A 113,633-nucleotide genomic window follows, 5' to 3' on the forward strand; every position below is an offset into this window, starting at 1 on the left:
GCATTGGTGGACAGGAACTGCACCCGCACCTGGCGCGACGGATCGACGATCTGCTCGCCCTCATACTGCCCGGCCGTCTTGCCGTTGATACCGAACGCCTTGCACATCACGTCGTAGATCGGCACCAGGGCAAAACCAAAGGCGAACATCGCCAGCACCAGGATCAGCAGGCGGGTGACCAGACGCTTGAGCGGCACGGAGTCAGCCATGACACCCCCTCCCGCCGGAGATGCGTGCAAACCGGTTCATTTGACCTCCGGCGGCGTGGTGAAGGTGTGGTACGGCGCGGGCGAGGGGATGCTCCACTCCAGGCCTTCGGCGCCATCCCATGGCTTGGCCGGCGCCGGCGGGCCGCCGCGGATGCACTTGATGACGATGAACAGGAAGAAGATCTGCGTGGCACCAAACATAAACGCGCCGATGGACGAGACCATGTTGAAGTCGGCGAACTGCAGGTTGTAGTCCGGCACCCGGCGCGGCATGCCGGCCAGGCCGACGAAGTGCATCGGGAAGAACGCCAGGTTCATGCCCACGAAGGACAGCCAGAAATGCAGCTTGCCCAGGGTTTCGTCGTACATGTGGCCGGTCCATTTCGGCAGCCAGTAATAGGCCGAAGCGAAGATGCCGAAAATCGCGCCGGGTACCAGTACGTAATGGAAGTGCGCCACCACGAAATAGGTGTCGTGGTACTGGAAGTCCGCCGGGGCAATCGCCAGCATCAGCCCGGAAAAGCCGCCGATGGTGAACAGGATCACGAAGGCCACCGCAAACAACATCGGCGTCTCGAAGGTCAGCGAGCCCTGCCACATGGTGCTGACCCAGTTGAACACCTTGACCCCGGTGGGCACCGCGATCAGCAGCGTGGCGTACATGAAGAACAGCTCGCCCACCAGCGGAATGCCGACCACGAACATGTGGTGCGCCCACACGATGAACGACAGGAACGCAATGCTCGCAGTGGCATAGACCATCGAGGTGTAGCCGAACAATGGCTTGCGCGAGAAGGTCGGGATGATCGAGCTGACGGCACCGAACGCCGGCAGGATCATGATGTACACCTCGGGGTGGCCGAAGAACCAGAACACATGCTGGAACAACACCGGGTCACCACCGCCGGCCGCACTGAAGAAGCTGGTACCGAAGTGGATATCCATCAGCATCATGGTCACGCAACCGGCCAGCACCGGCATCACCGCGATCAGCAGGAACGCGGTGATCAGCCAGGTCCAGACGAACAGCGGCATTTTCATCAGGGTCATGCCAGGGGCACGCAGGTTGAGGATGGTGGCGACCACGTTGATCGCGCCCATGATCGAACTGATGCCCATCAGGTGGATGGCAAAGATGAAGAACGTCACGCTTTCCGGCGCGTAGGTGGTGGAGAGCGGGGCGTAGAAGGTCCAGCCGAAATTCGGCCCGCCGCCGGGGGTGAACAGGGTCGAAACCAGCAGCAGGAACGCCGCCGGCAACAGCCAGAAGCTGAAGTTGTTCATGCGCGGCAAGGCCATGTCCGGCGCGCCGATCATCAGCGGGATCATCCAGTTGGCCAGGCCGACGAACGCCGGCATGACCGCGCCGAACACCATGATCAGGCCGTGCATGGTGGTCATCTGATTGAAGAACGCCGGCTCCACGATCTGCAGGCCGGGCTGGAACAGTTCGGCACGGATCACCATGGCGAACGAGCCGCCGAGCAGGAACATGGTGAAGGCGAACCACAGGTACATCGTGCCGATGTCCTTGTGGTTGGTGGTCAGCACCCAGCGCATCAAACCCTTGGCGGGGCCGTGGGCATGGTCACCTGCGTGACCATGGTCATCGATCACAGCGCTCATGGCCGTTCTCCTGCAAGCGAGTGGGCGGGGCGGTTCGGGGCACAGCCAATGAAATACGTCATTTGCTTTCCGCCTGCTTGATGGCCAACACGTCTTTCGGCGTGACCATGTCGCCTTTGTTATTGCCCCAAGCGTTGCGCTCGTAGGTCACCACGGCGGCGATATCCACTTCCGAGAGCTGCTTGCCGAAGGCCGCCATGGCAGTGCCGGGCTTGCCGAAGTAAACGCGGTGCAGGTGGTCTTCCTTGGGCCCGGTGGCGATCGGCGAGCCCTTGAGCGCCGGGAACATCGGCGGCAGGCCCTGGCCTTCGGCCTGGTGACAGGCCACGCAGGTGGTGTGGTAGACCTTGTCGCCACGGGCCACCAGCTCATCCAGCGTCCATTCCTTCGAGGTCAGTTCCTTGAGCTTGGCGGCCTCTTGCTTACGCTCGCCGAGCCAGGTGTCGTAGTCCGCCTTGGACTTGACCTCGACCACGATGGGCATGAAGCCGTGGTCTTTGCCGCACAGTTCGGCGCACTGACCACGGTAGATCCCGGGCTTCTCGATCCGGGCCCAGGCCTCGTTGACGAAGCCGGGGATCGCGTCGCGCTTGACCGCAAAGGCCGGCACCCACCAGGAGTGGATCACGTCGGCGGCGGTCACCAGGAAACGCACCTTGGCCCCCACCGGCAGCACCAGCGGCTGGTCGACTTCCAGCAGGTAATGCTCGCCCTTGGCGGCCTGGTTGTGGATCTGCTCGGCGGGCGTGGCCAGGTTGCTGAAGAACTCCACGTCCTGGCCCAGGTATTTGTAATGCCACTTCCACTGGTAGCCAGTGATCTGGATATCGACATCCGACTCACTGCTGTCGTAGATGTTGATCAGCGTCCTGGTCGCCGGAATAGCCATCGCGATCAGGATCAGCAAGGGCACCACGGTCCAGAGGATTTCCACGGTGGTGCTTTCGTGGAATTTGGCCGCCACCTGGCCCGTGGAACGGCGGTGAACGATCATCGACCAGAACATCGCGCCAAACACGACGATGCCGATCACCACACAGATCCAGAAAATGGTCATGTGCAGGTCAAACACAGCGTGGCTGACTTCAGTCGCCCCCGGCGCCATATTCGTTGTCCAGGCGGCGTGCGCCTGGCCGAATACTGACCACAACAGGAGGCCCATCCAAACATGTGGATGTCGCGTCATTGCGGGTTCCCCTTATCGTTCTTGTTATCCCGCCGGTTTGCACCTGCGTCGAAGGGAGCGGCTTCCATACTGCTTACAACCGCTTAGCCTCACCTGCTTATGCAGTCTGGCGTCATCAGCGAATCGCGTACAAAACCGAGTATAGACAGCACCTGCCACCCCGCAATGTGCAGGGGCAAATGAGCTGAAACAGACGGACGGAGCCCATAAAACCGGGAGCGGAATCGTTTATCCGACGAACGATGGCATTTCGATATAACACCGGCGCATAACCATGAAATAATTATGACAAATGCGTCTTAGGCGCTTGTGTAAACGAACTACCTTGTCCTTTCCCTTTTCCTACGCCTGCTTCACTGGAGCTTTCATGAACACCGCCGCGTTGCGCGAGCAGATTTCCCGTGCCCATCAACACGAAACCAGTACCGGCCAGCTTACCCGCAAGCTGGAAGTCCAGTTACCGCACCTTCATCCGGCCATCTCCCTGCCCGATGTGGACGCCAAAGGCGTGATGACACGTTTCGTCAGCGCGTACATTGCCCAGGTTCCGGACTTGCTGGACGCTGCGAACGATGTGGCCCGGGAAGCCGGTATCGAAAGCCAGATCAAGCCCGTGCTGAAGATCGCCGAGCATTTCTTCCTGCAACCGCCCGCGATTCTCGCTGGCCATGAAGGGCTCGACAGCCTGCTGGACGAGGCCTACCTGGCCCATCGTCTGGTGGAGGAAGTGAACGATTTGTATATCAAACACTTTGGCCAGCCGTTGATTCCGGCGGATACCACGGTAGCCAACCTGATTGCCCATCAACTGATCGGCGAAGCATTCGCCAACCAGCTGGATGAAGCGGTGCATCACGCAGTGGATGAAATGCTCAACGAAGACAGCTTTGCGCTGGAGTCGGTCGAAGCCTACCGCGAACAGCTGAAAAGCCCGGACACCGAAGCGGCGTGGAAACGCTGGCCCTGCCTGTCGCGACAGTTGGGCGTTGAATTGGCGCTGGATCAGCCGGCTTAACCCTCCCTTGCAGGAGCGAACTCGCTCTCGAAAAACCTCAACGATGACGCGGGGATTCTGAATCTGCGCGCCATCCTTGGATTCTTCGCGAGCAAGCTCGCGCCTACAACGGGTCAGCGGTGGTCAGACGGCCGCTGAGCCAAGCCCCGTCGTCGTGCGCACCCGGCCTTCCAACCGGCGCTTCAACCCACGCGCCTCGATCATCAGCTTCGAGCCCTTGGCCGCATTGGCCCGCCCCCATTCCTCCAGTAACTCCAGGCACGAATGGTCGATATAGCTCAGGTTACTCAACGGCACATGCACCGTGGTTCCCGCAGGCACCGTCGACAGTACCTGGGTCAGCGCCGGCACTTTCAAAAAGGTCGCCGCACCGGTCAGGCGCAACTCCATTTCACCGTCTTGAGGCAGATCGATCAGGCTGACTTTCAGCCGTGAAGCCTTGAACGCCAGGTTCACCAGCGTCAGGCCAAACCCCACCAGCACGCCGGTCAGCAGGTCGGTCAAAATGATCGCCAGCGCCGTGGCCGCATAGGTAAACATCGGCATCCGACCGTAGCGTCCCAATGCTTTGAACGCCTTGATGTCGACCAACTTGATCCCGGTATACACCAGCACGCCCGCCAGGCTCGCCACCGGTATGCTTTGCAGCACGCTCGACAGCAACAGCACGAACCCCAACAGCCATAGGCCGTGGAACATCGCCGACAAGCGCGTGGTTGCGCCGGCCTGGACGTTGGCCGAACTGCGCACGATCACACCGGTCATCGGCAGTGCACCGATCAGACCGCAGAGCATGTTGCCTACACCCTGGGCGGACAACTCCTTGTCGAAGTCGGAGCGCTGACCGCTGTGCATGCGGTCGACTGCCGCCGCCGAGAGCAGGGTTTCGGCGCTGGCGATAAACGCCACGGCGAAGGCGGCGATCAACAGTTGCGGATCGGCCAGGTTCAGCAGGTCACCAGGACGCAGCCAATCAATGGCGTCGGCAAGGTTTTCCGGAACCTCCACGCGCTTGACCTGCAGCGCCAGCATCAGGCTGGCCACCGTTGCCAGCCCCACGCCCAACAAGGCGCCCGGCACGAACCGCAGCGGTTGTGGGCGGAATTTATCCCACAAGTACATCACCAGCATCGTCGACAAACCGAGCAACCCGGCCTGCCAACCCAGGCCACCGCCCAGGGTCGGAACCGCCTCGGCCAACGCGGCTGGGAAACCCGCGAGGTTATCCAACCCGGAGGGCTTGGGCGCGCCGTCGAGCATCACATGGATCTGCGACAACACAATCAATACGCCGATCCCCGCCAGCATGCCGTACACCACCGCAGGCGCCGTGACGCGGAACCAGCACCCCAGGCGCAGACGCCCGGCCATCAGTTGCAGGAAACCCGCCAGCAAGAGGATCGGCCCGAGCATCAGCATGCCGTGTTGGCGCACCAGCTCGAATACCAACACCGCCAAACCCGCCGCCGGGCCGCTGACCTGCAACGGCGACCCCGCCATCCAGCCCACCACCAGGCCACCGATAATGCCGGTGATCAGGCCTTTGGCCGGCGGCATGCCGGACGCGATCGCAATCCCCATGCACAAGGGCAGGGCGACCAGAAACACCACCACGGAGGCCAGCAGCTCCCGTGGCAGAACAGCTTTCAATTGAGCAGCACGCATGATGACTCTCCCAAGGCATTCGCCGGGCGCGGCAAAGCCTGGCTGCATCCATGGCAGCCACCGCTTTACCCGGCAGGGAAGTGTGTTAGAAGCGCGCTTTAGGCGTCGCGCAAGGGATCGGCTCGGTGCCGTTCAGCGGTCGGAACGCCGCCTTATCCGCATCGTAGGCGCGGATTTCACTGGTCTCGATGTCGTAGATCCAGCCATGGATATACAAATGACCATTGGCCATGCGCGAGGCCACGGAAGGGTGGGTGCGCAAATGCTGCAACTGGGCGATGACGTTTTCTTCGGTCAGCATCTTCATGCTCTCGCCTTCATTGGCGCAGTCGCAGTTGTCGTGAACCATGGTCTTGGCGACTTCGGCGTGACGCAGCCAGGCCTTGACCGTCGGCATTTTCTCCAGGCTCTCGGGGTTGAGCACCGCGCGCATCGCGCCGCAGTCGGAGTGCCCGCACACAATGATGTGCTGCACGCCCAGGGCCAGGACCGCGTATTCGATGGCCGTGGAAACGCCGCCGTTCATCTGACCGTAGGGCGGTACCACGTTGCCGACGTTACGGGTCACGAACAGGTCGCCAGGGGCGCTCTGGGTAATCAGCTCGGGCACGATGCGCGAGTCGGCGCAGGTAATGAACATCGCCCGTGGGTTCTGGGCCGTGGCGAGTTTCTTGAAGAGTTCTTCCTGCTGCGGGAAGACGTCGTGATGAAAATGCAAAAAGCCGTCAACGATATGCTTTAGCGCTGCATCGGCGGATTCCGCCACTTGAGCGGCAGAAGCCGACGCAGCCAACGGCTGTTTATCCTTGTCACTCATGATTCATCCTCTTGATTAATGCAGGGGAGTTTTCAGGTCAGTTCGACGTCAGGCCAATGGATTAGTTTTAAATGCCACCAACCAGGCTGCCGACTCATCAGTCACTCGCTGAACAAGGTAACCGTCGAAACTTAACTCAAACTGAACAAACCGCTCTAGATCGCGGGTTTCAGTGATATCAAAACGCGACCATTCCTACAGGAACGGTGCATTCTTGCCTGTCAGTCTACAACAATGCCATCTGCCTGCCCGGTGGGCAGAACGCCGTGCAATCCAGGTTGAACCCTTCCCGTCGATCGAGCCCCAGGCGTTTGAGCGCCTTGCTGAAACGCTGGGCCAACAAATCGGCGAACGGCCCCTCGCCCCGCATGCGCACGCCGAACCGGCTGTCGTACACCTCGCCACCGCGCACCTGGCGCACCAGACTCATCACATGGGCCGCGCGCTGCGGGTAATGCGCCGCCAGCCACTCCTCGAACAACGGCGCCACTTCCAGGGGCAGACGCAACATCATGTACGCCGCGCTCTGCGCACCGGCGGCGTGGGCTTCGGTGAGCAGGCTCTCCAGTTCGCTGTCGTTGATCATCGGAATCATCGGCGAACACAACACGCCCACCGGAATACCTGCCTCGCGCATCACCCGAATCGCCCGCAAGCGCGCCTTGGGCGCCGCCGTGCGCGGTTCCAGGATGCGCTTGAGCTCATCGTCCAGGCTGGTGAGGCTGATCATCACCGCCACCAGGCGTTGGCGCGCCAGTGCGGTCAGCAGGTCCAGATCACGCAGGATCAACGCCCCTTTGGTGATGATGGTCACCGGGTGCCGGTAGCGCAGCAGCACTTCCAGGGTTTGCCGGGTGATCCTGTACTCACGCTCGATGGGTTGATACGGGTCGGTATTGGAACCCAGGTTGATCGGCGCACACACATAGCCCGGCTTCGACAATTGCTGCTCCAGCACCGTGGCGGCGTTGGTCTTGGCGATCAACCTGGTTTCGAAATCCAGCCCCGGCGACAGGTCCCAATAGGCATGGCTGGGCCGCGCATAGCAGTAGATGCAGCCATGCTCGCAGCCACGATACGGATTGATCGAGCGATCGAACGGCAGATCCGGCGAGTTGTTGCGGGTGATGATGGTCTTGGCCGTCTCGATGCGCACTTCGGTGCCCTGGGTCGGCGGCACTTCCTGGTACCAGCCGTCGTCCTCGACCACGCTGACCGTGGGCGCAAAGCGGTTGTGCAGGTTGGTGGCCGTGCCCCGACCACGGGGCGGCAGCGGAGTAGACATGAAAACGCCTCGGTACTGTTTTTATATACAGTATCCGGGCGCACAGCTTCTGACCAGTGCCGTTTGGCGGTCAGGTACTCGGGATTATCCGCAGCCTGACAACTAAAGATTGAAGATTCACGACTCTTTGACGAACACCTCACACCTCATTGACCTCCCCTACGCGAATCTGGGTGCTATCAACCCCTCACCCTCGGTTATTCAGCCCATGCTCAAGCATCATTGGTTTACAGCCACCAGCCTGGCGCTCCTGGCCCTGTTCGCTTCGGCGCTCTCCCAGGCCGATGCCCCCACCTCGATCCGCTCACCGGAATGGGCACAACCCGTGGGCGACCAATACAACCTGTACCAGATGACCCCCACGCTCTATCGCAGCGCGCTGCCGGATAGCCGTGCAGTGCCGTTGCTGGAAAACCTCAAGATCGGCACGGTCATCAATTTTCTGCCGGAGTCCGATAACAACTGGCTCAAAGCTCCAAGCATCCGTCAGGTTCAGTTGGTTTATCGCACCAATCATGTGGACGATTCCGACGTACTGGCGGCATTGAGGGCGATCAAGGAAGCCGAGGCCAATGGCCCGGTGCTGATGCACTGCAAGCACGGCTCCGACCGCACAGGCTTGATGGCCGCGATGTACCGCGTGGTGGTTCAAGGATGGAGCAAAGAAGAGGCGCTGAACGAAATGACCTTGGGTGGCTTCGGCAGCAGCAACGGCTTCAAGGACGGCGTTCGCTACATGATGAAGGCCGATATCGACAAGTTGCGCACGGCTCTGGCGAATGGCGACTGCAGCACCAGCGCGTTCGCACTGTGCTCGATGAAAGATTGGATGAGTAACGCGGTCAAGGCAGAGGCAAAACCGTAGGAACAAGCTTGTTCGCGAAGAACCCAATGGCATTGCGGGCATTCAGGATGCCCGCGTTATCGTTGAGGTTTTTCGCGAACAAGCTCGCTCCTACCGGGGGTGTTCGTGTCAGGTTTTTTTCAGCTTGGGGTTAGGAAAGAACTGCACCGACTGCACCTTCGGGTCCGGCACTTTGAGCGCCGAGGTATTGACCCGCGTCCCCAACTCCTTGGGTACCGATAATCCCTGGTCATTGAGCGTGTCGGTATAACCGCAGGCCACGCATTCGCGATGGGGCACGTTGTCCTCGGTCCACATCTTCAGTTTGTCCGGCTCGCTGCACGCCGGGCACACGGCCCCGGCGATAAATTGCTTTTTGCTGATCACTGGTATGTCACTCATGCTGCTGCGTCCTCACTCAGGCCGCTGTGGCGCAAGAGTGCGTCAATCGACGGCGCACGCCCGCGGAAATCGACAAACAACACCATCGGCGCCTGGGAACCGCCGCGGGCCAGGATCGCCTCGCGGAACGCACGGCCGGTGTCGGCATTGAGCACGCCATCTTCTTCGAACTTGGAGAACGCATCGGCCGACAGCACTTCAGCCCACTTGTAGCTGTAGTAACCCGCGGCATAACCGCCGGCGAAGATGTGCGCGAAGCTGTTGGGGAAACGGTTGTAGGCCGGCGGACGCATCACCGACACTTCGTCGCGCACGCTTTCGAGCACCTGCGCCACACTGCGGCCATCGCCGTGGGTGGCATGCAGTTCAAAGTCGAACAGCGAGAATTCCAGCTGGCGCACCATCATCAGGCCGGACTGGAAGTTCTTCGCCGCGAGCATTTTTTCCAGCAGGTCCTGGGGCAGCGGTTCGCCGGTTTCATAGTGGCCGGAGATCAGCGCCAGGCCTTCCGGCTCCCAGCACCAGTTCTCCATGAACTGGCTCGGCAACTCCACCGCATCCCAGGCCACGCCGTTGATGCCGGACACGCCGGCATGCTCGACGCGGGTCAGCAGGTGATGCAGGCCGTGGCCGAATTCGTGGAACAGGGTGGTGACTTCGTCGTGGGTCAGCAGGGCAGGCTTGCCGCTGTCGGCCGGGGTGAAGTTGCACACCAGGTTGGCCACCGGGCTTTGCAGCACGCCATCGATAGTGCGGCGACGGTCGCGCGCGCCGTCCATCCAGGCACCGCCACGCTTGTTCGCGCGGGCGTACAGGTCGAAGAAGAAGCGCCCGACGTGCTGGCCGTTTTCCTTGATTTCAAACAGGCGCACGTCCGGGTGCCAGGTGTCGAAGCCTTTCTGCTCGGCGATCTCGATGCCGTACAAGCGCTGCACGATGGCGAACAGGCCGCCGAGCACCTTGTCGATCGGGAAGTAGGCGCGCAGGGCTTCCTGGGACACGCTGTAGCGCTGCTCACGCAGTTTTTCACCGTAGAAACCGCTGTCCCAGCTTTGCAGGTCGGCGCAGCCTTGTTCGGCGGCGTAGGCCTTGAGCTGTTGCAGGTCCTGGACGGCGAACGGCTTGCTGCGCTTGGCCAGGTCGCGCAGGAAACTCAGCACCTGGTCGCTGGAATCGGCCATTTTCGTGGCCAGGCTCAATTCCGAGAAGGACGCATAGCCCAGCAGTTGGGCGAGTTCCTGACGCAGATCGAGGATCTGTTCCATCACCGGGCCGTTATCGTTCTGACCGGCATTCGGGCCTTGGTCCGACGCACGGGTGCAGTAGGCGGCGTAGATTTCTTCGCGCAGGGCGCGGTCCTGGGCGTAGGTCATCACCGCGTAGTAGCTGGGGAATTCCAGGGTGATCAGCCAGCCATCGAGGCCTTTGGCCTGGGCCGCGGCGGCCATCTGCGCCTTGGCCGAGTCCGTCAGGCCGGCGAGGGTGGCTTCATCGGTGACGTGCTTGGTCCAGGCCTGGGTCGCGTCCAGCAACTGGTTGGAAAACTTGCTGCCCAGCTCGGAGAGTTTGCTTTGCACTTCGGCGTAGCGTTTTTGCTGCTCGGGCGGCAGGTCGATACCCGACAGACGGAAATCGCGCAGCGAGTGCTCCAGGATGGTTTTTTGCGCCACGTCGAAACCAGCGGCTTCCGGGCTGTTGGCCAGCGCTTCGAAGGCCTGGAACAGTTCGCGGTTCTGGCCCATCTCGGTGGAATAGGCGCTCAACGCTGGCAGGCAGGCCTCGTAGGCTCCGCGCAGTTCGGCGCTGTTGCACACGGCATTGAGGTGGCTGACCGGGCTCCAGGCGGCGCCGAGGCGATCATTCAGTTCATCCATGGCGAGAACCAGACCGGCCCACGTCGGATTTTTCCCCTGGCTTTGCAGGATGCCTTCGATGGCGACACGGTTATCGGCGAGGATCTGTTCGATGGCCGGCTGTACGTGCTCGGCACGGATCGCCGAGAACGGCGGCAGGTCGTAGGGCTGCAGAAGAGGGTTGTTCGCGCTCACGGTGGACACCTTGGCTGAAGAAACATGTAAGAACAAAGATGGGGCCATCTTAATTACAATCAACGCCCACCGCAGCTATCAGCAGAAGAGAGAGAGGCTATCGTGACCCTCCGCACCTACCAGAACCACACGCCGACCCTGGCCGCCGGGGCTTTTGTCGATATTTCGGCGGTGGTGATCGGCGATGTCGAAATCGGCGCCGACAGCTCGGTCTGGCCGCTGACCGTGATTCGCGGCGACATGCACCGCATCCGCATCGGTGCGCGCACCAGCGTGCAGGACGGTTGCGTGCTGCACATCACCCATGCAGGGCCCTTCAACCCGGACGGGTTCCCGCTGCTGATCGGCGATGACGTGACCATCGCCCACAAGGTCATGCTGCATGGCTGCACCGTGGGCAATCGCATCCTGATCGGCATGGGCAGCATCGTGATGGACGGCGCCGTGGTCGAAGATGACGTGATCATCGGCGCCGGCAGCCTGGTGCCGCCGGGCAAGAAACTCGAAAGCGGCTATCTGTATGTGGGCAGCCCGGTCAAACAGATCCGCGAATTGACTGACAAGGAACGCGCGTTTTTCACCTACAGCGCCGCGAACTACGTGAAGCTCAAAGACCTGCACCTGGCAGAAGGATTCGACCGATGACTCAGCAATACCAAACGATCCTGTTCGACCTGGATGGCACCCTCACCGACCCACGCGAAGGCATCACCCGTTCGATCCAGTACGCCCTGGGCAAACTCGGCATCGACGAACCGGACATTACCCGGCTCGAACACTTCATCGGTCCGCCGCTGCTGCAGGCGTTCATGCAGTTCTATGGGTTCGACGAGACCAAGGCCTGGGAGGCGGTGAATTTCTACCGCGAGCGCTTCAAGGTCACCGGCCTGTACGAAAACCGCGTGTTCGACGGCGTGATGCCGCTGCTGGAAGACTTGAGCGGGCAGGGTCGCCAGCTGTATGTCGCGACATCCAAGCCCTGGGTGTTTGCCCGCGAAATCGCCCGGCATTTCGATTTTGCCCGGCATTTCAAGGTGATCTACGGCAGCGAACTGGATGGCACGCGCACCAATAAGGTCGAGCTGATCGCCCATTTGATCAGCGAAGAAGGCCTGGACCCGGCCACCACCTTGATGATCGGCGACCGCAAGCATGACCTGATCGGCGCGCGCAGTAACGGCTTGGATTCGGCCGCCGTGGGCTATGGGTTTGGCAGTTTCGAGGAGTTGAATGCCGAGGCGCCGACCTGGCATTTCGAGACGCTGGAGGAGATGCATCAGGCGTTTTTGCGGCAGCCTTGAGGATGCTATCGGGAGCAAGCCCCCTTGTTGACCGGTATGCAGGCTAAATGTGGGGGGCTTGCTCCCGATAGGGCCTATGGAGCAACCGATTCCAGTTGCCTCAACGCTGTTTTGCGCGCCCCCACGGGCAACTGCCCCATGCGTTCCACCGCCGCATAGAACCTCACCCAATCCCCGCCTTCCTGCTTGAACAACGCCGCAAACGCCGGCACCCACTGGTCATACAGTCCGAAGGGCAACAACCGCGCGTTGTTCATCGGCTGGTTGATCCAGGCGTCATAACGTTTGTCGCCGGCCCATTGGCTGTCGCGCAACTGCCGGTAATCCTGGCGCAAACGCTCGAACTGCGCGGCTTTGGCCTGGCGCATCGCCTCGGCAGACAAGGGCTGAGCGTAGAGGGTTTCCAGCCGTTTGCGGGTATCGAGGATCAGGCGGGTAAATTGGTCGCGCTGGCGCAGCATCGAGTCGCCGAGCGGTGCCAAGCCCCGCGCCACACGCCATTGGCGGGTGCCTTCCTGCTCGACGAAGGTGGCAAACGACTCATTGAACTCGGTATCGTCCTTCACGTAGAAGCGCTGGTGTGCCAGTTCATGAAAGATCAACGTCGCCAGGCGCTCATCGCCCCAATGCATCATCGAGCTCATGATCGGATCGTTGAACCAGCCCAGGGTGGAATAGGCCTCGACGCCACCGATCGAGACGTCCATGCCCCGCTGCCGCAACAGTGCCGCCTCACCCCGCGCCGCACCTTGGCTGTAGTAGCCCCGGTAGGCCACGCAACCGGCGATGGGGAAGCAATGGTTTTCAGGCGACAGGGAAAATTCCTGCGTGGCGAAGACGTTCCAGACCACATAAGGCCGGCCAATATCAGCGTAAAGCCGGTAACTCTGGTTATCGGGCAGGTGCAGGTGCTCACTGGCGAACATCCGGGCTTTCTGCGCTTGCACCAGATGATCACGCAGCGGCTGCGGGCGCGTAGGGTCGGCGATAACCTCGGCCACCGGCTCCCGTGCCCGCAACAACTGCCACTGACCGTCGGCCAATTGGCTGTAATAGCTGATGCTGGAACAACCGCTGAGCAGCACAACCACCCACCCTGCAAGAAAACCCCTGATCATGCCGCGACTGCTCCTGAGTAATGGGCTCGCCAGACTATCCTGCCTGCCGGGCGTTTTTCCACGGCGTGACGTGTTTATACTCAAACCTCTTGTTGTGTTGAGTGCCCGCCATGCGTCAGCTCTTGCTTACCACCACCGTGCTGTTTCTGAGCGCCTGTGCTTCCACGCCCCTCCCGCCGGTCGATCCGCAGCAGGCCTGGATCGACTTCGCCACACCGACGCCGGGGGCCAAGCTGGTGATGGCCCAGCGCCTGGATGGCAAGAATCTACCGGACGGGCGCTTCTTCCAGGTACCACCGGGCAGTCATGAGTTGATGGTGCGCTTTGATTTCGAGGTGCCGACCGGTGGCAGCTTCAGCGGGTTTGCGCAAACGAGCGACCGTACCTGCTTCATCACGTTGCAGTACGACCATTTCCAGGCCGGCCAACGCTATCGCCTGGAAGGGCGCTCATTGGGCTATACGCCGAATATCCGCTTGTATGACGCCGCCCGCCAATTGCTGGCCGAAGAACGCAGCGTGAACTGCCTCTGATCAGTCGTTGTTTTTCTGGTAGATGACGGCCTTGGTGCCGTATTCACAGCTGCCGACGACCATGGCAGCGTCGTGTTTGTCAGCTTCTTCCTTGCTGACGATCTCCAACGTGTAGGACGGTACCGCGTTAGCCTGGATTTTGACCTCGATCTCTTTCCTGAGCTCTTCGCAGTCTTTGGGCTCGGCCACAGCCGATGTGGCCAACACAGCGCAGATGATCGCCAAGGCAAAACGTTTCATGTGTGAAGCTCCCTGAATGCATTGCGCACGGATGTGCGTCTAAGGATGCATCGGCTATTCGAGCATACCTGCCCTTGTAGGAGCGAGCTTGCTCGCGAAAAACGTCAACGATAACGCGTATTTCCTGATGTAACGCGGTGTCCTTGGGTTCTTCGCGAGCAAGCTCGCTCCTACCATAGAGGGGAAGGGCGGTTAGTTAACGAGCGTGGCATCCAACGTGATGGTGGCCTTCAGCACCTTGGACACCGGGCACCCTTCCTTGGCCTTCTTGCTCAGCTCCTCGAACTGCGCCTGGCTCGCGCCGGGGATCTTGGCCTTGAGCACCAAGTGCACGGCGGTGATCGCAAAGCCACCGTCGACCTGATCCAGAGTCACTTCGGCCTGGGTGTCGATGCTGTCAGCCTTGAGCCCGGCGTCACCGAGAATCATGGAAAACGCCATGGAGAAACAACCGGCGTGGGCTGCGCCGATCAGTTCTTCAGGATTGGTGCCCTTGCCGCCTTCAAAACGCGCCTTGAAGCCGTAGGGCGCTTCGCGCAGCACGCCGGTTTCGGTGGAAATGGAGCCCAGACCCGACTTCAGATCACCTTCCCAATGCGCGGATGCCTTTTTAACGATGCTCATAGCTTTCTCCTCGAACGGTGGTTTTGCGTCAGTAGAGGTTCTGAGGATAGAAGCTTTGGCAAAGTTCATTTGTGAGAAAAACCTAGCGAACCAGTAGGAAATTTCATGCCTGCTATTGAATCTCGGGTATATGCCCTCATTGCATAGACCATGCACATGAAGCGGCAGGTTTTGGTTCGTCTAAAAAAGCCTGCGCCCCCATTGGAGAAGCAGGCTTATGAAATCGCTGTCCGACGTAAAGTTCTCGACCCTCGACCTGGTGCCCGTGCGGGCCAACGGCAGCGTGGCGCAGTCGCTGCGCAATTCCCTGGACCTGGCCCGGCACGTGGAAAAGTTCGGCTATCACCGTTTCTGGGTGGCCGAGCACCACAATATGGACGGCATCGCCAGCTCGGCCACCTCGGTCTTGCTGGGCTACCTGGCCGGCGGCACCTCGACGATTCGCGTCGGCTCCGGCGGTGTGATGCTGCCCAACCACGCGCCGTTGGTGATTGCCGAGCAGTTCGGCACCCTGGAAAGCCTCTACCCCGGCCGGATCGACCTGGGCCTGGGCCGCGCCCCCGGTTCCGACCAGATGACCGCCCGCGCCCTGCGCCGTGAACGTTCCGGCAGCGCCGACGATTTCCCCGAAGACGTGGCCGAGCTGATGGCCTACCTGGGCCCACGCACACCGGACCAGCGCGTGATCGCCGTGCCGGGCAGCGGCACCAACGTCCCGGTGTGGTTGCTCGGTTCCAGCCTGTTCAGTGCGCAACTGGCCGGTGAACGCGGTTTGCCCTATGCCTTCGCCTCCCATTTCGCACCGCGCCTGATGCATGAAGCAATTCGCGTGTACCGCAACCACTTCAAGCCTTCGGCCGTACTCGACAAGCCCTACGTGATGCTCGGCATTCCCCTGGTGGCCGCCGATACCGACGAGCAGGCCGATTACCTGGCGACCTCGGTGTACCAACGCATTCTCGCGCTGATGCGTGGGCAAAGCCTGGTACAACGCCCACCGGTGAAAACCATGGATGGCCTGTGGCTGCCCCACGAAAAAGACGCGGTCGGCAGCTTCCTTGGCCTGGCCATGGTCGGCAGCCCGGCGAAGATCCGCGCCAAATTGGAGGTATTGATCGAACAGACCGGCGCCGATGAGCTGATCTTTACCTGTGACCTGTACGAACACGCTGACAGGATTCATTCCTACGAGTTATTGGCGCAGTTGATGAAAGGCTAAACGCCAGGCAAAAAAAACCGACGCAGCCGCGTCGGTTTTTTTTGCCTGAAACATGGGATCAACCGCGTTTGTAGACGATTTCCTTGGTGCCGCCTTCGCAGGTGCCGACCACTTTAGCGTCGGTCGAGGCGCCTTTATCCACCACTTCCAGCGAATAACCCGAAGCGCCTTTAGCGTCGATTTTCGCTGCGATTTCGCTTTTGAGCTCTTCACAAGGCTTGCCAGCCGCCAGGGCTGTACCCGCCATGCTCAACAAACCTACCGCCAACAGGAACTTCTTCATCCGTCACTTTCCTTGCGCTGATCGAAAAGAGCGCGCCGACGCGGCTCGCATCGGCACCCTTTGTTTGTAGCGCAGGTTATGGCAATCAGCCAGTCAGCAAGTTCAACCGGTGCAATCAACTACTGGCAATTCGGAACCCCACCTTGAGGGTGACCTGGAAGTGCGCGGCCTTGCCGTCCTTGATGTGACCACGGGTTTCGGTCACCTCGAACCACTCCAGATGCTTGATGCTCTTACTGGCTTCGGCCAGGGCGTTGTTGATCGCCTCTTCGATGCTGTGGGGGGACGAACCCACCAATTCGACTTTCTTGTAGGTGTGATGATCAGACATAGGGTTTCTCCTGAGGGTCGTCAATAAAGCCTAGCAGTCAAAGCTCATACTGCATCTGGCGACTATTCCTACTCAAAAGTTCAGAATTACTGCACTTTCTGAGAGGGCCGTAGTCGGTATCTACACACGCCACTCAATCACTTCAGGAGAGTCCACATGGCCAACACTTCTTTACGTAAAGCGTCGCTGGAAAGCATGGAAGCCGAGATCTCGAGCCTGCTCAAGTCCCTTGAGAGCCTCAAGGACGATGCATCCGATGAGTCGCTCAAAACGCTGAAGGCCCTGAAAAGCAATGCCGAGAATGCCCTCAAGCACTCCCGCCACCTGATCAGCGATGCCTACGAAGAAAGCAAAGTCAAAATCCGCGAAACCGGTGTTGCAACACGGGACTACGCGCAAGAGCACCCTTGGACTACAGCCGGCGTCGCCGTTGGCGCACTGGGTTTGCTCGCCGCTTACCTGCTGTGCAAACGCGGTAACTGATTTGCCGGCTATTCCGGCTGGCGCAATAGCTCAGCCTTGAGCCATTGCGCCAGTTGCCGGGCGCGCCCATCCGCGGCGCGCTTGGGCAGCCACAACGCCAGGTGCGCCGGGGTTTCACTGAACCCCCACGGCGCCACCAGGCGACCGGCGCGCAAATCTTCGGCCACCAGTGGTTGCGGCGCGATCGCCACGCCCAGGCCGGCCACCGCTGCCTCCAGCAAATAATACAAATGCTCGAACCCCTGCCCGTGTTTCAACGCACCTGGCTCGATCCCATGCTGCTGCGCCCAAATCGGCCACGCCTGCGGGCGCGAGGTGGTGTGCAGCAACGCTTCACCGCACAGGGCCGAGGCCGGCGCCTGGCGCAAACGCTCGTAACCGGCAAAACGCGGGCTCATCACCGGGCCGATACGCTCGCTGCACAGCTCGTAGACTTGCATATCCGCCGGCCAGGGCGGCTCGGCGAAGACCAGCAAGGCATCCAGCCCCGGACGCCGGGGGTCGAGGTCGCCGTCGCCCGCCGAGAGGTGCAGACGCAAGTCCGGCAGGTCCGCATTCAAGCGGCCCAGGCGCGGGATCAACCAGCGCGCCAGCAAACTGCCTGAGCACCCCAGGACGAACGGCGCATCGGCGCTGCTTTGGGTGAGTTCGGCGCACACATCCCTTAAACGCTCAAACGCCTCGGCACTGGCGTCCCGCAGCCGAATACCGGCATCTGTGAGTTTAAGGCCACGCCCATCCTTGACGAACAAACTGACGCCCAGGTGCTCTTCGAGCACTTTCAACTGCCGACTGACTGCGCCGTGGGTCACGTGCAACTGCTCAGCCGCCTGGCTGACGCTGTTGAGACGCGCCGTGGCTTCAAAGGCTCGCAGGGCGTTGAGGGGTGGGAGGTCTCGGCTCATCTGTGAGTTTTCCTGACAGGTTGCGGCGATCTTATCGGTTTTCAGCGTACAGCGTCAGGGGTAGAGTGGCCTTCATTGTTTCCTACACACCTTCTTTCCTGGAGCGTCCCATGACTCAGTCCCAGACCGATCTGCGCAACGGCCCTGATGCCAACGGCCTGTTTGGCGCGTTCGGCGGCCGCTACGTCGCCGAAACCCTGATGCCGTTGATCCTCGAGCTGGCCCGTGAATACGAAGCCGCCAAGATCGATCCGGCATTCAACGAAGAATTGGCCTACTTCCAGCGCGACTACGTCGGTCGCCCAAGCCCGCTGTACTTCGCCGAGCGCCTGACCGAGTTCTGCGGCGGCGCCAAGATCTACCTCAAGCGCGAAGAGCTGAACCACACCGGCGCGCACAAGATCAACAACTGCATCGGCCAGATCCTGCTGGCACGGCGCATGGGCAAAAAACGCATCATCGCCGAGACCGGCGCCGGCATGCACGGCGTGGCCACCGCCACCGTGGCCGCGCGCTTTGGCCTGCAATGCGTGATCTACATGGGCACCACCGACATCGAGCGCCAACAGGCCAACGTGTTCCGCATGAAGCTGCTGGGCGCTGAAGTCATCCCCGTGGTCGCCGGCACCGGCACCCTCAAGGACGCGATGAACGAAGCCCTGCGCGACTGGGTCACCAACGTCGACGACACCTTCTACCTGATCGGCACCGTGGCCGGCCCACACCCTTATCCTGCGATGGTGCGCGACTTCCAGTCCGTGATCGGCAAGGAAACCCGCACCCAACTGCAAGCCCAGGAAGGCCGCCTGCCGGACAGCCTGGTGGCGTGCATCGGCGGTGGCTCGAATGCCATGGGCCTGTTCCACCCATTCCTGGATGACACCAGCGTCGAGATCATCGGCGTCGAAGCGGCCGGCCACGGTATCGAAACCGGCAAGCATGCCGCCAGCCTCAACGGCGGCGTACCGGGCGTGCTGCACGGCAACCGTACCTTCCTGCTGCAAGACGACGATGGCCAGATCATCGACGCCCACTCGATTTCCGCCGGCCTCGACTACCCCGGCATCGGCCCTGAACACGCCTGGTTGCATGACATCGGCCGCGTCCAGTACACCTCGGTGACCGACCACGAAGCCTTGGACGCCTTCCACAAATGCTGCCGCCTGGAAGGGATTATTCCTGCACTGGAAAGCGCCCATGCCCTGGCCGAAGTATTCAAACGCGCACCGACACTGCCGAAAGATCACCTGATGGTGGTCAACCTGTCCGGCCGTGGCGACAAAGACATGCAGACCGTGATGCACCACATGGAACAGTCCCAGCAGGAGAAACACTGATGAGCCGCCTGCAAACCCGCTTTGCGCAACTCAAAGAACAGAACCGCGCCGCACTGGTGACCTTCGTCACCGCCGGCGACCCGGGCTATGACACCTCGCTGGCAATCCTCAAAGGCCTGCCTGCCGCTGGCGCCGATGTGATCGAACTCGGCATGCCGTTCACCGACCCGATGGCCGATGGCCCGGCCATCCAACTGGCCAACATCCGCGCGCTGGAGGCCAAGCAGAACCTGGCCAAAACCCTGCAGATGGTGCGCGAGTTCCGCAAGGACAACAGCGACACGCCGCTGGTGCTGATGGGTTACTTCAACCCGATCCACAAATACGGCGTGCCGGCGTTTATTGCCGACGCCAAGGAAGCCGGGGTCGACGGCCTGATCGTGGTCGACCTGCCGCCCGAGCACAACGGCGAACTGTGCGACCCGGCCCAGGCCGCAGGCCTCGACTTTATCCGCCTGACCACGCCGACCACCGATGATGTGCGTCTGCCGACTGTACTCAATGGCAGCTCCGGTTTTGTGTACTACGTGTCGGTGGCCGGTGTGACCGGCGCCGGTGCCGCGACCCTGGAACATGTCGAAGAAGCCGTGACCCGTCTGCGTCGGCATACCGACCTGCCGATCAGCATCGGTTTCGGTATCCGCACACCGGAGCAAGCCGCCGCCATCGCGCGCCTGGCCGACGGTGTGGTGGTGGGTTCGGCGCTGATCGATCACATCGCCAATGCCAGCAATGACCAGCAAGCCATCGACGGCGTGCTGAGCCTTTGCGCGGCGCTGTCGGAAGGTGTCCGCAACGCACGTAAGTAAGCGCCTCGTATGCGGTAGGTAAAGTTCCTGATACAGAGGAATCAACCGGCAACCCCGTGGCCTAAACAGCAAGACCAAGGGATTTCGAACCTCGTTCGAGATCCCTTTTTTATGTGCGTGCCCTGAGGAATACCCGATGAAAATGCCCAAATCCGTGATCGCAGGCCTTGGCGTGCTGGTGCTTGGCGCCAGCGCCCTGGTGCAAGCCGCGCCGCCTGACCAGCGCGGAGACGACCGTGACGACCGTGGCGGCCCGCAAGGCCAGCACGAGCAACGTGGCGACGACCATCGCGGCCCGCAGGACAACCGTCGCGGCGGCCCGCCCCAGGACTTCGGCCCGGTACGCCAGATCATCCACGACAACCACGGCCAGTTCTCCCGTGGCGCGCCGCCGCCGCCAAATGTGCGCCTGGTCCGTGGCCGGCCGCTGCCCCACGGCTACTATGGCGAACGCCTCGACAACCGCGCCCTGGCGCGCCTGCCGGTTTACCAGGGTTACGAATGGCGCCGTTCGGGCCCGGACGTGGTGTTGATCGCAGTGGGCACGGGCATCGTCTACGAGATTCTGGAAGGCGTGCTCAATTAAGCCGTTCCACAACCCACTGTAGGAGCGAGCGTGCTCGCGAAGGTCGTCAACGATAACGCGGGCATGCTGGATAAGCGCGTTGTCAGGACGTTTTTCGCGAGCAAGCTCGCTCCTACGTTAAAGCTCGATGCGCTCGACCTCCTACGTTAAAGCTCGATGCGCTCGACCTTGCCCACCAACAAGATGTAGGAAAGCGCCCCGAGCAACGCCAGCACTGCGATATAGGTGATCGCAGGCGCAAACGAATCACCGCTGGCCAGAAAGCCGATCACGATCGGCGTGGCAATCGCCGCCAGGTTGCCGATGAAGTTGAACACCCCACCGGTCAGCCCCAACAGGCGCGCTGGGGCCAGGGTCGACACCAGCGACCAGGTGATCGACGCCAAGCCATTGCCGAAGAACGCCAACGCCAGGAACGCGATGACCCACGCCGTCGAATCCACATAGTTGGCACCAATGATCGCAGTGGAAATCAGTAGTCCGCCAATGATTGGCAACTTGCGCGCAAAGCCCACCGTCGCGCCTCGACGAATCAGCCAGTCGGAAAAAATCCCCGAACACAGCACGCCGACAAACGCCGCCAGAAACGGCAGGGACGCCAGCAAGCCGGATTTGATGAAGTCCATCCCACGATATTTCACCAGGTAGGTCGGGAACCACGTCAGGAAAAACCACAGCGTGGAATTCAGGCAGAACTGCCCCAGGTAGATGCCCCACAGTTTGCGCTTGCTCAGCACGATCCCCAGGTCGACCCAACTGAAGGGTGCTTTGGTGACTTGCGCCTGCATGTCCACCAGGCCGCCGCCTTCGCGGATCAGCTCGATTTCCGCCAGGTTGGCGCCCTTGAAGTCCTTGGGTTCGCGGTACACCGCGTACCAGATCAGCGCCCACACAATGCCGACGCCACCGGTGACGACAAACACCATGTGCCAGCCAAAGGCGTGTTGCAGCCATGCCAATACCGGCGTGAGAAACGCCAATCCGACGAACTGCCCGGAGGTGTACACGCCAATGGCCGTGGCACGCTCGCGTTCGGGAAACCAGGTAGTGACCACGCGGCTGTTGATCGGGTAAGCCGGGGCTTCCAGGGCGCCAACGGCCATGCGCAACACAAACAGCGCGATAAAACTGGCGGCGAACCCCAACATCACCGTGGCAATCGACCACAACAGCAGGGCAGCGGTGTAGAGGATGCGCGGCGGCACCCGGTCGACCAACCAGCCACCGGGAATTTGCATGGCAGCGTAGGTCCAGCCGAACGCGGAAAAAATCAGCCCGACGTGTACCGGGTCGATACCCAGCTCGCTGGTCAGCGCCGGGGCGGCGATCGACAGGTTGCTGCGGTCGAGGTAGTTGATCACCACGGTGATGAACAGCAGCGCCATGATGAAAAAGCGCTTTCTGGAAGGCGTGACTAAAGAAGCCTGCCCGGTGAAGGATTCAGGGTGCATGGAGGTTGCCTCTTCTTATGTTTATTGAGGACGGACTTACTGAATAAACCAGATCAAATGTGGGAGGGGGCTTGCCCCCGATAGGTGAGTGTCAGTCAACATCTTCGGCGGCTTCATCGCCGCTATCGGGAGCAAGCCCCCTCCCACATTTTTTGCCACATTTTCTCAGGCGCACATCACCACTCGGCAAAACTGCCGTCGGCATGGCGCCAGATCGGGTTGCGCCAGCGGTGGCCGATGGCCGCGCGTTCGATCACGTATTCCTCGTTGATCTCGATGCCCAGGCCCGGCCCGTTGGGGATCTTTACGAAGCCCTGGTCATAGTCGAACACGCCCGGATCGCGCACGTAGTCGAGCAGGTCGTTGCTCTCGTTGTAGTGGATGCCCAGGCTTTGTTCCTGGATAAACGCGTTGTAGCAGACCGCGTCCAGCTGCAGGCAGGCGGCCAGGGCGATCGGGCCCAGCGGGCAGTGCAGTGCCAGGGCCACGTCATAGGCTTCGGCCATGTTGGCGATCTTGCGGGTTTCGGTGATGCCGCCGGCGTGGGAAGCGTCCGGCTGGATGATGTCGACATAGCCTTCGCTGAGCACGCGCTTGAAGTCCCAGCGCGAGAACAGGCGCTCGCCCAAGGCAATCGGGGTGCTGGTCAGCGGTGCGAGTTCCTTGAGGGCTTCGTAGTTTTCGCTGAGCACCGGTTCTTCGATGAACATCAGTTTGTACGGGTCCAGCTCTTTCATCAGCACCTTGGCCATGGGTTTGTGCACGCGGCCATGGAAGTCGACGCCGATGCCGACGTTGGGGCCGACCGCATCGCGCACGGCGGCGACGTTGGCCAGGGCCAGGTCGACTTTTTCGAAACTGTCGACGAACTGCAATTCTTCGGTGCCGTTCATTTTCACCGCAGTGAAGCCACGGGCCACGGCCTCCTTGGCGGCGCGGGCGGTGTCGGCGGGGCGGTCGCCGCCGATCCACGAGTACACGCGGATCTTGTCCCGCACCTGACCGCCCAGCAGGTCGCTGACCGACACCCCCAGAGCCTTGCCCTTGATGTCCCACAGCGCCTGATCGATGCCGGCCAGGGCACTCATGTGCACCGCACCGCCACGATAGAAGCCGCCGCGGTAGAGCACGGTCCAGATGTCTTCGATATTGCGTGGGTCTTTGCCGATCAGGTAGTCGGACAGTTCTTCGACGGCCGCCGCCACGGTGTGGGCGCGGCCTTCGACCACGGGCTCGCCCCAGCCGGTGACGCCCTGGTCGGTCTCGATCTTGAGAAAGCACCAGCGCGGCGGAACGATGAAGGTCGTGAGTTTGGTGATTTTCATCTGTTATCTCTCTTATAGATGCGGCGCCAGCGGCGCGAGACTTGAAATCAGCTCAGGGCTTTCCAGGCGGCGACATACGCCTGGGCGCGGCTCGCCACCTGATCCACGGTCATACCCGGTTTGAACAACCCGGAACCCAGCCCGAACCCTTTGGCGCCGGCGTCGATAAACACCTGCATGTTGTCCGGGGTAATGCCGCCCACCGGCAGCAACAACGTGCCCGCCGGCAATACCGCCAGCCACGCTTTGATCACCGCCGGGCCCATTTGCTCGGCCGGGAATAGTTTCAACACGTCAGCGCCTTCGGCCAATGCGGCGAAGGCTTCGGTCGGCGTGGCCACGCCCGGCGACAGGTATAGGCCGACAGCTTTCGCGGCGCGCAAGACCTTGGCATCGCTGTGGGGCATGACGACCACCTGGCCACCGGCGGCTTTGACCTGCTCGACCTGCTCAGGCGTCAGCACCGTGCCGGCACCGATCAGGCAATCGGCGGGCAGGCTGTCGCGCAGGGTGCGGATGCTGGTGTAGGGGTCCGGCGAATTGAGCGGAACTTCGATCACGCGAAAGCCGGCCTGGTACAGCACCTGGCCGATCGCCTGGGCTTCGTCCGGTCGTATGCCACGCAGGATCGCGATCAAACCGTTTTGTGCGAGTGCTTGCTTGAGCATGTCAGGCCTCCGTTGCAGATTGAGTGAGCCCGGCGGCCTGGGCCAACTGCCAGAGGCCGCGTTCGGTGGCCTCTTGCGCCAGGCTGACGTGGGCGAAGCCGCAAAGACCGAGGGCGCGTTGGTAACGGGCACAGAGCGGCGCGGCACCGACCAGGATGATCGGCTTGTGTTTGGCGGCGCCGGGCAAGCCGGCCAGTTCATGACCGATCAGCAGGCCAGAGAGGTAGTCGGGCTGCTGGTCGGGAGCGAGTTCGCCGGTGAGCCCCAGGGTGCGCGCGCTGAACAGCGTCGACAGCACGCCGCGCTGGCCATCCGCGGACAGCGCCACATGCACGCCCCGGTCGAAAGCATCGGCCTGGAACTGCCCGGCGCTGCGTTGGGTGCGCCCGAGGATGCTGTGCTGGCTCAGCACGGCAAACAGCTCGCCGGTCATGAAGGTGTCGAAATGGGTGATGCAGCCGTCGACCACTTCGACCCACTTGGAATGGCTGCCGGGCAGGCCGATCAAGAATTCGCCGCTGGCCGACAGGTTTTGCAGCACGCCCAGCACCTGGGTTTCCTCGCCACGCATCACATTGGGTAAGCCGACCTGCTCGATCACACCGGGCACGATATGCACATCGACACCACGCAGGCTGCGCACCGTGTGCAACGCCTGGCCCAGACTGGCGACGTCGGCCGGGGTATTGCGATAGGCCGCTTCGCTCCAGCCCTGGGCGCTGCCGACCATGCCACAGGCGATCACCGGCAGGCCCGGCTGGGCATCGAGCCAATCGCCACAGGCCGCGTCGAACGCCAACTCGAAGCCGTCGCTGCAACGAACGCCGGCGATATCCCGGGATTCGTCGGGCAAATGCATGATGCCCGTGGCCAGCGAGCGTTGTTCCAACACCCGGCCTGCGGGGCCGAGTTTGTAAGCACGAAGGGAACTGGTCCCCCAATCGAGCGCGATCAATTGCGCTTGCATCGCTTCACCTGAAGTGTTCTGAGCGGATGCGGCGAATATAAACCCAAGCTCGCGAAAGTCTCAATATATAAATATCAGTCCCATATATAGGGACAAAAAGCGCACTCCTGTAGGAGCGAGCTTGCTCGCGAAGATCCTCAACAAACACGCAGGCATTCTGAAGGAACGCGTCGTCAGGGCGTTTTTCGCGAGCAAGCTCGCTCTCACAGGGGAGGGGGATAACGGCGGGTTAAAAAACACACAAGCCAGCCACGGCAAATCCTAGACCGCGATGGAAGGCAGGGCCAACCCGGTCAAGGACTGCGCGCTGCTGGCCTGTTCCGCCACCAGCCAGTCGACGAACCGTTCGACCAACTGCCCACGGCGTTTGCGCTGGGGCTGCACCACGTAGTAGCCGAAGCGCGAGACCACCGTGTTGCTGATCGGCCGGCACAGCCAGTTCTGTTCCAGCAGGTTATCCACCAGATGTCGCCAGCCGATGGCCACGCCCTGGCCGGCAATCGCGGCCTGGATCAGCAAGGTGTAGTTATCGAAACGCAACTGGCCGGGGGTGGGCGCGGCGCTGATGCCCAGCTCGCGAAACACGCCACTCCAGTCGAACCAATGGTTGTTGTTTTCCTGGCGCAGATGCAGCAGGGGAACGTCGTGCAAATTGGCCAGGGTCAGGGGCGTTGCCCGGTCCTTGAGCCACTGCGGGCTGCACACCGGGAACACTTCCTCGTTGAACAGCCACAGGCTCTCGCCCTGCTTGAAACGGCCGTCGCCAAACAACACCGCGACGTCGATATCGCTGCGCAGGGTCGCGTGATTACGCTCGCTGGTCACCAGGCTCACGTCCACCTGGGGGTTGGCGGCGTGGAAGCGATGCAGGCGCGGCATCAGCCAATAGGCGGCGAAGGCGAAGTCGGTGGCCACTTGCAGCACTTCGTGCTGGTCCTGCTGGGTGATCGCGCTCAAGCCCCGGTTGATGGCCTGCAAACCGCTTTGCGCATGTTCGAACAGCACGGCGCCGGCGTCGGTCAGCTCGATACCACGGTAGATGCGGTCGAACAGACGGATCGCCAATTGCTCTTCGAGGCGCTTGATCTGTTGGCTGATGGCCGGCTGGGTGGTGCCCAGTTCCATCGCAGCCGCGGTAAAGCTGCGGTGGCGCGCCGCGGCTTCAAAGGCGCGGAGCAAATCGAGGGATACATCGCCAAGGGCTTCATACATAAGCTGTGCTTATCCTAGACATTGCCGCTTATGGGCTTTACCCCATTTTCCATGGGCCGCATGCTCATTCGCATAAACACTGCCTATGGAATGCCGAAGCCCCATGAAGCGCAAGAACATTCTTTTCATCATGGCCGATCAAATGGCCGCGCCGATGTTGCCGATCTATGGACCGTCCCCGATCAAGTTGCCGAATCTGAGCCGCCTGGCCGCACAGGGCGTGGTGTTCGACGCTGCCTACTGCAACAGCCCGCTGTGCGCGCCGTCGCGCTTCACCCTGGTCAGCGGCCAGTTGCCGAGCAAGATCGGGGCCTACGATAACGCAGCAGATTTCCCCGCCGATGTACCGACCTATGCCCACTACCTGCGGCGCCTCGGCTATCGCACCGCGCTGTCGGGCAAGATGCATTTCTGCGGGCCGGACCAACTGCACGGCTACGAAGAACGCCTGACCAGTGACATCTACCCCGCCGACTATGGCTGGGCAGTGAACTGGGACGAACCGGATGTGCGTCCCACCTGGTACCACAACATGTCCTCGGTGCTGCAAGCCGGGCCGTGCGTGCGCACCAACCAGTTGGATTTCGACGAAGAGGTGGTGTTCAAGGCCCAGCAGTACCTGTTCGACCACATTCGCCAAGACGGCGACCAACCGTTCTGCCTCACCGTGTCGATGACCCATCCCCACGACCCGTACACCATTCCCAAGCCATTCTGGGATCTGTACGACGACAGCGACATCCCCTTGCCTACGACGCCGAAGCAAGAGGATCTCGACCCGCATTCCCAGCGTCTGCTCAAGGTCTATGACCTGTGGGACAAGCCGCTGCCGGTGGACAAAATCCGCGACGCGCGCCGCGCCTACTTCGGCGCTTGCAGCTATATCGACAGCAACGTCGGCAAACTCCTGCAAACCCTGCAAGATACCGGCCTGGCCGACGACACCGTCATCATCTTCTCCGGCGACCACGGCGACATGCTCGGCGAGCGTGGCCTCTGGTACAAAATGCACTGGTTCGAAATGGCCGCCCGCGTGCCGCTGCTGGTCTGTGCGCCGGGGCAATTCGCGCCGGGCCGCGTGACCCAGGCTGTCTCCACCGCCGACCTGCTGCCGACCCTGGTGGAACTGGCCGGCGGCGAGCTCGACCCACGCCTGCCGCTGGACGGCCGCTCGCTGGTCCCGCACTTGCAAGGGCAGGGCGGCCACGACGAAGTGTTCGGCGAGTACATGGCCGAAGGCACCCTCAGCCCGCTGATGATGATTCGCCGAGGCGCCTACAAATTCATCTACAGCGAAGACGACCCCTGCCTGCTGTTCGATGTGCACAACGACCCACGGGAACAGGAAGAACTCAGCCAGTCGCCGCCGCATCGGGCACTGTTCGACGCCTTCCTGGCGCAAGCGCGGGCCAAATGGGACATCCCGGCGATCCACCAGCAGGTGCTCGCCAGCCAACGCCGTCGTCGCCTGGTGTTCGAGGCGCTGACCCAGGGCAAGCTGAAGAGCTGGGATCACCAGCCACTGGTGGACGCCAGTCAGCAATACATGCGCAACCATATCGACCTCGACGATCTGGAGCGCAAGGCACGTTATCCACAACCCTGCCAAGACCAATAAATCAGAGGGAAGGCCATGCAAAAATTGACTGTAGTGCTGGGGCTGCTGGCGTTGAGCAGCGCCCATGTGTACGCGGACGCCAGTTGCGGGACGGTGAAGATGGCCGATCCGGGCTGGAGCGACATTGCCGCCACCAATGCCATCACCGCTTTTCTGTTGAACGGCATGGGCTACAAGGTCAAGGTCGACACCCTGGCGGTGCCGATCACGTTTGGCGGGCTCAAGGACGGTCAGGTGGACGTGTTCCTGGGTAACTGGATGCCGGCGCAGCAGGGCTTCTACGACAAGTTCGTGGCCAATGGCGAGGTGGTGCAACTGGCGAAGAACCTCGACGGCACCGAATTCACCCTCGCCGTGCCGGATTACGTGTGGGACGCCGGCGTGCGTGACTTCAAGGACCTGAATACATTCGCCGACAAGTTCGACAAGAAAATCTACGGCATCGGCTCCGGCGCGCCGGCCAATCTCTCGTTGCAGGAGATCATCAAGAAGAACGACTTCGACCTCGGCCAATGGAAGCTGATCGAGTCCAGCGAACAGGCGATGCTCGCCGAAGTGTCGCGGGCGGTGAAGAGGCAACGTTTCGTCACCTTCCTCGGCTGGACCCCACACCCGATGAACGTGCAACTGAACATGCATTACCTCAAGGGCGGCGAAAAGTACTTCGGCGACACCGGCAGCGTGTACACCTTGACGCGCAAGGGGTATGCACAAGCCTGCCCCAACGTCGGAAAACTGCTGACCAACCTGAGTTTCACCCAGGCGATGGAGAACAGCATCATGGCCGAGGTGGTCAATAAAAAGGTCAGCAACGCGGCGGCGGCGAAGGCGTGGATCAAGGCGAACCCGGCGGTATTGGATAAATGGCTCGACGGCGTGAAAACCGTGGATGGCCAGGATGCACTGGCGGCCGTAAAAGCCCAGCTCTAACGCCGGGCACTGTACCAATGTGGGAGGGGGCTCACCGCGATCGGGAGCAAGCCCCCTCCCACAAAAGCCGGTGCGTACTGATACCCTTAGCCAAACCTTTCTACCCGAGTTTGCGATGCAAAGGCCCAATCGCCACACGCTCTTCCCCTTCCTTGCCTGGCTACCGCGCCAGACCCGCGCCAGCCTCGGTCGGGACGCGATGGTCGGTCTCAGTGGCGCGGTGCTGGCCTTGCCGCAGTCGATTGCCTACGCCCTCATCGCCGGTCTCCCACCGGAGTACGGCTTGTACGCTGCGATTATTCCGGTATTGATCGCCTGCCTCTGGGGTTCGTCCTGGCACCTGATCTGCGGGCCCACGGCGGCGATTTCCATCGTGCTCTACGCCAGCGTCAGTCCTCTGGCGGTGCCGGGCTCCCAGGACTACATCACCTTGATCCTGTTGCTCACCTTCCTCGCCGGAGTGTTCCAGTGGCTGCTGGGCTTGTTGCGCTTCGGCGCCCTGGTGAATTTTGTCTCCCACTCGGTGGTGCTGGGCTTCACCCTCGGCGCTGCCGTGGTGATTGCCCTGGGGCAGTTGCCCAACCTGCTGGGGCTGGATTTGCCAAGCCAGGCCACGGCGATCAATAGCCTGCTGGCGTTGATCGAGCATGGCGGTGAGTGGGACCACGCCTCCCTGGCCCTGGGCTTGGGCACCTTGCTGGTGGGCGTGTTGCTCAAATACCTGGCGCCCCGTTGGCCGGCGCTGCTGATCACCCTGGCCCTGGGCAGCCTGGTCGTCTGGCTGTGGCCGGCAATGTTCGGCCATGTGGCGCGGGTCAGTGCGTTTATCGGCAAACTGCCGCCGTTCAGCCCGTTGCCGATGGACCTGGACATGATCCTGCGCCTGCTGCCGAGCGCCGTGGCGGTGGGCATGCTCGGGCTGGTGACCAGCCTGTCGATCGCCCGCTCGCTGTCGATGCGCTCGCAGCAATTGCTCGACGCCAACCAGGAAGTTCGGGCCCAGGGTTTATCCAATATCGTCGGCGGATTTTTCTCCGGATACCTGTCGTCCGGTTCCTTTACCCGCTCCGGTCTCAGCTACGAAGCCGGGGCCTGTTCGCCATTGGCCGGGGTGTTTTCAGCGTTGTGGGTGGCGCTGTTCGCCCTGTTTGGCGCGGCATTGATCGCGCATATTCCGATCCCGAGCATGGCCGCGAGCATCCTCCTGATTTGCTGGGGTCTGGTGGATCATCGCGGCATTCGCGCCTTGTTCCGGGTCAGCCGCGCCGAGTTCGTGGTGATGGGCCTGACCTGCGTCGCCACTTTGCTGCTGGAATTGCAGACAGCAATTTATGCGGGCGTGCTGGTGTCGTTGTTTTTCTACCTCAAGCGCACGTCGCAACCACGGGTTCAGCAATGGCGGGAGGGGGAAGAGGACGTGTTGTGCGTCGGTGGCTCGATTTTTTTCGGCGCCAGCTATTACCTGCAAGTACGCCTGCACAGTCTGCAGGGCAAGCGGGTGGTGATCGAGGCCCAGCAGATCAACTTTATCGACTATTCCGGGGTGGAAATGCTGCACCAGGAAGCCCGTCGCTTGAAGGGCTTGGGACGTAGCCTGACCTTGCGCCGGGCCAGGCCCCAGGTGGTTGAGGAATTGAAGAAGCTGGAAGGGGCAGAACACTGCCCGATCCATTTCGAAGACTGACTATTGCGCCAGCTGTCGACGCAGTTCCGCCAACACCGGCGCCGAATCCGGGCGCACACCGCGCCACAGGAAGAACGCTTCGGCCGCCTGCTCCACCAACATGCCCAGACCATCCATCGCCACCGCAGCGCCGTGCTCGGTAGCCCAGCGGCAGAAGGCGGTCGGTTCCTTGGCGTACATCATGTCGTAGCAAAACGTCTTGCCCGGTTCGATCAGGCTGCCGGCAATCGGCGGTACATCGTCTGACAGGCTGGCGGAGGTGGCATTGATGATCACGTCCACCGGCTCACACAGCCAGTCGAAACCACTGGCGGACACCGGGCCCAGATCGTCGAACAACTCGGCGAGCATTTCGGCCTTTTCCACCGTGCGGTTGGCGATGATCAGCGACGCTGGCCGCTCGGCCAGCAGTGGCTCCAACGCCCCCCGCACCGCGCCACCGGCGCCGAGCAACAGGATGCGTTTACCTTTCAAGTCCAGCCCGGCGTTTACCGTGAGGTCACGCACCAGCCCGGCGCCGTCGGTGTTATCGCCCAACAGGCTGCCATCGGCCAGCTTGCTCAAGGTGTTCACCGCCCCGGCGCGCTCGGCGCGGGCGGTGAGGGTGTCGGCCAGGCGGTAGGCGTCTTCCTTGAACGGCACCGTGACATTGGCGCCACGGCCTTGCTGAAAGAACTCACGGGCAAACCCGATGAAATCCTCCAGTGGCGCGAGCTGAGCGCTGTAGTCCAGTTGCTCGCCGGTCTGCTCGGCGAACATCTGGTGAATCAGCGGCGACTTGCTGTGACCGACCGGGTTGCCGAATACGACATAGCGGTCCATCAGACAGCCGCCTTGGGCGTAGCCACGCCCAGCCAGTCGCGGTCTTGCAGGAAGTAATCGGTGAGGCGCGCTTCTTCGCTGCCGGCCTCGGCTTTCCAGTCGTAGCTCCAGCGTACCTGGGGTGGCAGCGACATCAGGATCGACTCGGTACGCCCGCCCGACTGCAGGCCAAACAGAGTGCCGCGGTCGTAGACCAGGTTGAATTCAACGTAGCGGCCCCGGCGGAATTCCTGGAATTCGCGCTGCTGCTCCGTGTAGGCAGTGGCCTTGCGGCGCTGCACGATCGGCAGGTAGGCGTCGATGTAGGCATCGCCGATGGCACGGATAAACGCGAAGCAGGTGTCGAAGTCCCACTCGTTCAAGTCATCGAAAAACAGGCCGCCGATGCCACGTGGTTCGTTGCGATGCTTGATGTGGAAATAGGTATCGCACCAGGCCTTGTAGCGCGCGTAAACGTCCGGGCCGAAGGGCGCACAGGCCTGCTCGGCGACGCGGTGCCAGTGAATGCAGTCTTCCTCGTTGCCGTAGTAGGGCGTGAGGTCGAAACCGCCACCGAACCACCACACCGGCTCTTCGCCTTCTTTTTCAGCGATGAAAAACCTTACGTTCGCGTGGGAAGTCGGTACATGGGGGTTGTGTGGGTGAATCACCAGCGACACGCCCAGGGCTTCGAAGCCGCGACCGGCCAGCTCGGGCCGATGCGCGCTGGCGGACGGTGGCAGGCCGCTGCCGAACACGTGGGAAAAGTTGACGCCGCCTTTTTCGATCACCGAACCGTTTTCGATCACACGGGTGCGACCGCCGCCGCCGGCTGGCCGGGTCCAGGCGTCTTCGATAAAGCGTGTGTCCGCCTCGAAGGTTTCCAGGGCGCTGCAAATGCGGTCTTGCAGGTCAAGCAGGTAGGCCTTTACAGCCTCGGTGCGGGTAGTCATGGCATCACCTTGAATCGGGCAAAGCTACGCGAGGCCATTGGGCGTCGGCGGCAAATGGGCGCACAGGATACCACCGCACTCAGGTGCGCCACAGTTGACGAAGATCAAGCTTAGGAGTCCGATAGGGCGCTACGCAAATTCGAACCCAGGAGAAGTGCAAATGGCCAAACGTATCCAGTTCAGTGCCCATGGTGGCCCCGAGGTGCTTGAGTATGTGGACTACACGCCGGCAGAACCTGGCCCACAGCAGGTTCGAGTGCGTAACCAAGCCATTGGCCTGAACTTCATCGAGACCTATTTCCGCAGTGGTTTATATGCGCCGCCAGCCCTGCCATCGAGCCTGGGCACCGAAGGTGCCGGCGTGGTCGACGCGGTGGGCAGCGAAGTCACTCAATTCAAGGTCGGCGATCGCGTGGCCTACGGCACTGGCCCGCTCGGCTCCTACAGCGAGCTGCATGTGCTGCCCGCCGCGAACCTGGTGCACCTGCCGGATGAAATCAGCTTCGAACAGGCCGCCGGCGCCATGCTCAAGGGCCTGACCGTGCAGTACCTGCTGCGCCAGACTTACGAGTTGAAGGGCGGCGAAACCATTCTGTTCCACGCCGCTGCCGGTGGCGTGGGCTCCCTGGCGTGCCAATGGGCCAAGGCATTGGGGGTTAAATTGATCGGTACCGTAAGCTCGCCGGAAAAAGCCGCCCAGGCCAAATCCCTCGGCGCCTGGGAAACCATCGATTACAGCAAGGAAAACGTCGCACAACGCGTGCTGGAATTGACCGACGGCAAGAAAGTCCCAGTGGTGTACGACGGTGTCGGCAAGGACACGTGGCTGACATCACTGGACAGCGCGGCGCCACGGGGGTTGGTGGTGAGTTTCGGTAACGCGTCGGGCGCAGTGGACGGCGTGAACCTGGGGATCCTGGCGGCCAAGGGCTCGCTGTACGTGACGCGCCCCACTCTGGCGACCTACACCAGCGACCCCAAGAATCTGCAGGCGATGGCCGATGATCTGTTCTCGATGATCAAGAGCGGCAAAGTGCACATTAATATCAACCAGCGCTACTCGCTGGCGGACGCGGCCAAGGCACAGACGGAGTTGTCGGCGCGGCGCACCACCGGGTCGACCATCCTCTTGCCTTAAGCCCTACGGCCTTCCATCAGGAAGGCCGCACCACCTTGCCCGTCGCCAGATCGCGAATCAGGCTGGGGTTCTTGCGCCCGCCCAGGGCGCCTCCCAAGACCAGGTCCACCTGGCCACGGAAATATTGCTCCACGCGAATCCGCGTACGCGCCGCCGGGCGGCCTTGCGGGTTGGCCGAGGTGGAGATCAGCGGCCCGACCAACGAGCATAAATCCCGCACCAGCGGATGATCGGTGACTCGCAACGCGACAGTGTCGTGCACGCCAGTCACCCATTCCGGCAGCAGATCCTGATGGGGCACCAGCCAGGTATTCGGCCCTGGCCAGGTGCTGGCCATGCGGTCGATCCAGTCTTGAGGGAAATCTTCGAAGAGAAAATCGAACTGGCGGATGTTGTCCGCCACCAGGATCAGGCCCTTGTCCACCGAACGGTTCTTGATGGCAAGCAAACGGTCCACCGCAGCTTCGTTCCACGGATCGCAGCCCAAACCCCACACCGCTTCGGTTGGATAGGCAATCACCGCACCAGCGCGAATTTCCCGTGCGGCTTCCAGCACACGCCACCTGTTGACCATTGCTCACTCTCCGGACTAAAGCTCTGCGCAGTTTACCGATGTTCGTTACAAAACCTAGCAGCGCGCAAGCCAGCGCCCGTTTTCGCAGATGACCTGGCCTTCAAGCTCCAGCTCCGTCAGGCTCGCCAACACTTGGGACAAGGGCCGCCCGCTGGCTATCGCCAAGGCTTCACTGCTGTGCGGCGCCGCATGCAGCAGCGCCACCAGCGGATGAATCACCGGCATCGGCGCCGGACGTGACAACGCCTGCCAGCCGCGCAACCCCTCGAGGATGTGCTCGATGGTCTCCACCAGCATCGCGCCGTCACGGATCAATTGGTGGCAGCCCTTGGCGCCGGGGTGGTGGATGGAGCCTGGAATCGCATAGACCTCGCGCCCTTGTTCGGCCGCCAGTTTCGCAGTGATCAACGACCCGCTGGCGATGCTGGCTTCCACCACCAACACGCCCAGGGACAGGCCGCTGATGATCCGATTGCGCCGAGGAAAATTGCCGGCCTGGGGCGCGGCATCCAGCGGGAACTCGGAAACGACCGCACTGCCCTGGGCAATCATCGCGGCGGCGAGCTTTTTATGGCGTTGTGGATAAAAATTCTGCAGGCCGGTGCCAAGCACGCCGATTGTCTGTCCGCCCACCTCCAATGCGGCTTGATGGGCCGCGCCGTCAATGCCCAATGCCAGGCCGCTGGTGATGACAAAACCGGCACTCGCCAGACTGCGGGAAAAGGCGGCGGCGGTGTCCATGCCCGGGCGTGACGCGCGGCGGCTGCCGACCATCGCCAGTTGCGGTTTTTCCAGCAGCGCGGGGTCACCGGCGACGAACAACAGCGGCGGTGCATCGTCGATCTGGGCGAGCAGTGCGGGGTAATCCGGCTCGTCCCACATCCGCAAATGCTGGGCCGGCTGCTCCAGCCATGCCAGTGCGACGCTGGCGCCATCACGGACTTCGGGGCTGCGCCGCGCCTCTGCGCTGATGGCCGGCAAACCCAGTGAACGCCACGCACTGGCAGGCGCGCTGAGGGATTTTGAGGCGGAGCCGAAGGCTTCAATCAGCAAGCGAAAACGCTTCGGCCCCACCTCCGGCAGCCGGTGCAAACGTAGTCTGGCCTCCAGTTCTGACGGAGAAATTTCGAAGTTTTTTGTCGGAGACATCTGATCATCCTTGACCTGAACAAGCTGTGGATAACTCTGTTGGTAACTTATTTAGCAGCCTATTTATTGCGCTTGATCGGCCGTCTCGAAACGGTCCATCACCGCCAGCGGCCGTGAGGCACTGAGGAGCAGGGCATAGCTGAGTTTTTCATAGGTGCGGAACACCAGCAGGGTGCCGGCGGGCTCATCGGGAAGTTTGACCAGGCCGCCAGCGAGCGTGTCCCGAACGCTGGCGCCGGCTTTGATCACGGTAAGCCGCTGGCCCTCGACCAGCCCATCGCGCCGACCTTTGTTCAGCGTCACCGCGTCCAGCACGCCGATCTGCGTAACGCCCTTGGGGATGTCGATGATGTGTCCCTGGATAAAGGGCGCGGAGTCAGGTGTTTGCAGGTTCATCGGTTCAACCGGCGCTGGGCTGCGCAGCAAGCGGTCGCCGGGGCGTACTTCCTGGGTCACCCGTTGCACGACCAGGGTCGTGAGGTCGCCGGCCATCACAAAGCGTGCGGTACCGATGTCGTCGGCATTGATGCCCAACACTTCCTGGGTATCGGGGTCGGTGTAGACCTTGCCACGGCGAAAGATCCCGTAGTCTGGCTGGCTCGCGTCCAGAACGCCTCGAGCGTGGACACGCTCGCCATGGGCGCCCAATACCCGGCCTGACTCTGCCGCAACGATGTAAGGCGCGCTGTCCAGGTCCAGCGCCGTATCCAGGATGCGGTTGTGTAACAAAAAGCGTTGGATGGCCTGTTGCGTCGATTGATCCAGGCGCTGGCCGGGCGCAGGGAGCAGGGCCATGGCAAAGGGGGCCCACAGCAGCAAGACGAGTAGCGATTTCCTCATGGGGTGAATCTCCTTTATTATGTGCGTTCGCGTGAAATGCATAGCCTTCGCGGCTTTTGAAGCTTTCACACCGGCCGTTTGGGTCCATCCCAACGCCGATTTGCCTTTACCTCACATGTGCAGCAATTACGCTTATGGCTATTTTGAACATCCTCGAATTCCCCGACTCGCGCCTGCGCACGATCGCCAAACCGGTGGCCGTAGTGGACGACAAGGTTCGTCAGTTGGTCGATGACATGTTTGAAACAATGTATGAAGCCCCGGGCATCGGCCTCGCCGCCACCCAGGTCAACGTGCATCAGCGCGTCGTGGTCATGGACCTGTCGGAAGATCGCAGCGAACCACGGGTGTTCATCAACCCCGAGTTTGAACCGCTGACCGAAGAGATGGGCGAATACCAGGAAGGTTGCCTGTCGGTGCCGGAGTTCTACGAGAACGTCGAGCGCCCGCTGCGCGTGAAGATCAACGCCCTGGACCGCGACGGCAAGCCCTACGAGCTGATCGCCGAAGGCCTGCTGGCGGTGTGTATCCAGCACGAATGCGATCACCTCAACGGCAAGCTGTTTGTCGATTACCTGTCCACGCTCAAACGCGATCGGATCAAGAAAAAGCTGGAAAAAAAGCACCGCCAGCAAGCTTGATGCCCCTCTTCCAAAGGCTTGCTGCGGCAAGCCTTTTTCTTTTGTGACTGCTTTTAACCGAGAACGCCCATGACCGAGCCATTGCGCATTGTTTTTGCCGGCACCCCCGAATTCGCCGCCGAACACCTCAAGGCGCTGCTCGCCAGCCCTTATGACATCGTCGCGGTGTATACCCAACCGGATCGCCCGGCCGGTCGCGGGCAAAAACTGATGCCGAGCCCGGTCAAGCAATTGGCACTGGAGCACAACATTCCCGTGCTGCAACCGCCGACCCTGCGCAACGCCGACGCCCAGGCCGAGTTGGCCGCGCTGAAACCGGACTTGCTGGTGGTGGTGGCCTACGGCTTGATCCTGCCCCAAACGGTACTGGACATTCCGCGCCTGGGTTGCATCAACAGCCATGCCTCACTGCTGCCACGCTGGCGTGGTGCGGCGCCGATCCAGCGCGCCGTGGAAGCCGGCGACAGCGAAAGCGGCGTGACCGTGATGCGCATGGAAGCCGGCCTGGATACCGGCCCGATGCTGCTCAAAGTCAGCACCCCGATCACTACCGAAGACACCGGCGGCAGCCTGCACGACCGCCTGGCCGAGATGGGCCCACCGGTCGTGATCCAGGCGATCGCCGGTCTCGCCGCCGGCACCCTGGAAGGCGAAACCCAGGACGACAGCCTGGCCACCTATGCCCACAAGCTGAACAAGGACGAGGCGCGCCTCGACTGGAGCCGCCCGGCCGTGGAGCTGGAACGCCTGGTACGTGCGTTCAACCCATGGCCGATCTGCCACAGCACCCTCAATGGCGAAGCCTTGAAAGTCTTGGCCGCGACCCTGGCCGAAGGCAAAGGCGCCCCCGGTGAAATCATCGGCGCCAGCAAGGACGGCCTGCTGGTGGCCTGCGGCGAACAGGCGCTGTGTCTGACGCGTCTGCAATTGCCCGGCGGCAAGGCGCTGAATTTCAGCGATTTGTTCAACAGCCGCCGTGAGAAATTTGCCCTGGGCACGATACTCGGGATGGCTGCCCAATGAACCCGCGTTTGGCCGCCGCCAAGGCCCTGGCCGCCGTGCTCAACGGCAAGGCTTCGCTGAACAGTTCACTGCCGACCCAGTTGGACAAGGTCGAAGACCGCGATCGCGGCTTCACCCAGGACCTCGCCTTTGGCACCGCGCGCTGGCAGCCACGTCTGTCGGCGCTGGCGGCCAAGCTGCTGCAAAAGCCGTTCAAGGCGGCCGACGCCGATGTGGAAGCGCTGCTGCTGGTGGGCCTTTATCAACTGCTCTACACCCGCGTACCGGCCCACGCCGCCATCGGTGAAACCGTGGGCTGTGCCGAGAAACTGAAAAAGCCCTGGGCCAAGGCCCTGCTCAACGCCGTCCTGCGCCGCGCCCAGCGCGAAAGCGAAGCGCTGCTGGCGGAGCTGGAACACGACCCGGTGGTACGCACCGCTCATCCGCGCTGGCTGCAAAAGTCCCTGAAGGCCTTCTGGCCGGAACAATGGGAAGGGATTTGCGCGGCCAACAACGCGCATCCGCCGATGATCCTGCGGGTCAACCGTCGCCATCACTGCCGTGATGCCTATCTGCAATTGCTGACCGATGCAGGCATCGCCGCCAAGCCGTGCGTGTACAGCACCGATGGCATCGTGCTCGAGGCCGCCGCCGACGTGCGCAGCCTGCCGGGCTTTGCCGAAGGTTGGATCAGCGTGCAGGACGAAGCCGCGCAACTGGCCGCGGACCTGCTCGACCTGGCACCGGGCCAACGGGTGCTGGATGCCTGCTGCGCCCCCGGCGGCAAGACTTGTCACATCCTCGAGGTGCAGAAAGACCTCGCCGGTGTGGTGGCCGTCGACCTGGAAGCCAAGCGCCTGGTGCGCGTGCGGGAAAACCTCGCGCGCCTGGGCCTCAGCGCCGAACTGATCGCCGCCGACGGCCGCGATACCGCGACCTGGTGGGACGGCAAACCCTTCCAGCGCATCCTGCTCGACGCCCCATGCTCGGCCACCGGCGTGATCCGCCGTCACCCGGACATCAAGCTGACCCGCCAACCCGACGACATCGCCGCCCTGGCTGTGCTGCAAGGCGAGTTGCTCGACGCGTTGTGGCCGACCCTGGAAGTCGGCGGCATCCTGCTCTACGCCACCTGCTCCACCTTGCCGACCGAAAATACCGAGGTTATCCAAGCCTTCCTCGCCCGCACCAGCGGCGCACGGGAGTTGGACCTCGCCACGACAGCCGGCATCAAGCAGCCCCACGGTCGCCAATTGCTGGCGCAAGAAGGCGGCCACGATGGCTTCTACTACGCCAAACTGATCAAGATCGCCGCCGCACGCGGCTGAACGGTTCAAAGGGAGTGACCGGATGAAAATCATCATCCTTGGGGCAGGGCAGGTCGGGGGCACGCTCGCCGAACACTTGGCCAGTGAAGCCAACGACATCACCGTGGTCGACACCGATGCCGAACGCCTGCGCAACCTGGGCGACCGCCTGGACATTCGTACCGTACAGGGCCGTGCGTCGTTTCCTACGGTGCTGCGTCAGGCGGGTGCCGACGATGCCGACATGCTGGTGGCCGTCACCAACAGCGACGAGACCAACATGGTCGCCTGCCAGGTCGCCCACACCCTGTTCCACACCCCGACCAAGATCGCCCGCGTGCGCGAAGCCGCGTACCTGACCCGTGCCGGGCTGTTCGACAACGACGCGATCCCGGTGGACGTGCTGATCAGCCCGGAACAGGTGGTAACCCACTACATCAAGCGCCTGATCGAAATTCCCGGCGCCTTGCAGGTGATCGACTTCGCTGGCGGCAAGGCGCAACTGGTCGCCGTGAAGGCCTATTACGGCGGGCCGCTGGTGGGCCAGCAATTGCGCCAGCTGCGCGAACACATGCCGAACGTGGAAACCCGCGTCGCGGCGATTTTCCGCCGTGACCGGCCGATCCTGCCCCAGGGCGACACGGTGATCGAAGCCGACGACGAAGTCTTCTTCATCGCCGCCAAGGCGAATATTCGTGCCGTAATGAGCGAAATGCGCCGTCTCGACGAGACCTACAAACGCATCGTCATCGCCGGTGGTGGGCAGATCGGCGAACGTTTGGCCGAGGCGATCGAAAGCCGCTACCAGGTGAAGATCATCGAGATGAGTCCGGCACGCTGCCGGCATTTGTCCGACACCCTCGACAGCACCGTAGTCCTGCAGGGCAGCGCCTCGGACCGCGACCTGCTGATGGAGGAAAACATCGCCGACGCCGATATCTTCCTGGCCCTGACTAACGATGACGAAGCCAACATCATGTCGTCGCTGCTGGCCAAGCGGCTGGGGGCGAAGAAGGTGATGACCATCATCAACAACCCGGCGTATGTCGACCTGATCCAGGGCGGCGATATCGACATCGCCATCAGCCCGCAACTGGCCACCATCGGCACCTTGCTGGCCCACGTGCGCCGTGGCGATATCGTCAGCGTGCACTCCCTGCGCCGTGGCGCGGCGGAAGCCATCGAGGCGATTGCCCATGGCGATTCAAAGTCGAGCAAGGTCATCGGCAAGGCCATCCGCGACATCGGTTTGCCGCCGGGCACCACCATTGGCGCGATCATTCGCGATGAAGAGGTGATCATTGCCCACGACGATACGGTGATCGCCACGGGTGACCATGTGATCCTGTTTCTGGTGGATAAAAAACATATCCGCGATGTGGAGAAACTGTTCCACGTGGGGCTGAGCTTTTTCTGATGGCGTCATCGCCGGCAAGCCGGCGCCTATAAGGATTTTTCGTATGCTTGAGTCACTTGAAAAGATGCTGGCCAAGGGTGTGGATAATTCGCTGCTGCGCTTTGGCTTGGGCAAGGGTTATCTGGATCTGAAGGACAACGCCAAGGCGGCCGAGCATCTGCGCAAGTGCGTCGAGTTTGATCCGAAGTATTCGGCGGCGTGGAAGCTGCTGGGCAAGGCGCACGCCGGATTGGGCGATCGCCTCGCTGCGCGGCAGGCTTGGGAGAAAGGCATCGAAGCGGCCCAGGCCCATGGCGACAAGCAGGCGGAGAAAGAAATGACTGTGTTCCTGAAAAAACTCGATCGCCAGGCTTGAGTAGAGCAAAAAATGTGGGAGGGGGCTTGCTCCCGATAGCAGAGTGTCAGTCGATGCATATATGACTGAGCCACCGCTATCGGGAGCAAGCCCCCTCCCACATTTGGTTTTGTATTGGCCTTGGGTCAGCGATGGGTCAGTACCAGCGCGCCTCACCCGGCGGGCGTTTCTTGAAGCGCTTCATGCTCCACATGTACTGGCTCGGGTAGGCACCGACATAACGCTCCACCACCTTGCTCATCGCCGCGCAGGACGTGGCGGTGTCGGTGCTGTACATGTCTTCCGGCGCCGCTTCCAGGATCACTTTGTAGCCTGAGCCGTCCGGCAGCCGCAGGGCATGCAGGAACACGCCCACCGCCTTGTGGCCTGCGAGCATGTTGGGCACGAACTTGCTGGTCAGCGCCTGGGTGGCGAAGAACGGTACGAAGATCCCCGCGGATTCCGCCGGCTCCGGGTCGGCCGGAATACCTACCTGGCCGCCCTTGCGCACTTCCTTGATCACACTGAGGATGCCTTCCTTGGTGGACGCCGCCACGCGGTTACCCAGTTGCACACGTTGCTTGCGTAGCAGGTCATCCACCGCCTTGAGCTTGGGCGGGCGATAGAAAATGATCGGTTTGCACTGGCTGCAATAGAAGTGGTTCAACACCTCCCAGTTGCCCAGGTGGCTGGTGATCCCCACCACGCCTTTGCCGGAGGCCAGGGCTTCATGGAGCACTTCCAGGCCTTCGACTTCGCGCACCAGGTCGATGGAGCGCTGGGCCGGCCAGATCCAGGCGCAGGCGCTTTCGGTCAGGGACTTGCCGATGTCCATCAGGCTGCGGCCCACCAGGCGCTCGCGCTCGACCGGGTCCATGTCCGGGAAGCATTTTGAGAGGTTGATCCGCACTGTATCGCGGGAGCGGTTGGGGGTTTTCCACATGATCCAGCCAATCGCCGAACCCACGGCTTGCACCGCGCGCCAGGGCAGCAGGGCAAACAACCGAAGAGCGCCTACCAGCAAGGCGCCTTTAAACTTTTCCACAGGTCACTCCTGATCGTGTGTGGTGCGCAAAGCGCGCATTCTAACCGGCGTTGGCCAACTGCGCGTAACGGTCGCAATCCTGGGTGTGGTCCATGACCATGCCCGAGGCCTGCATGAACGCGTAGCAAATGGTTGGGCCGACAAAGGTGAAGCCGGCTTTTTTCAGGGCGCGGCTCATGGCCTCGGCCTCCGGGGTAATCGCCGGTACTTCGCTGCGGTCCTTGAAATGATTGACCTTGGGCACGCCGCCGACAAACGACCAGAGCAACCCCACCGGGTCCTCCAGCGCCAGCCAGGCTGAGGCATTGCGGCGGGTGGCATTGAGCTTCAGGCGATTGCGCACGATGCCCGGGTCGAGCATCAACGCTTCGATCTCGGCATCGGTCAACCGCGCCAGGCGCTGCGCATCAAACCCGAACAAGACCTTCCGATAATGCTCACGTTTGCGTAAAACGGTGATCCAGGACAGGCCCGCCTGGAACCCTTCGAGCAAAAGCAACTCGAACAAACCCTGCGCATCGCGCAGCGGCGTTCCCCACTCCTGATCGTGATAAGCCATGTACAGCGGATCTTCAGAACACCAAAAGCAGCGTGGCATAAGGCTCCAGGGGATGGTGGCGCGGCCGAATCGGGTATACTCCCGCTCTTTAAATCGCAGCCCAAGTAACAGGTGAATTTCGTGAGCCAGCCTACGCCAGCCGTGCGTACCTTCCAAGACTTGATCCTCGCCCTCCAGCAATACTGGGCCGAGCAAGGTTGTGTGGTACTTCAGCCCTACGATATGGAAGTAGGCGCCGGCACTTTCCACACCGCAACATTCCTGCGGGCCATCGGCCCGGAAACCTGGAACGCCGCTTATGTGCAGCCCAGTCGTCGTCCGACTGACGGCCGCTACGGCGAAAACCCGAACCGTCTGCAGCACTACTATCAGTTCCAGGTGGTCCTGAAGCCGAACCCGGACAACTTCCAGGAGCTGTACCTCGGCTCGCTGAAACATGTCGGCCTCGACCCGCTGGTCCACGACATCCGTTTCGTCGAAGACAACTGGGAATCGCCGACCCTGGGCGCCTGGGGCCTGGGCTGGGAAGTCTGGCTCAACGGCATGGAAGTCACGCAGTTCACTTACTTCCAGCAGGCGGGCGGCATCGAGTGCTACCCGGTGACCGGCGAGATCACCTACGGTCTCGAGCGCCTGGCCATGTACCTGCAAGGCGTGGACTCGGTCTACGACCTGGTCTGGGCTGACGGTCCGTTCGGCAAAGTCACCTACGGCGACGTGTTCCACCAGAACGAAGTGGAGCAGTCGACCTACAACTTCGAACACGCCAACGTCGAGAAGCTGTTCGAACTGTTCGACTTCTATGAAAGCGAAGCCAAGCGCCTGATCGAACTCGACCAGCCGCTGCCGCTGCCAAGCTATGAAATGGTGTTGAAGGCATCCCACACCTTCAACCTGCTGGACGCTCGCCGGGCGATCTCGGTGACCGCACGCCAGCAATATATTCTGCGTGTTCGCACCCTGGCGCGTTCCGTCGCCCAAGCCTATCTGTTGGCGCGCGCCAAGCTGGGCTTCCCGATGGCAACCCCGGATTTGCGTGATGAAGTGTTGGCTAAGCTGGAGGCTGCGCAATGAGTGCTCAAGATTTCCTGGTTGAACTGGGCACCGAAGAGCTGCCACCCAAGGCACTGAATACCCTGGCCGATGCGTTCCTGGCCGGTATCGAAAAAGGCCTGCAAAGTGCCGGCCTGAAATTTGAAGCGAAAAAAGTCTACGCCGCACCGCGTCGCCTGGCGGTGTTGCTGACCGCGCTGGAAACCCAGCAACCGGACCGCAGCATCAACCTCGACGGCCCGCCACGTCAGGCGGCGTTCGACGCTGAAGGCAACCCGACTCAAGCGGCACTGGGCTTTGCCAAGAAGTGTGGCGTCGAGTTGAGCGAGATCGACCAGAGCGGCCCGAAACTGCGTTTCAGCCAAGTCATCAAGGGCAAGCCGACCGCCAGCCTGTTGCCGACCATCGTCGAAGATTCCCTGAACGACCTGCCGATCCCCAAGCGCATGCGCTGGGGTGCACGCAAGGAAGAGTTCGTGCGTCCGACCCAGTGGCTGGTGATGCTGCTCGGTGACCAGGTCATCGATTGCACCATCCTCGCCCAGAAGGCGGGGCGTGACTCCCGTGGTCACCGCTTCCATCATCCGCAAAGCGTGCGCATCACTTCGCCGGCCAACTACCTCAACGACCTGCGCGCGGCCTACGTATTGGCCGATGCCAACGAGCGTCGCGAACTGATCAGCAAGCGCACCGAAGAACTGGCGCGCCTGCAGGAAGGCACCGCCATCGTGCCGCCAAGCCTGCTCGACGAAGTAACCGCGCTGGTTGAATGGCCGGTGCCGCTGGTGTGTTCGTTCGAAGAACGCTTCCTCGATGTGCCGCAAGAAGCGCTGATCACTACCATGCAGGACAACCAGAAGTACTTCTGCCTGCTGGACGTGGACGGCAAGTTGCTGCCGCGCTTCATCACCGTGGCCAACATCGAAAGCAAGGACCCGCAGCAGATCATCGCCGGTAACGAGAAAGTCGTGCGCCCGCGCCTGACCGACGCCGAGTTCTTCTTCAAGCAAGACAAGAAGCAGAAGCTCGAAGACTTCAACCTGCGCCTGCAAAACGTGGTGTTCCAGGAAAAACTCGGCAGCGTCTACGACAAGGCCGTTCGCGTTTCCAAGCTGGCCGCCTACATTGCGCCACGCATTGGCGGTGACGCGGCCTGGGCTGCGCGCGCTGGCTTGCTGTCCAAGTGCGACCTGGCCACCGAGATGGTCGGCGAGTTCCCGGAAATGCAAGGCGTTGCCGGTTACTACTACGCCCTCAACGACGGCGAGCCGGACGATGTCGCCCTGGCGCTGAACGAGCAATACATGCCGCGCGGTGCGGGTGCCGAGCTGCCGACTACCCTGACCGGTGCGGCCGTGGCCATCGCCGACAAGCTGGACACCCTCGTCGGTATCTTCGGCATCGGCATGCTGCCCACCGGCAGCAAAGACCCGTATGCCCTGCGCCGTGCGGCCCTGGGCGTGCTGCGTATCCTGATCGACAAGAAGCTCGACCTCGACCTGACCCAGGCCGTGGTGTTCGCGGTCGGCCAGTTCGGCGGCAAGGTCAAGCAAACCGGCCTGGCCGAGCAAGTGCTGGAGTTCGTGTTCGACCGCCTGCGTGCGCGTTACGAAGACGAAGGCGTGGACGTTTCGGTGTACCTGTCGGTGCGTGCCCTGCAACCGGGCTCGGCGCTGGACTTCGACCAGCGCGTACAAGCCGTGCAGGCCTTCCGCAAACTGCCGGAAGCCGACGCCCTGGCTGCCGTGAACAAGCGTGTGTCGAACCTGCTGAGCAAGGCCGAAGGCCTGGGCAGCACCGATGTCGACCCAGGCCTGTTCGCCGATGCCAAGGAGTTCTCGCTGAACTCGGCCATCGCCAAGGCAGAACACGCGGTGAAGCCGCTGATCGCGGAACGCAACTACGCCGAAGCACTGGCGCGCCTGGCCACCTTGCGCGAGCCAGTGGATGCGTTCTTCGAAGCGGTGATGATCAATGCCGAAGACGCTGGCGTGCGGAAAAACCGCTACGCCATGCTGGCGCGTCTGCGCGGCCTGTTCATCAACATCGCTGACATCTCCGTGCTGGGCTGAACATGCTGAAACTGCTGATTCTCGATCGGGACGGGGTGATCAATTACGACTCCGACGCGTACATCAAGTCGGTGGAGGAATGGATTCCACTGCCCGGCGCGATCGAGGCCATCGCGCAGTTGAGCAAAGCCGGCTGGACAGTGGCCGTTGCCACCAACCAGTCCGGCATCGCCCGCGGCTACTACGACATCGCCACTCTGGACGCCATGCATGCGCGCTTGCGTACGCTGGTAGCGGAGCAGGGCGGTGAGGTAGGGCTGGTGGTGTATTGCCCCCACGGACCGGATGAGGGTTGCGATTGCCGCAAACCCAAGCCTGGCATGTTGAAAACTATTGCAGAACATTACAAGGTGCCCCTGGCTGGGATATGGTTTGTCGGGGACAGCCTCGGTGACCTGGAGGCGGCCAAAGCCGTCGACTCTCAGCCCGTTTTGGTAAAGACCGGAAAAGGCGACAAGACCCAGGCGAAAAACCTGCCGGTAGGCACCTTGATTTTTGACGATCTGGCGGCGGTTGCCGCAGAACTTATCCACCACTAGCCGCCCTCGACTTCCTGACCAAGGACTGTTCGGGAGAGCGCTTTTTAACAGGCGGGCATTGTCCCGCAACGGTAAATGCCGCCATGTCGATTTTGCAGGCCATCAGAACCTTCTTCTTTTACCTGCTGCTGGGCACCAGTTCCTTTCTCTGGTGCACCCTGAGCTTTTTTATCGCGCCTTTCCTGCCGTTCAAGGCGCGCTATCGTTTTATCAACGTCTATTGGTGCCGCTGCGCGTTGTGGCTGAGCAAGGTGTTCCTCAATATCCGTTTCGAGGTCAAGGGCGCCGAAAACGTGCCGGACCAGCCGTGCGTGATTCTGTCGAACCACCAGAGCACCTGGGAGACGTTCTTTCTTTCTGCGTACTTCTCGCCCCTGAGCCAGGTGCTCAAACGTGAGTTGTTGTACGTGCCGTTCTTCGGTTGGGCGATGGCGATGCTGCGCCCGATCGCCATCGACCGCGACAACCCAAAGGCAGCGCTCAAGCACGTGGCCAAGAAAGGCGACGAGCTGCTCAAGGATGGCGTATGGGTATTGATCTTCCCCGAGGGTACCCGCGTGCCCTACGGCACCATAGGCAAGTTCTCACGCGGCGGTACCGCATTGGCGGTCAACGCCCACCTGCCGGTGTTGCCGATCGCGCATAACGCCGGCAAGTTCTGGCCGAAGACCGGTTGGGCCAAACGCGAAGGCACGATCACAGTGATCATTGGCGAGCCGATGTATGCCGAAGGCGAGGGACCACGTGCCATTGCCGCACTGAATGACCGTGCGGCAGCCTGGAATGAAGCCCAGCAACGCGCCATGGGTTCGCTGCCGCCGGAGCCGGTAGCGGCGGATATACCGGTGGCCTGAGGATCTGTGGATAACCTGTGTACGGTTTGTTGGCAAATTGCCTTTTTTCACTCATAACAAACTGATTTATCTACATATTTCACAAAATCATAAATTCTCGGAAAAGGTGCATAAGTTTTTCCCGCATTAAAAAACCGGTCCCCTGGACCGGTTTTTATGCACAGCACAAAAGCACGACGTTCAGTCGTCCAGCAGCGGCAGTTGCAGGCTGAATGTCGTGCCTTTACCGACGATGCTTGCACAACTGATATGACCACCATGACGCCCCACAACAGCCTTGACCATGGTCAGCCCCAACCCCAAACCTTCGCTGCCCTGGGCGGAATCGAATCGCCGGTATTGGCTGAACAGCTGGGGTAAATCCTCAGCGGCAATCCCAGGGCCCTGATCGCTGATACAGCATTCCAACCAGCCTTGTGCGCTGCTGTGGCTCAGCCGTACCGTGGTGCCGGCCGGGGAGTATTTGATCGCGTTCTCCAACACGTTGAACAACGCACGCGTAAGCAATGATTGGTCAGCCAAAATCATGCCCTCGTCGGCTTCCTCCAGGTCATGGACCAGATGAATACCTTTGAGCTGGGCAATCACCGAGACCTGGTCAAAAGCATCCATCACTAACATGGCGAACAGGGTCGGCTGGAACTGGTAGCCATCTGCTTCGGCCTTTGCCAGTTGCACGAACGACTCGGTGAGACTCAAGGCGCGCCGAACCTGCTGCTCAATCAGCGTGAAGACCGGCGATTCACTGTGGTGTACATCCAGCAGCGCGAGGATGGCCGAGTGTGGCGCGCGCAGATCATGGGATAGAAAGCGCAGCATGGTCTCGCGGTGTTGCTGGGCGTCGCGCTCCTTACTCAGGTCGGTCAGGCTCAACAGCCAGCCGAGGGTGATATCGCCTTCAGCCGGCAGCAACGGCGCCAATTCCATGCGCAGACTGCGTTGATGGATGTCGCGAAACTCGACGAGTTCCAAGGCTGAAAGGGCAGGGCGCACACCGTTATGCAACGGTGGATAACCCAGGTCAGCCAATTGCTCCAGCAGGTTTTCGCCCACCAAGTCGTTGCCGAACACATCGCGGGCAATGCGGTTGGCCAGCAAGATATTGCCCCGAGGATCAGTGATCAACGTCGCCACCGGCAAGCACTCCAGGCCATCGGCCATAAAGCGGCGGGTATCGCGTGTACGACTGACAGCCTGCTCCAGGGCAAAAATACGCGCCTGTAATACATCGCCCTTGCTCGCAGGCGCGCGACGGCGCTCGGGCAGCACCTTGGGTTCGTTGTCCAGTCGCGCCAGTTCCCAGCCGAAATAGGAGAGGATCACGCTGAGGCGGCGCCAGTTCCAGATCAGGTAGCTCAGGAGTAAGCCAATCAGACACGCCGCCGGCGACCACCAGTGTCCCAGGCGCAACAGAGCCCATGACACAAACAAAGCGCCGGTCATGCAGCCCAGGGTCATCCACAGCGCATAACGTGGACGGTAGAGCAGCAAGCCCAGCAACAATGCGACCAGCAACGTCGCCATGGTCGCCGCCAGCCACCCGGGAAGGTCAACGACACTGCGTCCTTGCAACAATCCATTGAGTACATTGGCCTGGATCTCCACGCCTGCCGTGGTACCCACCGTCGAGGAAAGCGGTGTGACGAAGCGGTCGCCCATTCCGGAGGCTGTCGACCCGACCAGAATCAGGCGATCACGCAGCAACTCGGAGGGCACTTCACCGTGTAATACGCTGACGTAGGACACGCTGGAAAAATGGATATGAGGCGCGATAAAAGGAATGCGAATCCTATGTTCCCGATGCCAGTCCTGAGTAGCCGATACCAACGGTTCTCCCGGCATCGACGACGGCAGGCCGCTCAGCTCGTATGCCAGCCATGCCAGTTGTGGCGCTGTGGCATTGGGTGGGCCTTCACGCAGATACAAACTGCGGACGACACCGTCGCTGTCCGCTTCGACGTTGATATGCCCCACGCCCTTGGCACATTTGAGCAACGGCAGCATTTGCGTACCGGATTGGCTGTAGCTCGCGGCGCCTTCGTGCGCCAAGGGCAGCAATACATTCCCGGCATCGCATACGGCATCAGCCAGGCGTTTGTCATTGGCGGGGTCGCCGGGCTCGCTGAAGATCACATCGAATAAGATCGCCGCCGGTTGCGCGGCACTCAGACGGTCGATCAGGTCGGCATGCACGCTGCGGGGCCAAGGCCATTGGCCAAGTTTCTTGAGGCTTGGGTCATCGATGGTGACCAACAGGATTCTCGGATCTACCGGTAGCGGGGTGAGCCGGCGAAGGCTGTCATACAACGGATTGTTCAAAGCGAGACCGGGGCTCAGCGACAAGTACGCCGTGATCGGCAATAGCAGCAAACCAATCCACAACCATTCACGCACCAGACCGTGGAACAAGCGCTGGGCATGGGTGGGTTGGCGTTTCTCGGGCTTGCCCCAGAGCATCATAGGTCAAGGCACCTGGTTGGCCGGTGGCTAATAGAAAATGTCATAGACCTCGGTTTCTCCCTCCAGACCGTTCGCGTCGTAGGCCGACAAACGCCCGTGATAGAACGAAGCTTTGAGCCCAGTGAAGCTCATTTTCGACGCGCTGGAGAAGTTTTCCTGCTTGATGTTCATAAAGGCTTTATCGGTGGCGCCCTGCTGGGCATCAGACATCAACCGTCAGCTGATCCTTTTACTTAGCAACGGGAGCCGGTATCTTGCCCGATAGGTATCGAGATCTTTCAATGGGTTAACAGCCCTTGATATCAGCGTACCGAGAGATCCAAGGGGCCGTTGAATCTGACCACAATTCTTCAGATTCAACGGCCGGCAACTGCGCAGTAAGTGCCCGGTGTTCACAGGCCGTCGGCTGCCAAATCGTGAGTAGAAAGGAACCTCGACATGCGTGTCGCAATACTGGATGACGAACCTGCTGAGTTGCAGCGGGTGGAACAGACACTGCGACAGATCCCCAGTCCCGTAGAGCAGCCCTGGTCACTGCATTGCTTCGAGCGCGGTGAAGACCTGCTGCGTCAGCTGCGCCGGGAAACCTTTGATCTGCTGATACTCGACTGGCAAGTGCCGGATATCACCGGTCTTGCATTGCTGCGCTGGGCGCGCGAACACTTGGAATCCCCTCCTGCCGTGATCATGTTGACCAGCCGCGATGCTGAGTCCGACATCGTCACGGCCCTGAACTGCGGCGCCGACGACTACGTCAGTAAACCCTTTCGCCCAAACGAACTCAAAGCCCGAGTCACCGCAGTATTGCGCCGCCATGGCCTACAAAAGTCCACGACTCAGGAAGTACAAAGCTTTAACGACCTGATCTTCGATGACGCCGAATTGACTGTCACCCGCGCCGGCAAACCGATCAATCTGACCGAGCGCGAATATCGCCTGGCTAGTTGCCTGTTCGCCAACCTGGCGCGACCGCTTTCCCGTGAATACCTCTATGAGCGTTTTTGGACTCACGAAGAAATGGTCTCATCTCGACCGCTGGACACACACATCTATCGGCTGCGGAACAAACTCGGGCTGACGGCGGATCGGGGTTGGCAGCTGTTGACGATCTACGGCTACGGGTATCGTTTGGAGAGTGTGGCGTCTACAACGGACAGCTGACCCTTGATGTTCCACGTGGAGCATTTTTGAAATCCTTGATCATCGCTCAATAAAAAAGGCCAACGCTAAGCAAGCGTTGGCCTTTTTTTGACAGCGGTTTCACCTGATCAGAAGTCCAGGTTGGACACCGCCAAGGCATTGGTCTCGATGAAGTCACGGCGGGGTTCGACCGCATCACCCATGAGGGTGTTGAAGATCTGGTCCGCGCCAATGGCGTCTTCGATGGTTACGCGCAGCATGCGGCGCTGAGCCGGGTCCATGGTGGTTTCCCACAACTGATCCGGGTTCATTTCGCCCAGTCCTTTGTAGCGCTGGATGGTGTGGCGCTTGGTGCTTTCCGCCATCAGCCACTCGAGTGCTTCCTTGAACTCCCTGACCTGCTTCTTGCGTTCGCCACGTTGGATATAAGCACCATCGTCCAGCAGGGTGCTGAGTTGCGCGCCGAGGGTGACAACCGTTTTGTAGTCATTGCTACCGAAGAAATCACGGTTGAAGGTGACGTAGTTCGACAGACCATGGGAGATCAATTCGACCTCCGGCAGCCAGACATTACGTTCACGGTCTTCACGCAGGCTGGCTTTATAGACCAGGCCGGATTTCTCGACGGTGCGCAGGCGCACTTCGTACTGGGCCAGCCAATCCTGCATCGCTGCGTGATCGCCCAACTGTTCCAGGCTGACGGCTGGCAGGTAGATAAAGTGCTCGGTCAGTTCCTGAGGGTACAAGCGCGACAGACGCTTGAGGGTCTTCATGACCATGCGGAAGTCGTTGACCAGACGCTCCAACGCCTCACCGGAAATGCCTGGCGCTTCGTCGTTCAGGTGCAGGCTGGCGTCTTCCAGGGCCGACTGCGTCATGTACTCTTCCATGGCGTCGTCGTCTTTGATGTATTGCTCTTGCTTGCCCTTTTTGACTTTGTACAACGGCGGCTGGGCGATGTAGATGTAGCCGCGCTCGATCAGCTCAGGCAACTGACGGAAGAAGAAGGTCAGCAGCAGGGTACGGATGTGCGAACCGTCGACGTCAGCATCGGTCATGATGATGATGTTGTGATAGCGCAGTTTTTCGATGTTGTACTCGTCGCGGCCGATACCGCAGCCCAACGCCGTGATCAAGGTGCCGACTTCCTGAGAGGAAATCATCTTGTCGAAACGAGCCTTCTCGACGTTGAGGATCTTACCCTTCAGCGGCAGGATGGCCTGGGTGCGACGGTTACGACCCTGCTTGGCGGAACCGCCAGCAGAGTCACCTTCCACCAGGTACAGTTCGGAGAGGGCAGGGTCCTTCTCCTGGCAGTCAGCCAGCTTGCCCGGAAGACCGGCGATGTCCAGCGCGCCTTTACGGCGGGTCATCTCACGGGCTTTACGTGCTGCTTCACGGGCACGCGCGGCGTCGATCATCTTGCCGACCACCAGCTTGGCTTCGTTCGGGTTTTCCAGCAGAAAGTCAGAGAAGTACTTGCCCATCTCTTGTTCCACGGCGGTCTTCACTTCGGAAGACACCAGCTTGTCTTTGGTCTGGGAGCTGAACTTCGGATCCGGCACTTTCACCGAAATAATCGCCGTCAGCCCTTCACGGGCATCGTCACCGGTGGTGGCTACTTTGTGCTTCTTCGCCAAACCTTCAGCTTCGATGTAGGTGTTCAGGTTACGTGTCAGAGCCGAACGGAAACCCACCAGGTGAGTACCGCCGTCGCGCTGAGGAATGTTGTTGGTGAAGCACAACAGGTTCTCGTTGAAGCTGTCGTTCCACTGCAGGGCGATTTCCACGCCGATGCCGTCTTCACGTTGGACATTGAAGTGGAACACCTGGTTGACCGGGGTCTTGTTGGTGTTCAGGTATTCAACGAACGCACGTAGACCGCCTTCGTACTTGAACAGCTCTTCCTTACCGCTGCGCTCATCCTTGAGGACGATGCCGACACCGGAGTTGAGGAAGGACAGTTCACGAATTCGCTTGGCCAGGATGTCCCAGCTGAAGTGGATATTCTTGAAGGTCTCGGCCGATGGCTTGAAGTGAATCTGCGTACCGGTAGATCCACTGTCGCCAACAATTTTCATTGGTTCTTGTGGCACACCATGGACGTAGGTCTGTTCCCAGATCTTGCCGCTACGGCGAACGGTGAGGATCAGCTCTTCAGACAGAGCGTTAACCACCGACACACCGACACCGTGCAAACCGCCGGAGACTTTATAGGAGTTGTCGTCGAATTTACCGCCGGCGTGGAGCACGGTCATGATGACCTCTGCCGCCGAAACGCCTTCTTCTTTGTGTACGTCTACCGGAATACCGCGACCGTTGTCGCGAACGGTGATCGACTCATCCGGGTGGATGATAATACTGATGTCGTCGCAGTGACCGGCCAGAGCTTCGTCGATGGAGTTGTCGACCACCTCGAACACCATGTGGTGCAGACCGCTACCGTCATCAGTGTCGCCAATGTACATACCGGGACGTTTGCGTACGGCATCCAAACCTTTCAGCACTTTAATGCTGGTCGAGTCGTACGTGTTTTCTTCGCTCATGCCTTCACTCCCGATGGTCGTGGGTCTGGGTGATACGGCCTTGTTCCACGTGGAACAAAGCGACTGGCGTTTCCGTCTGCCAGCCTTCCCTCAATAATTCATGGTCTACACAGGTGATAAACACCTGGCAGCGTAAGTCTTCCAACAAGCGGCATAACGCGCGACGGTGCTGCTCGTCGAGTTCGGACGGCAAGTCATCCACTAGATAAATACACTGACCGCGCCGGGCTTGGCTGACCAAATGCCCTTGAGCGATACGCAATGCACACACCACCAACTTCTGCTGGCCACGAGACAAGATATCCGCGGCGTTATGGGCGCCTAATCTAAGGCGCAAATCAGCACGCTGGGGGCCGGCCTGGGTGTGGCCGATTTGCTGATCACGCTGTAGGGACGTGGCGAGCACTGCACTCAGCTCACGCTCTTTATCCCATCCACGGTAGTAACTCAGCGTCAGCCCCTCGAGGTCCAACAACTCACTCAAGGTCTGTTCAAAGACTGGTTTCAAGGCTTTGATATAGGCGCGGCGGTATTCATCTATTTCGTCGCTGGCCAGGCACAGTTCCCGGTCCCAGGCCGCTTGCGAAGCGGCGTCAAGTGTACCATGCCGCAGCCATGAGTTCCGCTGCCGCAGGGCCTTCTGCAGGCGCTGCCAAGTGGCCATGAAGCGCGGTTCCACGTGGAACACTCCCCAATCGAGGAACTGCCTGCGGATTTTCGGTGCGCCTTCCAGCAAACGGAAACTGTCCGGGTTGATCAATTGCAGTGGCAGGATTTCCGCCAATTGCGCGGCACTGCGAGCATTTTGCCCATCAATCCGAATCTGAAACTCTCCGCCACGATCACGGGATATTCCCAGGCTGCTGTGTCCACCTTCCGCCAGTTCGACTTGGCCGAAAACTGTGCACGCCAATTGCTCGTATTGGATGACCGGTAACAGGCGCGCGCTGCGAAAGGAACGGGCAAGTCCCAATAGGTGAATAGCTTCCAGCACGCTGGTTTTGCCACTGCCATTGGCGCCGTGGAGGATATTGATGCGGGGGGAGGGGGAGAAGGTCACCGGGTGCAGATTGCGCACCGCGGTGACCGAGACGCGACTGAGGGACATCTAGCTTCTGCTGAGCATGATTACAGACGCATCGGCATGACAACGTAAGCCGAGTCATCGTTGTCGGATTCTTGCACCAGCGCACTGCTGTTGGAGTCGGACAGAATCAGGCGAACCTGTTCGGTGGTCATCACCCCCAGCACGTCGAGCAGGTAGCTCACGTTGAAGCCGATTTCCAACGAGCCGCCGTTGTAGTCGACGCCCACTTCTTCTTCCGCTTCTTCCTGCTCCGGGTTGTTAGCCTGGATCTTCAGTTGACCGTTGGCCAATTGCAGGCGAATACCCCGGTACTTTTCGTTGGACAGAATCGCAGTACGGCTGAACGCTTCACGCAGGGCCTGGCGATCACCGACCACCAGCTTGTCACCGCCTTTAGGCAGCACACGCTCGTAATCCGGGAACTTGCCGTCAACCAGCTTGGAGGTGAAGGTGAACTCGCCGGTAGTGGCACGGATATGGTGCTGACCCAGGACGATGCTGACGTTACCTTCCGGCTCGGTGAGCAGACGCGCCAGTTCAAGGATACCTTTGCGTGGCACGATTACCTGGTGACGGTCGGGCTGACCGATATCGGCCTTCATCGAACACATGGCCAGGCGGTGACCGTCGGTGGCCACGGCGCGAATAATGCCTTCCGACACCTCCAGGAGCATACCGTTGAGGTAATAACGCACATCCTGCTGGGCCATGGCGAAGCTGGTGCGCTCGATCAAACGGCGCAGTTTGCTTTGCTCCAGGCTGCAGGTCAGCGAACCTGGACCTTCTTCGACCGTAGGGAAATCGTTGGCTGGCAGTGTGGACAGGGTGAAGCGGCTACGACCGGCCTTGACCACCAACTTCTGCTCGTCGACCTTGATGTCGATCAGCGCATCGTTCGGCAGGCTTTTGCAGATATCCATCAGCTTGCGCGCCGGCACAGTGATCTCACCCGGTTCAGCGGGCTCTTCCAACTGCACACGCCCCACCAGTTCGACTTCCAGGTCGGTACCGGTCAAGGACAATTGCTGGCCTTCGACAACCAGTAATACGTTGGAGAGCACCGGCAAGGTCTGTCGGCGCTCGACGACGCCTGCGACCAGTTGCAGGGGTTTCAACAGGGCTTCGCGTTGAATGGTGAAGTGCATGGTCTAGTCCCTTGCCTTAATAAGCTGCGCTGGTGTCATCAAGTAGTCAGTGTACGCAGCAGGTTCTTGTAGTCCTCGCGAATATCCGCGTCGGATTCCTTAAGTTCGTTGATCTTGCGGCATGCGTGCAAGACCGTGGTGTGGTCGCGCCCACCGAAGACATCGCCGATTTCCGGCAGGCTGTGGTTGGTCAACTCCTTGGAGAGTGCCATGGCCACCTGACGCGGACGTGCCACCGAGCGCGAACGGCGCTTGGACAGCAGGTCGGAAATCTTGATCTTGTAGTACTCGGCCACGGTGCGTTGGATGTTATCCACACTCACCAGTTTGTCCTGCAGCGCCAGCAGGTCTTTCAAGGATTCGCGAATCAGCTCGATGGTGATGTCGCGGCCCATGAAGTGCGAGTGGGCGATGACCCGCTTGAGCGCGCCTTCCAGCTCACGCACGTTGGAGCGAATGCGTTGGGCAATGAAAAACGCTGCGTCGTGAGGCAGGTCGACTTTTGCCTGGTCGGCCTTTTTCATCAGGATCGCCACACGGGTTTCCAGCTCGGGCGGTTCGACCGCGACGGTCAGGCCCCATCCAAAGCGCGACTTCAAGCGTTCTTCCAGGCCTTCGATTTCCTTCGGGTAGCGGTCGCTGGTCAAGATGACCTGCTGGCCGCCTTCAAGCAGGGCATTGAAGGTGTGGAAAAACTCTTCCTGGGAACGTTCCTTGCGGGCGAAAAACTGAATGTCATCGATCAGCAAGGCATCCACGGAGCGATAGAACCGCTTGAATTCGTTGATAGCGTTGAGCTGCAGGGCCTTGACCATGTCAGCCACGAAGCGCTCCGAATGCAGGTAGACAACCTTGGCATTCGGGTTCTTCTTTAATAGATGGTTACCCACAGCATGCATCAAGTGGGTCTTACCCAAGCCGACGCCACCATAAAGGAAGAGTGGGTTGTAACCGTGCTTGGGGTTATCGGCAACCTGCCAGGCGGCCGCGCGGGCCAGCTGGTTGGATTTACCTTCAACGAAGTTCTCAAAGGTAAAGGTGCGGTTCAGGTAGCTGGTGTGCTTGAGCGCGCCTTCGACCTGCACGGTGCGCTGTTCGGCACGCACAGGTGCCTGCTGGGAGCTGGCACCCGCCATGGGATCGAAGCTATCGCGAGACGGCTCTTCATTGGCCGGCGGGTTTTTCTGAGCCGGTGATTTCGAAGGCGTCGGCGCAGGAGCCGGCGTGTTGTTGACGGGCGCTGGCGCCGCCTGGGCTTGCGATGCGGAAGCCGCCAACGGCGCATTGGGCGCAGCGCGAGGCGCAGCGCGAGGCGCAGAGCTGCGTTTGCTGCCTATTAATAAGGAGAGCACGGGCGCGAGGCCGTTGCCATGTTCATCGAGCAATTCGAGAACGCGACCCAGGTACTTCTCGTTGACCCAATCGAGAACAAAACGGTTGGGCGCATAGACGCGCAACTCGTCGCCTTCGGCTTCGACCTGTAGCGGACGGATCCAGGTGTTGAATTGCTGGGCAGGCAGCTCATCGCGCAAAAGCTCCACGCACTGCTGCCAAAGTTCCACTGACACGGAGATCCCCTAAGTTGAAAGCCGGTGAGGCAAAAACAGCCGCCATTGTAGCGGTCAGCCGTCCACTTATCCACATGTAGGTTGCGCACAGGCCGGCCAAAATCAACGTGTTAACGCGAATAAAGCCGACCAATGGTCTGTGTATAAGCTCTGTGGATAAGCGCCCCTGAGCTCGTTGCACAAGTGGGGTCGAAAGTCTGTGGGTAACAGGCCTGTGGATAACAACCCATTCCACCCACAGCTTATCCGACAGCGCAGCACAGGCAGAGCACCGTTTCTCCCCCATGTTGTCATTCTCTGTACATCAGGTGGAATATGGGCTCAAGGTAGTTATCCACAGAGGAATTCCTGCCTAGCTTTTATAAGCTTTACAGAAAAGCTTTAAATAACTTCCTTCTTTATTTTTATATCTATGGCATTGCTCGTGAAAGCCCAGCGGACAGAAAAGGGCTGATTGCCTATCAAAGATCTAATTCAAGGAAAAGCTGGTTGGAAATTGACCTAGAGGCTTGCTTTCTCTAGAATCGCCGGTCTCTTAAAACGGGGGCCATTCCGGCCCGTTGTGGACGAACCAGGTAACAACGCCATGAAACGTACTTTCCAACCAAGCACCATCAAACGCGCCCGTACCCACGGCTTCCGTGCTCGCATGGCTACCAAGAACGGCCGTGCTGTCCTGTCGCGTCGCCGCGCCAAAGGTCGTGCGCGTCTGGCAGTTTGATAATCCGGTACTGGTGGTGAGTCAGGACTTCAGTCGGGAAAAGCGTTTGCTGACTCCCCGGCACTTCAAGGCAGTCTTTGACTCCCCCACCGGCAAGGTTCCGGGGAAAAATCTCCTGCTCCTTGCGCGTAACAACGATCTGGATCACCCCCGTCTCGGGTTGGTGATCGGCAAGAAGAGCGTAAAGCTCTCCGTTGAGCGCAATCGCCTCAAGCGTCTGATGCGCGAATCGTTTCGCCTCCACCAGGACACTCTGGTTGGCTGGGATATTGTTATCGTCGCGCGCAAAGGCTTGGGGGACGTAGAAAACCCCGAATTGATTCAGCATTTCGGCAAGCTCTGGAAACGTCTGGCGCGTACCAACAAACCAGCACCAGCAGTCAGCACCGAAACTGTAGGGGTAGACAGCCTTGATGCGTAAACTGGCGCTCGTTCCGATCCAGTTTTATCGCTATGCCATTAGTCCTCTGATGGCCGATCACTGTCGTTTCTACCCCAGTTGTTCCTGCTACGCGTTAGAGGCCATAGAAAATCATGGTCTTCTGCGCGGTGGCTGGCTGACCTTTCGTCGTTTAGGTCGCTGTCATCCGTGGAATCCCGGTGGTTATGACCCGGTTCCACCTATCCCTACCTCCCGTTCTTCTTCGATGGCCGAGTAATCATGGATATTAAACGCACGATCCTGATCGTCGCCCTGGCAATCGTGTCCTATGTCATGGTTCTTAAGTGGAACCAGGACTACGGCCAGGCTGCCCTGCCGACTCAGAATGTTGCTACCAATCAGGCTGCGCCGGCTATTCCGGACACTCCGTTGGGTAACAATGCGTCCGCGAGTGCCGATGTTCCCAGCGCGAATGGCGAGACAAGCGCCCCTTTAGAAACGCCAGTGGTCACCAATAAAGACCTCATCCATGTCAAAACGGATGTGCTCGACCTGGCTATCGACCCACAAGGTGGTGATATCGCGCAGTTGAAACTGCCGCTGTATCCACGTCGCCAAGACCATCCAGATGTTCCGTTCCAACTGTTCGATAACGGTGGTGAGCGTACTTATCTGGCGCAAAGCGGCCTGACCGGCACCAACGGTCCTGATGCTCGTGCTACCGGTCGTCCGGTTTATTCGACCGAACAGAAGACTTATCAACTGGCTGATGGCCAGAACCAGTTGAACGTCGACCTGAAATTCAGCCTCGACGGCGTCAATTACATCAAACGCTTCAGCTTCACCCGTGGTTTGTACGACTTGAAGGTCACTTACCTGATCGACAACGAAAGCAATAAACCATGGAGCGGCAACCTGTTTGCCCAGCTCAAGCGTGATGGCAGCTCCGATCCTTCTTCCAGCACCGCCACCGGCACTGCGACTTACCTGGGCGCTGCCCTGTGGACAAGTAACGAGCCGTACAAAAAAGTGTCGATGAAAGATATCGACAAGGGCGCACTGAAAGAAACCGTCCAGGGCGGTTGGGTTGCCTGGCTGCAACACTACTTCGTGACCGCATGGATCCCGAACAAAGCCGATGCCAACCTGGTGCAAACCCGCAAGGACAGCCAGGGCAACTACATCATCGGCTTTACTGGCCCGGCGTTGACCGTTGCGCCAGGTGCCAAGGCTGAAACCAGCGCCACTCTGTATGCCGGCCCGAAAAGCCAGGCCGTGCTGAAAGAGTTATCCCCAGGTCTGGAACTGACTGTGGATTACGGCATCCTCTGGTTCATTGCCCAGCCGATCTTCTGGCTGCTGCAACATATCCACAGCATCGTCGGCAACTGGGGCTTCTCGATTATCTTCCTGACGATGCTGATCAAGGGGATCTTCTTCCCGCTGTCGGCCGCCAGTTATAAGTCGATGGCGCGCATGCGTGCCGTGGCCCCTAAACTGGCCGCGCTGAAAGAACAACATGGTGATGACCGGCAGAAAATGTCGCAGGCCATGATGGAGCTGTACAAGAAAGAGAAGATCAACCCGTTGGGTGGATGCTTGCCGATTCTGGTACAGATGCCGGTGTTCCTGTCGCTGTACTGGGTACTCCTGGAAAGCGTGGAAATGCGCCAGGCACCGTTCATGTTGTGGATAACTGACCTGTCGATCAAAGACCCATTCTTTATCCTGCCGATCATCATGGGCGCGACCATGTTCATCCAGCAGCGTCTGAACCCGACGCCGCCGGACCCGATGCAGGCCAAGGTAATGAAAATGATGCCAATCATCTTCACCTTCTTCTTCCTGTGGTTCCCGGCTGGTCTGGTGCTGTACTGGGTGGTCAACAACGTATTGTCGATCTCTCAACAGTGGTACATCACACGTAAGATCGAAGCGGCTACCAAAAAAGCTGTGGCGTAACTTACTCTGTGGATAACCACTCAAGACGCCCCCTAGTGGGGCGTTTTGCTTTCCGTCACTTTTGTTCTGGAACCTGCTGATGAGCGCTCCTCGTGAAACCATCGCTGCTGTCGCTACCGCTCAAGGTCGCGGCGGTGTCGGTATCGTTCGTATCTCCGGACCGCTCGCCGGCAAGGTCGCTGAGGCTATCAGCGGTCGCGAGTTGAAGCCGCGTTATGCCCATTACGGGCCGTTTCTGGATGCTGACAAAAGCGTGTTGGATGAAGGCTTGGCGATTTATTTCCCTGGGCCTAACTCGTTCACGGGTGAAGACGTCTTGGAGCTGCAGGGCCACGGTGGCCCGGTTGTGCTGGATATGTTGCTGCAACGCTGCCTGCAACTGGGCTGCCGTCTGGCCCGACCGGGAGAATTCAGCGAGCGGGCCTTTTTGAACGATAAGCTCGATCTGGCCCAGGCTGAAGCTATTGCCGACTTGATCGAAGCCAGTTCTGCACAGGCTGCGCGAAATGCGCTGCGGTCCCTGCAGGGCGCCTTTTCCCTGCGTGTGCATAACCTGACCGAACAACTGATCAGCCTGCGTATCTATGTGGAGGCGGCGATTGATTTTCCCGAGGAGGAAATCGATTTTCTTGCCGATGGCCATGTGTTGGCGATGCTGGATAAAGTCCGCGACGAGTTATCCACAGTGCTGCGCGAAGCGGGGCAGGGCGCCTTATTGCGTGATGGCATGACCGTGGTGATTGCCGGACGCCCCAACGCCGGCAAATCCAGTCTGCTCAATGCCCTGGCGGGCCGGGAAGCAGCGATCGTCACCGAGATTGCCGGCACCACCCGGGATATCTTGCGCGAACATATCCACATCGACGGCATGCCCCTGCATGTGGTCGACACCGCCGGTTTGCGTGACACCGATGACCAGGTGGAAAAAATCGGCGTGGAACGCGCCCTCAAGGCGATCGGCGAGGCCGACCGCGTGCTGCTGGTGGTAGACGCCACTGCGCCCGAGGCGGTGGACCCGTTCGCCCTGTGGCCGGAATTCCTCGAACAACGGCCAGACCCGGCTAAAGTCACCTTGATTCGCAACAAGGCTGACCTCACCGGTGAAGCCATTGCGATGCAAACCAGTGAGGACGGCCATGTCACCATCAGCCTGAGCGCCAAGTCGGCGGGTGATGGTCTTGAATTGCTCCGCGAACACCTCAAGGCCTGCATGGGCTATGAGCAAACCTCTGAAAGCAGCTTCAGTGCCCGCCGCAGGCACCTGGAGGCGCTGCGTCATGCCAGCGCGGCGTTGGAGCATGGTCGGGCACAACTGACCTTGGCGGGAGCTGGAGAGCTGCTGGCTGAGGATTTACGTCAAGCACAGCAACTGTTGGGGGAAATCACTGGAGCATTCAGCTCGGATGACCTGCTCGGACGGATCTTCTCCAGTTTCTGCATTGGTAAATAGCCCTTCTTGATTCACGGACAGGCCATTCGCGCCTGTCCTTTTTTCTCGTTCCACCCTTCCCTTTCTCATCATCCAGTCATTGGCGGCTTTCTCGTGGCCGAGATTTGCCCTTATGTGCGAATTTCTGTGGATTAAGCCCTGTGAATAACCGCTCCTGTGCCCAGTTGATAACAGGGCTTGAAACCTGAGTAAAAACCCCTCTGTGGATAACCATCGATTTAATCCACAGGCTTAAAGCACTTATCCAAGGGCCTCCTTGGCACATGACCACAGACTTTTGAAGCGCTGTACACTACGTAAATAAAGGCTTATAGCAATCTATCCACAGAAATGTGCCTCAGTAGAAATAAACATAAAAACAAAGATTTAATAAACTTCTCTCTTTTAATTTCTATTGTCTGTGATTCATCCACAGCTGGTTAAATTTTGTGCAAAGGGTTCTTTAGGGAGGGCTAAGTCCCTATACTTGCCGGCATAGCGCTAAAACCAGCTCAACCAATCAATTCCTAATTACCTACTTAAGCAGGCACGAGGTGCGTGGTGGATTTCCCTTCCCGTTTTGAAGTGATCGTCATCGGCGGCGGTCATGCCGGTACCGAGGCAGCACTGGCGTCAGCACGCATGGGCGTAAAAACCCTGTTGCTGACGCACAACGTGGAAACCCTTGGTGCCATGAGTTGCAACCCCGCCATTGGTGGGATCGGCAAAAGCCATCTGGTCAAGGAAATCGACGCCCTCGGCGGCGCGATGGCGATGGCCACCGACAAGGGTGGTATTCAATTTCGCGTGCTCAACAGCCGCAAAGGCCCGGCCGTGCGTGCTACTCGGGCACAAGCCGACCGTATCCTGTACAAGGCGGCAGTACGTGAAACCCTGGAAAACCAGCCGAACCTGTGGATATTTCAACAGGCGGCGGATGACCTGATCGTCGAACAGGATCAAGTGCGCGGTGTAGTTACCCAGATGGGCCTGCGTTTCTTCGCAGAATCCGTGGTGTTGACCACCGGTACATTCCTCGGTGGACTTATCCACATCGGCATGCAGAACTATTCCGGTGGCCGAGCCGGTGATCCGCCATCGATTGCACTGGCGCAACGTCTGCGTGAACTGCCGCTGCGGGTCGGTCGCCTGAAAACCGGGACCCCACCGCGTATTGACGGGCGTTCCGTGGATTTCTCGGTGATGACCGAGCAAGCCGGTGATACGCCGATTCCCGTGATGTCGTTCATGGGGTCCAAGGAGCAGCACCCGAAACAGGTGAGCTGCTGGATTACCCATACCAACGCGCGTACCCACGAAATCATTGCCGCTAATCTCGACCGTTCGCCGATGTACTCCGGGGTGATCGAAGGTATCGGGCCGCGTTATTGCCCATCGATCGAAGACAAGATCCATCGCTTTGCCGACAAGGAAAGTCACCAGGTCTTCATCGAGCCCGAAGGCTTGACCACCCATGAGCTTTACCCGAACGGGATTTCCACTTCGTTGCCATTCGATGTGCAGATCCAGATCGTGCAATCGATTCGAGGCATGGAAAATGCGCACATCGTGCGTCCCGGCTACGCCATCGAGTACGACTACTTCGACCCCCGTGACCTGAAATACAGCCTGGAAACCAAAGTGATCGGCGGTCTTTTCTTCGCTGGGCAAATCAACGGCACCACCGGTTACGAAGAAGCCGGTGCCCAAGGTTTGCTGGCCGGGACCAACGCCGCGTTGCGCGCCCAGGGCAAAGACAGCTGGTGCCCGCGCCGTGATGAAGCGTATATCGGCGTGTTGGTCGACGACCTGATTACTCTAGGCACCCAGGAACCATACCGGATGTTCACTTCGCGGGCGGAATACCGTCTGATCCTGCGTGAAGACAACGCCGACCTGCGTCTGACCGAAAAAGGCCGCGAGTTGGGCTTGGTCGATGACGCGCGTTGGGCCGCTTTCTGCAAGAAACGCGAGAGCATTACGCTTGAAGAACAGCGCCTGAAAAGCACCTGGGTTCGTCCGGGTACCGAGCAAGGCGACGCAATTGCCGAAAAGTTCGGCACGCCGCTGACCCATGAGTACAACCTGCTGAACCTGCTGTCCCGTCCGGAAATCGACTACGCTGGCTTGGTCGAAGTGACGGGGCAGGGGGCAGAAGATCCACAGGTCGCCGAACAGGTCGAAATCAAAACCAAATACGCCGGTTACATTGATCGCCAGCAGGACGAGATTGCTCGTCTGCGCGCCAGTGAAGACACCAAGTTGCCTGTGGATATCGATTACACCGGGATTTCCGGGCTGTCGAAAGAAATCCAAAGCAAGCTGGGGATAACTCGCCCGGAAACCCTGGGCCAGGCCTCACGTATCCCCGGCGTCACCCCGGCAGCCATTTCGCTGTTGATGATTCATTTGAAAAAACGCGGCGCGGGCCGTCAGTTGGAGCAAAGCGCTTGAGTTCGTTGGTCACCTCGCAACACGCCGAAGAGTTATCCACAGGTGCACGCCAGTTGGGCGTGGACTTGACCGAAACCCAGCACGCATTGCTGCTGGGTTATCTGGCCCTGTTGATCAAATGGAACAAGGCTTACAACCTCACAGCGGTACGCAATCCCGACGAAATGGTCTCGCGTCACTTGCTCGACAGCTTGAGCGTAATGCCGTTTGTCACAAACGGCCGCTGGCTCGATGTGGGCAGTGGCGGCGGCATGCCTGGCATTCCCCTTGCGATCCTGTTTCCCGAGTCGCAAGTGACCTGCCTGGACAGCAACGGCAAGAAAACTCGCTTTCTGACCCAGGTCAAACTCGAACTGAAACTGGATAACCTGCAAGTTATCCACAGCCGGGTCGAAGACTTCGCTCCTGAACAGCCGTTCAACGGAATTGTTTCCCGGGCGTTCAGCAGCATGGAGAACTTCAGCAACTGGACCCGCCACCTGGGCGACCGTGACACCCGTTGGCTGGCAATGAAGGGCGTTCATCCAAGCGACGAGCTGCTAGCATTGCCGGCAGACTTCCACCTCGATAGCGAACACGCCTTGGCCGTACCCGGTTGCCAAGGCCAACGCCATCTGCTGATACTGCGCCGCACGGCATGATTGGGAACACAAGCAAGAATGGCTAAGGTATTCGCGATAGCGAACCAGAAAGGTGGCGTGGGTAAAACCACCACCTGCATCAACCTCGCAGCATCCCTAGTCGCCACCAAGCGCCGGGTGCTGTTGATCGATCTCGATCCACAGGGCAACGCCACCATGGGTAGCGGTGTGGATAAACATGGCTTGGAAAACTCGGTCTACGACTTGCTGATTGGCGAGTGCGACCTTGGCCAGGCCATGCACTATTCTGAGCACGGCGGTTATCAATTGCTGCCGGCCAACCGTGACTTGACCGCGGCGGAAGTGGTGTTGCTGGAAATGCAGATGAAAGAAAGCCGTCTGCGCAGCGCCTTGGCGCCGATCCGCGAGAATTACGATTACATCTTGATCGATTGCCCACCGTCGCTGTCGATGCTTACGCTCAACGCGTTGGTGGCCGCCGACGGGGTGATCATTCCCATGCAGTGCGAGTACTACGCACTGGAAGGGCTGAGCGACCTTGTGGATAACATCAAGCGCATTGCTGAACTGCTCAACCCGAACCTGCAGATCGAGGGTTTGCTGCGGACTATGTTCGATCCGCGGCTGAGCCTGATGAACGACGTATCGGCGCAGCTCAAGGAACACTTCGGCGATCAGCTGTATGACACCGTGATCCCACGCAACATCCGCCTGGCCGAAGCGCCAAGCTATGGCATGCCGGCGTTGGCGTACGACAAGACTTCGCGTGGCGCCATTGCCTACCTGGCGCTGGCCGGCGAGATGGTTCGTCGTCAGCGCCGCAATTCACGCACCGCTGCAGCCCAGCCAACTTAAGGAAACCCCATGGCCGTCAAGAAACGAGGTCTCGGACGTGGACTGGATGCACTGTTGAGTGGTCCGACCGTCACATCGCTTGAAGAACAAGCGGTGCAGGCCGACGAGCGCGAGCTGCAGCACTTGCCCCTGGACCTGATCCAGCGCGGCAAATACCAGCCACGCCGGGACATGGACCCACAAGCACTGGAAGAACTGGCCAATTCGATCAAGGCCCAGGGAGTGATGCAGCCGATCGTGGTCCGCCCGATTGGCGCCGGCCGCTTCGAAATCATCGCCGGCGAACGCCGCTGGCGCGCGAGCCAACAAGCCGGCAAGGAAACCATCCCGGCGATGGTGCGTGATGTGCCGGATGAAACCGCCATCGCCATGGCGTTGATCGAGAACATCCAGCGCGAAGACCTCAATCCGATCGAAGAAGCGATCGCCTTGCAGCGTTTGCAACAGGAATTCCAGCTGACCCAGCAACAAGTGGCCGATGCCGTGGGTAAATCCCGCGTGACTGTGTCCAATCTGCTGCGCCTGATCGCACTGCCGGAAGTCATCAAGACGATGCTTTCCCACGGTGACCTGGAAATGGGTCATGCGCGTGCTTTGCTCGGTTTACCGGAAAATCAACAGGTTGAAGGGGCGCGACACGTTGTCGCACGAGGGCTCACCGTTCGTCAGACCGAGGCCCTGGTTCGCCAGTGGCTGAGTGGCAAACCTGCACCGGTCGAAACGGCCAAACCTGATCCGGATATTGCACGTCTCGAGCAGCGCCTGGCCGAGCGCCTGGGCTCTGCGGTGCAAATTCGCCATGGTAAGAAGGGCAAGGGCCAATTGGTCATCGGATACAACTCCCTTGATGAGCTTCAGGGTGTCCTTGCCCACATTCGTTGAAACATTTGCTTATGTAGCGTGTGATCGGAAATCACTACCTGGCAGTTGAATAGGGGCAGAACCGCCCCTATACTCTGCGCGCATTTTGTCGGCACAAATTATGCCAAGTTATTGATTTCCGGCAGCCGACCATTGAGGAGCAAGAGTGATGGAAACACGCACGCCAAACACGTTGCCGTTCCATCGCTTGGCAGTTTTTCCGGTTTTATTGGCTCAATTTGTCATTTTACTGATTGCCGCATTGGCGCTCTGGTACTGGCATGGAGTCGTAGCCGGGTATTCAGGACTCTGCGGAGGCCTGATAGCCTTGCTGCCCAATATGTATTTTGCTCACAGGGCCTTTCGGTTTTCCGGCGCCCGAGCAGCCCAGGCTATCGTCCGGTCCTTTTATGCCGGCGAGGCAGGGAAACTGATTTTGACGGCAGTGCTGTTTGCACTGACCTTTGCAGGTGTGAAGCCATTGGCGCCGCTGGCTGTATTCGGCGTCTTCGTGTTGACCCAACTGGTCAGCTGGTTCGCTCCCCTGCTAATGAAAACAAGACTTTCGAAACCTTAGGGCGTTTGAGGCAACCATGGCAGAAACAACCGCTTCGGGCTATATCCAGCACCACTTGCAGAACCTGACCTTCGGTCAGCTTCCCAACGGCGGCTGGGGCTTCGCCCACTCCGCAGCAGAAGCCAAAGCAATGGGCTTCTGGGCTTTCCACCTGGATACTCTGGGTTGGTCGGTCGCATTGGGTCTGATCTTCGTTCTGATTTTCCGCATGGCGGCAAAGAAGGCGACGTCCGGTCAACCAGGCGCCCTGCAGAACTTCGTTGAAGTAATGGTCGAATTCGTCGACGGCAGTGTGAAGGACAGCTTCCATGGCCGTAGCCCGGTGATTGCACCGTTGGCGCTGACCATTTTCGTCTGGGTGTTCCTGATGAACGCCGTCGACCTGGTACCGGTCGACTGGATTCCTCAACTGGCCATCCTGATCTCCGGCGATCACCACATTCCATTCCGTGCGGTGTCCACCACCGATCCTAACGCCACCCTGGGCATGGCCCTGTCGGTGTTTGCGTTGATCATTTTCTACAGCATCAAGGTCAAGGGCATCGGCGGTTTCATCGGCGAACTGACCCTGCACCCGTTCGGCAGCAAGAACATCGTCGTTCAAGCCCTGCTGATCCCGGTGAACTTCCTGCTGGAATTCGTAACCCTGGTCGCCAAGCCGATTTCCCTGGCCCTGCGACTGTTCGGCAACATGTATGCCGGCGAATTGGTGTTCATTCTGATCGCTGTGATGTTCGGCAGCGGTTTGCTCTGGCTTAGCGGCCTGGGCGTTGTTCTGCAGTGGGCGTGGGCTGTGTTCCACATCCTGATCATCACCCTGCAGGCGTTTATCTTCATGATGCTGACCATCGTCTACCTGTCGATGGCGCACGAAGAGAACCATTAAGGCCAGTCTCGACTAGTCTGATGTCCTTCCCGGTGAAACGGGAAGGTGGCCTGAAAGGGCTATGAAACGATTTGTTTTACCGCTTTAAAATCTAAAAAACCTAAACCATACGACGTAAAAGTCGGGAGGAAAGATGGAAACTGTAGTTGGTCTAACCGCTATCGCTGTTGCACTGTTGATCGGCCTGGGCGCTCTGGGTACTGCCATTGGTTTCGGCCTGCTGGGCGGCAAATTCCTGGAAGGCGCTGCGCGTCAGCCAGAAATGGTCCCAATGCTGCAGGTTAAAATGTTCATCGTCGCCGGTCTGCTCGACGCCGTGACCATGATCGGCGTTGGTATCGCACTGTTCTTCACCTTCGCGAACCCCTTCGTTGGTCAACTCGCTGGCTAATCACTCGACTTTTCGAGTGATTGGGGTGATGGACAACGAATGAGCGAGGTGTTGGCGTGAACATTAATGCAACCCTGATTGGCCAATCCGTTGCGTTCTTCATTTTTGTAGTGTTTTGCATGAAGTTCGTGTGGCCTCCGGTCATCGCGGCTTTGCACGAACGTCAGAAGAAGATCGCGGACGGTTTGGACGCTGCCAGCCGTGCAGCTCGCGACCTGGAGTTGGCCCAAGAGAAAGTGGGTCTTCAACTGCGCGAAGCTAAAGCACAGGCAGCTGAAATCATTGAGCAAGCCAAGAAGCGCGGTAACCAGATCGTCGAAGAGGCTGTTGAAAAAGCCCGCGTCGAAGCTGATCGTGTGAAGGCTTCGGCTCATGCCGAGATCGAACAGGAACTGAACGGCGTCAAAGACGCGCTGCGTGCCCAACTGGGTGCTCTGGCGGTCGGCGGTGCTGAGAAGATCCTCGGTGCCACAATCGATCAAAACGCGCACGCGGAGCTGGTTAATAAACTGGCTGCTGAAATTTAAGCGAGGGCGATCATGGCAGAACTGACCACGTTGGCCCGACCTTACGCTAAGGCAGCCTTCGAGCACGCCCAGGCCCACCAGCAGCTGGCCTCTTGGTCAGCCATGCTCGGCCTGGCTGCAGCAGTGTCGCAAGACGACACCATGCAGCGCGTGCTCAAGGCCCCGCGCCTGACGAGCGCAGACAAGGCCGCCACTTTTATTGAAGTGTGCGGCGACAAGTTTGATGTGAAAGTGCAGAACTTCATTCACGTCATTGCCGAAAACGACCGTCTCCCGCTTCTGCCGGAGATTGCCGCTCTGTTCGACCTGTACAAGGCCGAGCAAGAGAAATCGGTAGACGTTGAAGTCACCAGTGCTTTTGCATTGAACCAAGAACAGCAAGACAAACTCGCCAAGGTTCTCAGTGCACGACTCGACCGGGAAGTGCGCCTGCAAGTTGCGGAAGACAAATCCCTCATCGGGGGCATTGTCATTCGCGCCGGCGACCTGGTTATCGATGGCTCGGTTCGCGGCAAACTCGCGAGCCTGGCCGAAGCATTGAAATCTTGAGTTTGAAGGGGCAGCAGAGCAATGCAGCAACTCAATCCTTCCGAAATAAGTGAAATTATCAAGGGCCGCATCGACAAGCTCGATGTGACCTCCCAAGCCCGTAACGAAGGCACTGTCGTCAGCGTATCTGACGGTATCGTGCGGATTCACGGTCTGGCCGACGTCATGTACGGCGAGATGATCGAGTTTCCGGGCGGCGTCTACGGTATGGCCCTCAACCTGGAGCAAGACTCCGTAGGTGCCGTTGTATTGGGCGCGTACACCAGTCTGGCTGAAGGCATGAGCGCCAAGTGCACAGGCCGCATCCTGGAAGTTCCAGTTGGTAAGGAACTGCTGGGTCGCGTAGTCGATGCACTGGGTAACCCAGTTGATGGCAAAGGTCCGCTGAACAACACCGAGACCGATGCGGTCGAGAAAGTTGCTCCAGGCGTGATCTGGCGTAAGTCGGTAGACCAGCCTGTACAGACTGGCTACAAGGCTGTCGATGCCATGATCCCTGTCGGCCGTGGCCAGCGTGAGCTGATCATCGGTGACCGTCAGATCGGTAAAACCGCTCTGGCGATCGACGCGATCATCAACCAGAAGAACAGCGGCATTTACTGCGTCTATGTAGCGATCGGTCAGAAACAATCGACCATCGCCAACGTGGTTCGCAAGCTGGAAGAAAACGGCGCCCTGGCCAACACGATCATCGTGGCTGCCAGTGCTTCGGAATCTCCTGCGCTGCAATTCCTGGCACCGTACTCCGGTTGCACCATGGGTGAATTCTTCCGCGACCGCGGTGAAGACGCGCTGATCGTTTATGACGATCTGTCCAAGCAAGCAGTTGCTTATCGCCAGATTTCCCTGCTGCTGCGCCGTCCACCAGGCCGTGAAGCTTACCCAGGCGACGTGTTCTATCTCCACTCCCGTCTGCTGGAGCGCGCATCCCGCGTTTCGGAAGAATACGTAGAGAAGTTCACCAACGGCGCAGTGACCGGCAAAACCGGTTCCCTGACCGCACTGCCGATCATCGAAACCCAGGCTGGCGACGTTTCCGCGTTCGTTCCGACCAACGTGATTTCCATCACCGACGGTCAGATCTTCCTGGAATCGGCCATGTTCAACTCGGGCATCCGCCCTGCAGTGAACGCCGGTGTTTCGGTATCCCGTGTGGGTGGTGCCGCTCAGACCAAGATCATCAAGAAGCTCTCCGGTGGTATCCGTACCGCTCTGGCTCAGTACCGTGAACTGGCGGCATTCGCCCAGTTCGCTTCTGACCTGGACGAAGCGACCCGTAAGCAACTTGAGCATGGTCAGCGCGTTACCGAGCTGATGAAGCAGAAGCAATACGCCCCAATGTCGATCGCTGACATGGCGTTGTCGCTGTATGCCGCTGAGCGTGGGTTCCTGACCGACGTTGAAATCGCCAAGGTCGGCAGCTTTGAACAAGCGCTGATTGCTTACTTCAACCGCGATCACGCCGAATTGATGGCGAAGATCAACGTGAAGGGTGACTTCAATGACGATATCGACGCTGGCATGAAAGCCGGTATCGAGAAGTTCAAGGCCACCCAAACCTGGTAAGCCGCAGCGGGAGCCGCAAGGCTCCCGCTTGCTAACCTGATAGGTGTTACATGGCAGGCGCAAAAGAGATTCGCAGTAAGATTGCGAGCATCAAAAGCACGCAAAAAATTACCAGCGCCATGGAAAAAGTGGCGGTCAGCAAAATGCGCAAGGCACAAATGCGCATGGCTGCTAGCCGTCCTTATGCGGAGCGTATCCGCCAGGTAATTGGGCATCTGGCCAACGCCAACCCGGAATACCGCCACCCGTTCATGATCGACCGCGAAGTTAAGCGTGTGGGTTATGTGGTTGTGAGCAGTGACCGTGGTTTGTGCGGTGGTTTGAATACCAACCTGTTCAAGGCCCTGGTCAAGGACATGGCGGTAAACCGCGAAAACGGCGTCGAGATCGATCTGTGTGTGGTAGGTAGCAAGGGTGCGGCCTTTTTCCGTAACTTCGGCGGTAACGTCGTCGCAGCTATCAGCCACCTGGGTGAAGAGCCGTCGATCAATGATTTGATCGGCAGTGTGAAGGTGATGCTGGATGCGTACCTGGAAGGCCGGATTGACCGCCTGTCCGTGGTATCCAACAAGTTCATCAACACCATGACCCAGCAGCCAACCGTGGAGCAATTGATTCCACTGGTGGCGACCCCGGATCAGGAACTCAAGCACCACTGGGACTACCTCTACGAACCAGACGCCAAAGAGCTGCTTGACGGCTTGATGGTGCGCTACGTGGAGTCGCAGGTGTACCAGGCGGTGGTCGAGAACAACGCAGCTGAACAAGCGGCGCGGATGATCGCGATGAAAAACGCTACCGATAACGCCGGTGATCTGATCAGCGATTTGCAGCTGATCTACAACAAGGCGCGTCAGGCTGCGATCACCCAAGAGATCTCGGAAATCGTCGGCGGCGCTGCCGCGGTTTAACGGTTCAAATATTCAGAGGATCCAGCTATGAGTAGCGGACGTATCGTTCAAATCATCGGCGCCGTTATCGACGTGGAATTTCCACGCGACAGCGTACCGAGCATCTACAACGCTTTGAAAGTACAAAGCGATGCAGGCACCACTCTGGAAGTTCAGCAGCAGCTGGGCGACGGCGTGGTTCGTACCATTGCAATGGGTTCCACCGAGGGCTTGAAGCGCGGTCTGGGTGTTCTGGACACTGGCGCTGCCATCTCCGTACCGGTCGGTAAAGCGACCCTGGGCCGGATCATGGACGTTCTGGGTAACCCGATTGACGAAGCTGGCCCGATCGACACCGAAGAGCGCTGGGGCATTCACCGTCCAGCACCTTCGTTCGCCGAACAAGCTGGCGGCAACGATCTGCTGGAAACCGGCATCAAGGTTATCGACCTGGTTTGCCCGTTCGCCAAGGGCGGTAAAGTCGGTCTGTTCGGTGGTGCCGGTGTCGGCAAGACCGTAAACATGATGGAACTGATCCGTAACATCGCCATCGAGCACAGCGGTTATTCCGTGTTCGCCGGTGTGGGTGAGCGTACTCGTGAGGGTAACGACTTCTACCACGAGATGAAGGACTCCAACGTTCTGGACAAAGTGGCACTGGTTTACGGTCAGATGAACGAGCCGCCGGGAAACCGTCTGCGCGTAGCACTGACCGGCCTGACCATGGCCGAGAAGTTCCGTGACGAAGGTAACGACGTTCTGCTGTTCGTCGACAACATCTATCGTTACACCCTGGCCGGTACTGAAGTATCCGCACTGCTGGGCCGTATGCCTTCCGCAGTAGGCTACCAACCGACCCTGGCTGAAGAGATGGGCGTTCTGCAAGAACGTATCACTTCGACCAAGGAAGGTTCGATCACCTCGATCCAAGCGGTATACGTACCTGCGGATGACTTGACCGACCCGTCGCCAGCGACCACCTTCGCCCACTTGGACGCCACCGTCGTACTGTCCCGTGACATCGCCTCCCTGGGTATCTACCCAGCGGTCGATCCACTCGACTCGACTTCGCGTCAGCTGGACCCGAACGTGATCGGCCAGGAGCACTACGACACCGCTCGCGGCGTTCAGTACGTGCTGCAGCGTTACAAAGAACTGAAGGACATCATTGCGATCCTGGGTATGGACGAGCTGTCGGAAACCGACAAGCAGTTGGTATCCCGCGCTCGTAAGATCCAGCGCTTCTTGTCGCAGCCGTTCTTCGTGGCTGAAGTCTTCACCGGTGCCTCGGGTAAATACGTTTCCCTGAAAGACACCATTGCTGGCTTCAAAGGCATCCTCAACGGTGACTACGACCACCTGCCAGAACAAGCGTTCTACATGGTCGGCGGCATCGAAGAAGCGATCGAGAAAGCCAAGAAACTGTAATCCCGACGCCCGGCAACGGGCGCTCATCAGGTTGAGGCAATCAGATGGCTATGACAGTCCATTGCGATATCGTCAGCGCGGAAGGGGAAATCTTCTCCGGTCTGGTAGAAATGGTGATTGCACACGGCGAACTCGGTGACTTGGGTATTGCCATGGGCCATGCTCCATTGATCACCAGCTTGAAGCCAGGTCCGATCACTCTGACCAAGCAAGGCGGGGAAAAGGAGGTGTTTTACATCTCCGGTGGTTTCCTCGAGGTTCAGCCGAACATGGTCAAGGTACTTGCCGACACCGTGCAACGTGCTGCTGACCTGGATGAAGCCTCCGCTCAGGCCGCCGTCAAGGCTGCTGAGAAGGCCCTGAACGAAAAAGGCGCAGATTTCGACTACGGTTCTGCTGCTGCTCGTCTGGCCGAGGCCGCAGCTCAGCTGCGTACCGTCCAGCAGATCCGCAAGAAGTTTGGCGGCTAAGCCGTCACGCCTCATGCGTGATTGATTAAAAAGGGTAGCTTCGGCTACCCTTTTTCTTTTTTTGCAAAACACTTCTCAGGTCTGAATCCGGACCGCCCAGGATTGGTAGCCATTCATGTCTCTTGAAATCGTTATTCTTGCCGCAGGCCAGGGCACCCGCATGCGTTCGGCCCTGCCCAAGGTGCTGCATCCGGTTGCGGGCAATTCCATGCTCGGCCATGTTATCCACAGCGCTCGGCAATTGGATCCGCAACGTATCCATGTGGTGATTGGTCACGGCGCCGATGTGGTGCGTGAACGCTTGGCAGCGGATGACTTGAATTTCGTTTTACAAGACAAGCAACTGGGCACCGGTCATGCCACTGCCCAAGCCGTGCCATTCATCACGGCCGACACCGTGCTGATCCTCTACGGCGACGTACCCCTGATTGAAGTGGAAACCCTGCAGCGCCTGCTCAAGCACGTTGTGCCTGGTCAGATGGGCCTGCTCACCGTGGAGCTGGACGACCCGACCGGTTACGGGCGCATCGTGCGCACCGCCGACGGCAAGGTCGCGGCCATCGTTGAGCATAAGGATGCCAGCGATGCCCAGCGCGCTATTACCGAGGGCAACACCGGTATTCTCGCCGGCCCGGCCAATAAGCTTGCGGATTGGATGAGCCGTCTTTCCAACAACAACGCACAAGGCGAGTACTACCTCACCGATGTGATCGAGATGGCGGTCAACGATGGCCTGCTGGTCGCCACCGAGCAGCCCCACGACCCTATGGAAGTGCAGGGCGCCAATGACCGTAAACAACTGGCCGAACTGGAGCGTCACTACCAATTGCGCGAAGGTCGTCGCCTGATGGCCCAGGGCGTGACGTTGCGTGACCCGGCGCGTTTCGATGTGCGCGGTGAGGTGACGGTCGGTCGCGATGTTCTGATCGACATCAACGTGATCCTCGAAGGCCGCGTGATCATTGAAGACGATGTGGTCATTGGCCCGAACTGCGTGATCAAGGACAGTACCCTGCGCAAAGGCGCAGTGGTCAAGGCCAACAGCCATCTGGAAGGCGCGGTCATGGGCGAGGGCAGCGACGCCGGCCCATTTGCGCGCTTGCGTCCTGGCAGCGTGCTGGAGGCCAAGGCCCATGTGGGTAACTTTGTCGAATTGAAAAATGCTCATCTGGGTGAAGGCGCGAAGGCTGGCCATCTGGCATACCTGGGGGATGCGGTGATCGGCGCGCGCACGAACATTGGCGCCGGTACCATCACTTGTAACTACGACGGCGCCAACAAGCACCAGACGGTATTGGGCGAGGACGTTTTCATCGGCTCCAACAACTCGTTGGTCGCGCCCGTGACGCTCGGTGACGGCGCTACCACGGCTGCCGGTTCTACCATCAACCAGGATGTGGATAACTTGCAGTTGGCCGTGGCCCGTGCCCGCCAGCGCAACATCGACGGTTGGAAACGCCCGGTCAAAATCAAGAAGAGCTGAGTTATCCACAGTCTCACTGACAGCAAACTCTAATGTCGGAGGGGGCTTGCTCCCGTTGGCGGAATTTCAGTCGATGCTTAATTTGACTGATCTCTCCCCATCGGGAGCAAGCCCCCTGCCACATTCGGTGTGTGTTGTTTGAAAAAAGCTGCTTGACGAACTTTCGTCTTTAGGTTTTTATTGCCTTCGTTATCTTTCGAAACGAAACTTTTAATCGCCATGTCGAAACGGAATACCCCCCAACGCCGCCACAACATCCTCGCCTTGCTCAATGAGCGGGGCGAAGTCAGCGTGGACGAATTGGCCAAGCGTTTCGAAACTTCGGAGGTCACGATCCGCAAGGACCTGGCCGCCCTCGAAAGCAATGGCCTGTTACTGCGCCGCTACGGTGGCGCTATCACCATGCCGCAGGAACTCGTCGGCGACGTCACCCAGCCTATTTCGGCCTACAAACGCGCTATTGCGTGTGCGGCCGTGAAGCGTCTGCGTGAGCACGCCCGCATCATCATCGACAGCGGCAGTACCACAGCCGCCATGATCCCCGAACTGGGCCATCAGCCAGGCCTGGTGGTGATGACCAATTCCCTGCACGTGGCCCGCGCCTTGAGCGAACTGGAGCACGAGCCGGTGCTGTTGATGACTGGCGGCACCTGGGACCCGCATTCGGACTCGTTCCAGGGCCAGGTCGCCGAGCAAGTGCTGCGTTCCTACGACTTTGATCAACTGTTCATCGGTGCCGACGGCATCGATCTGCAGCGCGGTACCACCACCTTCAACGAATTGCTGGGCCTGAGCCGCGTCATGGCCGAGGTCGCCCGTGAAGTAGTGGTGATGGTCGAATCTGACAAGATCGGCCGCAAGATTCCCAACCTGGAACTGCCCTGGAGCAGCGTCCATACCCTCATCACCGATGATCGCCTGCCGCTCGAGGCCCGCGACCAGATCCAAGCCCGCGGCATTACGCTGATATGCGCGGCAATCATCTAGGAGAAACACCATGTGTGGCATTGTTGGCGCAGTCGCTGAACGCAACGTAACCCCGATCCTGATCGAAGGTCTCAAACGCCTGGAATACCGCGGGTATGACAGCGCCGGTGTGGCGGTCTTCACCAACGCCGGCAAGCTCGAGCGCGTGCGTCGTCCGGGCAAGGTCAGCGAGTTGGACCAGGCATTGGCCGGCGAGCCGCTGGTTGGCCGCCTGGGCATTGCCCACACCCGTTGGGCCACCCACGGTGCGCCCTGCGAACGCAATGCCCACCCGCACTTCTCCGGCGACGTGGCCGTGGTGCACAACGGCATCATCGAAAACCACGAAGTGCTGCGCGAGCAACTCAAGAGCCTGGGTTACGTGTTCACCTCGGATACCGACACCGAAGTCATCGCCCACCTGCTCAACCACAAACTCAAGGATTACAGCGACCTGACCACTGCCCTCAAGGCCACGGTCAAGGAACTGCACGGCGCCTACGGCCTGGCTGTGATCTGCGCGAGCCAACCCGACCGTATAGTTGCCGCCCGCAGTGGCAGCCCGCTGGTCATCGGCCTGGGCCTGGGGGAAAACTTCCTCGCTTCCGACCAACTGGCGCTGCGTCAGGTCACTGACCGCTTCATGTACCTGGAAGAAGGCGATATTGCTGATATCCGCCGTGAAAGCGTGTCGATCTGGGACGTAAACGGCAATTCCGTCGAGCGCGAAGCCGTGCAATACCGCGATGGTGCCGAAGCGGCCGACAAGGGTGCGTTCCGCCACTTCATGCTCAAGGAAATCCACGAGCAACCGGCCGTGGTGCAGCGCACCCTGGAAGGTCGTCTGGGCGACAAGCAAGTACTGGTCAACGCTTTCGGTCCGCAAGCCGCCGAGCTGTTCGCCAAAGTGCGCAATGTGCAGATCGTGGCCTGCGGCACCAGTTACCACGCCGGGATGGTTGCCCGTTACTGGCTGGAAGAACTGGCCGGCATCCCTTGCCAGGTCGAAGTCGCCAGCGAATTCCGCTACCGCAAGGTGGTGGTGCAGCCCGATAGCCTGTTCGTGACCATCTCCCAGTCCGGCGAAACTGCCGACACCCTGGCCGCCCTGCGCAACGCCAAGGAGCTGGGCTTCCTCGCCAGCCTGGCGATCTGCAACGTCAGCATCAGCTCCCTGGTGCGTGAGTCCGACCTGACCCTGCTGACCCAGGCCGGTCGCGAAATCGGTGTGGCGTCCACTAAAGCCTTCACCACCCAACTGGTCGGCCTGCTGCTGCTGACCTTGGCCCTGGGCCAGGTTCGCGGCACCCTGGCGCCCGGCGTCGAAGCCACTCTGGTGGAAGAACTGCGCCGCCTGCCGACCCGCCTGGGTGAAGCCCTGGCCATGGACAGCACCGTGGAAAAAGTCGCCGAGCTGTTCGCCGACAAAAACCACACCCTGTTCCTCGGCCGTGGCGCGCAATACCCGGTAGCGATGGAAGGCTCCCTGAAACTCAAGGAAATTTCGTACATCCACGCCGAAGCCTACCCGGCCGGCGAACTGAAACACGGCCCATTGGCCCTGGTGGATGACGACATGCCGGTGGTCACCGTCGCGCCGAACAACGAACTGCTGGAGAAGCTCAAGTCCAACCTGCAGGAAGTGCGCGCCCGGGGCGGCCAACTGATCGTCTTCGCCGACGAGAAAGCCGGCATGGTCAACGGCGAAGGCACCCACGTCATCAACATGCCGCACATCCACGACACCCTGTCGCCGATCCTCTACACCATCCCGCTGCAGTTGCTGTCGTACTACGTCGCCGTGCTCAAGGGCACTGACGTTGACCAGCCGCGGAATTTGGCGAAGTCGGTGACGGTGGAGTAAGCCACCCTGTGCCTGGAGACCGGTTGGTCCTCCAGGCCACTGCGAAAGGACGCGACCTCAATGCAACCCCCCAAGCATATCCATGCGCGTTTGAACAATCGCCGCTTCACGGTCGCGAACAACACCCACGGGCTATCCGGCGCCGGCACGGTGTTTCATTACTTTGTCGAAGGGGATGCCATTTCCGGCACTTACCAAGGCGGTCGAATCCGCCTCGGCACGCAGGTCGGGCGTGTGACAGGCGTCGATACCATCGAGTTGCTGTATCAGTGTCTGACGCTTGAGGGCGAGCTACTGGCCGGTTGGTCGCGCGGCACGGTAGGCGTTGACCAGGCCGGGCGCACCACACTGAGTTTTGTGTGGGGTTGGTTGTCGGGTGCGACGGGCGGCGGGGAATCGAGCTACGTAGAGATTGTGACTTAGCAGTTAAGCGGATCCGCCCGATCACGGCACAAACTCCACCCTCAACCCCCGGCTCGCATTCCGCCCCTGATCGTCACTGACCCGCAGCCGATACTCTCCCGATTTGCCCGGTCGCCAGTTCAACGTCGCGTGCGGCGGGCCCTGGCCGATCAGGGTTTGGTCGGCGAACCAGTACAGTATCGTCGCGTCGCTGGCCGCATTGGCGTTCAGCGGGATGCTTTCCTGGGGTTGGGACAGGCGCAGTTGGTAGCTCACTTGGGTCAGCGGCGAGCGGATTTGCGGCGCTTCGCTCGGGTCGCTGGTGCGGTTGGGCTGGCAGTTTTTCATCACCGTCGGCGGTGTGCGTCGGGGCAGGCCGGCTGCGCGGTACAGGCGTTGTACGTCACTGGGCCAGAACTCGAAGACTTCCTCGCGGGTGTATTGCGGATCGAATGGCGGGCACGCGGCCTTGCCGGTGCGGGTGTCGATCAGCACCGGGCGGTGCAGGTTGGACACGCGAATCGGGGACACGCCGGGGATGTACCAGGTCTTGCGGGTTTGCGGACACCAGTGGTTGGGCAGTTCGCCCGAGGCGGCGCAGACGTCGATGCGCACCAGCCCGGCGGGTGGCTTGTCGGCTTTGATCACCACGTTGGGCAAGGCCAGGGGCAGGGCGTCGGCGATGCGGAAGAACAGCGGCGCGGCGGTCTTGGCGCCGATGAAGGCCGGATTCGGGCGCCCGTCGAAGTTACCCACCCACACCACCAGCACGTATGGGCCGACCAGGCCGGCGCTCCACGCGTCGTGAAAGCCCCAGGAGGTGCCGGTTTTCCAGGCGGTGCGCCAGTGGCGTGGGGGTAAACCATCCGGACGCGGGTTGCGCCGCAGCATGTCGCGCAGCATAAACGCGGCTTGGGGGGTGAGCAGTTGCGGGCCGATGGATTGGGGTTGCTCCTGCAAGTAGCGCAATGGCCGCAGGTGTCCATCGCCGGCCAGCATTACATACAGACGCGCCAATTCTTCCGGGGTCATCTCGCCGCCGCCGAGGGCCAGGGCCAGGCCATAGTGGCTCTCGTCGCGCAGGCCTTTGATGCCGGCGCGTTGCAGCAAACCGTACAGTGACGGCGACTTGACCTGGCTGGCCAGCCACACCGCGGGGATATTGCGACTACGGATCAATGCATCCCGCGCTGTCAGCGGCCCGACAAAACTGCCGTCGAAATTCTCCGGTTGGAAGTAGCCGAAGTTACTGGGTAGATCCTTGAGGATACTCATGGGGTGGATCACGCCTTGATCCAGCGCGAGCCCGTACAGAAACGGCTTGAGTGTCGACCCCGGCGAGCGTCGCGCCAGCATGCCATTGACCTGGCCATGGATGCCTGTGGATAAGTAATCCGCTGAACCCACTAGGGCCTTGACGCTCTGGTCGCGGCTGTCGATCAGGATGGCCGTGGCGTTTTCCACACCGCTGCTGCGTCGTTCGGCGATAAAGCCGGTGATCAGGCGTTCGAGCAATTGCTGCAACGGCAGGTTGAGGGTGCTGTTCAATTCGTTGCCGGTCTGGGACGCCAGCAGTTGTTCGCTCAGGTGTGGCGCCAGAAACGGGATCTGCTGGCGGTTGCGTGCTTCCAGGGGCAGGTCGAGCAGGCTGTCGTTGCGCGGGTCCTGTGGATAACTTGCGCGCCAGTCGTTCATCAAACGCAGCCGCGCGTTTTGCAGTGAGGGCCCGAAGCGCGCGCGTCGTCCTGGCTGTTGCGGGATCACCGCCAGCGCCAAGGCTTCAGACAACGACAACTGTGCCGCCGACTTGCCAAAGTAGATGCGGCTGGCGGCCTCGGCGCCTTCGATATTGCCACCCATGGGCGCCAGGTTCAGGTAGGCCTCAAGAATGTCGTGCTTGCTGTAGCGCGCTTCCAGCCACACTGCCAAGGCTATCTGCTGCAACTTGCCTGGGACTTGGCGCGTGTTCAGGTCCCACAGGCGTCGCGCCAGTTGCATGCTCAAGGTCGAACCGCCCTGGCGCTGGCCGCCGCTGTAGGTGGCCAGCGCCGCGCGCAGCAACGCCGGGGGATTGATCCCCGGGTGCCAGTAGAAATTGCGGTCTTCCTTGAGCAGCAGCGCCTCGACCAGAGACGGCGAAATGCGCTCCAGCGGTAGCCAGAGGCGATATTGCCCGTCATCGGCCAGGGTCATGCGCAGCAGCGAGCCGTCGTCGGCCAGCACCACCCGTGATGAAGTCACGGCCTGTTCCAGCGGCGCATGGGGCCACAGCCGCAGCCCCGCCAGCACCAGCGCCGCCGCCAGCAGCGGCGTCAGGTATTTACGGCTTGGTAATTTCAAGCTGGCCTACGTTGCCGCGCCCTTGCAGGGTGGTTTCGTACATGCCTTCGGCATAGGCCGGTGGCGTATTGAAGGTACCGGCGTTGGTGGCGCGTACGCGATAGACGAAGGTGCCTACGTCACGCAGCGCGGTGCCGTACAACACTACTCGATCATCGCGCACGTCCACGTAGTCCGGTTGCCAGTTGCTCAGCTCGGTTTCGCCGATGGGCGCTTGCCAGGCGTCCGCTTCCTGGTTGTCTTCTTCCACGTACTCGGACTCGGAATCTTCGCTTTCCTCACTGCTAGCGGCTTCGGGCTCCGGCGGCAAGTTATACACAGGCTCGACGCCCCCCGGCAGCAGGTCGACCACCGCCACCTGCTGGACCTGGTCGCGGTCAGTCGCGCGCAGGCGCAGGCGCACCAGGAACTCATCGCCCACCGCGACTTTGCTCACCGGCTCGCCTTTGAGGTCGAGGTATTCGTGGATGATTTCCAGGCCCTTGTTGATCGGCTTGAGCTTGGCGCCCTTGTCGAAACCGGCTTCGCTGAGCATGAAGAACGCAGCCGGGCCGTCGGATTTTTCCATCACCAGCTTTTGCGTGGCGCCCGGTACGGCGGCGCGCGGTGGCTGGCCGGCCATCTTCAGCAGTTGTTGCTGCTTGTCGCCCAGCCACGCGGTGGCCTTGAGGGTCATGTCGCTTTGCGCACGTTGGCCGTAGTTATCCAGGGCGCGCAGCAACAGGGCCGCCGACAGCGAGTTGTAGCGCTGTTCGTTGAGACGCTTGCCGAGTTTATCCAGCAGGGCGGTGGGCACATCGTCGAGCAGCTCGGGGAAGTGGCGTGCCAGCAGGTGCAAGTGCTCGGCATCGTGCACCAGCGGGTCGTAATACAGGCCGTCGCTGTCCCACTTATCCACAAGGGCGCGCCATGGAACCTTGCGGAACAACGTATCGGCCTGGCGATCCTGCTTGAGCAGTTTGTAGCTGGCAGCCAGGTAGGCGGCGCCCAGGTCGTTCTGCCAACTGTCCTTGAAGTAGTTTTCGTAACGCTCGCGGATATCACTCAACGCGCCGCTGACGAGAATTCCCTGACGGCTCAGCAGGTAACTGGCGTAGGCGCGGTTGCGCAATTCCGACAAGCCTTCGCTCGGGCCGTTGGCCAGGTCTGTCAGATAGGTATTGGCGCGCACCAGCAGGTCTTCCGGCACCGGCAGCCCGCGCTCCTTGGCTTCGATCAGGAAGTCGGTGGCGTACAGGCTGGCGTAAGGTGCCACGTCCGGGTTGGCCGCCCACAAACCAAAGCCGCCGGCCTGGTTCTGGCGCTGGCGCAGCATGCGCACTGCACTGTTGAAGGCCTGTTCGGCCTCGGGTGCATTGCCGCCCCAAATCAACGCGGGCATGGCCTTGGACACCAACTGCTCGGTGCAGGCATAACCATAGTCGTCCAGGTAATGCTTGAGGCCGTTGGCCCATACCAGCGGCGAGGCGGCCACGCCCAATTGCACGTCGCGCAGTTGGCTGAACAGTTCACGGGTGGGCTTGAGCTCTTTGCTGGCGCTGTCGAAACGGCCCAGGCTCAAGGCCACGCGATGCGCGCTCAAGGGCCGGATCGAGGTGGTTTCGGCGACCTGAATGCGTTTGCCATCCGGCAATACCGCGACAAAACGCAGGTCCGCCGAGCCGAGGGTCTCGCCGACCTTGATCTTGAATTCGGCGGTGCCTTCCTTGCGCGGTTGTAGCGACAAGGTGCTGGCCTTATCGCCCTGCACCACCAGGCCGTCGCTGGTCTGCACTTCAAACTTCACATCCGCTGCGGCGTCGAGGTTGCTGAACACCCCGGCGCTGACGTTGAACACATCGCCCGGCGCCACAAAGGCCGGCACGTTTGGCGTGATGACGATGGGTCCGCGCACGTCGGTGCTGGCTTCGCTGACACCGACGCTGTCGCTGTCCACAGCCACCGCAAACAAGCGCAGCTTGCCGTTGAAGCTGTCCGGCACTTGGTAGTGCAGCACGGTTTCACCGGCGGGCAGGTCCACCAGCCCGGACCACCAGGCCACCGGCGGCTGATGTTTGCGTTTGAACGGGTTCAGATGGTTGGCCAGGGCGCCTTCGGTATCGCCACCGGGCGCTGCCCCACTGAGCAGGCGGCTGAATTCCGGCAGGATCAGGTCAAGGATCTGACTGGTGCCGACTTCCAGTGCGCGCTTTTGGAAGAAGAAGCCCAACGGGTCAGGCGTCTGGTAGCGCGCCACCTGCAAGATGCCTTCGTCCACCGCATACACCACCGCGCGACCCGGGCGGTCGGCGTTGACCTTGATGTCCAGGGTCTGACCCGGCTCGATCTTCGCCGGGCCTTCGACCTTCAGCGCCATGCGCCGCGCATCCAGGTTGATGCTGAACGGCACCACGCCGTAGGACAGCGGGCTCATATAGACCTCGGACGAACCGATGTCTCGCACGAACTGCACGTTGACGTAGGCATTGCCCTCAAGCCCCGCAGGCACGCGGATATGTTGCACGCTGTTGGTGCTGTCGGCCTTGAACCACTGCTGGGTGTAGACCTTGTCGCGTTCGATGGTGATCAGGCCGGCACCGGTGTAGGGCGCGCGAATGCTGATGGCGATCTCATCCCCCGTGGCGTAGCTGCGTTTATCCAGGCGCAGTTGCAGCTCGGCGTTGCGTTCCAGGGAGCGCGCAGTGTTGCCACGTCCGGCTACGCTGTAGTCGATCTGATTGAGCAGGTTGCCGTTGGCGTCCTTGAGTTGCAGGGTGAAATCCCCCGGCGTACTGGTGTTCAAGGTCTGCTTGGCGCCGTCCTTGGTCATCACCAATGGCGAGGCTGGCTGGCTGATGTTCTTGATGCGCGATTCGTACTTGTAGGTGCCGTTGGATTGTTTCACCAGCACCGACACGTAACGGTGCTCGACTACTTCGCTGGTCAAGCCGTCCACCGCCAGCGGCGTGAGGTCTGGCGCGACGGCCAGCCATTGCACCTGGCGCGGCGCATCCTTGGCGACGTATGACAGCGAATCCTGACTTTTCACACCCACTAGATAGGGTGCGGACGACACCAGCAAGGCACTTTGCGCGGCCACATTGCGGCCACCTTCGGCTTCGAACACCTGGGCCATGACCTGCAGGCGATAGGTGCTGTTGGCGAAGCGTTGCAGGTTGAGGTCGAGCACGGCCTGGCCGTTGTCGTCGACGCTGGTTTCGGCCAGGTCTTCGCTGCTGGCGTCTTCCAGGGCGTCATTGAGGCGGAAGCGGTAATCCGGGTAACGGTCGAACGCCGCCAGCGTCGGGCTCAGGGACATTTTTGCGCTGACACGGCGACCTGCCGCTGGCGCGCCGAACAGGTGCATGGCAGTGACTTTGGCCACCACTTGGTCCGGTGCAATCCAGCCCAGCACCGGCGTGTCATGCAGGCTCAGGCTGACTTTCATACGGTCCGGCTCGAAGTCGCGGACCTTGAAGCTGACGCTGCCCAGGTCGGTGCGGGTCTGCTTCTGACCAATCAACTGCAGGGTTGCGGTGTAGTCCCCGGCGGGGGCCACTTCGCTGCTGGGGAAATCAAAGGTTTCAAAACCGCTGGCGGACAGCTTCAACGGCTGGCGAATCACCTCGAGGCCACGCGGATCGGTGATTTGCAGCTCCACCGGCAGGCCTTGCAGGGCGCCTTTCCAGTTGCCGCTGCGCACGATCATGCCCAGGTGCGCGGTCTCGCCTGGACGGTACAGGCCGCGGTCGGTGAACAGGTAGGCGCTGAGGCGATCAATCGCACCGTCTTCTTCCAAACCGCCTACGTCGAAGCGCGATAAATCCAGTTGTTGGGACTGACGGGCAATGGGCAGGAACGATTGGTCATTGCCGCGACTGACCACATACATCAGCGGCGTTTTCTCACGGCGCAATTCATCCAGCTTGGCGAAATGCGCGTGGCCTTCGGCGTCGGTGTGGCCGCTGGCGACCGGTAAGCCATTGCGACCGATGATATCGACCTGGGCGTCGGACACCGGCGAACCGCTGCCGATGGACTGCACGTACACATCGTGGCTGCCGTCGCTGGAGCGCTTGGCGATGATGCCGAGGTCAGTGACCACGATAAAACGCAGGTCGCTGGTACTGCTGCGCGAGTAGTCGAAAGTGCGTTCGGCCGGGTCATCCTGAGGGCTGAGCTTGAGCACGAAAATACCGCGACGACCGCCGTTGGCGGTGAGGTAGTGGCTCAGGTCCACATTGTCGTAGACGGTTTTCGCCGGGTCCGAGGATGACAACGGAATATCCAGGGACTGACGCTCGACCATGCGATCGAAATATTCGTTGCCGAAGTTGGGCCGGGAGAAACTGCCGCTGCTCTGGTCCACCAAATGCTGCAATTGGTTGGGCAGCAGGCGCGCGATTTCCACGTGGGCGCCGGGCACGCCACGGGCCATGAAGCCCAGGCGTTTTTCTCCGGTAAGGCTGAGCAGGGCGCCGTCGGACAGGAACTGCAACGTGCGCGGATAGGCCGGCATGCTGATCAGGGACGCGGTGGGATTTTTCGCCAGGTAGCCGCCGATGGCTTCCAGGTTCGCGGGCACGCGCACATACAGTGCGCGACCGGCCGGAGCCTTGAACTTAAAGGCATGCAGGGTATTCAGCGGTTCGACGCTGGGCACGTGGGTCAGGTTGACCTTGGTGCTGCGGGCGAGCAGGGCATCGTCGATGTCGTTGCTGTTGTAGGGGCGCGTGTCGTCCTCGGCTTTTTCCGGCAGCAGCCAGGCCTGAACCTTACCGGCGATGGTGTCATCGGCTACCGCGCTGGAGCTGCTGAACATCAGCACCGGTTCGGGTTCGCCACGTTCGTTGTCGACAAAACTCACTTGGGCTGCGGTAAACGTCAGGCGGTAGCGCCCAGGCACGGTGACTTCGGCCACCAATGGCGCGTTGCTGGCATTGCCGCCGTCGCGGGCTTTGATGCCTTCGTCGAGCTTGGCGCTGACGGGCGTGCTTTCCAACGGAGTGGCCAGGGCGGCGGAGCGTACATAGGCATTGAGCCGGGTGTCGTCGAAGCTGATGTCCGGACGGTTGGGTAGCTGGGCGTCGCGGTAGGCGAGGCCTTTGCCGAGGGTGATCGAAACCCGCTTGCGCAGGCTTTCTTCGTCGACCGGGTGAGAAAAGCGGAACGTCGCCACCAGCTGTTTCAGCGTCGGATTGGACGGGTCCTGGTACAACTCGTTCTGCGCAAGGCTGGCGCGGAACGGTTGGGTGGAGAACTGGCTGCTGTACTGGTTGAGCAAGATGCCGTCGGCGAGCAGGGTTTTCTTCGACAGATCGAGGGTGTAATGGGCGTCGATGGGCCAGTCTTTCTCCGGCGTGAACACCAGCGTGCGGTCATCGGACCAGCGCCAGGCACCGGCCACAGTGGGTTTGAGCATAATGCCGTCGGTGACCGGCTTGCCTATCGCCGCCAGGGGGGCGACGGACTCGGCAAAACGCACCTGCAAGTTATCCACAGCCGCGGGTTGCTGGGTGTAGTCGGTCAGGTTCGGTTTGTGCAGCGAATAGCCCACGGTGTGCGGCTGCGGCAGGTTGGCGTACCAGTGCCAGCCATAGAAACCGGCAGCGGCCAGCAGCACCAGGCCCACTGCGCCGGCGCCCGCCTGGCGTGGATAAGCACGGGCTTTGTTGCCCAGGTTCGCCAAGCCATGGCCGATGGCACGCAGCCAGAACGGCGGATGCCATTGGCCGAACACGGCACCCGCCACAGTCATTAACGCACCGGATAAACGGCGAAAGATCGTTTTTAACGCGTCGAGCATGGTAGGCATCCCTGGCTAAGTGCGGCGTATCTTACACGCGTCTTTAAGACAAAAGAGGGGGGGGATACGCTGCACAGCGGGTACTCCTTTGCGGTCCCGGTAGACCAGAGCATTTCCTTGACGCGCCTTGGTTGATGAGGGTCAGTCGTGTCCTTTGTTGATTAGGCAAAATGCCAGACCACCGGCGCAGTGGTCACCTAAATACTGGATCACCACCTCAGCATTTGGGTGGAATGTGTGACCAAGGCGGAACGCATCCCAGCCTCCAGTGACGCCAATCGGTGGCGGCAGCTTCGCGGGGCCTTTTGACTGGTAGGGCTCCCCAAGCAATGTGCGAACACTGGCCTGGCTCATCTTGTGGGTAAAGGGATTGGGCAGTTCACCCGTATACACCGGGTCGCCATCAACGAGCGCTGAAAGAGTGATAACGATTCGTTCCAGCCTGTGTGTTTCAGCCCAGAACCACAATTCAATTCCCGGCGCCGGTTTCTGGATCAGATCCTCATTTTCCCCCTCGGTAAACAGTGGGACAGGTGGCGCGCCACGGACCAAACCGTCTGCGAGAAGTGCCTCGTAAGTGCACCCCAATCCCTTGATCAGGCGATTGATTGTCACTGCTTCCATCAGTACCACCCCTGTTCTTCGTTGATCTCGTGCATTCTGACTCGGGCCGTTTCCAGGTCTGTCTCAGTAAATCCCTCTTCCAGCATATAGGGCTTGATCGCATCAAAATTACTGTCTACGGCTGCTCGAAGATCATCGGCGTCCGAGAGCTGCTTGGTCCGGGTGTTTCTCCCGCCATAGGTTTCGCTGAACTTCTGATGAACCTTGGTCGGAATCGCAACGCTCGCCACTTTCTTCAAGAATTCATCCGCTTGTTTCTGGGTCAGGGTTCTGAAGTTTGCTTCCAGGTAGCGACGAATAGCTGCCTGTGACGGCATATGGTCTACCTGTTGACCGTCGCGCAACCTCCCGGTGAAAGCGGCATAGACATCTACTTCCAGCGGTCTGACGACCGGTTTGGCGAATACCAGGTACAGCGGCGGCACACCAGAGTCTGCGGGGAAAACCAGGATGCAGTCCTGCCAGGTCAGATCGTCTGAGGCTGGATAGACTTCAATCTGGCTGTCGATGTTTTCAGTGACTGGGTGAACCAGGATGTTCTCCAGCGCGTTGGTGACGCCTGGATAGGTGGTTGGAGTTTGCACTACGGGAGCGTTACCGGGTGTCCAGATAACGGTGATGCCGTTGAGCTCGGCTTCCATGGCGCTTCGATCTTTGTTCCAGTCGACATCGACCACCGGCACGCTATCCATGCCAGAGGACGCACTGGTGTGAATGCCGTACACCCGCATGATGCCTTCAGCATCACGCCGGAACTGAAAGCGCACTCGGGTTGGGGCCATCGTCATCCCGCGCAGCTGTTCCTCGGTCAGAGTCGAATCGCCAATGCGGGTAGGCCAAAACGCTACTAGCAGGGTGCTTGCTACTGTGCCCGCCGCTGCAGCAGCACCCCGTAGACTCCAAGTGCCGAGCGTTTCAAGCGCAGCCTGTCCGGCTACCCTGCCAAGGGTTGCGCCTTCTGTGCTGGCAATAGCCGTCGACCCCATCACCACGGCCTGACCAAAGTTGGCCACAGGCTCAATCACGGTGCCTGCCTCGGTTGACGCCGGTGGTACGGTGCAGGTTTTGGCAAACACGCAGAGTCTTGACGGCTTATAGCCGCTTAGATTGTTGGTGGGGATACCAATCGTGAATTCGCTTTTATACGACCCATCGCTGATTGCTTTAGCCCAGATGTGAGTCGCCGCCTGGGCTTGAGCGGCAAAATCAGGAGCAATGGCAACGCTTGTATCTTCAGCGGCCATGGTGCTGGTTTGGGTGGAAATAAGCCGGTTGCTACCAAAAGGGCAGCCACATTGGACGACATGACCATGGGTCGCGATAGCGACGAACTCGTCGATAAAGGTGGGGTTACCTTCAGCGATAAATCCCATCGAACTGCATTTTGGGCACCACACCGGATCGCTGATACGTGCTGCTTTTTTGTATTCGATGGTGGTGTTTGTGGAACCCTTAACGACTTTCCCGCCAGTGGTCGTGGGGTCCCCTTCCCTGATAACAAAAACCATTGCTCTCGCTCGTCGGCAGTTGAGGTGGAGGCTTACCAACCACCAGACAGATGCTAAACCCGGTCACTGAGTTGGCAGTGACGAACGCAGACTAGCCACCTAAAAAAGCAGGGCACAAGCGGCTGGGACTTTCTCGGAAATGTCCTGCGAAAGAAAGGGACGCACAGGGTAGGAGTCGTGGTTTCAGACGTTGCCGAATCCCGGAATCGGTAGGTCGGTGTTGCGGGCGATACGGTGTTCAACGAACAAAAATTTCACGGGACGTGTTATATCGTAACGAATTGTGTGCAAGTGGGCGTAAGTGGATGCAACTGGATCTAGAAGCGGAGGGCGCCTCGGTAGAAGGTTTGCCGCGTTTTCAGCAAGGGCTGTTCCATGCTCGTCGATTACGCCAAGCCGGGATCAGCCTGAGTGTTCTGGCCGTCGGCGGTTGGGTGCTGGCGTTGTTTGTCGCGCTGTTTGCGCCGTTGTCGATCTGGCCGGTGGTGTTGATCAACTGCGCATCGGCATTGCTGGTGCTGGTGGCGGGTTTGCAGTCGGCGTGGTGGGTGGCCGATTGGCGTGCCCAGGCGCTGGAAGAACCGTCCGCCGAGCTGATCGAATTGCCTGGCGAACCGGCCGCCTGGCACCGAGGCCTGATCAATCGTTTCGGCGGCGGCCTGCTTGCCCACATCGGTGCGCCGGTGTTGTGGCTCGGCGGTTGGTCGCTGCTGGCGCTGCTCAGCGTCCTTGAGTTCTGGAACCTGGCCTTGCCTGCTGCGCCTGTCGGTCAGTCCGCCAGTGTCGGCGCGGCGCTGGCCTTGGCGCTGGCGTTTGGCTTGCTGGTGTTCGAACGCCGCTTGGCCCAGGAAACCCCCGCGCAATGGCCGGAAGCCACGCAACTGGCACAACTGAGCCGGGTGGCGATCAGTTGCCTGGTGGTCAGCGCGATCTGCCTGCTGTTTGCGGGTGCCGAGTCGGTCTGGCCGTTGCGCCTGGCGGTGGTGATCGGGCTGTTGCCGGCGCTGGTGGCACTGGAGTTTCTATTACGCGGCGTGCTGTCGCTGTTCAGCCCGCGCCAGCCACGCCTCGAACCGCGCCTGATGGCCCAGAGCTTTGTCGCCGGTTTGCTGCGCTGGCCGCCGCAACCCTTGCTGGCGTTGCAGCATGAATTGCACAACCGCTTCGGTATCGACCTGCGGCAGATCTGGGCCTTTACCTACATGCGCCGGGCATTTTTGCCGGTGCTGCTGGTGGTGCTGGCGGTAGGCTGGGCGCTTACCGGTGTGCATGAAGTGCCCCTGCAAGGCCGTGGGATTTATGAGCGCTTCGGCAAACCGGTCGACGTGTTCGGCCCTGGCCTGCACGCCGGGTTGCCCTGGCCACTGGGCCGCGTGATCAACGTGGAGAATGGCGTGGTGCATGAGCTGGCCACCAGCGTCGGCGACACCGCCACACCCGAGTTGGCCGCCGCTGAAGGGCCGGCGCCGCTGATCGCCAATCGCTTGTGGGACGCTAGCCACGTGAACGACAAATCCCAGGTGATCGCCAGCAGCAGCGGCGACAAGCAGAGCTTCCAGATCGTCAACATGGATGTGCGTTTCGTCTACCGCATCGGCCTTACCGACCAGGCCGCGCTGGCCGCCACTTATCACAGTGCGGATGTGCCGACCCTGATCCGCAGCACCGCCAGCCGCATCCTCGTACACGACTTTGCCTCGCGCACCCTCGACGAACTGCTGGGCGAACAACGTATCGGCCTGGCCGACGAGATCGGCCGCGCCGTGCAGGCAGACCTGCAAAAGCTCGACAGCGGTGTGGAAATCCTCGCCACCGTGGTGGAAGCCATCCACCCACCGGCCGGCGCCGCGAATGCCTACCACGGCGTGCAGGCCGCGCAGATCGGCGCCCAGGCCCTGATCTCCCGCGAGCGCGGCGCCGCCAGCGAACACACCAACCAGGCCTTGCTGCAAGCCAGCACCGCCCGCGACCAGGCCGTGGCCAGCGCCCGTGAAGTGAATGCCGGCGCCCAGGCGGCGGACCTGCGCTTTGCCGCCGAACAAAAGGCCTACGCCAGTGCGGGCAAAGCCTTCGTGCTGGAGCAGTACCTCGGCCAGCTGACCCAGGGCCTGGCCCACGCCAAACTGCTGATTCTGGATCACCGCCTGGGCGCCGATGGCGCGCCGACGATCGATCTGCGTTCTTTTACCTTGCCGGCCGATCCTTCGGTGCCGCGTAAAGCCGTTCAATAAGGAGTCTGTCTGTTGAGCGCTCATTCTCACGATCATCATCATGGCCATCATCACCACCACCATCATCACGGCGATGAACAGGCCGCCGGCCCCTTCCCTTGGCGCCGCATGGCCTGGGCGGTGTTGCTGGTGCTGTTCGCGGTAGCGGCGGCGAGCCTGGTGCAAGTGCGCTCCGGCGAAGCCACGGTGATTACCCGTTTCGGCAACCCGTCGCGGGTGCTGCTGGAGCCGGGCCTGGGCTGGCGCTGGCCGGCGCCGTTCGAGGCGGCGATCCCGGTGGACCTGCGCCTGCGCACCACCTCCAGCGGTTTGCAGGATGTGGGCACCCGCGATGGCCTGCGCATCATCGTGCAGGCCTATGTGGCGTGGCAGGTGCAGGGCGATGCCGACAATGTGCAGCGCTTCATGCGCGCTGTGCAGAACCAGCCGGATGAAGCGGCGCGGCAGATTCGCACCTTCGTTGGCTCGGCGCTGGAAACCACCGCGGCCAGCTTCGACCTGTCCAGCCTGATCAATACCGATGCCAGCCAAGTGCGCATCGCCGATTTCGAGGCGCAGTTGCGCCAGCAGATCGATCAACAATTGCTCACCACCTATGGCGTGCGCGTGGCGCAGGTGGGTATCGAGCGGCTGACCTTGCCGTCGGTGACGCTCACCGCCACCGTCGACCGCATGCGCGCCGAGCGCGAAACCATCGCCACCGAACGCACCGCCGTGGGCAAGCGTGAAGCCGCGCAGATCCGTTCCGCCGCCGAACGCGATGCGCGCATCGTGCAGGCCGATGCCACGGTGAAAGCCGCCGACATCGAAGCGCAATCGCGGGTCGAAGCGGCGCAGATCTATGGCCGCGCCTACGCGGGCAATCCCCAGCTGTATAACCTGCTGCGCTCCCTCGATACCCTGGGCACCGTGGTCACCCCCGGCACCAAGATCATCCTGCGCACCGACGCCGCGCCGTTCCGCGCGTTGGTGGACGGGCCGAAGGACATCCAGCCATGACCGAGCGTGACAGCCCGGACAGCCCATGGATCCAGGCCGGGCGCCTGACCTTCATGGCGCTGTACGCGGTGACCGTATTGGCGGCGTTGGCCTGGGCGTTTTCCAATGTGCGCCAGATCGACCCGCAGAACCGCGCCGTGGTGCTGCACTTCGGTGCCCTGGACCGCGTCCAGAACGCCGGGCTGTTGCTGGCGTGGCCGCAGCCATTCGAGCAGGTGGTGCTGTTGCCAGCGGCCGACCGTGTGATCGAGCGCCGGGTGGACAACCTGCTGCGTTCCGAGGCGGCGAACCAGGCTGACCGCGTGGCCAGTCTCGCCACGCCGTTGAGCGATGCCCTGGCCGGTTCCGGCTACCTGCTGACCGGCGATGCCGGCGTGGTGCAGCTGGATGTGCGGGTGTTCTACAAGGTCACCGAGCCCTATGCCTTTGTGTTGCAGGGCGAGCACGTGCTGCCGGCGCTGGATCGCCTGGTGACGCGCAGCGCGGTGGCGCTGACGGCGGCGCGGGATCTGGACACGATCCTGGTGGCGCGCCCCGAACTGATCGGCAGCGACAACGGCGCCGCCGAACGGCGTGAACGGCTGCGCGGCGATCTGGTGCACGGTATCAACAAGCGCCTGGCGCAGTTGACCACCAGCGGCTTGGGACTGGGCATCGAAGTCACCCGCGTCGATGTGCAATCGAGCCTGCCGGGCCCGGCGGTGAATGCGTTCAATGCAGTGCTCACCGCCAGCCAGCAAGCCGACAAAGCCGTGGCCAACGCCCGTACCGACGCGGAAAAACTCACCCAAACCGCGAATCAGGAAGCCGACCGCCTGGTGCAAGTCGCCCACGCCCAGGCCAGCGAACGCCTGGCCAATGCCCAGGCGCAAACCGCCACCGTCGCCAGCCTGGCCCAGGTCAAAGACCCCGGCTTGCTGCTGCGCCTGTACCGCGAGCGCTTGCCGAAGATTCTCGGCCAGGCCGGCTCCGTGACCACGGTCGATCCTAAAGACGACTCCCGCTTGATCATCCAGGGAGCCGAACAATGAGCGCGCCCATGCTGACCTCCGCCGAGCAGCGCAGCGCCGCCCGGCAATTGACCCTGGCCATGCTCGCCCTCGGTTTGCTGATGCTGGGCCTGGTGTGGCGCTGGCTGGCACCGGACCAGACCGGCGTGAGCCAGTTGCTGCTGGGTGTCGCCTCGTTGCTGGTGGCAGTGCCGGTGATGCGTTCGGCCTGGTACAGCCTGCGCTTCCCCAGCCTGCACGGCATCACCGACCAACTGATCGCCCTGGCGATGCTCGGCGCTTGGGCCACCGGCGATCTGCTGACCGCCGCGTTGCTGCCGATCATCATGATCTTCGGGCATGTGCTGGAAGAGCGCAGCGTGATCGGCTCCCAGGAAGCGATCCATGCCTTGGGCAAACTGACCCGCAGCCAGGCGCGCCGGGTGCAGGCTGACGGGAGCATTATCGAAGTCGACAACGGTACGCTGAACACCGGCGATATCGTCGAAGTGCGCGCCGGCGACCGGGTGCCCGCCGATGGCGTGGTGCTGTCGGGCCAGGCGAGCCTGGACACGGCGCCGATCACCGGCGAGTCGGTGCCGTTGGAAGCCAGTGTCGGCGTGCAGGTGTTTGGCGGGGCGATCAACCTCGATGGTGTGCTGCGCCTGCAAGTGACCCGCACCGGCGAGGAATCGACCCTGGGCAAAGTCATTGCGCTGATGCAGAACGCCGAGCGCTCCAAGCCGCCAATCACGCGGCTGCTGGAGCGCTATGCCGGCAGCTATATGGTGTTGGTGCTGTTGCTGGCGGCGGTGACCTGGTTTGTCACCAACGATGCCCAGGCGATGCTGGCCGTGCTGGTGGCGGCATGCCCGTGCGCCTTGGTGCTGTCGGCCCCGGCCACGGCGATTGCCGGGATTGCCGTGGCGGCGCGCCATGGGATTCTGATCCGCAGCTCGGCGTTCCTCGAAGAGTTGGCGGACCTGACCTCGCTGGTGGTCGACAAGACCGGCACCCTGACCTTTGGCACCCTGCGTTTGCAGTCCATCCAGACCGCGTCGACGGATCGCCAGGCGCTGCTCAATCTTGCCGCCAGCCTGGGGTCGGCCAGCAGCCATCCGGTCAGCCGCGCGTTGGCGGGGCTGGCGACCCAGGAGCAATTGCTGGGTTTGACCGACATCCGCGAGCGCCAGGGGTTGGGCGTGCTGGCGCAGACCGAACAGGGCGAAGCGGCGCTGGGGCGACCGGAGTTGTTCGAGCAATTGGGCATTGTCACAACGAGCGTACCGAACCACGACGGCCCGATTGCCGGGTTGGCGCTGAACGGGCACTTCCTTGCCTGGCTGTTGCTGGCCGACAGCGTCAAACCGGAAGCCCGCCAGGCCCTGCAAGAACTGCGCGACCTGGGCCTGGGCCGGCAATTGTTGCTGACCGGCGACCGTCAAAGCGTGGCCGACAGCCTGGCGCTGGACGTGGGCATCAGCGACGTCGAAGCCCAGGCCCTGCCGGAAGACAAGCTCAACCGCGTGCTGGGTGAGATCGGCAGCGGCTTCCGGCCGATGGTGGTGGGTGACGGGATCAACGATTCCCTGGCGCTCAAGGCCGGCGTGGTCGGCGTGGCCATGGGCGCGGGCGGGGCGGACATCGCGCTGGCCTCGGCGGATGTGGTGCTGATCGGCAGTGACCTGCGCCGCCTGGGCACCTGCGTGCGCCTGAGTCGCCAGTGCCGGCACACCTTGCAGGTCAATGTGATCATCGGCCTGGGCTGGACGCTGGCGATCGTGGTGTTTGCCGCGTTCGGTTGGCTGGGCGCCGCCGGGGCGATGATTGCCGCGGTGCTGCATAACCTCAGCACCTTGCTGGTGCTGGGTAACGCCGGGCGCTTGCTGCGGTTTCACGAGCCGCTGTCGAAGCTCGAGGAATGATTTGCGGAATTTTTTTGCGGCGTCTGTAACGCCGATGGGGGACCTCACTCTAGTGGGGTGTCGAGACTGAACAATCCGTTCAGCCCGACACCCTACTGATCGATGAGGATTACACAATGAACATCAAAAATGTCGTTTCCGGTGCTGCCCTGGCTATCGCTGCCGCCTCCATGTTTGCCGGTGTCGCGACTCAGGTCCAGGCCGCTGACGCTCCCGTTCATTGCTACGGCGTGACTTCCTGCAAAGGCATGAACGACTGCAAGACCGCTGAAAACAGCTGCAAAGGCCAGGCGGTCTGCAAGGGCCATGGCTTCAAGTCCATGACCAAGGCCGCTTGCGACGCAGCTGGCGGTAAAGTCGGCGAGTAACCGGCAACCTGCGTGAACCCGCAGCGGCTGCCTCCCACCGCTGCGGACACGCTGCCCAGGAGTGTCTTATGTCCGTCTCCCTTCCAAACCTTGGCTACGGCCTGGGTTTACGCAGTGAGTACTACCAGCAGATCCTTGAACAATCGCCGCCTGTGGATTGGTTCGAGGTGATTTCCGAGAATTATCTGGTGCAGGGTGGCAAGGCCCTGTACTTCCTGGACGCCATCGCCGAGCGCTATCCGCTGGTGATGCACGGGGTGTCCCTGTCCATCGGCGGGCCCCATGCGCTCGACACCGATTACCTCAAGCAAATCAAATCCCTGGCCGAGCGTATCCAGCCGGCGTGGATTTCCGATCACCTGTGCTGGAGCCGCGGCAACGCGCACCAGTTGCATGACCTGCTGCCCCTGCCTTACACCGAAGAAAGCCTCTACCACGTGGCCGCCCGCGTGCGTCAGGTGCAGGACGTGTTGCAGCGCCCGCTGGTGCTGGAAAACGTCTCCAGCTACGTGCGCGCCAAGGCCGATGAATTTACCGAGTGGGAATTCCTTAACGCCCTGACCCACCTGTCGGGCTGCCAATTGCTGCTGGACGTCAATAACGTCTATGTCAGCTCGCGCAACCATGGGTTCGACGCCTGGACCTTTATCCGCAACCTGCCGCCCGAGAGCATTCGTCAGTTGCACCTGGCCGGGCATATGGACTACGGCGACTATGTGGTCGACACCCACGACCACCCGGTGTGCGATCCGGTGTGGGCGCTGTATCAACAGACCCTGGAGCACTTCGGGCCGATCTCCACGCTGCTGGAGCGCGATGACCATTTCCCGCCGTTCGAAGAACTGCTCGCCGAGTTGAGCAAGGCGCGGGAACTGGGGGCTACGGCCCTGGCGCGGAGATCGCTATGCGCTTGATCGATTGGCAACTGGCGTTTGAACAACACCTGCTGTCTGAAACATCGACGGCCAACAGTCACTTTGCTGGCACCTTGCTCGGCGGGCCGACGCTGGATGTGGACACGGGCCTGGCGATTTATCACAACGCCTATCTGTCGCGGCTGCAGGAGGTGTTGCGCCATGACTTCGGTGCCATCCGGTATTGGCTGGGTGACGATGAGTTCGCGGCGCTGACCGAGGCCTATGTGCGCCGTTATCCGTCCGCTCACTTCAGCTTGCGCTGGCTGGGCGAGCGCTTCCCGGCATTTATTCTTGAACACCTTGTGGCCGAGCAGAGCGCGCCGCTGGCCGAATTGGCACGTCTGGAGTGGGCTTTTACCCTGGCGTTCGATGCGCCCCAGGGCCAACCGCTGACCCTGGACGACATGGCGCAGTTGTCACCCGACGAGTGGCCGGATTTGCAGGTGGACCTGGCGCCCTCGGTGCAGCAGATGCTGTGCCGCTTCAACACCGTGGCGCTTTGGCGCGCGAGCAAGGACGAGTCGGAGTTTCCCGCCAGCCAGGCCCTTGAATTGGCACAGATTTGCCTGGTCTGGCGTCATCAGAACCTGTGCCAGTATCGCAGCCTGGACCCTGCCCAAGCCTGTGCCTTGGCCGGAATGGTGACCACCGGTTGGAATTTTTCAGAACTGTGTGCCGAGTTGGCAGTCACTTATGCAGAGGGTGCGCCACTGCAAGCCGCCACGTGGCTGAAACAGTGGGTCCAGGATGGGCTGCTCGAGCGTCGAGGCCCATAGAAGCGCGCGATTAATTCGATAGCCTCCTACTTTGTCGTCGGATGGGCTACCCTCATTCCAGACGTCTGAAACAGTCTGAAACAAAGGGGGGATTACTCATGCTTGCGCAACTTCCACCGGCCTTACAGAAACTTCAGCTACCGCTGCGTCTTCGACTCTGGGACGGCCATGAATTCAACTTGGGACCCGAGCCCAGTGTGACCATCGTGGTGAAGGACCCCACGGTCGTGTCCAAGCTTTCCCATCCCACGCTCGATTCATTGGGCGAAGCCTTCGTCGAGGGCAAACTGGAACTGGAAGGCTCCATCACCGAAGTGATCCGGGTGTGTGACGAATTGAGTCACGCCCTGGTCGATGACGACGAGGGGAGTCGTCCGGTGCGCTCGATCCACGACAAGGCCACTGACGCAGCGGCGATTTCCTACCATTACGACCTGTCCAACGAGTTCTACCAGCTCTGGCTGGACCAGGACATGGCGTATTCCTGCGGTTATTTCGAAACCGGCAGCGAGTCCATCGACCAGGCTCAGCAAGACAAATTCCGCCATCTGTGCCGCAAGTTGCGCTTGCAGCCGGGGGAATACTTGCTCGACGTCGGCTGCGGTTGGGGCGGGCTGTCGCGTTATGCGGCGCGGGAGTTCGGGGTCAAGGTGTTCGGCATCACCTTGAGCAAGGAGCAGTTGGCTCTGGCGCGCGAGCGGGTGAAAGCCGAAGGCCTGGAGGATCAGGTCGACCTGCAGCTCCTCGATTACCGCGACCTGCCGCAAGATGGCCGCTTCGATAAAGTCGTGAGCGTGGGCATGTTTGAACACGTCGGCCACGCGAACCTGGCGCAGTACTGCAAGACCCTGTTTGGCGCGGTACGTGAAGGCGGGCTGGTGATGAACCATGGCATTACCGCCAAGCACACCGACGGTCGCCCTGTGGGCCGTGGCGCCGGGGACTTTATCGAGCGCTATGTCTTTCCCAACGGCGAACTGCCACACCTGGCTATGATGACCGCCGAGATCAGCGAAGCCGGGCTGGAAGTGGTTGATGTCGAAAGCCTGCGCCTGCACTACGCACGCACCCTGGACCACTGGAGCGAGCGCCTGGAAGACAACCTGGAGGCGGCGGCGAAGATGGTGCCGGAACAGGCGCTGCGCATCTGGCGGCTGTACCTGGCCGGTTGCGCCTATGCGTTTGCCCGGGGCTGGATCAACCTGCATCAGATTCTCGCGGTGAAACCCTACGCCGATGGCAGCCATGAACTGCCGTGGACGCGGGAAGATATCTACCGCTGAAATACGCAATGGCTGAATGTGGGAGGGGGTAAGCCCCTCCCACATTTTTTTTCCGCGCCGTGTCTCAGAGAATCGGTGAGATAAGCCGTGCGACCCGCATGCCCAGTTGTTGCAGGCGCCGAGTGTCGCGGCTCTCTTCCTGGCTGACTTCATGGGCCAGGGCGAAGTCGTCCAGCAGCATGTGTTCGACTTGCCGGGCGAAGGCCTCGTCGACAGTCAGCAACATCACTTCAAAATTCAGCCGGAACGAACGGTTGTCCATATTCGCACTGCCGATGGCGCTGATTTCGTTGTCCACCAGCACCACCTTCTGATGCAGAAAACCCGGCTTATAGCGGAACACCCGCACGCCGGCGCGTACTGCTTCGATCGCATACAGGCTGGAGGCGGCATACACGATGCGGTGGTCGGGCCGCGACGGCAGCAAGAGGCGCACGTCCACCCCGCGCAGCACCGCCAGGCGCAGCGCGGCAAACACGGCTTCGTCGGGGATGAAATACGGGCTGGTGATCCACACGCGTTCGGTCGCCGCGTGAATGGCCTCGACGAAAAACAGCGAGCAGGTTTCGTATGGATCGGCCGGGCCGCTGGCCAGCAACTGGCAGAGCACGCCGTCTTCGGGATAGGTGTCCGGCAGGATCAACGGCGGCAACTCGCGCGCGGCCCAGAACCAGTCCTCGGCAAACGATTCCTGCAGGCAGGCCACCACTGGACCTGTGACCTGCACATGGGTGTCGCGCCAGGGCGCCAGCGGCGGTTTTTTGCCCAAGTATTCATCCCCCACGTTATGCCCGCCGACAAACCCGGTGACGCCATCCACCACCACGATCTTGCGGTGGTTGCGAAAGTTCACCTGGAAGCGATTGAGCCAGCCGCTGCGGGTGGCGAATGCCTTGACCTGCACCCCGGCGTCACGCAGCGATTGCCCATAGCGCGAGGGCAGGGCATGGCTGCCGATACCGTCGTAGAGCACATAGACGGCTACGCCTTGGGCGACTTTTTCCTTCAGCAAGGCCTGCAACTGCCGACCGAGTTCATCGTCATGAATGATGAAGAACTGCAACAGCACGGCGGTTTTGGCGTGGCGGATCGCGTCGAAGATCGCACTGAAGGTGGCATCGCCGTTGATCAGCAAACGTACTTGATTGTTTGCCAGGCACGGCATGCGGCCCAGCTTGGGCATTGCTCGCAGAGAGGCATAGGCGCTGGAGTTGCGCGCGGCCAGGGCTTCCTCGACCCACGGGCGCCAGTTCAGCTCGTTGATGGCGGTGTGCATTTCCTGGTTGGCCTGGCGCCGCGCCTGGATGTACGCGTCGAACGTGCTGCGGCCGAAGATCAGGTAGGGAATCAGTGTCAGGTAGGGGATGAACATCAACGACAAGGCCCAGGCAATCGAGCCTTGGGCGGTCCTGACCGTCAACACCGCATGGATCGCGGCAAGCGTCCCGAGAAAATGCAGCGTGGCGATAAAGTAGGCGAGCAGGTGCGGGCCAAAAAAATCCATGGATGATGTCTCTCCAGGCAATCCAGTGCCTAACAGACCATGTTCGGTCAGGAATGTCGCTATTTTATTTGCCGTGCAACACTGGCGCTTTTGCGGCGTCTAACGCCCACAATTGTTCAGGAGTTACCCGATGAATGCTCGTCTGCTAGGTTTGGCCATGGTTGTTGGTTTGTCGCTGCCCGTGGCGGCGCAGGCGCAGATGCTGGCGCCGGGCTTGTGGGAATTGACCACCAGCAATATGAAAGTCGATAACCAGGACTTGCCCGATCTGTCGCTGATCCTCGGTCAGCTCAAGCAACAGATGACCCCCGAACAGCGCGCCATGCTGGAGAAACAAGGCGTCACCATGGCCGGCAAAGGCGTACAGGTGTGCCTGACGCCCGCCCAGGTCGCCTCTGACTCGATCCCCCTGACCGACCCGCAATCGGGCTGTAAGCAGGAAGTGACCGACAAGAGCGGCAACCAATGGAAATTCCGTTTCAGCTGCCCGAAAGCCCAGGGTATCGGGGTCGCCACCTTCAAGAGCCAAAAGGAATTCACCACCACCGTCAACGGCACCTTCAATGCTACCGGCATTCAGCAGAAGGGCAGCCTGGACAGCCATGCGCAATGGCTGGGCGACAATTGCGGTACGGTCAAACCGCGCGCTTAACGCTGGACGCGTAACGGCCAATCCCTCATGGAAACCGATGAACACGCGATCACCCACGGCGCAGGATGATCGCGGTTTTGTCGACGCAGGCCGATTCGGCGATCACTTTCAGATCGCCGAATCAGCTCTTGCGGATCATGGCTTGCCCAACGCCGCGCACAAGGTGTTGAGGTTGTATTCGAACAGCCCGGTGAAGGTGCTGGCCGGGCCTTCTGCGGCGAGGGCGTCGGAGTACAGCGTGCCGCCGATCTGCGCGCCGCTTTCGTCAGCGATCTGCTTGAGCAGGCGCGAGTCCTTGATGTTTTCCATGAACACGGCCTTGACCTTGTCCTTGCGGATCTGGGTGATCAGCGCGGCGACTTCGGCGGCGGACGGTTCACGTTCGGTGGACAAGCCTTGTGGCGCAAGGAACTCGATGCCATATGCCTGGCCCAGATAACCGAAGGCGTCGTGGGAGGTGACAATGCGACGGTTGCCCGGCGGCAGCGCGCCGAACTTGGCTTTGGCTTCGGCCAGCAGGCGGTAGATCTCTTTCAGGTACGCCTGGCTGTTGCGCAGGTAATCGGTCTTGTTGGCCGGGTCGGCGGCCACCAGCGCCTTGGTGATGTTGTTCACGTAGATTTCGGCGTTGGCCAGGTTATGCCAGGCGTGCGGGTCGGGGATGGTTTCGCCGTCCTCTTCCATGGTGTGGGAAATCACGCCTTTGCTGGCGGTGACCACGGTGGCCTTGGTTTCGGTGCTGGTCACCAGGCGGTCCAGCCACGGCTCGAAGCCCAGGCCGTTCTTGATGATCAGCTTGGCCTTGAGCAGCGCCTTGGCGTCGTCCGGGGTGGGCTCATAGGTATGGGCGTCGGCGTCGGGGCCGACCATGTTGCTGATCTGGATGTGATCGCCACCGATCTGGTGGGTGATGTCATCGAGAATGCTGAAGCTGGTGACCACTTGGAGTTTGTCGGCCGCCTGGGCCGTCGATAACGCCATGACGAAACTGAACAGCACGAGTAGAGCGCGCATCGGGAAACACCTCATTGGGATGACAGCGAAGGCGGGCGGCGCAGCAAGCCGTGCACCGGACCGAAGACCACGGACAGCAGGTACCCGCCGCCCGCCACCAGCACGATCGCCGGGCCGCTGGGCAGCGAGTAATAGAACGACAGCAACAAACCGAACCACACCGACAGGCATCCCAGCACCGCCGATATTGCGATCAACACCGGCAGGCGCCGGCTCCAGAAACGTGACGCGATGGCTGGCAGCATCATCAAGCCCACCACCATCAACGCGCCAATGGCTTGAAAACCGATCACTAGGTTCAGCACCACCAGGGTCAGGAACAGGCCGTGGGCCAGTGGGCCGAGGCGGCTGACGGTTTGCAGGAAGAGCGGGTCGAGGGTGTCCAGCAGCAAGGGTTTGTAGATCAACCCCATGGCGATCAGGCTGAAGCCGGAGACCCAGAGCATGCCGGTGAGGGTGGTTTCGTCGACGGCCAGGGCCGAGCCGAACAGCAGGTGCAGCAAATCCAGGCGCTTGCCGGCCAAGCCCAGGATCAGCACGCCGGCGGCGAGGGAGATGGGGTAGATGGCGGCGAGGCTGGCGTCTTCGCGCAGGCCGGTGCGGCGCGTGATCCATGCCGACAGCCCGGCCATGCTCAAGCCTGCGCCGAGGCCGCCGATGGTCAGCGCGGGCAGGCTCAGCCCGGCGAACCAGAAGCCCAGGGCCGCGCCGGGCAGGATGCCGTGGGCGACGGCGTCGCCGATCAGGCTCATGCGCCGCAGTATCAGAAATACCCCCAGCGGCGCGGTGCTGCAGGCGAGTACCAGGCCGCCGATCAGTGCGCGGCGCATGAACACGAAATCGAGAAACGGCATCCACAGGTGGGCAGTAAAGTGCATCAGGCCACCTGCATGTGCGGTTGCGGGCGGATCAGTTCTTTGCTCGGCCCGAACACGCAACCGGTGCTTTTGATCTGCACCACTTGCTGGGTGTGCTGGCGCACCGAGGCCAGGTCATGACAGACCACGACCACCGTGCGGCCCTCGTCATGCCAGGCGTGGATATGTTTCCAACACAGGGCCTGGCCGTCTTCGTCGAGGGCCGCGTGGGGTTCGTCGAGCAGCAGCACCGGCGCTTCGGCCAGGCTCATGCGGGCGAGCAGGGCGCGTTGCAATTCGCCGCCGGACAAGGCCATCAACGGGCGCTGCTCCAGGCCGTTGAGGCACCAGTCCTCCAAGACGGCGTGCAGGCGTTCGTTGCGTTGTTGTGGCGTGAGTCGTGTGCCCCAGAACCCGGCGGCGACCAGTTCTTGCAAGCTGATGGGGAACTGCCGGTCGAGGTGCTGTTGCTGGGGCAGGAACGACACGCCGCCACGGCGCGGAACGTCCATTGTCACCTTGCCCGATAACGGTTTTTGCAGGCCGGCGATGACTTTGAGCAGGCTGCTTTTGCCGCTGCCGTTGGCGCCGATGACGCCGGTGAGGCTGGCTTTTATCAGGGTCAAATCCAGCGCCGGGGTCAGCGGTTGGCCGGGGGCGCCCCAGCGCAACGCGGTGCAGGTAATCATACGGAGTGTCTCGTCCAGCGGCTTTCAGCCACGGCATCGTGCGCGTGCAGGCTTTCGGCGTGGATCACTTTGAGGTGGAAGGCTTTGACGGCATCCGAGCGTTTCAAGGCGAGGTTCAGGCGGCGGGCGGCGTCTTCGCAGAACATCAGGTTTTGCCCGTTGGCCAGGGCGAAGGCTTGTTCGTCCGCACGTTTCACCGCGGTTTGCACGGCGGTGCCGAGGGCGGCCTCGGCGTCGTTGATCAGCTCGACCAGGGCCAGGTGGTCGCCTTGCAGATGCACATGCAGTTGCGCGCTGCTGCGCTGGCTGTGGGGCGTGGCGACAATGCCATTGGCGCTGCCGAGCCAGGTCAATACGTCTTCATGGCGCAAGGGCGTGTTGCCGAAGTCCTGGAGAAATTGCTGCTGAATCAACTGCCTGGCGAGGGCCGCTGAGCACGGGCAGGTTGAGGAGTACGCCACGTCAATTTTTAGTTCCACGTGGAACATCTGGTTTTCCACACGCGCTTCGATGCTCACCGGATAGGCTTTCCAGCCAGTCAATGGGCTGACCAGCGCGGGTCGTTTCAGCAGCAAGTCGGTGTGAATACGTAGGTAGGCGTTCTTAGATAAATCTTCATGACTGTCGAGAAAACGCTGCAGTACATTGCGCAGAAGTGCAGGTGTAAGCGGCTGCTGTTCAAGCATCTCCAGCGCCAGGTACAGGCGTGACATGTGAATGCCACGGGCGCTGCCGTCGTCCAGGCTGACGCCGGCATCGGCAGTGGCGGTCAGGCGCTGGTCGTCGATGAGGATCGGCAGGGCGATACCGCACATACCTACCCAGTCGAGTGGCAAGGCTTGGCGTGAAGCCTGCGCGGCGATATCCGGCAGAGTCAGCGCATTCATGGGCAGGTCCATCGTTGGAAATAAAAAGACATGTTATATTATAACTATTGAGTCGACGATACTTTTTCTGTCTCAGTCTTTTTTCAGTCATGTCGAGTAGGGACGCTCCTCTATCTGCGGTATTTGTCATGCACAGACGTCAGCTCCTTAACCTGCTTCTGGTCAGCCCCCTGTTCACCTTGCCCTTTGCCGCGTCGGCCACGCAGATTCGTAATGCGCGCCTGTGGCGCTCGGATGACAAGTTGCGGCTGGTGTTCGACCTCAGCGGCCCGGTGCAATACAAGACCTTTTCCCTCAGCGCACCCGAACGCCTGATCATCGACCTCAGTGGCGCCGGGCTCAGTGGTGATTTTTCGCAATTGATGTTGAAGGGCAGCGGAATCACCTCGATCCGCTCCGGGCATTTCGGCAAGGGCGATACGCGCATCGTGCTGGACCTGGCCGCGCCGATGCAGCTCAACAGCTTCCTGTTGCCGCCCCAGGATGGGCAAGGGCACCGCCTGGTGCTCGATCTCACCAGCGCCACTCAGGCGCCGCGCTCGATAGCGGCGCAACCCAAGCCATCGGTGGACAGGGCGCACCCCAAGCGCGACATCATCGTGGTGGTCGACCCCGGCCACGGCGGCAAGGACCCAGGTGCTATCGGTTCCAAGGGCCAGCGCGAAAAAGACGTGGTGCTGTCCATCGCCCAATTGCTGGCCAAACGCTTGAAGCGCGAGAAAGGTTTCGATGTGAAGCTGGTGCGCAACGATGACTTCTTCGTGCCGCTGCGCAAGCGCGTGGAGATCGCCCACAAGCACAACGCCGACATGTTTATCTCGGTGCATGCGGATGCGGCGCCACGGATCACTGCGTCGGGGGCTTCGGTGTATGCCTTGTCCGAAGGTGGCGCCACTTCCGCCACGGCACGGTTCATGGCGCAACGGGAAAACGGCGCCGACCTGCTGGGTGCCACCAGCCTGCTGAACCTCAAGGACAAGGACCCGATGCTGGCCGGGGTGATTCTCGACATGTCGATGAACGCCACCATCGCCTCCAGCCTGCAATTGGGCAGCTCGATCCTGGGCAGCCTGGAAGGCATCACCTCGCTGCATCAGAAGCGCGTCGAACAGGCCGGGTTCGCGGTGCTCAAGTCACCGGATGTGCCGTCGATCCTGGTGGAAACCGGGTTTATCTCCAATGCGCGGGACAGTGCGCGGTTGGTCACCGCACGGCATCAGCAGGCGGTGGCGGATGGCTTGTTCGACGGCCTGCAGCGCTATTTCCAGAAGAACCCGCCGGTGAACAGCTACATGGCCTGGGTCCAAGAGCAGAAAAACGGCCAGGCCTAACAGCCGGTCACGCGGCTGCAAGTGAATTTGGCACTGGCGCCACCGGAGCTGGAGAACCGATTGATCGTGGTCCACCCCACGCGCTGTGTGTAGCCGACCCACGCCTCACCGTCCGACGCCAGCCCGGTGAAGAACGTCAGTTGCCCATAGCGGCTGTTGGTCTGCGCCCAATAGCGTCTGCCGATCGCCTCGAAACCACGCAAATACGTCGTGCTGCCAACTGTCGCCACGCTGTAGGCATTGCCCTGCGGGTCTACACAGGCCAGCAGGTTGGCGCTGCGCGTGCAGTTGGCCAGCATGCTCGGGGCCTGGGCGCAGGCCGGTCCTGCGGCCACCAATAACAAGGCGCACACCAGGTATTTCATAGGGTTTCTCGAGGTTGGGAGGAGGTTAAGCATTGCGCCCTTCATCGTGACGAGCAAGGAGGGATTGGCTTATTTGTGTTGTTATACTATAACATAAAACAAAGCCTGGCTTGACCGGGCAGCCTGATGAGAATGACCTGATGCCCAATCGCCTTCCCGTTACCGTGTTGTCCGGCTTTCTCGGCGCCGGTAAAAGCACGCTGCTCAACTATGTACTGCGCAACCGCGACAACCTGCGCGTCGCGGTCATCGTCAACGACATGAGCGAAATCAACATCGACGGCAGCGAGGTCCAGCGCGACGTCACCCTCAATCGCGCCGAAGAAAAACTGGTGGAGATGAGCAACGGCTGCATCTGCTGCACCTTGCGTGAAGACTTGCTCGAAGAAGTCGGAAAACTCGCCAAGGAAGGTCGGTTCGATTACCTGTTGATCGAATCCACCGGGATCTCCGAACCATTGCCCGTGGCCGAGACCTTCACCTTCCGCGACGAAAACGAGCAAAGCCTGGCCGATATCGCCCGCCTGGACACCATGGTCACCGTGGTCGACGGCGTGAACTTCCTGCTCGACTATCAGGCCGCAGAAAGCCTGGCTTCACGCGGCGAAACCCTCGGCGAAGAGGATGAGCGCTCCATCACGGACTTGCTGATCGAGCAGATCGAATTCGCCGATGTGATCCTGATCAGCAAGATTGACCTGATCAGCAGCCACGAACGTGAAGAACTGATGGCGATCCTTGAACGCCTGAATGCCCAGGCGCAAATCATCCCAATGGTCATGGGCGAAGTGCCGCTGGACAAGATCCTCAACACCGGGCGTTTCGACTTCGAACGCGCCGCCCAGGCCCCAGGCTGGTTGCAGGAACTGCGTGGCGAGCATGTACCGGAAACCGAAGAGTACGGCATCGCTTCCACCGCCTATCGGGCCCGCCGTCCGTTTCATCCGCAGCGCTTCTTCGACTTTATCGACCGCCCGTGGATCAACGGCAAACTGCTGCGCTCCAAGGGCTTTTTCTGGCTGGCCAGCAAGCACCGGGATGCGGGCAGTTGGTCCCAGGCCGGTGGGTTGATGCGCCATGGGTTTGCCGGGCGCTGGTGGCGCTTTGTGCCGAAAAACCAATGGCCCCAGGACGAAGAAAGCGTCGCCGCGATCATGGGCAACTGGCAACTGAGCACCGGCGACTGCCGCCAGGAACTGGTGTTTATCGGGCAAAACATCGACTTCGCGCAGATGCGTGCCGAGCTGGACGCCTGCCTGCTCACCGACGAAGAAATGGCCCTGGGCGTCGAAGGTTGGCGTTTACTGGCCGACCCGTTTGGCCCTTGGTATGAAGAGGCGGCCGCCTGATGCTGGCCCCAGCCACTCCCCTGCGCGCCGTGGTCCGCCAGACCCGCGGTGACACCCCGCTGGCGCTGTCCGACATCCTTGAAGACGGCGTCAACCTGGCGCTATGGCAGCGCCAATTGCCGTTGCACATCGCCGAATTCGGCGCCTTGCTGGTGGCGCTCGATGAGCCGTTGGCCGAATCCCTGGTGATCGAGCTGAACAGCGAAGACGCCGCGCCGAACTTGCAGGGATTGGCGCCCGGTTGTCGCGATCTTGAAGGCTATGAAGGCTTTATCGCCGATGTGTCGTGGCTGGTCAGCGCCTTTGCCTGCCTGCTCGGCGCCAAACGCATCGGCGTGCGCCTGCGGCTGTTGGACAAGGCCATGTGCCCGCGTTTTCACGTGGATCATGTGCCGGTGCGGCTGATCACCACCTATGCCGGCATCGGCAGCCAATGGTTGCGTGAAGGCGTGATGGACCGTCGCAGATTGAGCCAGCCGCAGGCCGAACCGACCGCGTGCATCGAACAGATTCACTCTGGCGAAGTCGCCCTGCTCAAAGGTACCAAATGGCACGGCAATGAAGACTACGGCCTGATCCACCGTTCGCCGGCCCTGAAGGCCGACGAACGACGCTTGATCCTGACGCTGGATTGGTTGGCATAACCGGGTAGGATCAAGCTCTCTACACGGTCCGAATGATGCCTCTCATGCTGCAGAATATTCCCACCCACGTGATTGCCGGGCCCTTGGGCGCTGGCAAGACCAGTCTGATCAAGCACCTGCTCGCCCAACGCCCGGCCAACGAGCGTTGGGCCGTATTGATCAATGAGTTCGGGCAGATAGGCCTGGATGCCGCACTGTTGACCCTGGATGACGACGGTATTGCCCTGGGTGAAGTCGCCGGAGGCTGTTTGTGCTGTGTGAATGGGGCGCCGTTCCAGGTAGGACTCGGGCGCTTGCTGCGTAAGGCCAAGCCTGATCGTCTGTTTATCGAGCCCTCCGGCCTGGGCCATCCGGCGCAACTGCTCAAGCAACTGCGGGAGGCGCCGTGGCAGAACGTGCTGGCGGTTCAGCCCTGCGTGCTGGTGTTGGATGCCCAGGCCCTGGCGGCGGGCAAAGCCTTGCCGCCTGCGCAGCAGGAGGCGCTGAGCGCCGCCGGGTTGCTGGTCTTGAACAAAGATGAGGCGCTGGACGAGCAGCAGCGCCAGGCAATCGAACGACAGTTACCCGATTGCCCGTTGTACTGGACGCATCAGGCGCACTTGCCTCTGCAACGGTTGCCCGGCTTGGACGCGCAAGCCGGAGCGGCTGTGGATAACTTCGAAGCGCCCAGAAGCCTGGCGCAAATGCCGGCGATCTGGAGCGATCCCATACAGCCGATCTGCTTGAGCCAGGCCCAGGAGGGAGGCTGGAGTATTGGCTGGCGCTGGCACCCAAGTCAGCAATTCGATCCCCGGCGCCTGTCTCAATGGCTGCAAAGCCTTGAGTGGCGACGCGCCAAGCTGGTTATCCACAGCGCCGGAGGCTGGGTCTCGTGCAACTCGGTGGATAACAGCGCGATCACCTGGCAACCCAGCGAATGGCGGCGCGATTCACGCATGGAATTGATCTTCAGCACGCCTCAGGACGTGGCCGCGTTGCAGCGTGCGCTGGCTGCCTGCCGTCAGTGACGGTTCTTGGTGGCGTGGTCCTGGCGCCATTGGCTGAGTTCGATCACTTCGGCGCTCGGTAGCGGCGTCTTGATTTCGAAGGGGTAGGGCGCCAGTTCGATCTGCGCGCTATGGGCGCCGAATTGAGTGATGGTCCCCGGATGGCGGGCCTCGCCGGTGACGGTGAATTCGAAATTGTACACACGCGCCAGGCGCCGCCGACCGCTGGCATCCTTCACAAAGCCGATGCGCTTGAGCGCTACCGCGCCGTCGAGCAGTTCGATATCGAGCTTGGCGCAATGTTGCTTGACCCGTTCCAGCGCACGCTCGCGCAGGCCGTGGTTGTGCCACACCCAGGCAGCGCCAGTCGCCAGCAGCATCAACACGAAGATATTTCCCAGGGTCAGCATGCGAAAAGACTCCAACAAAGTGAGAGCAGCTTAACTGTGTCGCCGGTCTGTCGTACAGGCTGTGTTTGGTCGCATACTGCGCGACCAGAATTTCAATGGTTTTACGGAAATTTCCTGCATGAAACGCACACCTCATCTGCTTGCGATCCAGTCTCATGTGGTCTTTGGCCACGCCGGAAACAGCGCCGCCGTGTTCCCCATGCAGCGGGTCGGGGTGAACGTCTGGCCGTTGAACACGGTGCAATTTTCCAACCATACCCAGTATGGCCACTGGGCGGGCGAAGTATTGGCGCCGCAGCAGATTCCGGCCTTGATCGAAGGCATTGCCGCGATCGGTGAATTGGGCAACTGCGACGCCATCCTGTCCGGCTACCTCGGCAGTGCGGACCAGGGGCGGGCGATCCTTACCGGCGTGGCGCGCATCAAAGCCATCAACCCCAAGGCCCTGTACCTGTGCGACCCGGTCATGGGCCACCCGGAAAAAGGCTGCATCGTGCCCCAGGAGGTCAGCGATTTCCTGCTGGATGAAGCCGCGGCCATGGCCGATTTCCTGTGTCCCAACCAACTGGAACTGGACAGCTTCGCCGGGCGCAAGCCGCAATCACTGTTCGATTGCCTGGCAATGGCCAAGGCGTTGCTGGTGCGCGGGCCGAAAGCGGTATTGGTCAAGCACTTGGATTATCCAGGCAAGCTGCCGGATGGTTTCGAGATGCTGCTGGTGACGAATGAAGGCAGCTGGCACCTGCGTCGCCCACTGTTGGCGTTCCCGCGTCAGCCGGTGGGCGTGGGCGACCTGACCTCGGGGCTGTTCCTGGCGCGGGTATTGTTGGGCGACAGCCTGCTGGCGGCCTTTGAATTCACCGCCGCAGCGGTCCACGAGGTGCTGCTGGAAACCCAGGCCTGCGCCAGTTACGAACTGGAACTGGTGCGTGCCCAGGATCGCATTGCCCATCCTCGCGTGCGGTTCGAAGCCACGCCGATCGGCCTGTAACCACACAAGGCCCAATGGAGCGGGTTTACAAATCCAGACTTATGGCGCGTCGTCCTTGATTTCCTGGTAGCGCTTCTCCAGCTCCTGGCGAATCTGCCGACGTTGCTTGGCCTGTACGAACCGGCGCTTGTCTTCACTGTTGTGTGGTTGCAACGGTGGGACAGCCGCCGGTTTGCGCTGATCGTCCACGGCCACCATGGTGAAGAAGCAGCTGTTGGTATGGCGCACCGAACGCTCGCGAATGTTTTCGGTGACCACCTTGATGCCCACTTCCATCGACGTGTGGCCGGTGTAGTTGACCGACGCGAGGAAGGTCACCAGCTCACCGACATGGATCGGCTCGCGAAAAATCACCTGGTCCACCGACAACGTCACCACATAGCGACCGGCATAACGGCTCGCACAGGCGTAAGCCACTTCGTCGAGGTACTTGAGCAGGGTGCCGCCATGGACATTGCCAGAGAAGTTGGCCATGTCGGGGGTCATCAATACGGTCATCGACAGCTGGGCATTTCCGGGTTCCATAACACACTCACGGTCTGTAGGCATTGGTTGGGGTGCACCTCTGCGGATGCTGGAATCTTTGCAGTGTCATCCCTAACGGGACGCCAGCGGGTGGCTTGCCGTCACGCGTGCAGCGATCTGTTTCCATATATTGCACCGGCTTTTCGTCAGAAGTCGCGGTGTTAACCTTCAAAAGCCCATCTCGAGGCATTTTCTTACGATCAAGGCAGACTTTTCCTTCCGCGCTTTGCGACCGTACAAAGGCGCGTGCAGAAGTGGGAAAAGCCCCAGTACCCTCAAGGAGCCCCTCGCCATGCACGCCATCAGCTTTATCCAGGATCTGGCCGTGATCATGCTGGTGGCCGGGGTTGTCACCATTCTGTTTCACCGCCTCAAGCAACCCGTGGTGCTGGGGTATATCGTCGCCGGCTTCATTATCGGCCCCCACACCCCGCCATTCGGCCTGATCCACGACGAAGGCACGATCAAGACCCTCGCCGAGCTGGGGGTGATCTTCCTGATGTTCTGCCTGGGCCTGGAATTCAGCCTGCGCAAACTGTTCAAGGTCGGCGCCACCGCGTTTATCGCGGCCTTCCTGGAAATCGTCCTGATGATCTGGATCGGCTACGAGATCGGCCGCTGGTTCGGCTGGAACACCATGGACTCGCTGTTCCTCGGCGCGATCCTGGCGATTTCCTCCACCACCATCATCGTCAAGGCCCTCAATGACTTGAAGATGAAAAACCAGCGCTTCGCCCAGCTGATTTTCGGCGTGCTGATCGTGGAAGACATCCTTGGTATCGGCATCATCGCCTTGCTGTCGAGCATCGCCGTCAGCGGTACGGTCAGCTCCGGCGAGGTGTTCTCCACGGTCGGCAAGCTCTCGCTGTTCATGATCGTCGCGCTGGTCATCGGCATTCTGCTGGTGCCGCGCCTGCTCGCCTACGTGGCCAGGTTCGAAAGCAACGAGATGTTGCTGATCACCGTGCTGGGCCTGTGTTTCGGCTTCTGCCTGCTGGTGGTAAAGCTGGAGTACAGCATGGTGCTGGGTGCGTTCCTGATCGGCGCGATCATGGCCGAATCCCGCCAGTTGATTAAGATCGAACGCCTGATCGAGCCGGTTCGCGACATGTTCAGCGCCATCTTCTTTGTCGCCATTGGTTTGATGATCGACCCGCAGATCCTGCTGCAATACGCCTGGCCGATTGCGGTGATTACCGTGGCGGTGGTGCTGGGCAAGATGCTGTCCTGCGGCATCGGTGCGTTTATCGCCGGCAATGATGGCCGGACCTCATTGCGGGTGGGCATGGGGCTGTCACAGATTGGCGAATTTTCCTTCATCATTGCCGCGCTGGGCATGACCTTGCAGGTGACCAGCGACTTTCTCTACCCGGTAGCGGTGGCCGTATCGGCGATTACCACGCTGCTCACGCCATACCTGATTCGCGGTGCCGATCCGCTGTCATTGAAGATTGCCGCCGTGATACCCAAGCGCATGAGCCGGGTATTCGGGATGTATGGCGAATGGCTACGCAGCATTCAACCTCAGGGCGAGGGGGCGATGCTGGCGTCGATGATCCGCAGGATCATCCTGCAAGTGGGGGTGAACCTGGCGCTGGTGGTGGCGATCTTCTTCGCCGGCGGCTATTTTGCGGCGCGTATCGGCGGGTATCTGGAGGGTTGGATTGGTGACCCGAGCTGGCAGAAGGCATTGATCTGGGGTGGGGCGTTGCTGTTGTCGCTGCCGTTTCTGATTGCGGCGTACCGCAAGCTCAAGGCGCTGTCGATGCTACTGGCAGAGATGAGCGTGAAGCCGGAAATGGCCGGGCGGCATACCCAGCGCGTGCGACGGGTGATCGCCGAGGTGATTCCGATCCTGTCGCTGCTGGTGATTTTCCTGCTATTGGCCGCGTTGTCGGCCAGTATTCTGCCGACCAACAAGTTGCTGATGCTGATCGCCGTGGTCGCTGCGGCGGTGGCGGCCGTGCTCTGGCGCTGGTTCATCCGCGTGCATACGCGGATGCAGGTCGCTTTGCTGGAGACACTGGATAACCACAAGGATACGCCGGAGCATTGATGGCATGCTGGCCTGGCGTATTCACTGGTGGGGCTGCTTCCCGGTCTAGCGGGAGCAAGCTTCCTCGCCACATAAACGGGGCTCAGCTTTCCAGCCAGACGTCCCGTGCCCAGTGCCACACCGATTCCCAGGTTTCTTCGGTGACGATTTCTTCTTCGCCGGACCACAACACCACGGTGCCGTCTTCTTCCACGCAGTAGTAGTCGTCGCCGTCCTGGCAGATCGGGATCATGCTGCGATCGACGCCGGCATCCCAAGCGTTGGCCGCTACGTCGGGCAGGTAGGTGTGAGACTGCGGGTCGGTGACGGTCACCGGCTCGAGGCTGCCGTACACCACATCGCTGACGTGCAGGAGAAATTCGCGGAAGACAAACGGGATGTCGATGAACAGTTGTTCTTCGATCTCCACCAGTTGGTCTTCGTCAGGCAGTTCCAGAGGAACCGGGACCGGTTCGTTGGCTTCACGCAATTGTTCGATGACTTCTTCCACGGCCTGGATCCTCTTGCTAGATGGCGCGGTTTATAGGGGCGTTTTATACAGTAGCTCGCTATAAGTGCAACCGTGAAATAGAAAACCCCGGACATGTCCGGGGTTTTTGTTACGGCTTGCTCATACGTGCAGGGATCAGCCGTTCTGGCGGATACCGGCGACCAGCCATGGCTGGTTGTCGCCCTGGGCACGTTCCATGTTCCAGCTTTCGCTGAACACTTCGCCCTGGTCGAAACGCGAGGTCTTCGACACACCGCTGAAGGTCAGGGTGGCGATGGTCTTGTCGGCGCGATCATCCACACCTTCCAGCTGAACACGCAGGTCGTCGATGTAGGTCGACTGGAAGCCGTCGCCCAGATCGGCGCGTTCGCGCTTGAGGAACTCCAGCAATTGCGGGGTCACGAATTCGGCGATCTTGTCCATTTCGTTGGCGTCCCAGTGTTGCTGCAGGGACTGGAAGTGGCTGCGGGCCGCTTCGACGAAACGCTCTTCGTTGAACCAGGCTGGTGCGTTGATCACCGGACGAGCGGCAGCCGGTGCGGCCGAACCACCGAAGATCGAACCCATGGCAGGCTTCTGCTCGAACACTTCACGCTGCATTGGCGCGCCGGCTGGAGCCATGTGCTCCTGCTGCTTGCGACGACGGGCGGCGATAAAGCGGAAGATCAGGAAGGCGATGACCGCCATGATCAGGATGTCGAAGATCTGCATGCCCTGGAAGCCGCCGCCCATGAACATGGAAGCGAGCAGGCCACCGGCTGCGATGCCGGCCAGAGGGCCCAGCCAGCGCGAAGCACCGCCGGCCTTGGCAGCAGCGCCAGCGGCACCGGCTGCGCCTGCAGTGGCGGCAGCACCGCCGACACCGGCGGATGGAGCCATTTGGCTGGTCTGGTGAGTCGGTGCCGAGCCCATGCTTTTGCCGCCACCG

Annotated in this window: 107 protein-coding genes and 1 pseudogene (2 of these 108 running past the window's edge); 62 read left to right on the plus strand and 46 right to left on the minus strand. The window is 60.7% G+C overall.

Annotated features, from left to right (window positions below):
* The 3 genes in view from BLR63_RS22430 to coxB are tightly spaced (at most 58 nt apart) and all read right to left on the minus strand, a layout consistent with a single transcriptional unit that may run on beyond the window.
* Positions 1-209: the beginning of a cytochrome c oxidase assembly protein gene (locus BLR63_RS22430; protein WP_010566697.1), read on the minus strand. The gene continues 343 nt to the left of window position 1, outside the view; only the first 209 of its 552 coding nucleotides appear in the window; its start codon is at positions 207-209; its stop codon lies beyond the left edge, outside the window.
* 36 nt (positions 210-245) lie between these two features.
* Entirely contained in the window at positions 246-1,835 is a 1,590-nt protein-coding gene (gene ctaD / locus BLR63_RS22435) for a cytochrome c oxidase subunit I (protein ID WP_010566696.1), read from the minus strand.
* Positions 1,836-1,893: 58 nt separating this feature from the next.
* Complete coding sequence (gene coxB / locus BLR63_RS22440; protein WP_010566695.1) at positions 1,894-3,021, minus strand: cytochrome c oxidase subunit II; 1,128 nt, start codon at positions 3,019-3,021, stop codon at positions 1,894-1,896.
* Positions 3,022-3,388: 367 nt separating this feature from the next.
* Here coxB and BLR63_RS22445 point away from each other — a divergent pair, with 367 nt between their 5' ends.
* Positions 3,389-4,036, plus strand: a complete 648-nt coding sequence (locus BLR63_RS22445) for a hypothetical protein (protein ID WP_010566694.1) — start codon at positions 3,389-3,391, stop codon at positions 4,034-4,036.
* Positions 4,037-4,159: 123 nt separating this feature from the next.
* On the opposite strand, the gene BLR63_RS22450 is transcribed toward BLR63_RS22445, so the two are convergent.
* From BLR63_RS22450 to BLR63_RS22460, 3 genes are all read right to left on the minus strand, one after another.
* Positions 4,160-5,701 (minus strand): SulP family inorganic anion transporter, encoded by a 1,542-nt coding sequence (locus tag BLR63_RS22450; RefSeq protein WP_010566693.1) that lies wholly within the window; start codon positions 5,699-5,701, stop codon positions 4,160-4,162.
* Between the two features lie 85 nt (positions 5,702-5,786).
* A complete protein-coding gene (locus BLR63_RS22455) occupies positions 5,787-6,518 on the minus strand; it encodes a carbonic anhydrase (protein WP_010566692.1) in 732 nt (243 codons plus the stop codon).
* 226 nt (positions 6,519-6,744) lie between these two features.
* Complete coding sequence (locus BLR63_RS22460) at positions 6,745-7,803, minus strand: PA0069 family radical SAM protein (RefSeq protein ID WP_010566691.1); 1,059 nt, start codon at positions 7,801-7,803, stop codon at positions 6,745-6,747.
* 208 nt (positions 7,804-8,011) lie between these two features.
* On the opposite strand from BLR63_RS22460, the gene BLR63_RS22465 reads away from it, so the two are divergent.
* Positions 8,012-8,668, plus strand: coding sequence for a dual specificity protein phosphatase family protein (locus BLR63_RS22465; protein WP_010566690.1), 657 nt, complete (start codon positions 8,012-8,014; stop codon positions 8,666-8,668).
* Positions 8,669-8,776: 108 nt separating this feature from the next.
* Here the strand turns inward: BLR63_RS22465 and BLR63_RS22470 are convergent, their stop codons facing one another.
* Both BLR63_RS22470 and prlC read right to left on the minus strand, forming a co-directional pair.
* Positions 8,777-9,049, minus strand: coding sequence for a YheV family putative zinc ribbon protein (locus BLR63_RS22470; protein ID WP_010566689.1), 273 nt, complete (start codon positions 9,047-9,049; stop codon positions 8,777-8,779).
* A complete protein-coding gene (gene prlC / locus BLR63_RS22475) occupies positions 9,046-11,097 on the minus strand; it encodes an oligopeptidase A (RefSeq protein ID WP_010566688.1) in 2,052 nt (683 codons plus the stop codon). Before prlC ends, BLR63_RS22470 begins: the two co-directional genes overlap by 4 nt.
* 102 nt (positions 11,098-11,199) lie before the next feature.
* Here prlC and BLR63_RS22480 point away from each other — a divergent pair, with 102 nt between their 5' ends.
* Both BLR63_RS22480 and BLR63_RS22485 read left to right on the plus strand, forming a co-directional pair.
* Complete coding sequence (locus BLR63_RS22480) at positions 11,200-11,742, plus strand: gamma carbonic anhydrase family protein (protein ID WP_010566687.1); 543 nt, start codon at positions 11,200-11,202, stop codon at positions 11,740-11,742.
* On the plus strand, positions 11,739-12,398 hold the full coding sequence (locus BLR63_RS22485; RefSeq protein ID WP_010566686.1) for an HAD family hydrolase: 660 nt from the start codon (positions 11,739-11,741) through the stop codon (positions 12,396-12,398). Before BLR63_RS22480 ends, BLR63_RS22485 begins: the two co-directional genes overlap by 4 nt.
* A gap of 74 nt (positions 12,399-12,472) precedes the next feature.
* Here the strand turns inward: BLR63_RS22485 and BLR63_RS22490 are convergent, their stop codons facing one another.
* The gene (locus tag BLR63_RS22490; RefSeq protein WP_010566685.1) at positions 12,473-13,516 is read right to left on the minus strand and encodes an aminopeptidase; all 1,044 of its coding nucleotides are present in this window, start codon (positions 13,514-13,516) and stop codon (positions 12,473-12,475) included.
* 110 nt (positions 13,517-13,626) lie between these two features.
* On the opposite strand from BLR63_RS22490, the gene BLR63_RS22495 reads away from it, so the two are divergent.
* Positions 13,627-14,049 (plus strand): PA0061/PA0062 family lipoprotein, encoded by a 423-nt coding sequence (locus tag BLR63_RS22495; protein ID WP_010566684.1) that lies wholly within the window; start codon positions 13,627-13,629, stop codon positions 14,047-14,049.
* Here BLR63_RS22495 and BLR63_RS22500 read toward each other — a convergent pair whose 3' ends face one another.
* Together BLR63_RS22500 and BLR63_RS22505 are read right to left on the minus strand one after the other, a co-directional pair.
* Positions 14,050-14,289, minus strand: coding sequence for a DUF1161 domain-containing protein (locus tag BLR63_RS22500; RefSeq protein WP_010566683.1), 240 nt, complete (start codon positions 14,287-14,289; stop codon positions 14,050-14,052).
* A 192-nt stretch (positions 14,290-14,481) separates the two neighbouring features.
* On the minus strand, positions 14,482-14,913 hold the full coding sequence (locus BLR63_RS22505; RefSeq protein WP_010566682.1) for an OsmC family protein: 432 nt from the start codon (positions 14,911-14,913) through the stop codon (positions 14,482-14,484).
* Positions 14,914-15,130: 217 nt separating this feature from the next.
* Between BLR63_RS22505 and BLR63_RS22510 the strand changes: the two genes are divergently transcribed.
* Complete coding sequence (locus BLR63_RS22510; protein ID WP_010566681.1) at positions 15,131-16,132, plus strand: LLM class flavin-dependent oxidoreductase; 1,002 nt, start codon at positions 15,131-15,133, stop codon at positions 16,130-16,132.
* Positions 16,133-16,190: 58 nt separating this feature from the next.
* Here BLR63_RS22510 and BLR63_RS22515 read toward each other — a convergent pair whose 3' ends face one another.
* Positions 16,191-16,415 (minus strand): DUF1161 domain-containing protein, encoded by a 225-nt coding sequence (locus tag BLR63_RS22515; RefSeq protein WP_010565819.1) that lies wholly within the window; start codon positions 16,413-16,415, stop codon positions 16,191-16,193.
* Positions 16,416-16,530: 115 nt separating this feature from the next.
* Positions 16,531-16,746 carry a dodecin gene (locus tag BLR63_RS22520; RefSeq protein WP_010565820.1) on the minus strand — a complete coding sequence of 72 codons (216 nt, stop codon included), beginning with the start codon at positions 16,744-16,746 and terminating at the stop codon, positions 16,531-16,533.
* A gap of 156 nt (positions 16,747-16,902) precedes the next feature.
* Between BLR63_RS22520 and BLR63_RS22525 the strand changes: the two genes are divergently transcribed.
* A complete protein-coding gene (locus tag BLR63_RS22525) occupies positions 16,903-17,229 on the plus strand; it encodes a DUF883 family protein (RefSeq protein ID WP_010565821.1) in 327 nt (108 codons plus the stop codon).
* Between the two features lie 8 nt (positions 17,230-17,237).
* Here the strand turns inward: BLR63_RS22525 and BLR63_RS22530 are convergent, their stop codons facing one another.
* Positions 17,238-18,134, minus strand: a complete 897-nt coding sequence (locus tag BLR63_RS22530) for a LysR family transcriptional regulator (RefSeq protein ID WP_010565822.1) — start codon at positions 18,132-18,134, stop codon at positions 17,238-17,240.
* 110 nt (positions 18,135-18,244) lie between these two features.
* Between BLR63_RS22530 and trpB the strand changes: the two genes are divergently transcribed.
* From trpB to BLR63_RS22545, 3 genes are all read left to right on the plus strand, one after another.
* Positions 18,245-19,471, plus strand: coding sequence for a tryptophan synthase subunit beta (trpB, locus tag BLR63_RS22535; protein ID WP_010565823.1), 1,227 nt, complete (start codon positions 18,245-18,247; stop codon positions 19,469-19,471).
* The gene (trpA, locus tag BLR63_RS22540) at positions 19,471-20,280 is read left to right on the plus strand and encodes a tryptophan synthase subunit alpha (protein ID WP_010565824.1); all 810 of its coding nucleotides are present in this window, start codon (positions 19,471-19,473) and stop codon (positions 20,278-20,280) included. Before trpB ends, trpA begins: the two co-directional genes overlap by 1 nt.
* Positions 20,281-20,416: 136 nt before the next feature.
* Positions 20,417-20,866 (plus strand): anti-virulence regulator CigR family protein, encoded by a 450-nt coding sequence (locus BLR63_RS22545; protein WP_010565825.1) that lies wholly within the window; start codon positions 20,417-20,419, stop codon positions 20,864-20,866.
* A 146-nt stretch (positions 20,867-21,012) separates the two neighbouring features.
* Here the strand turns inward: BLR63_RS22545 and BLR63_RS22550 are convergent, their stop codons facing one another.
* The 4 genes from BLR63_RS22550 to BLR63_RS22565 form a co-directional block, all read right to left on the minus strand.
* Complete coding sequence (locus tag BLR63_RS22550) at positions 21,013-22,317, minus strand: MFS transporter (RefSeq protein WP_010565826.1); 1,305 nt, start codon at positions 22,315-22,317, stop codon at positions 21,013-21,015.
* A gap of 176 nt (positions 22,318-22,493) precedes the next feature.
* Complete coding sequence (gene dgoD, locus BLR63_RS22555) at positions 22,494-23,642, minus strand: galactonate dehydratase (RefSeq protein ID WP_010565827.1); 1,149 nt, start codon at positions 23,640-23,642, stop codon at positions 22,494-22,496.
* Positions 23,643-23,689: 47 nt separating this feature from the next.
* Positions 23,690-24,310, minus strand: a complete 621-nt coding sequence (locus tag BLR63_RS22560; protein WP_010565828.1) for a 2-dehydro-3-deoxy-6-phosphogalactonate aldolase — start codon at positions 24,308-24,310, stop codon at positions 23,690-23,692.
* Position 24,311: 1 nt separating this feature from the next.
* Positions 24,312-25,277: a 2-dehydro-3-deoxygalactonokinase gene (locus BLR63_RS22565; protein WP_010565829.1), complete on the minus strand. Its 966-nt coding sequence runs from the start codon at positions 25,275-25,277 to the stop codon at positions 24,312-24,314.
* A 121-nt stretch (positions 25,278-25,398) separates the two neighbouring features.
* On the opposite strand from BLR63_RS22565, the gene BLR63_RS31560 reads away from it, so the two are divergent.
* A complete protein-coding gene (locus BLR63_RS31560; protein WP_162830772.1) occupies positions 25,399-25,542 on the plus strand; it encodes a hypothetical protein in 144 nt (47 codons plus the stop codon).
* Here the strand turns inward: BLR63_RS31560 and BLR63_RS22570 are convergent.
* A complete protein-coding gene (locus BLR63_RS22570; RefSeq protein WP_010565830.1) occupies positions 25,539-26,489 on the minus strand; it encodes a choline sulfate utilization transcriptional regulator in 951 nt (316 codons plus the stop codon). The two genes, BLR63_RS31560 and BLR63_RS22570, sit on opposite strands and share 4 nt — an antisense overlap.
* Positions 26,490-26,592: 103 nt before the next feature.
* On the opposite strand from BLR63_RS22570, the gene betC reads away from it, so the two are divergent.
* The 3 genes from betC to BLR63_RS22585 all read left to right on the plus strand — a co-directional run bounded on the left by betC (position 26,593) and on the right by BLR63_RS22585 (position 30,721).
* Positions 26,593-28,107: a choline-sulfatase gene (gene betC / locus BLR63_RS22575; RefSeq protein ID WP_010565831.1), complete on the plus strand. Its 1,515-nt coding sequence runs from the start codon at positions 26,593-26,595 to the stop codon at positions 28,105-28,107.
* A 15-nt stretch (positions 28,108-28,122) separates the two neighbouring features.
* Complete coding sequence (gene choX, locus BLR63_RS22580) at positions 28,123-29,037, plus strand: choline ABC transporter substrate-binding protein (protein WP_010565832.1); 915 nt, start codon at positions 28,123-28,125, stop codon at positions 29,035-29,037.
* A gap of 115 nt (positions 29,038-29,152) precedes the next feature.
* Positions 29,153-30,721: a SulP family inorganic anion transporter gene (locus tag BLR63_RS22585; protein WP_010565833.1), complete on the plus strand. Its 1,569-nt coding sequence runs from the start codon at positions 29,153-29,155 to the stop codon at positions 30,719-30,721.
* On the opposite strand, the gene aroE is transcribed toward BLR63_RS22585, so the two are convergent.
* Entirely contained in the window at positions 30,722-31,543 is an 822-nt protein-coding gene (gene aroE / locus BLR63_RS22590; RefSeq protein WP_010565834.1) for a shikimate dehydrogenase, read from the minus strand. It lies immediately after the preceding gene.
* Positions 31,543-32,475 carry an oxygen-dependent coproporphyrinogen oxidase gene (gene hemF / locus BLR63_RS22595; protein WP_010565835.1) on the minus strand — a complete coding sequence of 311 codons (933 nt, stop codon included), beginning with the start codon at positions 32,473-32,475 and terminating at the stop codon, positions 31,543-31,545. The genes aroE and hemF overlap by 1 nt, the downstream gene beginning before the upstream one ends.
* A 160-nt stretch (positions 32,476-32,635) precedes the next feature.
* On the opposite strand from hemF, the gene BLR63_RS22600 reads away from it, so the two are divergent.
* Complete coding sequence (locus BLR63_RS22600) at positions 32,636-33,613, plus strand: quinone oxidoreductase family protein (RefSeq protein ID WP_010565836.1); 978 nt, start codon at positions 32,636-32,638, stop codon at positions 33,611-33,613.
* A gap of 16 nt (positions 33,614-33,629) precedes the next feature.
* On the opposite strand, the gene BLR63_RS22605 is transcribed toward BLR63_RS22600, so the two are convergent.
* From BLR63_RS22605 to BLR63_RS22615, 3 genes are all read right to left on the minus strand, one after another.
* Positions 33,630-34,187, minus strand: a complete 558-nt coding sequence (locus BLR63_RS22605) for an L-threonylcarbamoyladenylate synthase (protein WP_010565837.1) — start codon at positions 34,185-34,187, stop codon at positions 33,630-33,632.
* A gap of 54 nt (positions 34,188-34,241) precedes the next feature.
* A complete protein-coding gene (gene dprA, locus BLR63_RS22610) occupies positions 34,242-35,336 on the minus strand; it encodes a DNA-processing protein DprA (protein WP_010565838.1) in 1,095 nt (364 codons plus the stop codon).
* Positions 35,337-35,399: 63 nt separating this feature from the next.
* The gene (locus tag BLR63_RS22615; RefSeq protein WP_010565839.1) at positions 35,400-36,176 is read right to left on the minus strand and encodes a hypothetical protein; all 777 of its coding nucleotides are present in this window, start codon (positions 36,174-36,176) and stop codon (positions 35,400-35,402) included.
* Positions 36,177-36,310: 134 nt separating this feature from the next.
* Here BLR63_RS22615 and def point away from each other — a divergent pair, with 134 nt between their 5' ends.
* The 5 genes from def (at position 36,311) to BLR63_RS22640 (ending at position 40,898) form a co-directional block, all read left to right on the plus strand.
* Positions 36,311-36,817, plus strand: coding sequence for a peptide deformylase (gene def / locus BLR63_RS22620; RefSeq protein WP_010565840.1), 507 nt, complete (start codon positions 36,311-36,313; stop codon positions 36,815-36,817).
* 69 nt (positions 36,818-36,886) lie between these two features.
* Complete coding sequence (gene fmt, locus BLR63_RS22625) at positions 36,887-37,840, plus strand: methionyl-tRNA formyltransferase (protein WP_010565841.1); 954 nt, start codon at positions 36,887-36,889, stop codon at positions 37,838-37,840.
* Complete coding sequence (rsmB, locus tag BLR63_RS22630) at positions 37,837-39,147, plus strand: 16S rRNA (cytosine(967)-C(5))-methyltransferase RsmB (RefSeq protein ID WP_010565842.1); 1,311 nt, start codon at positions 37,837-37,839, stop codon at positions 39,145-39,147. The genes fmt and rsmB overlap by 4 nt, the downstream gene beginning before the upstream one ends.
* Before the next feature lie 22 nt (positions 39,148-39,169).
* Positions 39,170-40,543, plus strand: a complete 1,374-nt coding sequence (gene trkA, locus BLR63_RS22635; RefSeq protein WP_010565843.1) for a Trk system potassium transporter TrkA — start codon at positions 39,170-39,172, stop codon at positions 40,541-40,543.
* Positions 40,544-40,586: 43 nt separating this feature from the next.
* Positions 40,587-40,898: a hypothetical protein gene (locus tag BLR63_RS22640; protein WP_010565844.1), complete on the plus strand. Its 312-nt coding sequence runs from the start codon at positions 40,587-40,589 to the stop codon at positions 40,896-40,898.
* 136 nt (positions 40,899-41,034) lie between these two features.
* Here BLR63_RS22640 and BLR63_RS22645 read toward each other — a convergent pair whose 3' ends face one another.
* Together BLR63_RS22645 and BLR63_RS22650 are read right to left on the minus strand one after the other, a co-directional pair.
* Positions 41,035-41,922, minus strand: a complete 888-nt coding sequence (locus BLR63_RS22645; protein ID WP_010565845.1) for a lysophospholipid acyltransferase — start codon at positions 41,920-41,922, stop codon at positions 41,035-41,037.
* A gap of 40 nt (positions 41,923-41,962) precedes the next feature.
* Complete coding sequence (locus BLR63_RS22650) at positions 41,963-42,520, minus strand: DNA-3-methyladenine glycosylase I (RefSeq protein WP_010565846.1); 558 nt, start codon at positions 42,518-42,520, stop codon at positions 41,963-41,965.
* An 81-nt stretch (positions 42,521-42,601) separates the two neighbouring features.
* Here BLR63_RS22650 and glyQ point away from each other — a divergent pair, with 81 nt between their 5' ends.
* The 4 genes from glyQ (at position 42,602) to BLR63_RS22670 (ending at position 46,999) form a co-directional block, all read left to right on the plus strand.
* The gene (glyQ, locus tag BLR63_RS22655; RefSeq protein ID WP_003213601.1) at positions 42,602-43,555 is read left to right on the plus strand and encodes a glycine--tRNA ligase subunit alpha; all 954 of its coding nucleotides are present in this window, start codon (positions 42,602-42,604) and stop codon (positions 43,553-43,555) included.
* Complete coding sequence (gene glyS, locus BLR63_RS22660; RefSeq protein ID WP_010565847.1) at positions 43,552-45,606, plus strand: glycine--tRNA ligase subunit beta; 2,055 nt, start codon at positions 43,552-43,554, stop codon at positions 45,604-45,606. The genes glyQ and glyS overlap by 4 nt, the downstream gene beginning before the upstream one ends.
* 2 nt (positions 45,607-45,608) lie before the next feature.
* Positions 45,609-46,145 carry a D-glycero-beta-D-manno-heptose 1,7-bisphosphate 7-phosphatase gene (gene gmhB / locus BLR63_RS22665; RefSeq protein WP_010565848.1) on the plus strand — a complete coding sequence of 179 codons (537 nt, stop codon included), beginning with the start codon at positions 45,609-45,611 and terminating at the stop codon, positions 46,143-46,145.
* A gap of 83 nt (positions 46,146-46,228) precedes the next feature.
* Positions 46,229-46,999: a lysophospholipid acyltransferase family protein gene (locus BLR63_RS22670; RefSeq protein WP_010565849.1), complete on the plus strand. Its 771-nt coding sequence runs from the start codon at positions 46,229-46,231 to the stop codon at positions 46,997-46,999.
* A gap of 180 nt (positions 47,000-47,179) precedes the next feature.
* Here BLR63_RS22670 and BLR63_RS22675 read toward each other — a convergent pair whose 3' ends face one another.
* Positions 47,180-49,459 (minus strand): CHASE2 domain-containing protein, encoded by a 2,280-nt coding sequence (locus tag BLR63_RS22675; protein WP_010565850.1) that lies wholly within the window; start codon positions 49,457-49,459, stop codon positions 47,180-47,182.
* A 27-nt stretch (positions 49,460-49,486) separates the two neighbouring features.
* Positions 49,487-49,654: pseudogene (locus tag BLR63_RS22680) on the minus strand (hypothetical protein); the annotation flags it as partial.
* A gap of 243 nt (positions 49,655-49,897) precedes the next feature.
* Here BLR63_RS22680 and BLR63_RS22685 point away from each other — a divergent pair.
* Positions 49,898-50,620, plus strand: coding sequence for a response regulator transcription factor (locus BLR63_RS22685; RefSeq protein ID WP_010565852.1), 723 nt, complete (start codon positions 49,898-49,900; stop codon positions 50,618-50,620).
* A gap of 107 nt (positions 50,621-50,727) precedes the next feature.
* Here the strand turns inward: BLR63_RS22685 and gyrB are convergent, their stop codons facing one another.
* Genes gyrB through dnaA form a run of 4 tightly spaced genes read right to left on the minus strand, consistent with a single transcriptional unit; the run spans position 50,728 to position 56,945 of the window.
* Positions 50,728-53,145, minus strand: coding sequence for a DNA topoisomerase (ATP-hydrolyzing) subunit B (gyrB, locus tag BLR63_RS22690; protein ID WP_010565853.1), 2,418 nt, complete (start codon positions 53,143-53,145; stop codon positions 50,728-50,730).
* A gap of 4 nt (positions 53,146-53,149) precedes the next feature.
* Entirely contained in the window at positions 53,150-54,253 is a 1,104-nt protein-coding gene (gene recF / locus BLR63_RS22695) for a DNA replication/repair protein RecF (RefSeq protein ID WP_010565854.1), read from the minus strand.
* Between the two features lie 20 nt (positions 54,254-54,273).
* A complete protein-coding gene (gene dnaN / locus BLR63_RS22700; RefSeq protein ID WP_010565855.1) occupies positions 54,274-55,377 on the minus strand; it encodes a DNA polymerase III subunit beta in 1,104 nt (367 codons plus the stop codon).
* Positions 55,378-55,415: 38 nt separating this feature from the next.
* Positions 55,416-56,945, minus strand: coding sequence for a chromosomal replication initiator protein DnaA (gene dnaA / locus BLR63_RS22705; RefSeq protein ID WP_010565856.1), 1,530 nt, complete (start codon positions 56,943-56,945; stop codon positions 55,416-55,418).
* A 586-nt stretch (positions 56,946-57,531) separates the two neighbouring features.
* Here dnaA and rpmH point away from each other — a divergent pair.
* The 22 genes from rpmH to BLR63_RS22820 all read left to right on the plus strand — a co-directional run bounded on the left by rpmH (position 57,532) and on the right by BLR63_RS22820 (position 78,231).
* A complete protein-coding gene (rpmH, locus tag BLR63_RS22710) occupies positions 57,532-57,666 on the plus strand; it encodes a 50S ribosomal protein L34 (RefSeq protein ID WP_003213577.1) in 135 nt (44 codons plus the stop codon).
* A gap of 16 nt (positions 57,667-57,682) precedes the next feature.
* Positions 57,683-58,087 carry a ribonuclease P protein component gene (rnpA, locus tag BLR63_RS22715; protein ID WP_010565857.1) on the plus strand — a complete coding sequence of 135 codons (405 nt, stop codon included), beginning with the start codon at positions 57,683-57,685 and terminating at the stop codon, positions 58,085-58,087.
* Positions 58,080-58,325 (plus strand): membrane protein insertion efficiency factor YidD, encoded by a 246-nt coding sequence (yidD, locus tag BLR63_RS22720; RefSeq protein ID WP_010565858.1) that lies wholly within the window; start codon positions 58,080-58,082, stop codon positions 58,323-58,325. The genes rnpA and yidD overlap by 8 nt, the downstream gene beginning before the upstream one ends.
* A 2-nt stretch (positions 58,326-58,327) precedes the next feature.
* Complete coding sequence (gene yidC, locus BLR63_RS22725; RefSeq protein ID WP_010565859.1) at positions 58,328-60,010, plus strand: membrane protein insertase YidC; 1,683 nt, start codon at positions 58,328-58,330, stop codon at positions 60,008-60,010.
* A gap of 79 nt (positions 60,011-60,089) precedes the next feature.
* Positions 60,090-61,460, plus strand: a complete 1,371-nt coding sequence (gene mnmE, locus BLR63_RS22730; RefSeq protein WP_010565860.1) for a tRNA uridine-5-carboxymethylaminomethyl(34) synthesis GTPase MnmE — start codon at positions 60,090-60,092, stop codon at positions 61,458-61,460.
* A 540-nt stretch (positions 61,461-62,000) separates the two neighbouring features.
* On the plus strand, positions 62,001-63,893 hold the full coding sequence (mnmG, locus tag BLR63_RS22740) for a tRNA uridine-5-carboxymethylaminomethyl(34) synthesis enzyme MnmG (RefSeq protein ID WP_010565861.1): 1,893 nt from the start codon (positions 62,001-62,003) through the stop codon (positions 63,891-63,893).
* Positions 63,890-64,534: a 16S rRNA (guanine(527)-N(7))-methyltransferase RsmG gene (gene rsmG / locus BLR63_RS22745; RefSeq protein ID WP_010565862.1), complete on the plus strand. Its 645-nt coding sequence runs from the start codon at positions 63,890-63,892 to the stop codon at positions 64,532-64,534. The genes mnmG and rsmG overlap by 4 nt, the downstream gene beginning before the upstream one ends.
* An 18-nt stretch (positions 64,535-64,552) precedes the next feature.
* On the plus strand, positions 64,553-65,350 hold the full coding sequence (locus BLR63_RS22750) for a ParA family protein (protein WP_010565863.1): 798 nt from the start codon (positions 64,553-64,555) through the stop codon (positions 65,348-65,350).
* 9 nt (positions 65,351-65,359) lie between these two features.
* Positions 65,360-66,232 (plus strand): ParB/RepB/Spo0J family partition protein, encoded by an 873-nt coding sequence (locus BLR63_RS22755; RefSeq protein WP_010565864.1) that lies wholly within the window; start codon positions 65,360-65,362, stop codon positions 66,230-66,232.
* A 148-nt stretch (positions 66,233-66,380) separates the two neighbouring features.
* Positions 66,381-66,788, plus strand: coding sequence for a F0F1 ATP synthase subunit I (locus tag BLR63_RS22760; protein ID WP_010565865.1), 408 nt, complete (start codon positions 66,381-66,383; stop codon positions 66,786-66,788).
* A 16-nt stretch (positions 66,789-66,804) separates the two neighbouring features.
* Positions 66,805-67,674, plus strand: a complete 870-nt coding sequence (atpB, locus tag BLR63_RS22765) for a F0F1 ATP synthase subunit A (protein WP_010565866.1) — start codon at positions 66,805-66,807, stop codon at positions 67,672-67,674.
* 133 nt (positions 67,675-67,807) lie between these two features.
* The gene (atpE, locus tag BLR63_RS22770) at positions 67,808-68,065 is read left to right on the plus strand and encodes a F0F1 ATP synthase subunit C (protein ID WP_002555987.1); all 258 of its coding nucleotides are present in this window, start codon (positions 67,808-67,810) and stop codon (positions 68,063-68,065) included.
* A gap of 56 nt (positions 68,066-68,121) precedes the next feature.
* Positions 68,122-68,592 (plus strand): F0F1 ATP synthase subunit B, encoded by a 471-nt coding sequence (locus BLR63_RS22775; protein ID WP_010565867.1) that lies wholly within the window; start codon positions 68,122-68,124, stop codon positions 68,590-68,592.
* Between the two features lie 12 nt (positions 68,593-68,604).
* Positions 68,605-69,141, plus strand: a complete 537-nt coding sequence (locus BLR63_RS22780) for a F0F1 ATP synthase subunit delta (RefSeq protein ID WP_010565868.1) — start codon at positions 68,605-68,607, stop codon at positions 69,139-69,141.
* A gap of 21 nt (positions 69,142-69,162) precedes the next feature.
* Entirely contained in the window at positions 69,163-70,707 is a 1,545-nt protein-coding gene (gene atpA / locus BLR63_RS22785) for a F0F1 ATP synthase subunit alpha (RefSeq protein ID WP_010565869.1), read from the plus strand.
* A gap of 50 nt (positions 70,708-70,757) precedes the next feature.
* Positions 70,758-71,618 carry a F0F1 ATP synthase subunit gamma gene (gene atpG / locus BLR63_RS22790; protein ID WP_010565870.1) on the plus strand — a complete coding sequence of 287 codons (861 nt, stop codon included), beginning with the start codon at positions 70,758-70,760 and terminating at the stop codon, positions 71,616-71,618.
* A gap of 27 nt (positions 71,619-71,645) precedes the next feature.
* Positions 71,646-73,025 (plus strand): F0F1 ATP synthase subunit beta, encoded by a 1,380-nt coding sequence (gene atpD, locus BLR63_RS22795; RefSeq protein WP_010565871.1) that lies wholly within the window; start codon positions 71,646-71,648, stop codon positions 73,023-73,025.
* A gap of 44 nt (positions 73,026-73,069) precedes the next feature.
* Positions 73,070-73,495 (plus strand): F0F1 ATP synthase subunit epsilon, encoded by a 426-nt coding sequence (locus tag BLR63_RS22800; protein ID WP_010565872.1) that lies wholly within the window; start codon positions 73,070-73,072, stop codon positions 73,493-73,495.
* A 115-nt stretch (positions 73,496-73,610) separates the two neighbouring features.
* Complete coding sequence (gene glmU, locus BLR63_RS22805; RefSeq protein WP_010565873.1) at positions 73,611-74,978, plus strand: bifunctional UDP-N-acetylglucosamine diphosphorylase/glucosamine-1-phosphate N-acetyltransferase GlmU; 1,368 nt, start codon at positions 73,611-73,613, stop codon at positions 74,976-74,978.
* Positions 74,979-75,197: 219 nt separating this feature from the next.
* The gene (locus tag BLR63_RS22810) at positions 75,198-75,965 is read left to right on the plus strand and encodes a DeoR/GlpR family DNA-binding transcription regulator (protein ID WP_010565874.1); all 768 of its coding nucleotides are present in this window, start codon (positions 75,198-75,200) and stop codon (positions 75,963-75,965) included.
* A gap of 10 nt (positions 75,966-75,975) precedes the next feature.
* Positions 75,976-77,808 (plus strand): glutamine--fructose-6-phosphate transaminase (isomerizing), encoded by a 1,833-nt coding sequence (gene glmS, locus BLR63_RS22815; RefSeq protein ID WP_010565875.1) that lies wholly within the window; start codon positions 75,976-75,978, stop codon positions 77,806-77,808.
* Positions 77,809-77,868: 60 nt separating this feature from the next.
* On the plus strand, positions 77,869-78,231 hold the full coding sequence (locus BLR63_RS22820) for a hypothetical protein (RefSeq protein ID WP_010565876.1): 363 nt from the start codon (positions 77,869-77,871) through the stop codon (positions 78,229-78,231).
* A gap of 21 nt (positions 78,232-78,252) precedes the next feature.
* On the opposite strand, the gene pbpC is transcribed toward BLR63_RS22820, so the two are convergent.
* The 4 genes from pbpC to BLR63_RS22840 all read right to left on the minus strand — a co-directional run bounded on the left by pbpC (position 78,253) and on the right by BLR63_RS22840 (position 88,467).
* Positions 78,253-80,550, minus strand: coding sequence for a penicillin-binding protein 1C (gene pbpC / locus BLR63_RS22825; protein ID WP_010565877.1), 2,298 nt, complete (start codon positions 80,548-80,550; stop codon positions 78,253-78,255).
* Positions 80,531-86,335: an alpha-2-macroglobulin gene (locus tag BLR63_RS22830; protein ID WP_010565878.1), complete on the minus strand. Its 5,805-nt coding sequence runs from the start codon at positions 86,333-86,335 to the stop codon at positions 80,531-80,533. Before BLR63_RS22830 ends, pbpC begins: the two co-directional genes overlap by 20 nt.
* 141 nt (positions 86,336-86,476) lie before the next feature.
* Positions 86,477-86,959, minus strand: a complete 483-nt coding sequence (locus tag BLR63_RS22835; RefSeq protein ID WP_010565879.1) for a DUF6392 family protein — start codon at positions 86,957-86,959, stop codon at positions 86,477-86,479.
* Positions 86,959-88,467, minus strand: a complete 1,509-nt coding sequence (locus tag BLR63_RS22840) for an S-type pyocin domain-containing protein (RefSeq protein ID WP_010565880.1) — start codon at positions 88,465-88,467, stop codon at positions 86,959-86,961. The genes BLR63_RS22835 and BLR63_RS22840 overlap by 1 nt, the downstream gene beginning before the upstream one ends.
* Positions 88,468-88,772: 305 nt before the next feature.
* Between BLR63_RS22840 and hflK (BLR63_RS22845) the strand changes: the two genes are divergently transcribed.
* From hflK (BLR63_RS22845) to cfaB, 8 genes are all read left to right on the plus strand, one after another.
* Positions 88,773-90,698 carry a protease modulator HflK gene (hflK, locus tag BLR63_RS22845; RefSeq protein WP_010565881.1) on the plus strand — a complete coding sequence of 642 codons (1,926 nt, stop codon included), beginning with the start codon at positions 88,773-88,775 and terminating at the stop codon, positions 90,696-90,698.
* Between the two features lie 9 nt (positions 90,699-90,707).
* Positions 90,708-91,697, plus strand: a complete 990-nt coding sequence (gene hflC, locus BLR63_RS22850; protein WP_370623291.1) for a protease modulator HflC — start codon at positions 90,708-90,710, stop codon at positions 91,695-91,697.
* On the plus strand, positions 91,694-92,728 hold the full coding sequence (hflK, locus tag BLR63_RS22855) for a protease modulator HflK (RefSeq protein ID WP_010565883.1): 1,035 nt from the start codon (positions 91,694-91,696) through the stop codon (positions 92,726-92,728). The genes hflC and hflK (BLR63_RS22855) overlap by 4 nt, the downstream gene beginning before the upstream one ends.
* Complete coding sequence (locus BLR63_RS22860; RefSeq protein WP_010565884.1) at positions 92,725-94,611, plus strand: cation-translocating P-type ATPase; 1,887 nt, start codon at positions 92,725-92,727, stop codon at positions 94,609-94,611. The genes hflK (BLR63_RS22855) and BLR63_RS22860 overlap by 4 nt, the downstream gene beginning before the upstream one ends.
* A gap of 116 nt (positions 94,612-94,727) precedes the next feature.
* Positions 94,728-94,979, plus strand: coding sequence for a BufA2 family periplasmic bufferin-type metallophore (gene bufA2, locus BLR63_RS22865; protein ID WP_010565885.1), 252 nt, complete (start codon positions 94,728-94,730; stop codon positions 94,977-94,979).
* A gap of 68 nt (positions 94,980-95,047) precedes the next feature.
* Complete coding sequence (gene bufB, locus BLR63_RS22870; RefSeq protein ID WP_010565886.1) at positions 95,048-95,893, plus strand: MNIO family bufferin maturase; 846 nt, start codon at positions 95,048-95,050, stop codon at positions 95,891-95,893.
* Positions 95,884-96,672 carry an HvfC/BufC N-terminal domain-containing protein gene (locus BLR63_RS22875; protein ID WP_010565887.1) on the plus strand — a complete coding sequence of 263 codons (789 nt, stop codon included), beginning with the start codon at positions 95,884-95,886 and terminating at the stop codon, positions 96,670-96,672. The genes bufB and BLR63_RS22875 overlap by 10 nt, the downstream gene beginning before the upstream one ends.
* A 98-nt stretch (positions 96,673-96,770) precedes the next feature.
* Complete coding sequence (gene cfaB / locus BLR63_RS22880; RefSeq protein WP_010565888.1) at positions 96,771-97,955, plus strand: C17 cyclopropane fatty acid synthase CfaB; 1,185 nt, start codon at positions 96,771-96,773, stop codon at positions 97,953-97,955.
* A 64-nt stretch (positions 97,956-98,019) separates the two neighbouring features.
* On the opposite strand, the gene cls is transcribed toward cfaB, so the two are convergent.
* Entirely contained in the window at positions 98,020-99,459 is a 1,440-nt protein-coding gene (cls, locus tag BLR63_RS22885) for a cardiolipin synthase (RefSeq protein WP_010565889.1), read from the minus strand.
* Positions 99,460-99,589: 130 nt separating this feature from the next.
* Between cls and BLR63_RS22890 the strand changes: the two genes are divergently transcribed.
* Complete coding sequence (locus BLR63_RS22890) at positions 99,590-100,111, plus strand: DUF3617 domain-containing protein (protein ID WP_010565890.1); 522 nt, start codon at positions 99,590-99,592, stop codon at positions 100,109-100,111.
* Positions 100,112-100,246: 135 nt separating this feature from the next.
* On the opposite strand, the gene BLR63_RS22895 is transcribed toward BLR63_RS22890, so the two are convergent.
* From BLR63_RS22895 to folE2, 4 genes are read right to left on the minus strand one after another with little or no spacing between them, the layout of a single operon-like run.
* Positions 100,247-101,125 carry a metal ABC transporter substrate-binding protein gene (locus tag BLR63_RS22895; protein ID WP_010565891.1) on the minus strand — a complete coding sequence of 293 codons (879 nt, stop codon included), beginning with the start codon at positions 101,123-101,125 and terminating at the stop codon, positions 100,247-100,249.
* Positions 101,126-101,136: 11 nt separating this feature from the next.
* Positions 101,137-102,003: a metal ABC transporter permease gene (locus BLR63_RS22900; protein WP_010565892.1), complete on the minus strand. Its 867-nt coding sequence runs from the start codon at positions 102,001-102,003 to the stop codon at positions 101,137-101,139.
* The gene (locus BLR63_RS22905) at positions 102,003-102,671 is read right to left on the minus strand and encodes a metal ABC transporter ATP-binding protein (RefSeq protein ID WP_010565893.1); all 669 of its coding nucleotides are present in this window, start codon (positions 102,669-102,671) and stop codon (positions 102,003-102,005) included. The genes BLR63_RS22900 and BLR63_RS22905 overlap by 1 nt, the downstream gene beginning before the upstream one ends.
* Complete coding sequence (folE2, locus tag BLR63_RS22910) at positions 102,668-103,558, minus strand: GTP cyclohydrolase FolE2 (RefSeq protein ID WP_010565894.1); 891 nt, start codon at positions 103,556-103,558, stop codon at positions 102,668-102,670. Before folE2 ends, BLR63_RS22905 begins: the two co-directional genes overlap by 4 nt.
* 128 nt (positions 103,559-103,686) lie before the next feature.
* On the opposite strand from folE2, the gene BLR63_RS22915 reads away from it, so the two are divergent.
* Positions 103,687-104,889, plus strand: a complete 1,203-nt coding sequence (locus BLR63_RS22915) for an N-acetylmuramoyl-L-alanine amidase (RefSeq protein ID WP_010565895.1) — start codon at positions 103,687-103,689, stop codon at positions 104,887-104,889.
* Here BLR63_RS22915 and BLR63_RS22920 read toward each other — a convergent pair.
* Positions 104,886-105,254 (minus strand): hypothetical protein, encoded by a 369-nt coding sequence (locus BLR63_RS22920; protein ID WP_010565896.1) that lies wholly within the window; start codon positions 105,252-105,254, stop codon positions 104,886-104,888. The genes BLR63_RS22915 and BLR63_RS22920 overlap by 4 nt on opposite strands.
* Before the next feature lie 140 nt (positions 105,255-105,394).
* Here BLR63_RS22920 and zigA point away from each other — a divergent pair, with 140 nt between their 5' ends.
* Genes zigA through BLR63_RS22935 form a run of 3 tightly spaced genes read left to right on the plus strand, consistent with a single transcriptional unit; the run spans position 105,395 to position 108,254 of the window.
* Positions 105,395-106,603, plus strand: coding sequence for a zinc metallochaperone GTPase ZigA (gene zigA, locus BLR63_RS22925; RefSeq protein WP_010565897.1), 1,209 nt, complete (start codon positions 105,395-105,397; stop codon positions 106,601-106,603).
* The gene (locus BLR63_RS22930; protein ID WP_010565898.1) at positions 106,603-107,247 is read left to right on the plus strand and encodes a DUF1826 domain-containing protein; all 645 of its coding nucleotides are present in this window, start codon (positions 106,603-106,605) and stop codon (positions 107,245-107,247) included. Before zigA ends, BLR63_RS22930 begins: the two co-directional genes overlap by 1 nt.
* Positions 107,248-107,291: 44 nt before the next feature.
* Complete coding sequence (locus BLR63_RS22935; protein WP_010565899.1) at positions 107,292-108,254, plus strand: CobW family GTP-binding protein; 963 nt, start codon at positions 107,292-107,294, stop codon at positions 108,252-108,254.
* Here the strand turns inward: BLR63_RS22935 and BLR63_RS22940 are convergent.
* A complete protein-coding gene (locus BLR63_RS22940; RefSeq protein WP_010565900.1) occupies positions 108,248-108,643 on the minus strand; it encodes a DUF3301 domain-containing protein in 396 nt (131 codons plus the stop codon). The genes BLR63_RS22935 and BLR63_RS22940 overlap by 7 nt on opposite strands.
* A 118-nt stretch (positions 108,644-108,761) precedes the next feature.
* Here BLR63_RS22940 and pdxY point away from each other — a divergent pair, with 118 nt between their 5' ends.
* On the plus strand, positions 108,762-109,634 hold the full coding sequence (gene pdxY, locus BLR63_RS22945; protein WP_010565901.1) for a pyridoxal kinase PdxY: 873 nt from the start codon (positions 108,762-108,764) through the stop codon (positions 109,632-109,634).
* A gap of 39 nt (positions 109,635-109,673) precedes the next feature.
* On the opposite strand, the gene BLR63_RS22950 is transcribed toward pdxY, so the two are convergent.
* On the minus strand, positions 109,674-110,159 hold the full coding sequence (locus BLR63_RS22950; protein ID WP_010565902.1) for an acyl-CoA thioesterase: 486 nt from the start codon (positions 110,157-110,159) through the stop codon (positions 109,674-109,676).
* Positions 110,160-110,451: 292 nt separating this feature from the next.
* Between BLR63_RS22950 and BLR63_RS22955 the strand changes: the two genes are divergently transcribed.
* Positions 110,452-112,215, plus strand: coding sequence for a cation:proton antiporter (locus BLR63_RS22955; protein ID WP_010565903.1), 1,764 nt, complete (start codon positions 110,452-110,454; stop codon positions 112,213-112,215).
* 82 nt (positions 112,216-112,297) lie between these two features.
* Here the strand turns inward: BLR63_RS22955 and BLR63_RS22960 are convergent, their stop codons facing one another.
* On the minus strand, positions 112,298-112,705 hold the full coding sequence (locus BLR63_RS22960; RefSeq protein WP_010565904.1) for an SMI1/KNR4 family protein: 408 nt from the start codon (positions 112,703-112,705) through the stop codon (positions 112,298-112,300).
* Between the two features lie 135 nt (positions 112,706-112,840).
* A protein-coding gene (locus BLR63_RS22965) for a Tim44 domain-containing protein (protein WP_010565905.1) crosses the window boundary here: on the minus strand, positions 112,841-113,633 show its 3' portion. Its footprint extends 77 nt past the window's final position; only the last 793 of its 870 coding nucleotides appear in the window; its start codon lies off the right edge, out of view; its stop codon occupies positions 112,841-112,843.

The sequence above is a fragment of the Pseudomonas extremaustralis genome, from assembly GCF_900102035.1.
Taxonomy (GTDB): domain Bacteria; phylum Pseudomonadota; class Gammaproteobacteria; order Pseudomonadales; family Pseudomonadaceae; genus Aquipseudomonas; species Aquipseudomonas extremaustralis.

Coding starts and splice junctions, on each gene's coding strand:
- glyS (WP_010565847.1), top strand. CDS start 43,552: ATGAGTGCTCAAGATTTCCTGGTTGAACTGGGCACCGAAGAGCTGCCA.
- BLR63_RS22600 (WP_010565836.1), top strand. CDS start 32,636: ATGGCCAAACGTATCCAGTTCAGTGCCCATGGTGGCCCCGAGGTGCTT.
- BLR63_RS22670 (WP_010565849.1), top strand. CDS start 46,229: ATGTCGATTTTGCAGGCCATCAGAACCTTCTTCTTTTACCTGCTGCTG.
- BLR63_RS22505 (WP_010566682.1), bottom strand. CDS start 14,913: ATGAGCATCGTTAAAAAGGCATCCGCGCATTGGGAAGGTGATCTGAAG.
- BLR63_RS22550 (WP_010565826.1), bottom strand. CDS start 22,317: ATGCACCCTGAATCCTTCACCGGGCAGGCTTCTTTAGTCACGCCTTCC.
- BLR63_RS22685 (WP_010565852.1), top strand. CDS start 49,898: ATGCGTGTCGCAATACTGGATGACGAACCTGCTGAGTTGCAGCGGGTG.
- BLR63_RS22955 (WP_010565903.1), top strand. CDS start 110,452: ATGCACGCCATCAGCTTTATCCAGGATCTGGCCGTGATCATGCTGGTG.
- rpmH (WP_003213577.1), top strand. CDS start 57,532: ATGAAACGTACTTTCCAACCAAGCACCATCAAACGCGCCCGTACCCAC.
- BLR63_RS22835 (WP_010565879.1), bottom strand. CDS start 86,959: ATGGAAGCAGTGACAATCAATCGCCTGATCAAGGGATTGGGGTGCACT.
- cfaB (WP_010565888.1), top strand. CDS start 96,771: ATGCTTGCGCAACTTCCACCGGCCTTACAGAAACTTCAGCTACCGCTG.
- BLR63_RS22895 (WP_010565891.1), bottom strand. CDS start 101,125: ATGCGCGCTCTACTCGTGCTGTTCAGTTTCGTCATGGCGTTATCGACG.
- gyrB (WP_010565853.1), bottom strand. CDS start 53,145: ATGAGCGAAGAAAACACGTACGACTCGACCAGCATTAAAGTGCTGAAA.
- BLR63_RS22840 (WP_010565880.1), bottom strand. CDS start 88,467: ATGGTTTTTGTTATCAGGGAAGGGGACCCCACGACCACTGGCGGGAAA.
- BLR63_RS22585 (WP_010565833.1), top strand. CDS start 29,153: ATGCAAAGGCCCAATCGCCACACGCTCTTCCCCTTCCTTGCCTGGCTA.
- BLR63_RS22530 (WP_010565822.1), bottom strand. CDS start 18,134: ATGAGCCGAGACCTCCCACCCCTCAACGCCCTGCGAGCCTTTGAAGCC.
- BLR63_RS22900 (WP_010565892.1), bottom strand. CDS start 102,003: ATGCACTTTACTGCCCACCTGTGGATGCCGTTTCTCGATTTCGTGTTC.
- trpB (WP_010565823.1), top strand. CDS start 18,245: ATGACTCAGTCCCAGACCGATCTGCGCAACGGCCCTGATGCCAACGGC.
- gmhB (WP_010565848.1), top strand. CDS start 45,609: ATGCTGAAACTGCTGATTCTCGATCGGGACGGGGTGATCAATTACGAC.
- pdxY (WP_010565901.1), top strand. CDS start 108,762: ATGAAACGCACACCTCATCTGCTTGCGATCCAGTCTCATGTGGTCTTT.
- BLR63_RS22935 (WP_010565899.1), top strand. CDS start 107,292: ATGCTGCAGAATATTCCCACCCACGTGATTGCCGGGCCCTTGGGCGCT.
- hflK (WP_010565883.1), top strand. CDS start 91,694: ATGACCGAGCGTGACAGCCCGGACAGCCCATGGATCCAGGCCGGGCGC.
- BLR63_RS22890 (WP_010565890.1), top strand. CDS start 99,590: ATGAATGCTCGTCTGCTAGGTTTGGCCATGGTTGTTGGTTTGTCGCTG.
- BLR63_RS22750 (WP_010565863.1), top strand. CDS start 64,553: ATGGCTAAGGTATTCGCGATAGCGAACCAGAAAGGTGGCGTGGGTAAA.
- atpA (WP_010565869.1), top strand. CDS start 69,163: ATGCAGCAACTCAATCCTTCCGAAATAAGTGAAATTATCAAGGGCCGC.
- glmS (WP_010565875.1), top strand. CDS start 75,976: ATGTGTGGCATTGTTGGCGCAGTCGCTGAACGCAACGTAACCCCGATC.
- trkA (WP_010565843.1), top strand. CDS start 39,170: ATGAAAATCATCATCCTTGGGGCAGGGCAGGTCGGGGGCACGCTCGCC.
- betC (WP_010565831.1), top strand. CDS start 26,593: ATGAAGCGCAAGAACATTCTTTTCATCATGGCCGATCAAATGGCCGCG.
- BLR63_RS22545 (WP_010565825.1), top strand. CDS start 20,417: ATGAAAATGCCCAAATCCGTGATCGCAGGCCTTGGCGTGCTGGTGCTT.
- hflK (WP_010565881.1), top strand. CDS start 88,773: ATGCAACTGGATCTAGAAGCGGAGGGCGCCTCGGTAGAAGGTTTGCCG.
- BLR63_RS22905 (WP_010565893.1), bottom strand. CDS start 102,671: ATGATTACCTGCACCGCGTTGCGCTGGGGCGCCCCCGGCCAACCGCTG.
- BLR63_RS22875 (WP_010565887.1), top strand. CDS start 95,884: ATGCGCTTGATCGATTGGCAACTGGCGTTTGAACAACACCTGCTGTCT.
- BLR63_RS22525 (WP_010565821.1), top strand. CDS start 16,903: ATGGCCAACACTTCTTTACGTAAAGCGTCGCTGGAAAGCATGGAAGCC.
- BLR63_RS22755 (WP_010565864.1), top strand. CDS start 65,360: ATGGCCGTCAAGAAACGAGGTCTCGGACGTGGACTGGATGCACTGTTG.
- BLR63_RS22930 (WP_010565898.1), top strand. CDS start 106,603: ATGCTGGCCCCAGCCACTCCCCTGCGCGCCGTGGTCCGCCAGACCCGC.
- dprA (WP_010565838.1), bottom strand. CDS start 35,336: ATGTCTCCGACAAAAAACTTCGAAATTTCTCCGTCAGAACTGGAGGCC.
- BLR63_RS22950 (WP_010565902.1), bottom strand. CDS start 110,159: ATGGAACCCGGAAATGCCCAGCTGTCGATGACCGTATTGATGACCCCC.
- BLR63_RS22470 (WP_010566689.1), bottom strand. CDS start 9,049: ATGAGTGACATACCAGTGATCAGCAAAAAGCAATTTATCGCCGGGGCC.
- glmU (WP_010565873.1), top strand. CDS start 73,611: ATGTCTCTTGAAATCGTTATTCTTGCCGCAGGCCAGGGCACCCGCATG.
- BLR63_RS22570 (WP_010565830.1), bottom strand. CDS start 26,489: ATGTATGAAGCCCTTGGCGATGTATCCCTCGATTTGCTCCGCGCCTTT.
- BLR63_RS22640 (WP_010565844.1), top strand. CDS start 40,587: ATGCTTGAGTCACTTGAAAAGATGCTGGCCAAGGGTGTGGATAATTCG.
- BLR63_RS22500 (WP_010566683.1), bottom strand. CDS start 14,289: ATGAAACGTTTTGCCTTGGCGATCATCTGCGCTGTGTTGGCCACATCG.
- BLR63_RS22800 (WP_010565872.1), top strand. CDS start 73,070: ATGGCTATGACAGTCCATTGCGATATCGTCAGCGCGGAAGGGGAAATC.
- BLR63_RS22675 (WP_010565850.1), bottom strand. CDS start 49,459: ATGATGCTCTGGGGCAAGCCCGAGAAACGCCAACCCACCCATGCCCAG.
- BLR63_RS22455 (WP_010566692.1), bottom strand. CDS start 6,518: ATGAGTGACAAGGATAAACAGCCGTTGGCTGCGTCGGCTTCTGCCGCT.
- BLR63_RS22760 (WP_010565865.1), top strand. CDS start 66,381: ATGGAAACACGCACGCCAAACACGTTGCCGTTCCATCGCTTGGCAGTT.
- atpB (WP_010565866.1), top strand. CDS start 66,805: ATGGCAGAAACAACCGCTTCGGGCTATATCCAGCACCACTTGCAGAAC.
- choX (WP_010565832.1), top strand. CDS start 28,123: ATGCAAAAATTGACTGTAGTGCTGGGGCTGCTGGCGTTGAGCAGCGCC.
- fmt (WP_010565841.1), top strand. CDS start 36,887: ATGACCGAGCCATTGCGCATTGTTTTTGCCGGCACCCCCGAATTCGCC.
- BLR63_RS22810 (WP_010565874.1), top strand. CDS start 75,198: ATGTCGAAACGGAATACCCCCCAACGCCGCCACAACATCCTCGCCTTG.
- cls (WP_010565889.1), bottom strand. CDS start 99,459: ATGGATTTTTTTGGCCCGCACCTGCTCGCCTACTTTATCGCCACGCTG.
- BLR63_RS22940 (WP_010565900.1), bottom strand. CDS start 108,643: ATGCTGACCCTGGGAAATATCTTCGTGTTGATGCTGCTGGCGACTGGC.
- hemF (WP_010565835.1), bottom strand. CDS start 32,475: ATGACTACCCGCACCGAGGCTGTAAAGGCCTACCTGCTTGACCTGCAA.
- BLR63_RS22920 (WP_010565896.1), bottom strand. CDS start 105,254: ATGAAATACCTGGTGTGCGCCTTGTTATTGGTGGCCGCAGGACCGGCC.
- rsmB (WP_010565842.1), top strand. CDS start 37,837: ATGAACCCGCGTTTGGCCGCCGCCAAGGCCCTGGCCGCCGTGCTCAAC.
- aroE (WP_010565834.1), bottom strand. CDS start 31,543: ATGGACCGCTATGTCGTATTCGGCAACCCGGTCGGTCACAGCAAGTCG.
- BLR63_RS22820 (WP_010565876.1), top strand. CDS start 77,869: ATGCAACCCCCCAAGCATATCCATGCGCGTTTGAACAATCGCCGCTTC.
- BLR63_RS22490 (WP_010566685.1), bottom strand. CDS start 13,516: ATGATCAGGGGTTTTCTTGCAGGGTGGGTGGTTGTGCTGCTCAGCGGT.
- zigA (WP_010565897.1), top strand. CDS start 105,395: ATGCCCAATCGCCTTCCCGTTACCGTGTTGTCCGGCTTTCTCGGCGCC.
- BLR63_RS22465 (WP_010566690.1), top strand. CDS start 8,012: ATGCTCAAGCATCATTGGTTTACAGCCACCAGCCTGGCGCTCCTGGCC.
- atpG (WP_010565870.1), top strand. CDS start 70,758: ATGGCAGGCGCAAAAGAGATTCGCAGTAAGATTGCGAGCATCAAAAGC.
- atpE (WP_002555987.1), top strand. CDS start 67,808: ATGGAAACTGTAGTTGGTCTAACCGCTATCGCTGTTGCACTGTTGATC.
- bufA2 (WP_010565885.1), top strand. CDS start 94,728: ATGAACATCAAAAATGTCGTTTCCGGTGCTGCCCTGGCTATCGCTGCC.
- BLR63_RS22605 (WP_010565837.1), bottom strand. CDS start 34,187: ATGGTCAACAGGTGGCGTGTGCTGGAAGCCGCACGGGAAATTCGCGCT.
- BLR63_RS22560 (WP_010565828.1), bottom strand. CDS start 24,310: ATGCTCAAGCAAGCACTCGCACAAAACGGTTTGATCGCGATCCTGCGT.
- BLR63_RS22450 (WP_010566693.1), bottom strand. CDS start 5,701: ATGCGTGCTGCTCAATTGAAAGCTGTTCTGCCACGGGAGCTGCTGGCC.
- ctaD (WP_010566696.1), bottom strand. CDS start 1,835: ATGAGCGCTGTGATCGATGACCATGGTCACGCAGGTGACCATGCCCAC.
- dnaN (WP_010565855.1), bottom strand. CDS start 55,377: ATGCACTTCACCATTCAACGCGAAGCCCTGTTGAAACCCCTGCAACTG.
- BLR63_RS22830 (WP_010565878.1), bottom strand. CDS start 86,335: ATGCTCGACGCGTTAAAAACGATCTTTCGCCGTTTATCCGGTGCGTTA.
- folE2 (WP_010565894.1), bottom strand. CDS start 103,558: ATGAATGCGCTGACTCTGCCGGATATCGCCGCGCAGGCTTCACGCCAA.
- BLR63_RS22510 (WP_010566681.1), top strand. CDS start 15,131: ATGAAATCGCTGTCCGACGTAAAGTTCTCGACCCTCGACCTGGTGCCC.
- BLR63_RS22515 (WP_010565819.1), bottom strand. CDS start 16,415: ATGAAGAAGTTCCTGTTGGCGGTAGGTTTGTTGAGCATGGCGGGTACA.
- BLR63_RS22460 (WP_010566691.1), bottom strand. CDS start 7,803: ATGTCTACTCCGCTGCCGCCCCGTGGTCGGGGCACGGCCACCAACCTG.
- atpD (WP_010565871.1), top strand. CDS start 71,646: ATGAGTAGCGGACGTATCGTTCAAATCATCGGCGCCGTTATCGACGTG.
- BLR63_RS22445 (WP_010566694.1), top strand. CDS start 3,389: ATGAACACCGCCGCGTTGCGCGAGCAGATTTCCCGTGCCCATCAACAC.
- coxB (WP_010566695.1), bottom strand. CDS start 3,021: ATGACGCGACATCCACATGTTTGGATGGGCCTCCTGTTGTGGTCAGTA.
- bufB (WP_010565886.1), top strand. CDS start 95,048: ATGTCCGTCTCCCTTCCAAACCTTGGCTACGGCCTGGGTTTACGCAGT.
- BLR63_RS22780 (WP_010565868.1), top strand. CDS start 68,605: ATGGCAGAACTGACCACGTTGGCCCGACCTTACGCTAAGGCAGCCTTC.
- BLR63_RS22650 (WP_010565846.1), bottom strand. CDS start 42,520: ATGCCACGCTGCTTTTGGTGTTCTGAAGATCCGCTGTACATGGCTTAT.
- BLR63_RS22565 (WP_010565829.1), bottom strand. CDS start 25,277: ATGCAAGCGCAATTGATCGCGCTCGATTGGGGGACCAGTTCCCTTCGT.
- mnmE (WP_010565860.1), top strand. CDS start 60,090: ATGAGCGCTCCTCGTGAAACCATCGCTGCTGTCGCTACCGCTCAAGGT.
- trpA (WP_010565824.1), top strand. CDS start 19,471: ATGAGCCGCCTGCAAACCCGCTTTGCGCAACTCAAAGAACAGAACCGC.
- yidC (WP_010565859.1), top strand. CDS start 58,328: ATGGATATTAAACGCACGATCCTGATCGTCGCCCTGGCAATCGTGTCC.
- dgoD (WP_010565827.1), bottom strand. CDS start 23,642: ATGAAAATCACCAAACTCACGACCTTCATCGTTCCGCCGCGCTGGTGC.
- BLR63_RS22860 (WP_010565884.1), top strand. CDS start 92,725: ATGAGCGCGCCCATGCTGACCTCCGCCGAGCAGCGCAGCGCCGCCCGG.
- BLR63_RS22915 (WP_010565895.1), top strand. CDS start 103,687: ATGCACAGACGTCAGCTCCTTAACCTGCTTCTGGTCAGCCCCCTGTTC.
- recF (WP_010565854.1), bottom strand. CDS start 54,253: ATGTCCCTCAGTCGCGTCTCGGTCACCGCGGTGCGCAATCTGCACCCG.
- yidD (WP_010565858.1), top strand. CDS start 58,080: ATGCGTAAACTGGCGCTCGTTCCGATCCAGTTTTATCGCTATGCCATT.
- BLR63_RS22485 (WP_010566686.1), top strand. CDS start 11,739: ATGACTCAGCAATACCAAACGATCCTGTTCGACCTGGATGGCACCCTC.
- def (WP_010565840.1), top strand. CDS start 36,311: ATGGCTATTTTGAACATCCTCGAATTCCCCGACTCGCGCCTGCGCACG.
- BLR63_RS22520 (WP_010565820.1), bottom strand. CDS start 16,746: ATGTCTGATCATCACACCTACAAGAAAGTCGAATTGGTGGGTTCGTCC.
- BLR63_RS22495 (WP_010566684.1), top strand. CDS start 13,627: ATGCGTCAGCTCTTGCTTACCACCACCGTGCTGTTTCTGAGCGCCTGT.
- BLR63_RS22615 (WP_010565839.1), bottom strand. CDS start 36,176: ATGAGGAAATCGCTACTCGTCTTGCTGCTGTGGGCCCCCTTTGCCATG.